The 104,079-nt window shown below is 64.0% G+C and carries 92 protein-coding genes and 9 pseudogenes; 51 read left to right on the top strand and 50 right to left on the bottom strand.

What is annotated here, in order from left to right; genetic code table 11:
• Window positions 1-297 (top strand): annotated as a pseudogene (locus AC1DNE_RS24510) (dihydrolipoyl dehydrogenase); the annotation flags it as partial.
• A 17-nt stretch (window positions 298-314) separates the two neighbouring features.
• Here the strand turns inward: AC1DNE_RS24510 and AC1DNE_RS24505 are convergent.
• On the bottom strand, window positions 315-1,295 hold the full coding sequence (locus AC1DNE_RS24505; protein ID WP_441473215.1) for a sugar-binding transcriptional regulator: 981 nt from the start codon (window positions 1,293-1,295) through the stop codon (window positions 315-317).
• 227 nt (window positions 1,296-1,522) lie between these two features.
• On the opposite strand from AC1DNE_RS24505, the gene surE reads away from it, so the two are divergent.
• Window positions 1,523-2,278 carry a 5'/3'-nucleotidase SurE gene (gene surE / locus AC1DNE_RS24500; RefSeq protein ID WP_441473214.1) on the top strand — a complete coding sequence of 252 codons (756 nt, stop codon included), beginning with the start codon at window positions 1,523-1,525 and terminating at the stop codon, window positions 2,276-2,278.
• Window positions 2,279-2,317: 39 nt separating this feature from the next.
• Here surE and AC1DNE_RS24495 read toward each other — a convergent pair whose 3' ends face one another.
• Window positions 2,318-3,163: a metallophosphoesterase family protein gene (locus AC1DNE_RS24495; protein WP_441473213.1), complete on the bottom strand. Its 846-nt coding sequence runs from the start codon at window positions 3,161-3,163 to the stop codon at window positions 2,318-2,320.
• 145 nt (window positions 3,164-3,308) lie between these two features.
• On the opposite strand from AC1DNE_RS24495, the gene AC1DNE_RS24490 reads away from it, so the two are divergent.
• The 9 genes from AC1DNE_RS24490 to phnE (AC1DNE_RS24450) all read left to right on the top strand — a co-directional run bounded on the left by AC1DNE_RS24490 (window position 3,309) and on the right by phnE (AC1DNE_RS24450) (window position 12,203).
• Window positions 3,309-4,385, top strand: coding sequence for an ABC transporter ATP-binding protein (locus tag AC1DNE_RS24490; RefSeq protein ID WP_441473212.1), 1,077 nt, complete (start codon window positions 3,309-3,311; stop codon window positions 4,383-4,385).
• A gap of 97 nt (window positions 4,386-4,482) precedes the next feature.
• Window positions 4,483-5,727 (top strand): ABC transporter substrate-binding protein, encoded by a 1,245-nt coding sequence (locus AC1DNE_RS24485; protein ID WP_476765762.1) that lies wholly within the window; start codon window positions 4,483-4,485, stop codon window positions 5,725-5,727.
• A 164-nt stretch (window positions 5,728-5,891) separates the two neighbouring features.
• On the top strand, window positions 5,892-6,701 hold the full coding sequence (locus AC1DNE_RS24480) for a carbohydrate ABC transporter permease (RefSeq protein WP_441473222.1): 810 nt from the start codon (window positions 5,892-5,894) through the stop codon (window positions 6,699-6,701).
• A complete protein-coding gene (locus AC1DNE_RS24475) occupies window positions 6,698-7,540 on the top strand; it encodes a carbohydrate ABC transporter permease (protein WP_441473210.1) in 843 nt (280 codons plus the stop codon). Before AC1DNE_RS24480 ends, AC1DNE_RS24475 begins: the two co-directional genes overlap by 4 nt.
• Window positions 7,537-8,517: a carbohydrate kinase family protein gene (locus AC1DNE_RS24470; protein ID WP_441473209.1), complete on the top strand. Its 981-nt coding sequence runs from the start codon at window positions 7,537-7,539 to the stop codon at window positions 8,515-8,517. Before AC1DNE_RS24475 ends, AC1DNE_RS24470 begins: the two co-directional genes overlap by 4 nt.
• Before the next feature lie 208 nt (window positions 8,518-8,725).
• A complete protein-coding gene (gene phnD / locus AC1DNE_RS24465; protein WP_441473221.1) occupies window positions 8,726-9,736 on the top strand; it encodes a phosphate/phosphite/phosphonate ABC transporter substrate-binding protein in 1,011 nt (336 codons plus the stop codon).
• A gap of 69 nt (window positions 9,737-9,805) precedes the next feature.
• Window positions 9,806-10,588: a phosphonate ABC transporter ATP-binding protein gene (phnC, locus tag AC1DNE_RS24460; protein WP_441473208.1), complete on the top strand. Its 783-nt coding sequence runs from the start codon at window positions 9,806-9,808 to the stop codon at window positions 10,586-10,588.
• Window positions 10,585-11,382: a phosphonate ABC transporter, permease protein PhnE gene (gene phnE, locus AC1DNE_RS24455; protein WP_441473207.1), complete on the top strand. Its 798-nt coding sequence runs from the start codon at window positions 10,585-10,587 to the stop codon at window positions 11,380-11,382. Before phnC ends, phnE (AC1DNE_RS24455) begins: the two co-directional genes overlap by 4 nt.
• Window positions 11,379-12,203, top strand: coding sequence for a phosphonate ABC transporter, permease protein PhnE (gene phnE, locus AC1DNE_RS24450; protein ID WP_476841251.1), 825 nt, complete (start codon window positions 11,379-11,381; stop codon window positions 12,201-12,203). The genes phnE (AC1DNE_RS24455) and phnE (AC1DNE_RS24450) overlap by 4 nt, the downstream gene beginning before the upstream one ends.
• Window positions 12,204-12,401: 198 nt before the next feature.
• Here phnE (AC1DNE_RS24450) and AC1DNE_RS24445 read toward each other — a convergent pair.
• Window positions 12,402-12,500: pseudogene (locus tag AC1DNE_RS24445) on the bottom strand (IS6 family transposase); the annotation flags it as partial.
• Between the two features lie 150 nt (window positions 12,501-12,650).
• Between AC1DNE_RS24445 and AC1DNE_RS24440 the strand changes: the two are divergent.
• Window positions 12,651-12,857: a type II toxin-antitoxin system HicA family toxin gene (locus AC1DNE_RS24440; protein WP_441473205.1), complete on the top strand. Its 207-nt coding sequence runs from the start codon at window positions 12,651-12,653 to the stop codon at window positions 12,855-12,857.
• On the top strand, window positions 12,854-13,189 hold the full coding sequence (locus AC1DNE_RS24435) for a type II toxin-antitoxin system HicB family antitoxin (RefSeq protein WP_441473204.1): 336 nt from the start codon (window positions 12,854-12,856) through the stop codon (window positions 13,187-13,189). The genes AC1DNE_RS24440 and AC1DNE_RS24435 overlap by 4 nt, the downstream gene beginning before the upstream one ends.
• Before the next feature lie 373 nt (window positions 13,190-13,562).
• On the opposite strand, the pseudogene AC1DNE_RS24430 reads toward AC1DNE_RS24435, so the two are convergent.
• From AC1DNE_RS24430 to AC1DNE_RS24415, 4 genes and pseudogenes are all read right to left on the bottom strand, one after another.
• A pseudogene (locus tag AC1DNE_RS24430) lies at window positions 13,563-14,150 on the bottom strand (recombinase family protein).
• A 21-nt stretch (window positions 14,151-14,171) separates the two neighbouring features.
• A pseudogene (locus AC1DNE_RS24425) lies at window positions 14,172-14,501 on the bottom strand (ATP-binding cassette domain-containing protein); the annotation flags it as partial.
• 35 nt (window positions 14,502-14,536) lie between these two features.
• Window positions 14,537-15,386, bottom strand: a pseudogene (locus AC1DNE_RS24420) (IS3 family transposase); the annotation flags it as partial.
• Between the two features lie 278 nt (window positions 15,387-15,664).
• A complete protein-coding gene (locus tag AC1DNE_RS24415; protein WP_441473203.1) occupies window positions 15,665-16,306 on the bottom strand; it encodes a TetR/AcrR family transcriptional regulator in 642 nt (213 codons plus the stop codon).
• 133 nt (window positions 16,307-16,439) lie between these two features.
• Here AC1DNE_RS24415 and AC1DNE_RS24410 point away from each other — a divergent pair, with 133 nt between their 5' ends.
• From AC1DNE_RS24410 to AC1DNE_RS24395, 4 genes are read left to right on the top strand one after another with little or no spacing between them, the layout of a single operon-like run.
• The gene (locus AC1DNE_RS24410) at window positions 16,440-17,222 is read left to right on the top strand and encodes a cyclase family protein (protein ID WP_441473202.1); all 783 of its coding nucleotides are present in this window, start codon (window positions 16,440-16,442) and stop codon (window positions 17,220-17,222) included.
• A gap of 23 nt (window positions 17,223-17,245) precedes the next feature.
• Window positions 17,246-18,172: a 3,5-dioxohexanoate:acetyl-CoA acetone transferase gene (kce, locus tag AC1DNE_RS24405; protein WP_441473201.1), complete on the top strand. Its 927-nt coding sequence runs from the start codon at window positions 17,246-17,248 to the stop codon at window positions 18,170-18,172.
• 8 nt (window positions 18,173-18,180) lie between these two features.
• Window positions 18,181-19,200: an SMP-30/gluconolactonase/LRE family protein gene (locus tag AC1DNE_RS24400; protein WP_441473200.1), complete on the top strand. Its 1,020-nt coding sequence runs from the start codon at window positions 18,181-18,183 to the stop codon at window positions 19,198-19,200.
• A 56-nt stretch (window positions 19,201-19,256) separates the two neighbouring features.
• Window positions 19,257-20,465, top strand: a complete 1,209-nt coding sequence (locus AC1DNE_RS24395) for an ABC transporter substrate-binding protein (protein ID WP_441473199.1) — start codon at window positions 19,257-19,259, stop codon at window positions 20,463-20,465.
• Between the two features lie 434 nt (window positions 20,466-20,899).
• On the opposite strand, the gene AC1DNE_RS24390 is transcribed toward AC1DNE_RS24395, so the two are convergent.
• The 4 genes from AC1DNE_RS24390 to AC1DNE_RS24375 all read right to left on the bottom strand — a co-directional run bounded on the left by AC1DNE_RS24390 (window position 20,900) and on the right by AC1DNE_RS24375 (window position 22,639).
• Entirely contained in the window at window positions 20,900-21,133 is a 234-nt protein-coding gene (locus AC1DNE_RS24390; RefSeq protein WP_441473198.1) for a hypothetical protein, read from the bottom strand.
• A gap of 117 nt (window positions 21,134-21,250) precedes the next feature.
• On the bottom strand, window positions 21,251-21,460 hold the full coding sequence (locus AC1DNE_RS24385) for a cold-shock protein (protein ID WP_441473197.1): 210 nt from the start codon (window positions 21,458-21,460) through the stop codon (window positions 21,251-21,253).
• A gap of 441 nt (window positions 21,461-21,901) precedes the next feature.
• Window positions 21,902-22,321, bottom strand: coding sequence for a DUF982 domain-containing protein (locus tag AC1DNE_RS24380; RefSeq protein WP_476765757.1), 420 nt, complete (start codon window positions 22,319-22,321; stop codon window positions 21,902-21,904).
• 48 nt (window positions 22,322-22,369) lie between these two features.
• Window positions 22,370-22,639, bottom strand: coding sequence for an usg protein (locus AC1DNE_RS24375; protein ID WP_476765756.1), 270 nt, complete (start codon window positions 22,637-22,639; stop codon window positions 22,370-22,372).
• Between the two features lie 262 nt (window positions 22,640-22,901).
• Between AC1DNE_RS24375 and groES the strand changes: the two genes are divergently transcribed.
• From groES to htpG, 4 genes are all read left to right on the top strand, one after another.
• Window positions 22,902-23,216 carry a co-chaperone GroES gene (groES, locus tag AC1DNE_RS24370; protein ID WP_476765755.1) on the top strand — a complete coding sequence of 105 codons (315 nt, stop codon included), beginning with the start codon at window positions 22,902-22,904 and terminating at the stop codon, window positions 23,214-23,216.
• A 58-nt stretch (window positions 23,217-23,274) separates the two neighbouring features.
• Window positions 23,275-24,900 carry a chaperonin GroEL gene (groL, locus tag AC1DNE_RS24365; RefSeq protein ID WP_476765754.1) on the top strand — a complete coding sequence of 542 codons (1,626 nt, stop codon included), beginning with the start codon at window positions 23,275-23,277 and terminating at the stop codon, window positions 24,898-24,900.
• 70 nt (window positions 24,901-24,970) lie between these two features.
• Window positions 24,971-25,186 (top strand): hypothetical protein, encoded by a 216-nt coding sequence (locus AC1DNE_RS24360; RefSeq protein ID WP_441473194.1) that lies wholly within the window; start codon window positions 24,971-24,973, stop codon window positions 25,184-25,186.
• A 305-nt stretch (window positions 25,187-25,491) separates the two neighbouring features.
• Entirely contained in the window at window positions 25,492-27,375 is a 1,884-nt protein-coding gene (gene htpG / locus AC1DNE_RS24355) for a molecular chaperone HtpG (protein WP_441473193.1), read from the top strand.
• A 233-nt stretch (window positions 27,376-27,608) separates the two neighbouring features.
• Here htpG and AC1DNE_RS24350 read toward each other — a convergent pair whose 3' ends face one another.
• From AC1DNE_RS24350 to AC1DNE_RS24340, 3 genes and pseudogenes are all read right to left on the bottom strand, one after another.
• On the bottom strand, window positions 27,609-27,845 hold the full coding sequence (locus AC1DNE_RS24350) for a TOBE domain-containing protein (protein ID WP_441473219.1): 237 nt from the start codon (window positions 27,843-27,845) through the stop codon (window positions 27,609-27,611).
• 242 nt (window positions 27,846-28,087) lie between these two features.
• Window positions 28,088-28,372 (bottom strand): transposase, encoded by a 285-nt coding sequence (locus AC1DNE_RS24345; protein WP_441473218.1) that lies wholly within the window; start codon window positions 28,370-28,372, stop codon window positions 28,088-28,090.
• Window positions 28,373-28,430: 58 nt separating this feature from the next.
• Window positions 28,431-28,712, bottom strand: a pseudogene (locus tag AC1DNE_RS24340) (IS110 family transposase); the annotation flags it as partial.
• Window positions 28,713-28,813: 101 nt separating this feature from the next.
• Here AC1DNE_RS24340 and AC1DNE_RS24335 point away from each other — a divergent pair.
• The 4 genes from AC1DNE_RS24335 (at window position 28,814) to argC (ending at window position 39,029) form a co-directional block, all read left to right on the top strand.
• Complete coding sequence (locus tag AC1DNE_RS24335) at window positions 28,814-29,791, top strand: LytTR family transcriptional regulator DNA-binding domain-containing protein (RefSeq protein ID WP_441473192.1); 978 nt, start codon at window positions 28,814-28,816, stop codon at window positions 29,789-29,791.
• Between the two features lie 250 nt (window positions 29,792-30,041).
• On the top strand, window positions 30,042-31,175 hold the full coding sequence (ampH, locus tag AC1DNE_RS24330) for a D-alanyl-D-alanine-carboxypeptidase/endopeptidase AmpH (RefSeq protein WP_441473191.1): 1,134 nt from the start codon (window positions 30,042-30,044) through the stop codon (window positions 31,173-31,175).
• Window positions 31,176-31,178: 3 nt separating this feature from the next.
• Window positions 31,179-37,667 (top strand): autotransporter domain-containing protein, encoded by a 6,489-nt coding sequence (locus tag AC1DNE_RS24325; RefSeq protein ID WP_441473190.1) that lies wholly within the window; start codon window positions 31,179-31,181, stop codon window positions 37,665-37,667.
• A 387-nt stretch (window positions 37,668-38,054) separates the two neighbouring features.
• Window positions 38,055-39,029: an N-acetyl-gamma-glutamyl-phosphate reductase gene (gene argC, locus AC1DNE_RS24320; RefSeq protein ID WP_441473189.1), complete on the top strand. Its 975-nt coding sequence runs from the start codon at window positions 38,055-38,057 to the stop codon at window positions 39,027-39,029.
• A gap of 185 nt (window positions 39,030-39,214) precedes the next feature.
• Here the strand turns inward: argC and AC1DNE_RS24315 are convergent, their stop codons facing one another.
• From AC1DNE_RS24315 to AC1DNE_RS24275, 9 genes are all read right to left on the bottom strand, one after another.
• Window positions 39,215-40,276: an ABC transporter ATP-binding protein gene (locus tag AC1DNE_RS24315; RefSeq protein ID WP_441473188.1), complete on the bottom strand. Its 1,062-nt coding sequence runs from the start codon at window positions 40,274-40,276 to the stop codon at window positions 39,215-39,217.
• A gap of 8 nt (window positions 40,277-40,284) precedes the next feature.
• Window positions 40,285-41,073 (bottom strand): ABC transporter permease, encoded by a 789-nt coding sequence (locus AC1DNE_RS24310; RefSeq protein WP_441473187.1) that lies wholly within the window; start codon window positions 41,071-41,073, stop codon window positions 40,285-40,287.
• A gap of 1 nt (window position 41,074) precedes the next feature.
• Window positions 41,075-41,965 (bottom strand): ABC transporter permease, encoded by an 891-nt coding sequence (locus tag AC1DNE_RS24305; RefSeq protein ID WP_441473186.1) that lies wholly within the window; start codon window positions 41,963-41,965, stop codon window positions 41,075-41,077.
• The gene (locus AC1DNE_RS24300; protein WP_441473185.1) at window positions 41,950-43,011 is read right to left on the bottom strand and encodes an ABC transporter substrate-binding protein; all 1,062 of its coding nucleotides are present in this window, start codon (window positions 43,009-43,011) and stop codon (window positions 41,950-41,952) included. Before AC1DNE_RS24300 ends, AC1DNE_RS24305 begins: the two co-directional genes overlap by 16 nt.
• Window positions 43,012-43,023: 12 nt before the next feature.
• Entirely contained in the window at window positions 43,024-43,989 is a 966-nt protein-coding gene (locus AC1DNE_RS24295) for a dipeptidase (protein ID WP_441473184.1), read from the bottom strand.
• A 12-nt stretch (window positions 43,990-44,001) separates the two neighbouring features.
• Window positions 44,002-44,697 carry a hypothetical protein gene (locus tag AC1DNE_RS24290; protein ID WP_441473183.1) on the bottom strand — a complete coding sequence of 232 codons (696 nt, stop codon included), beginning with the start codon at window positions 44,695-44,697 and terminating at the stop codon, window positions 44,002-44,004.
• On the bottom strand, window positions 44,694-46,424 hold the full coding sequence (locus AC1DNE_RS24285) for a hypothetical protein (RefSeq protein WP_441473182.1): 1,731 nt from the start codon (window positions 46,422-46,424) through the stop codon (window positions 44,694-44,696). The genes AC1DNE_RS24290 and AC1DNE_RS24285 overlap by 4 nt, the downstream gene beginning before the upstream one ends.
• Before the next feature lies 1 nt (window position 46,425).
• On the bottom strand, window positions 46,426-47,142 hold the full coding sequence (locus AC1DNE_RS24280) for an IclR family transcriptional regulator (RefSeq protein WP_441473181.1): 717 nt from the start codon (window positions 47,140-47,142) through the stop codon (window positions 46,426-46,428).
• 502 nt (window positions 47,143-47,644) lie between these two features.
• Window positions 47,645-48,247 carry a M15 family metallopeptidase gene (locus AC1DNE_RS24275; RefSeq protein ID WP_441473180.1) on the bottom strand — a complete coding sequence of 201 codons (603 nt, stop codon included), beginning with the start codon at window positions 48,245-48,247 and terminating at the stop codon, window positions 47,645-47,647.
• Window positions 48,248-49,228: 981 nt separating this feature from the next.
• On the opposite strand from AC1DNE_RS24275, the gene AC1DNE_RS24270 reads away from it, so the two are divergent.
• Together AC1DNE_RS24270 and AC1DNE_RS24265 are read left to right on the top strand one after the other, a co-directional pair.
• A complete protein-coding gene (locus AC1DNE_RS24270) occupies window positions 49,229-51,025 on the top strand; it encodes an arylsulfatase (RefSeq protein ID WP_441473217.1) in 1,797 nt (598 codons plus the stop codon).
• A gap of 330 nt (window positions 51,026-51,355) precedes the next feature.
• Window positions 51,356-51,577, top strand: a complete 222-nt coding sequence (locus tag AC1DNE_RS24265; protein WP_441473179.1) for a hypothetical protein — start codon at window positions 51,356-51,358, stop codon at window positions 51,575-51,577.
• A gap of 854 nt (window positions 51,578-52,431) precedes the next feature.
• Here the strand turns inward: AC1DNE_RS24265 and AC1DNE_RS24260 are convergent.
• The 7 genes from AC1DNE_RS24260 to AC1DNE_RS24230 form a co-directional block, all read right to left on the bottom strand.
• Window positions 52,432-54,759 carry a xanthine dehydrogenase family protein molybdopterin-binding subunit gene (locus tag AC1DNE_RS24260; RefSeq protein ID WP_441473178.1) on the bottom strand — a complete coding sequence of 776 codons (2,328 nt, stop codon included), beginning with the start codon at window positions 54,757-54,759 and terminating at the stop codon, window positions 52,432-52,434.
• A complete protein-coding gene (locus AC1DNE_RS24255) occupies window positions 54,752-55,225 on the bottom strand; it encodes a (2Fe-2S)-binding protein (RefSeq protein WP_441473177.1) in 474 nt (157 codons plus the stop codon). The genes AC1DNE_RS24260 and AC1DNE_RS24255 overlap by 8 nt, the downstream gene beginning before the upstream one ends.
• Before the next feature lie 13 nt (window positions 55,226-55,238).
• Window positions 55,239-56,537: a cytochrome c gene (locus AC1DNE_RS24250; RefSeq protein WP_441473176.1), complete on the bottom strand. Its 1,299-nt coding sequence runs from the start codon at window positions 56,535-56,537 to the stop codon at window positions 55,239-55,241.
• Window positions 56,538-56,936: 399 nt separating this feature from the next.
• Window positions 56,937-57,980, bottom strand: a complete 1,044-nt coding sequence (locus tag AC1DNE_RS24245) for an AI-2E family transporter (RefSeq protein WP_441473175.1) — start codon at window positions 57,978-57,980, stop codon at window positions 56,937-56,939.
• Between the two features lie 111 nt (window positions 57,981-58,091).
• Window positions 58,092-58,916, bottom strand: a complete 825-nt coding sequence (locus AC1DNE_RS24240) for an LssY C-terminal domain-containing protein (RefSeq protein WP_441473174.1) — start codon at window positions 58,914-58,916, stop codon at window positions 58,092-58,094.
• 279 nt (window positions 58,917-59,195) lie between these two features.
• A complete protein-coding gene (locus AC1DNE_RS24235; RefSeq protein WP_441473173.1) occupies window positions 59,196-59,762 on the bottom strand; it encodes a hypothetical protein in 567 nt (188 codons plus the stop codon).
• Window positions 59,763-59,873: 111 nt separating this feature from the next.
• Window positions 59,874-60,875, bottom strand: coding sequence for an AraC family transcriptional regulator (locus AC1DNE_RS24230; RefSeq protein ID WP_441473172.1), 1,002 nt, complete (start codon window positions 60,873-60,875; stop codon window positions 59,874-59,876).
• Between the two features lie 197 nt (window positions 60,876-61,072).
• Between AC1DNE_RS24230 and AC1DNE_RS24225 the strand changes: the two genes are divergently transcribed.
• From AC1DNE_RS24225 to AC1DNE_RS24195, 7 genes are all read left to right on the top strand, one after another.
• The gene (locus AC1DNE_RS24225; protein ID WP_441473171.1) at window positions 61,073-61,540 is read left to right on the top strand and encodes a helix-turn-helix domain-containing protein; all 468 of its coding nucleotides are present in this window, start codon (window positions 61,073-61,075) and stop codon (window positions 61,538-61,540) included.
• 85 nt (window positions 61,541-61,625) lie between these two features.
• Entirely contained in the window at window positions 61,626-61,847 is a 222-nt protein-coding gene (locus tag AC1DNE_RS24220) for a hypothetical protein (RefSeq protein ID WP_476765749.1), read from the top strand.
• A gap of 194 nt (window positions 61,848-62,041) precedes the next feature.
• Entirely contained in the window at window positions 62,042-62,263 is a 222-nt protein-coding gene (locus AC1DNE_RS24215) for a hypothetical protein (RefSeq protein WP_441473170.1), read from the top strand.
• A gap of 112 nt (window positions 62,264-62,375) precedes the next feature.
• Complete coding sequence (locus AC1DNE_RS24210) at window positions 62,376-62,771, top strand: hypothetical protein (protein ID WP_441473169.1); 396 nt, start codon at window positions 62,376-62,378, stop codon at window positions 62,769-62,771.
• A gap of 124 nt (window positions 62,772-62,895) precedes the next feature.
• Complete coding sequence (locus tag AC1DNE_RS24205; RefSeq protein WP_476765748.1) at window positions 62,896-63,621, top strand: outer membrane protein; 726 nt, start codon at window positions 62,896-62,898, stop codon at window positions 63,619-63,621.
• Window positions 63,622-63,768: 147 nt separating this feature from the next.
• Complete coding sequence (locus AC1DNE_RS24200; protein WP_441473167.1) at window positions 63,769-64,125, top strand: HdeA/HdeB family chaperone; 357 nt, start codon at window positions 63,769-63,771, stop codon at window positions 64,123-64,125.
• Window positions 64,126-64,262: 137 nt separating this feature from the next.
• A complete protein-coding gene (locus AC1DNE_RS24195) occupies window positions 64,263-64,757 on the top strand; it encodes an SUMF1/EgtB/PvdO family nonheme iron enzyme (RefSeq protein ID WP_441473166.1) in 495 nt (164 codons plus the stop codon).
• A gap of 198 nt (window positions 64,758-64,955) precedes the next feature.
• On the opposite strand, the gene AC1DNE_RS24190 is transcribed toward AC1DNE_RS24195, so the two are convergent.
• The 8 genes from AC1DNE_RS24190 to AC1DNE_RS24155 form a co-directional block, all read right to left on the bottom strand.
• Window positions 64,956-66,578, bottom strand: coding sequence for a DUF1254 domain-containing protein (locus tag AC1DNE_RS24190; protein ID WP_476841250.1), 1,623 nt, complete (start codon window positions 66,576-66,578; stop codon window positions 64,956-64,958).
• A gap of 275 nt (window positions 66,579-66,853) precedes the next feature.
• The gene (locus AC1DNE_RS24185; RefSeq protein ID WP_441473164.1) at window positions 66,854-67,693 is read right to left on the bottom strand and encodes a hypothetical protein; all 840 of its coding nucleotides are present in this window, start codon (window positions 67,691-67,693) and stop codon (window positions 66,854-66,856) included.
• Between the two features lie 802 nt (window positions 67,694-68,495).
• Window positions 68,496-69,617, bottom strand: coding sequence for an ABC transporter ATP-binding protein (locus AC1DNE_RS24180; RefSeq protein WP_476765746.1), 1,122 nt, complete (start codon window positions 69,615-69,617; stop codon window positions 68,496-68,498).
• 1 nt (window position 69,618) lies between these two features.
• Complete coding sequence (locus tag AC1DNE_RS24175; RefSeq protein ID WP_441473161.1) at window positions 69,619-70,353, bottom strand: tyrosine-protein phosphatase; 735 nt, start codon at window positions 70,351-70,353, stop codon at window positions 69,619-69,621.
• On the bottom strand, window positions 70,353-71,240 hold the full coding sequence (locus AC1DNE_RS24170) for a carbohydrate ABC transporter permease (RefSeq protein ID WP_476765745.1): 888 nt from the start codon (window positions 71,238-71,240) through the stop codon (window positions 70,353-70,355). The genes AC1DNE_RS24175 and AC1DNE_RS24170 overlap by 1 nt, the downstream gene beginning before the upstream one ends.
• Complete coding sequence (locus AC1DNE_RS24165; protein ID WP_476765744.1) at window positions 71,230-72,195, bottom strand: carbohydrate ABC transporter permease; 966 nt, start codon at window positions 72,193-72,195, stop codon at window positions 71,230-71,232. Before AC1DNE_RS24165 ends, AC1DNE_RS24170 begins: the two co-directional genes overlap by 11 nt.
• 76 nt (window positions 72,196-72,271) lie before the next feature.
• Entirely contained in the window at window positions 72,272-73,576 is a 1,305-nt protein-coding gene (locus AC1DNE_RS24160) for an ABC transporter substrate-binding protein (protein WP_476765743.1), read from the bottom strand.
• Window positions 73,577-73,599: 23 nt separating this feature from the next.
• Window positions 73,600-74,484 carry a metallophosphoesterase gene (locus AC1DNE_RS24155; RefSeq protein ID WP_441473157.1) on the bottom strand — a complete coding sequence of 295 codons (885 nt, stop codon included), beginning with the start codon at window positions 74,482-74,484 and terminating at the stop codon, window positions 73,600-73,602.
• Between the two features lie 113 nt (window positions 74,485-74,597).
• Here AC1DNE_RS24155 and AC1DNE_RS24150 point away from each other — a divergent pair, with 113 nt between their 5' ends.
• Window positions 74,598-75,212: a TetR/AcrR family transcriptional regulator gene (locus tag AC1DNE_RS24150; RefSeq protein WP_476765742.1), complete on the top strand. Its 615-nt coding sequence runs from the start codon at window positions 74,598-74,600 to the stop codon at window positions 75,210-75,212.
• A 73-nt stretch (window positions 75,213-75,285) separates the two neighbouring features.
• Here AC1DNE_RS24150 and AC1DNE_RS24145 read toward each other — a convergent pair whose 3' ends face one another.
• The gene (locus AC1DNE_RS24145; protein ID WP_476841249.1) at window positions 75,286-76,200 is read right to left on the bottom strand and encodes an AraC family transcriptional regulator; all 915 of its coding nucleotides are present in this window, start codon (window positions 76,198-76,200) and stop codon (window positions 75,286-75,288) included.
• Window positions 76,201-76,296: 96 nt separating this feature from the next.
• Between AC1DNE_RS24145 and AC1DNE_RS24140 the strand changes: the two genes are divergently transcribed.
• The gene (locus tag AC1DNE_RS24140; protein WP_476804107.1) at window positions 76,297-77,046 is read left to right on the top strand and encodes an SDR family oxidoreductase; all 750 of its coding nucleotides are present in this window, start codon (window positions 76,297-76,299) and stop codon (window positions 77,044-77,046) included.
• 102 nt (window positions 77,047-77,148) lie between these two features.
• Here AC1DNE_RS24140 and AC1DNE_RS24135 read toward each other — a convergent pair whose 3' ends face one another.
• Entirely contained in the window at window positions 77,149-77,370 is a 222-nt protein-coding gene (locus tag AC1DNE_RS24135) for a hypothetical protein (RefSeq protein ID WP_441473154.1), read from the bottom strand.
• Window positions 77,371-77,566: 196 nt separating this feature from the next.
• Entirely contained in the window at window positions 77,567-77,758 is a 192-nt protein-coding gene (locus AC1DNE_RS24130; protein ID WP_441473153.1) for a hypothetical protein, read from the bottom strand.
• Window positions 77,759-78,260: 502 nt separating this feature from the next.
• Here AC1DNE_RS24130 and AC1DNE_RS24125 point away from each other — a divergent pair.
• The gene (locus AC1DNE_RS24125; RefSeq protein WP_441473152.1) at window positions 78,261-78,722 is read left to right on the top strand and encodes a Ros/MucR family transcriptional regulator; all 462 of its coding nucleotides are present in this window, start codon (window positions 78,261-78,263) and stop codon (window positions 78,720-78,722) included.
• Window positions 78,723-79,232: 510 nt separating this feature from the next.
• Window positions 79,233-80,186, top strand: a pseudogene (locus tag AC1DNE_RS24120) (sulfatase-like hydrolase/transferase).
• Between the two features lie 9 nt (window positions 80,187-80,195).
• On the opposite strand, the gene AC1DNE_RS24115 reads toward AC1DNE_RS24120, so the two are convergent.
• From AC1DNE_RS24115 to AC1DNE_RS24090, 6 genes are all read right to left on the bottom strand, one after another.
• A complete protein-coding gene (locus tag AC1DNE_RS24115) occupies window positions 80,196-81,167 on the bottom strand; it encodes a M14 family metallopeptidase (RefSeq protein WP_476765740.1) in 972 nt (323 codons plus the stop codon).
• 73 nt (window positions 81,168-81,240) lie between these two features.
• Window positions 81,241-82,446 carry an NAD(P)/FAD-dependent oxidoreductase gene (locus AC1DNE_RS24110; RefSeq protein WP_441473150.1) on the bottom strand — a complete coding sequence of 402 codons (1,206 nt, stop codon included), beginning with the start codon at window positions 82,444-82,446 and terminating at the stop codon, window positions 81,241-81,243.
• A gap of 19 nt (window positions 82,447-82,465) precedes the next feature.
• Window positions 82,466-83,566, bottom strand: a complete 1,101-nt coding sequence (locus AC1DNE_RS24105; protein ID WP_441473149.1) for an ABC transporter ATP-binding protein — start codon at window positions 83,564-83,566, stop codon at window positions 82,466-82,468.
• Window positions 83,563-85,530, bottom strand: a complete 1,968-nt coding sequence (locus AC1DNE_RS24100; protein WP_476841248.1) for a dipeptide/oligopeptide/nickel ABC transporter permease/ATP-binding protein — start codon at window positions 85,528-85,530, stop codon at window positions 83,563-83,565. Before AC1DNE_RS24100 ends, AC1DNE_RS24105 begins: the two co-directional genes overlap by 4 nt.
• Window positions 85,527-86,453 (bottom strand): ABC transporter permease, encoded by a 927-nt coding sequence (locus AC1DNE_RS24095; protein ID WP_441473147.1) that lies wholly within the window; start codon window positions 86,451-86,453, stop codon window positions 85,527-85,529. The genes AC1DNE_RS24100 and AC1DNE_RS24095 overlap by 4 nt, the downstream gene beginning before the upstream one ends.
• Before the next feature lie 22 nt (window positions 86,454-86,475).
• Window positions 86,476-88,008: an ABC transporter substrate-binding protein gene (locus AC1DNE_RS24090; protein ID WP_441473146.1), complete on the bottom strand. Its 1,533-nt coding sequence runs from the start codon at window positions 88,006-88,008 to the stop codon at window positions 86,476-86,478.
• Window positions 88,009-88,236: 228 nt separating this feature from the next.
• Here AC1DNE_RS24090 and AC1DNE_RS24085 point away from each other — a divergent pair, with 228 nt between their 5' ends.
• From AC1DNE_RS24085 to AC1DNE_RS24035, 11 genes are all read left to right on the top strand, one after another.
• Window positions 88,237-89,130 carry a LysR family transcriptional regulator gene (locus tag AC1DNE_RS24085; RefSeq protein WP_476765737.1) on the top strand — a complete coding sequence of 298 codons (894 nt, stop codon included), beginning with the start codon at window positions 88,237-88,239 and terminating at the stop codon, window positions 89,128-89,130.
• Window positions 89,131-89,269: 139 nt separating this feature from the next.
• On the top strand, window positions 89,270-90,169 hold the full coding sequence (locus tag AC1DNE_RS24080) for a LysR substrate-binding domain-containing protein (RefSeq protein WP_476765736.1): 900 nt from the start codon (window positions 89,270-89,272) through the stop codon (window positions 90,167-90,169).
• A 218-nt stretch (window positions 90,170-90,387) separates the two neighbouring features.
• Window positions 90,388-91,356: an ABC transporter permease gene (locus tag AC1DNE_RS24075; RefSeq protein WP_476765735.1), complete on the top strand. Its 969-nt coding sequence runs from the start codon at window positions 90,388-90,390 to the stop codon at window positions 91,354-91,356.
• 5 nt (window positions 91,357-91,361) lie between these two features.
• Window positions 91,362-92,306: an ABC transporter permease gene (locus AC1DNE_RS24070; RefSeq protein ID WP_476841247.1), complete on the top strand. Its 945-nt coding sequence runs from the start codon at window positions 91,362-91,364 to the stop codon at window positions 92,304-92,306.
• A complete protein-coding gene (locus AC1DNE_RS24065) occupies window positions 92,306-93,388 on the top strand; it encodes an ABC transporter ATP-binding protein (RefSeq protein ID WP_441473141.1) in 1,083 nt (360 codons plus the stop codon). Before AC1DNE_RS24070 ends, AC1DNE_RS24065 begins: the two co-directional genes overlap by 1 nt.
• A complete protein-coding gene (locus AC1DNE_RS24060) occupies window positions 93,381-94,412 on the top strand; it encodes an ABC transporter ATP-binding protein (RefSeq protein WP_441473140.1) in 1,032 nt (343 codons plus the stop codon). The genes AC1DNE_RS24065 and AC1DNE_RS24060 overlap by 8 nt, the downstream gene beginning before the upstream one ends.
• A 25-nt stretch (window positions 94,413-94,437) precedes the next feature.
• Window positions 94,438-95,550, top strand: a complete 1,113-nt coding sequence (locus AC1DNE_RS24055; protein ID WP_441473139.1) for an NAD(P)/FAD-dependent oxidoreductase — start codon at window positions 94,438-94,440, stop codon at window positions 95,548-95,550.
• A gap of 47 nt (window positions 95,551-95,597) precedes the next feature.
• On the top strand, window positions 95,598-97,340 hold the full coding sequence (locus AC1DNE_RS24050) for an ABC transporter substrate-binding protein (protein WP_441473138.1): 1,743 nt from the start codon (window positions 95,598-95,600) through the stop codon (window positions 97,338-97,340).
• A gap of 78 nt (window positions 97,341-97,418) precedes the next feature.
• Window positions 97,419-98,507 carry an NAD/NADP octopine/nopaline dehydrogenase family protein gene (locus AC1DNE_RS24045; RefSeq protein WP_441473137.1) on the top strand — a complete coding sequence of 363 codons (1,089 nt, stop codon included), beginning with the start codon at window positions 97,419-97,421 and terminating at the stop codon, window positions 98,505-98,507.
• 36 nt (window positions 98,508-98,543) lie between these two features.
• Window positions 98,544-99,647 carry an NAD(P)/FAD-dependent oxidoreductase gene (locus tag AC1DNE_RS24040; protein WP_441473136.1) on the top strand — a complete coding sequence of 368 codons (1,104 nt, stop codon included), beginning with the start codon at window positions 98,544-98,546 and terminating at the stop codon, window positions 99,645-99,647.
• A 446-nt stretch (window positions 99,648-100,093) separates the two neighbouring features.
• Entirely contained in the window at window positions 100,094-101,293 is a 1,200-nt protein-coding gene (locus AC1DNE_RS24035; protein WP_476765734.1) for an alpha/beta hydrolase family protein, read from the top strand.
• Window positions 101,294-101,373: 80 nt separating this feature from the next.
• On the opposite strand, the gene AC1DNE_RS24030 is transcribed toward AC1DNE_RS24035, so the two are convergent.
• Window positions 101,374-101,817: a MarR family winged helix-turn-helix transcriptional regulator gene (locus AC1DNE_RS24030; RefSeq protein WP_476841246.1), complete on the bottom strand. Its 444-nt coding sequence runs from the start codon at window positions 101,815-101,817 to the stop codon at window positions 101,374-101,376.
• 115 nt (window positions 101,818-101,932) lie between these two features.
• On the opposite strand from AC1DNE_RS24030, the gene AC1DNE_RS24025 reads away from it, so the two are divergent.
• Together AC1DNE_RS24025 and AC1DNE_RS24020 are read left to right on the top strand one after the other, a co-directional pair.
• The gene (locus AC1DNE_RS24025) at window positions 101,933-102,376 is read left to right on the top strand and encodes a VOC family protein (protein ID WP_441473133.1); all 444 of its coding nucleotides are present in this window, start codon (window positions 101,933-101,935) and stop codon (window positions 102,374-102,376) included.
• A gap of 65 nt (window positions 102,377-102,441) precedes the next feature.
• A pseudogene (locus AC1DNE_RS24020) lies at window positions 102,442-102,705 on the top strand (MFS transporter); the annotation flags it as partial.
• 170 nt (window positions 102,706-102,875) lie between these two features.
• On the opposite strand, the gene AC1DNE_RS24015 reads toward AC1DNE_RS24020, so the two are convergent.
• Both AC1DNE_RS24015 and AC1DNE_RS24010 read right to left on the bottom strand, forming a co-directional pair.
• A complete protein-coding gene (locus AC1DNE_RS24015) occupies window positions 102,876-103,739 on the bottom strand; it encodes an aldo/keto reductase (protein ID WP_441473132.1) in 864 nt (287 codons plus the stop codon).
• Window positions 103,740-103,878: 139 nt separating this feature from the next.
• Window positions 103,879-104,079: pseudogene (locus tag AC1DNE_RS24010) on the bottom strand (amino acid ABC transporter ATP-binding protein); the annotation flags it as partial.

Genomic DNA, 104,079 nt, shown 5'->3' with positions numbered 1-104,079 from the left:
GCCGCCGGCCATGAGATCAAGGTCGGCCGCTTCAACTTCGTCGCCAACGGCAAGGCGGTCGCGCTCGGCGAGGACAGCGGCCTCGCCAAGACGATCTTCGACGCCAAGACCGGCAAGCTGCTCGGCGCCCATCTGGTCGGCCCGGAAGTSACSGARCTGATCCAGGGCTTCGTCGTCGCGATGAACCTCGAGACGACCGAGGAAGAGCTGATGCACACCATCTTCCCGCATCCGACCCTGTCGGAGGTGATGAAGGAGAGCGTGCTCGACGCCTACGGCAAGGTGYTGAACGCCTGAGGCCGTGAAGCGAATGTTTATAGGGGGGGCAGCTTCAACAACGCTTTTGCCGCCGACGTGTCGGTGATCAGCACCGTCGCTTTGGTTGCTGCGATCCCGGCCCGGATCGCCTTTGCCTTGTGCTGTCCCCCGGATGAGATCACGACATTACCGACGTCATGCAAATCAGCCGGGCTCACGGCCATCACACGCTGGTTTACCGCGTGATCGACCAGACGCCCGTCTGCATCGACAAAATGACAGAGCACGTCGCCGACCGCGCCGGCCGCAGCGAGGCTTTTCAATTCGTCCTTTTCCAGAATCCCGCGCCGGAATATCGACGCCTCCTCGCCCAGGCTGCCAACGCTGATCAGTGCGATATCGACACGCCGAGCTCTTTCCCGCAGGTCTTGAAAACCGGGTATTGCCCAGAGCTGCCGGGCAAGGTCTGCCTGCGGCAGGAAAACCGGCGCTGCGATCTGATAGAGCTTGGTCTTGTAGAAATCGGCCAAGCGCCACGACACTGCGGACGGATTGTCGGCGGTGGCGTTCGTCAACCCGCCAAGCAGGGACACCACAGTCAGATCTTCTATTTCCCGCCAAGTCAGTGCCTGCATACAGACCTTGAGGGTCGCACCCCAGCCTACACCGACCGTCGCGCCTGCAAAGAGCTGTTCGGAGATGTACTGCCCGGTCGCATGACCGACAACGGCGGCGATGCTAGCCTCGCTCTGGGCGCTCGCCGGCGCCACGACGGCCTCGCTCAGCTTGAGATGCCGTTCGAGCTGCCGTTGCAGCGTAAAGATTGAGTCTGCCTGCGAGTTGATGGAGATTTTGACCGTGCCATCCTCGCGAGCAGCAGCCAGGAGGCGCAGGACTTTGATCCTGCTGATGCCGATCCGCTCCGCGACCTGTTCCTGAGTGTGCCCCTCCACAAAATACAGCCAAGCAGCCTTGAGCTTGAGCTCGTTCTGGTCGGCCTGGAATTTCGTGATTTTGGGGGGCACATTCCTAGCCATCGTTCCTCCAATCTTGGTCGGTCGCATCGATCGCGTGGAAACCACGAATGCGTGCGTTTTCGAAACGTTGGACCGGCTCTACAGCATCGAAACGGAAAGTGAAATCCGCATCGTCCCCGCAAAATCGGAACCGACGTGTCGTGAAATTATTTGAACATATAGACTATATATGACATAAAAGTGCACATTTTTCATCTACAGTTGATGGCGGCGGGATAAGGACGACCATGCGAATTTTGATCTCGAACGACGATGGGATCAGCGCCCACGGCCTCGCAGAGCTTGAGCGCGCAGCCAGGCGCCTGAGCGAGGATGTCTGGGTCGTTGCTCCGGACGGAAATCGGAGCGGGTTTGCGCATGGCATCACCTTCCGCAAGGGCTTCGACATCGAACGTGTCGCTCCGCAACGCTATACTTGTTCGGGAACTCCGGCGGACTGCGTTATAGCGGCCATGAGCTGGGTTTTTCGTGATGCGAAGCTTCCCGATCTCGTGCTCTCCGGCATCAACGAGGGACGCAACGTGGCGGAGGACGTCTCCTATTCCGGCACGATGGCCGTCGCCCGAGAGGCCGCGCTGCGCGGCGTCCCCGGCATCGCATTCTCCCGGCCCCGCGACAGCCTGGAGTTCGATGACGCAGGCAGCGGATGGCTTGCCGAACGCATCGATGCCTTTTGGGAGGCCCGTGCCGAATGGGCGCGCGATGGCCACTGGCTGAGCGTGAACCTTCCGAGGATGGTCCCGGCCCACATGCGCATGGCGAGGATCGGACGCGACAAGGTCGCCAACAAGGTGATCATCCACCGGGAAACGGAGGATCGCGCCGTGATCGAACCCTTGGCAGACCGCGATTATGCCTCGACGCCGGGCGACGAAAATCACCTTATCGATTCCGGGATCGCCTCCGTCGTCTGCTTCAATTGGATGGGTCAGGCAGAGGTTCCGTTCAGCGCGCTGAAGGATATCGCCGCTGAGCCGGCTTGAGTTATAGCGGGCAGGCCGGCAGCCTGCCCGCATACCGCCTCAATGGGTCGGGTAGACCTCTTCGATCATATCGTCGAGATAACTAGTCACCGAACCTGGGATGTGCAGCACCCGCGTTTCGATACGGCCATCGTCATGCAGGGTATGCTCGGCATGACCAACCTGCCGCGATCCGCCCATCTCGGGAACCAGCGCTTCTCGGGTCGTGAAGGCGACTGAAGGCCCCCATTCCAGCGCTATTCCACCATACCGGCGGGAGCGCTGCTGGTGCAAATGGCCGCTGGCGATGAGCCGGAGCCGGGAATCCTCCACGAGGCTGCGAAACCGGCGCCCGCCGCTCGGATCGACAGTCCAGTAGGTTCGCTCTGTCGGCTCCGGTTCGTCGATGAAAAGCGGTTGATGAGTAAAAAGTGCGATGTACCGGCTTTCGGCGCTAGCAAGCTGCTGGTCCATCCAGTCGAATTGTGCCTGCTCCTCGTCCAGTCCTGAGCCTACCAACATCGAATTGATCGCGATGACCCGCCAGGCTGGCGTGTCGAACGACCAACGGTCAGGACCAAAAAAGCGCCTGTAACGCTCGAGCCGGCCGAGGTTGATCGCGCTCCCGTTCATCTGCTCGGGCTTCGACAAGGCCGGATTGTCTCCGACATCGTGATTGCCCGGGATGAACCACACCTGCTTCGGGAACTGGCCGAAGAAGTCACGGCAATAGGCGTGATCCTCCTCGTAACGCACGCCATCGAGCGTGATGTCGCCGGTGTGCACGATCAGATCGTGGTCGCATTGGCGCAGTGGCTCTCGCATCAGATCGTTGTTCAGCCGGAAATGCTCCGTGCGGGGCGAAAGATGCGTGTCGGAGATCTGGAGAATGCGAAAAGGGGGCATGGGCGTCCTCGCGCAGGGCAGGTGATGCCGATCCTAGAATATGAACATATGTCTTGACTACACAAAAATAGTTCATTTACTGTCGGCAACAGGATCGAGATTGAGACGGCGCAGGCCGCTGATCCAAACACCGAAAGGGGAGCGGATGGCAGGGATCGAAATCCGGGACCTGAAGAAGGCTTGGGGCGGCTTCAATGCCGTCAATGGAATCAGCTTTTCAGTCGAGCCCGGCACGCTGACCGTGTTGCTCGGGCCCTCCGGCTGCGGAAAATCCACCACCTTGCGGATGATCGCGGGGCTCGACCAGCCGACGTCGGGTACAATCCGCATCGGCGGCCGGGACGTCACGCAAGCTCCGCCGGCAGAGCGCGGGCTGGCGATGGTCTTCCAGAACTATGCTCTGTTTCCGCACCTGAGCGTCGCCGAGAACGTCGTCTTCGGTCTCAAGGTCCGACGCGTGCCCGCGGCCGAGCGCCAGCGGAGGTTGTCGCGCGCGACCGATGTGCTCGGCCTCTCCAAATTGCTCGACCGCCGGCCATCGCAACTGTCGGGCGGCCAGCAGCAGAGAGTGGCGCTGGCACGAGCTGTCGTCGCCGAAGCGTCAGTCTGCCTTATGGACGAGCCGCTCTCGAATCTCGACGCTCAGTTGCGGCTCGAAACCCGGCGCGAAATACGCCGCCTCCAGCAGCAACTGGGAATGACGATGGTCTTCGTCACCCATGACCAGGTCGAGGCGATGACGCTCGCAGACCAGGTCGTGTTGATGCGTGGAGGACTGATCGAGCAAAAGAGCCCCCCCGATCAGCTCTACAATCTGCCGGCCAGCGCATTCTGCGCCCGCTTTATCGGGACCCCGCCGATGAACCTTGTCGCGCTCGAGCATGGCGCTTCCGGAGCGACGATCGCGGGATCGCCCGCGCAGGCGGGTGTTCCGGGCGCGACCGGTGACATGCTGCTTGGATTGCGCCCCGAGGATATTCGCGTCGGTGTTCCCGGCGGAGTGCCCGCTACGGTGGCGGTTGCCGAGTATCATGGTGCCGACAGCGTGCTGGAGTGCCGCGTAGGATCCCAGGCGCTGCAGGTCCGTGTCGAGGGGGCGCAGCGCTTTGAGAAGGGGCGCGAGATCACACTCGGTTGGGCAGCAGAGGACGCTCATCTCTTTTGCGCCACCACCGAGCGGCGCATCGATGCGGCTGCGGCGCCCTATGGCCGGGCCGCATGAAGCGGAGCTCGAAACAACACCAATAATCACAATAAGGGAGGACGACATGTCGAGCGGACGGTTTAATTGGACCAGACGGTGCATATTGGCGGCGAGCATGCTGGCTGGCATGGCTCAAGCGGCGGCAGCGAAGGTCGAGATCAGCTTCTATTATCCGATTGCCATCGGTGGTCCAGTCACCAAGGTCGTCGACGACCTGATCAACCGCTTTGAGAGCAGCCATCCCGACATAAAGGTCAAGGCCGTTTATTCGGGAACCTATCCGGAAACACTGTCCAAATCGCTGGCCGCCCTGAAATCCGGTACCCCGCCCGAAATGGCTGTCGTCCTGTCGGCCGACATGTACACACTCGTCGACGAGGATGCGATCGTTCCGATCGAGAGCCTGGCCAAAACGGCCGACGACAAAAGCTGGCTAGGTGGCTTCTCCGACGTCTTCATGCTCAACAGCCGCTCGGACGGCAAGACATGGGGCATCCCGTTCCAGAGGGGAACGACCGTTTTCTTCTGGAACAAGAACGCATTCAAGGAAGCAGGGCTAAATCCGGAAATCGGGCCGCAGAACTGGGAGGAAGTCGTATCCTTCGCCAAGAAACTGACCAAGCGCGACGGGAACGGTAACGTCACACAATGGGGCATGCAGGTCCCCACATCGCTGACTTCATACTGGATCCTGCAAGGTTACGTCGCTCAGAATGGTGGAAAGATCGCCGACCTGGATGGGCGGAAGACCCACTTCGACTCACCTGAAGTGGTCGGCGCGCTACAATACCTTGTCGACCTCTCGCGTACGCACAAGGTCATGAAGCCCGGCGTGATCGAGTGGGCGACGACACCAAAGGACTTCTTCGAGGGCCGCACCGCGATGTTCACGACGACGAGCGGCAATCTTACCAATGTGAAGAACAACGCGCCGTTTCCTTTCGGCGTTCAGATCCTGCCCGAGAACAAGCGCCGCGGTGCACCGACCAGCGGCGGCAACATCTTCATTTTCAGGAGTTCCGATGCCGCCAAGCAGGCGGCCGCCTTCACCTTCGCAAAATGGCTTACTTCGGCGGAGCAGGCCGCGGAGTGGAGCATAAAGACCGGTTACATCGCGCCTCGCGATGACGCGTGGGAGACCCCCGCGATGAAGAATTACGTCGCCACTTTCCCCGGCGCAGCAGTGCCTCGTCAGCAGATCCCATTCATGGGCCCCGAGCTCTCGACGCACGAGAACCAGCGGGTCGCCCGCGCCATCGACGACGGCATCGAGGCCGCGATGACCGGCACGCGTTCACCCGCCGAGGCGATGGCGAACGCCCAGCGTGAGGCTGAGCGCATACTTCGCAGCTATCGCTGAGCGCTTCGGCTTTATCAGCAATCCGCCGCGCCGACCGTCCGGCGCGGTGTCGTTCCGCACAACATGGACGGCGGCTCTGCCGCCATCTGGGGACGCCCGTGACCAGATTGTCGAACTATGTCACCGCCTGGCTGCTGTTGCTCCCGGCCGTCGTCCTGCTGACGATGTTCACCCACATTCCCGCGGCTCTGACCGTCATCAACAGCTTCTACACGACGCCACGAGGCGCTCGGCCGGCTCGCTTCATCGGCGGCGACAACTATGCCGCGATGCTGGCCGATCCGGTCTTCCTCGCCGCATTGAAGAATAACGCGATCTATTCGCTGGGGACTGTGCCGCTGTCGATCGCACTGTCGTTGGCCATGGCGCTCATCGTCAATTCCGCGATCCGTGGGCGGGCGCTGTTGCGCATGTCGTTCTTCCTGCCGACCGTCTTGCCGATGATCGCGGTCGCCAACATTTGGCTGTTCTTCTACACGCCCGGTTACGGACTGTTCGACCGCGCCTTGTCGATCTTCGGCCACAGCCAACACAACTGGCTGGGTGACGCCGACACTGTGCTCGGCAGCCTGATGCTGCTCGCGATCTGGAAGGAAGCCGGCTTCTTCATGATCTTCTATCTGGCTGCGCTGCAGCAGCAGAGCCCGACTCTCCGCGAGGCTGCCGCCTTGGAGGGGGCGAGCCGTTGGTATTTCTTCCGCCGCGTGACCTTTCCGTTGCTGATGCCGACCACGCTCTTCGTTCTGATCAACGCGATCATCAACTCGTTCAGGCTGATCGACCATGTGATCGTTATGACCCGGGGCGGCCCCGACAACGCCAGCACGCTCCTCCTCTATTATGTCTACAACACCGCATTCCGTTTCTGGGACACATCCTACGCGGCCGCGCTGACTGTGGTGCTGCTTGGCCTGCTGGCGACGCTGGCATTCGTGCAGTTCGGCGTCCTCGATCGAAAGGTGCATTACAAATGAGCGCGTCAGCAGGCACCGCGCCGGCATCATTCCCAACAGTCGGCCGGTGGATTGAAATCGCCGGCAGTTATTTGCTCGGCCTGCTGTGGATCTTGCCGCTGTTCTATGCCGTCTGGATGGCGTTTCATCCGGCAGCCTATGAGGCGCGCTTCGAGCTGTTTGCGCCGCTCACTCTTTCGAACTTCACGGAGGCCTGGCAGTCCGCTCCGTTCGCGCGCTATTTCCTCAACACGTTTCTACTGATCAGCGTCATCCTGGCATCGCAGTTCGTCATCTGCACACTCGCGGCCTATGCCTTCGCCCGCTACGAATTCCCCGGAAAGCTGGTCGTATTTCTGCTGATCTTGATCCAACTGATGATCATGCCGGAAGTGCTTCTGGTCGAAAACTACCGCACGATGGTTCGTCTGGGCCTGGTCGATACGGTTTGGGCCATAGGCCTGCCCTATTTCGCGTCCGCCTTCGGCATTTTCCTGCTGCGCCAGGCTTTCCTCACTGTTCCCAAAGAACTCGACGATGCCGCCCGCGTGGAAGGCGCCGGCACGCTGGCCGTGCTGTTGAAGGTCTATGTCCCGCTCTCGCGCCCGATCTACGTGGCCTATGGGCTGGTGTCGGTGAGTTATCACTGGAACAATCTTCTCTGGCCGCTGGTCATCACCAATTCGGTATCGACCCGACCGCTGACGGTCGGCCTCCAGATATTCTCCTCCCCGGACCAAGGCGTGCAGTGGAGCATCATCTCCGCTGCCGCCCTGATGACGTCCGCGCCGCTGCTGATCGGCTTCCTGCTTTTCCAGCGTCAGTTCGTGCAAAGCTTCATGCGCGCAGGAATCAAATGAGCACAACGATTGCAGACGGCGGAGCCAGCCTAACGAAGTACGATTACGCTTCGATCGGCTTTTACACGTTCGACTGTCTCGGCTGGCCTTTCGAGGGCGTCCCTGACGGCGGGGGAACGTTCTTCCTCGACGAGCTGACGCTCGCAGTATCCGGCGCGGCCGGAACGGCTGCTATCGCCGCGGCCAAGATGGGGCTTTCATGCCGGGCGGTCGGTGGCGTCGGTGATGATCTCATGGGGCATTGGGTGCTTCAACGCCTGCGCGAGTTCGGCATCGATGTCTCCCGCATGCAGCAGATCGCCGGCAGCCGAACCTCGTCATCGATCGTAACCACGCGACGTGACGGTTCCAGACCGGCCCTGCACATGAAGGGCGCGACGGCGGACTTCTTTGTAGAAGATCATGCCCTCGACGCAGTTTGTTCGGCGCGTATCGTTCATCTTGGCGGCGTAGGGCTTATGGACCGGATGGACCACAGCCAGAACGCGCGCCTGCTCCAACGCGCAAAGCAAGCGGGAGCGATAACGACCGTCGACGTGTTCGCCGGTTCGCAGGCCGATCTGCCAGCCGTGGCTCGTGTCCTGCCTTATACCGACTATTTCATGCCCTCGATCGAAGAGGCCATGGCGTTGACCGGCGGAAACGATCCGACCGTGATAGCCCGTCAGTTTTTCGATTATGGGGCGCGTTGCTGCATTTTCACCCTGGGGGCCGAGGGCGCATCCTACCACCATTCAGACGGACAGGAGTTTCGGGTTCCGGCCTTCGATGTCCCGGTGAAATGCACTTGCGGTTGCGGCGATGCATTCAATGCCGGGATGGCGGTCGCGCTCTGTCGCAACCTGGATCCGGAAACCGCCGTGCGCTTCGCCCAAGCGACCTCGGCACTCAATGCAACCGGGTTGGGATCACAGGCCGGCGTGCAATCTTTTGAGCATACCTGGGATTTCATGACAACCGTCCCGCTGCGCGCCTAGCATTGCTCTGATATCGAGCAACTCGCCCGGCAGAAAAATGGCTCGCGAACAACGCCCGCGGCGCAGTGGAGCCTTTTTGATCATTCGTGTTGACGGCTGAACTTCTGTGCAAGATGATCGATTATTGAGCCGCCTACTCATTCGGGCCATTGCCCCGAACGTCACAAGAGCGGCTGGAATCGGGAGAGTTAAATTGCTGCGCGCCATCATGATCGCATTCGCCGGGGCGTGTATTTCGCTCGGCGGTGCCAGTGCCCAGGACGCCTGCTCCAACCGGGGTCAGCTCGACGATCTCTACTGTGACGCGAATGGCGATCTGGTCGCCGATGTGCCGACCGACCCGGCTAAGCTCAAGGACCCTTCCACGCTCGTCTTCGCCTACACCCCGATCGAAGACCCCGCTATCTACGCCAATCTGCTGAAGCCGTTCATCAACCACCTGAATAGCTGCATCGGTCGCCGGGTGATGTATTTCTCGGTCCAGTCGAACACGGCCCAGATCGAGGCCATGCGTTCCGGCCGCCTCCACATCGCAGGGTTCTCGACAGGTCCAACCGCTTTCGCGGTCAATATGGCAGGGGCGGTGCCTTTTGCCGCCGGTGGTTCGGAAGCCGGCCCGCGCGGGTACAAGCTGGTAGCGCTCGTCAAGGCGTCGAGCGACTACAAAGCGATGGGTGACCTGAAGGGCAAAAAAGTCGCCCACACCTCGCCGTCGTCCAATTCCGGCAACCTCGCGCCGCGCGTGCTCTTCCCGCCGCTCGGGCTGACGCCCGATACGGACTACAAGCCCCTGATGTCGGGCGGTCACGACAAGTCGATCCTGGGCGTCGGCCACGGCGATTACGACATGGCGGCTGTCGCCGACGACGTGTTCGAGCGCATGGTCGCGCGCGGCACGATCAAGCGCGAGGATTTCCGCGTGATCTATACCAGCGAGGTTTTCCCGACCAACGGCTATGTGCACGCGCATGACCTGAAGCCTGAGCTGGCGGCCAAGGTCCGCGAATGCTTCTTCAGTTACAAGTTTTCGGCCGAGGAGCAGAAGGAGTTCAACGGCGAGGACCGCTACGTCCCGATCACCTACAAGGACAAGTGGGCAGTGGTGCGCGAGGTCGCCGACAAGTCCGGCACGCCGTTCAACAAGCGCAGCTACGAAGCAGAGTCCAAGCGCGAGACCGAGGCGCTTGAGCGCAAGAAGGCCCAGCAACCCAAGAATTGAGCTTCTGGCGGACCGGCCCGCGGGCGCAGGCTACGCTTGCGCCCGCACTGCGGCGCGGCATGGATGATGATGGATTTACAGACGTTTTCGAGCGGCGGCCCGCTCGCGATCCGCAATCTCGTCAAGGAATACCGGTCGGGGCAGCCCGTCCTCAAAGGCGTCAGCCTCGTCTTTCCAGATTCCGGTGTCACCGCCATCATCGGGCCGTCGGGAACCGGCAAGTCTACTCTGATCCGCTGCGTCAATCGCCTGGTCGATCCGACGTCCGGCGAAATCTGGTTCGAGGGCCGCGATCTTGCGGCGATTTCCGGCTCCGCCCTACGGCTGGCAAGGCGGCAAATCGGCATGATCTTCCAGGAGTACAATCTGGTCGAGCGGCTCTCCGTCATCGAAAACATTCTGAGCGGCCGGCTCGGATATCTGCCTTTCTGGCGGGTCTGGCTGCGGAAATTCCCGACTGAGGAGATCGAGCGAGCCTTCGCGCTGCTCGATGCCGTCGGGCTCGGTAGTGATTTTGCGACGCGGCGGGCGGATCAGCTCTCTGGAGGCCAACGCCAGCGTGTCGGGATCGCGCGGGCACTGATGCAGCAGCCGCGTCTCCTCCTCGCCGACGAGCCGACCTCGTCGCTCGATCCGCGCACCTCGATTGAGATCATGGACCTGCTTGGCGAACTTTCGCAGCGCCAGCGCATCCCGGTCGTGATCAATATTCACAATGTCGAGCTGGCACGCCGCTGCGCCAGCCGGATCATCGGCATGTCACGCGGGGCAATCGTCTTCGACGGCAAGCCGGAGGCTCTCGACGATAGCCATCTGACTGCCATTTATGGCGGCGAGGGCTGGCTGCAATGAGCGCTGTGTCGCGGACTACGCGCCTCGACCCATTTCCAGCGGACTGGTGGTCGCGCGGGTTGAAGTTCCTGCTGCTAATTTATGCGCTCTATGCGGCATCGACACTCGACCTGACATGGTCGCGCTTCGTCTCCGGGCTCGGCAACGGAGCGACCTTCCTGTCGCGGATGGTCCCGCCGCAGACGGCGCCGGACAAGCTGCTGCTGCTTTGGGACGGCGTGCTCGAGAGCATGCAGATCGCGGTTCTATCGACCTTCTTCGGCGTGCTTCTCGCGCTGCCGCTCGGCGTCCTGGCGGCGCGTAACCTGATGCCGGCGCCGGTGAGCTGGACGGCGCGGGGCTTCATCGCGCTCTGCCGCTCTCTGCATCCGGTCGTCGTCGCAATCCTCTTCGTCAAGGCGGTGGGGTTCGGGGCACTGGCCGGCACGCTTGCACTGATCGTCGCCTCGCTGGGCTTCATCTCGAAGCTGTTCGGGGAGGCTGTCGAGGAAATCGACATGAAGCCGGTCGAGGCAGCCCGCGCCGCCGGCGGCTCGTTCATGGGGGTCATGCTCATGGCGGTACTGCCCCAGGTCGCAGCCCGCTTCATCGGCTTCTGCTCCTATCAGTTCGATTCCAACCTGCGAAACTCTACGATGGTCGGCATCGTCGGCGGCGGCGGCATCGGCGCGCCGCTGTTCACCGCCTATCAGCGCTTCGACTATGATTTCGTGCTGACCATACTGATCACTGTCATCGCGCTTGTGCTGGCCACGGAGGCGCTGACCGGCCGGCTGCGCAGGCTCTTCCAATGACGCATACGACGACCAGCTCTGCCCGCTCGGCACCGGCGCCGCGCTGGACGCGCTTCACGCCCATGCAGCGTCTCGGCCGGTTCGGAGCCTATCTCTTCGTGGCAGTGGCCGTTTCCCGGTCGCTGAAGACGATCGAGATCATTCCGGAATTTCTCTATGACGCGCCCGAGCAGACTCTCGATCTGTTCCGGCGAATGTGGCCATTCGACTGGAGCTACTATCCCAAGGCCATCCATGCGGCGCTGATCGAGACATTTCACATCGCGACGCTCGGCACCTTGCTGTCGCTGGCCTTCGCCGTGCCGGTCGCCATCCTGGGCGCGCGCAATGTGACGTGTAATCCGTTGCTCAACGGGGCCGCGCGCTTCGTCTTCGTCGCCTCGCGTTCGGTGAACTCGCTGATCTGGGCCTTGCTGTTCGTCGCGGTCTTCGGGCCGGGCGCCCTCGCGGGTACGCTCGCCATCGCCTGTCGCTCCGTCGGCTTCGTCGGCAAGCTGCTCTCGGAAGCGCTGGAGGAGGCGCGTCCGGGACCGATCGAGGCGCTGACCGCGCTCGGTGCGCCCTGGCCCCATCTGCTGCTGAAGGGCTATTGGCCACAGGTGGAGCCGGGCTTCTGGTCGGTCGCCCTCCTGCGATGGGACATCAACCTGCGCGAGTCATCGGTGCTTGGACTCGTCGGCGCGGGCGGGATCGGCGTCGCGCTCGATGCCGCGCTATCGAACCTCTACTGGGATCAGGCTGGCCTCATTCTGGCGATCATCCTGGCCATCGTCATTGTTGTCGAAGCTGCCACGACCGTGATCAGGAAGCGAATTATATAGAGAAGGCCTTATCGCTATGTGCATCCGCTATAGGTTCGGGCCCATCGAATGCAGTGTTGCTTTCCTCAGTATGAGGCCGCTTTGCCGAGATGGTCGGACAAGCTAGGGCAGGATTTGAAGGGAGCTGAAGCTGAGCTTCACCTTCCGTTCCGGTTTATTCCATGTGCGAACGCCTTTGCGGCTTTGCGCCGATGACAGTCGAAGGCTCAGCGGGAAGCGGAAGTACAGCCACACCGCATGGGCGATGATCGCAGGCGGGAAAGGATGGCGCTTGGAGCTGACGCAGGGCAGGCTCATGCGAACCCATCTACTCCGCTGGCGCCAGGCTGAAGTTAACCTGACAATGCCCTCGCGCAAGCTGGGCTTGACAATGGTACTATATTTCGGTACCGAATTCACACGAAGAAGCGCCACGAAGCCACGCTGAGGCTGATCTTCGTTCGGCCCGTGAACGGCTCGATCCGATGGGCCGATATCGAAGCGCTATTCATCGCGCTTGGCGCTGAGGTCAGCGAACGGGAAGGTTCTCGGGTCGGTGTCTTCCTCTTCAAAGAGGTGCGCGTTTTTCATCGCCCGCACCCCTCGCCGGATACTGACAAGGGCCCGGTAGCCAGCATCCGCAAATGGCTTGAAGAGAACGGAGTGAAACCATGAAGAATATTATCGAGATCGACACCGAGAAAGCTGTTCTGGCGTTCGACCCTGAGATCGGGATGTTTCGTGGCGAGTTCATCGGCTTGAATGGTAGCGCCGACTTTTACGCCGAGAGCGTCCAGTCTCTTATCGAGGAGGGCCGCAAGTCTCTTGCCGTGTTCCTGGATATGTGCCGGGAGAAGAACATCGAGCCTCATCGGAGCTTCTCCGGGAAGTTCAATGTGCGCCTCGAGCCCCGCGATCACGCAGCGGCGGTCTTTGCAGCGGCAGCTGAAGGCAAGAGCTTGAACGAATGGGTGTCCGACACCATTAAAGTAGCGGCGGCCGCCTGATCGCTTCCGCAGGAGCTTCGGATCGCAATCGCCATACCAGCTCTTGCCGTCCTTCTCATATCGCCACGGATTTTCAGTAAGTCTGATGGGCAGCAAGTCCTCCTCTCCCCGGCAGTGCTACATCGGCGGCCCTCCGCGTCAGGCGGTGAGCCGCGTCTTGCTGATCTTGTCGCTCGCAGCCGTCGTCATGCCGCCCAAAGGATTCTTCTTTCGCGAGCGCGACATGGCGGCCTCCCATCACGCCGACATACCATACAGGTCGCGCCAAATAAAAACCTCGCCGATGACGAGAACGGTGCCTACGCCGATCTCGGGGTTCGGAAGTTGGGGCGCCATGTCCCACATGTATTGGCAGATCAATTACCCATTGCGACTAGCCTGGAACAATCGCCTCATCGCGAATCCGTATGTTCGTCTGCCGGCTGACGTCGAAGCGCCTTGCCAACGGCGCGATCTTTTGGCCATCCTCCAGTGCCGATTTAATCTCGGCGCGCTGTGAGGAGGAGAGGGCGGTCGGCCTTCCGAGTTTTCTTCCCTCTGACTTCGCCCGCCGCAGGCCGGCATTCGTCCGCTCGATGAGAAGATCCCGTTCAAACTGCGCGACGGCGTGGATGACGTTCATGGTCATCTTCCCGTCCGGGCCGGCGAGGTCGACACCACCCAGCGCCAGGCAGTGGACCCGCACACCCATTTCCTCGCGCTTATGCACTGTGGAGCTGACCTCGATCGTATTTCAAACGAGCCGATCCATTTTCGTGACGATCAGAATATCGCCACGCTCAAGCCTATCGAGCAGCCGGGTAAATCCTGGGCGGGCGGAAATGGCTACGCTGCCGGATATTGTTTCGGAAATGACCCTGTGCGGCTCGGCCCGAAAGCCGGCGGCCCCAATTTCCCGAATTTGATTTTCGGTGGTCTGCCCATTTGTCGACACCCGGACATAGGCGGAGGCGCGAGACATGGACTTTCGTCCAAAAAAATGGGCGATGGCGACGCGCTGCTGCTGGCCGCCGGACAACTGCGAGGCATATTTTCCAGCCTGATCGTCGATGCGCAGCATCGCGAGGGCCTCGCCGCATGCCTCGCCCGCCGACCGGCCCAGGACCTGGATCGGCGCCCGCGCGCAGTTCTCCAGCACCGTCAGATGTGGGAACAGGTTAAAGTGCTGGAAGACCATGCCGATGTCGCGGCGCAGGGCCAGCAGACCGCGGCGGTTCTGCGTGAGCGCGATCCCCGCCACACGGATCTCGCCGGACTGCACGCGCTCCAGCCCATTGATACAGCGGATCAGGGTCGATTTACCCGACCCGGAAGTGGCCTGCCCCCATTAGGTGGCCCGGTTCAAGTCTAATGCATGGTGAGCTTGCCGGCCACGGTTGAGGTGTCCGGCGAGGTGGGTTGGGTTTGCGCAGGCGGCCACACCACAGCGAGCGGTGCTGGTGGCCGGTAGCCCAACGAGGAGTGCGGGCGCCGGGTATTATAGTGCTCGCGCCAGCCCTCGACGACGATCCGAGCCTCGGCGAGGCTTTAGAACATCTCACCGTTCAGGAGCTCGTCGCGAAGCTTGGAGTTGAGTCTCTCGCGGTAGCCGTTTTCCCACGGCGAGCCCGGCTCGATGAAGGCCGTTTTTGCGCCGACCGCTGTGATCCAATCCCGCACCGCCTTGGCGACGAACTCTGGACCGTTGTCCGAACGAACATGCCCAGGCACGCCGCGCGGGATGAAGAGATCGGACAGGACATCGATGACGTCGGTGGACTTGAGTTTCCGGTCGATCCTGATCGCGATGCATTCCCGGGTGAACTCGTCGATCACGTTCAACATGCGGAACTTCCTGCCGTTATGGGTGCGATCCTCGACAAAGTCGTAGGACCAGACATGGTTGGGATGTTCTGGCCGAAGCCGGGTGCACGACCCCATCATCCAGCCAGAGACGCCCCTTTTTCGGTTGCCTGGCCGGCACCTTGAGCCCCTCACGCCGCCAGATCCGCTCGACGCGTTTGATGTTCACCGCCCAGCCTGACGCGTGCAGGATCGCTGCGATCCGGCGATAGCCGTAGCGGCCATACTGGGTGGCAAGCGCGACGATGTCGGCAGTCAGCGCCACCTCGTCGCTGCGCCCCGCCGGCACCTTGCGTTGCGTCGATCGGTGCTGCCCCAGAACCCGGCACGCCAGCCGTTCCGATACGCCAAATTCACCATGGCATGGGGGGCAGCCCAGTAGGCCGTGGTCTGGCAGAGCCGGTGCCGGGGCTTGTTCGGTAGATGGCTGAGGCGGCACGAAGAGATAAAGCGCCGCCGGCAATGAACCTGCGATTGAGGTCGGCACTCCGATCGGATTGCGTAGCAGTCTGAGCGGAGTGCGCTCTCGTCCCTAGACACTAGATTCCGAAATCTGGAAATCGGAAAATCTATTCGTGACGAACGTCCGGCATCTGGCAAGCTCTCAACGTCCGAAATTGGCGCAACCGCGACCTATTCGACCAGCAACCGATCAATGCCAGCCGCGCAGAAGCTGGTCAGGCGCTCAAGCAGAAGCTCGGCAAGGCCGGCGGCGGACAGAGCGTGGCGCTCATCGTCGAGGCGCGCAGCGCGGTCGCCCGCGGCCATGGTCATGACCAGTGCCCCGACCATGAACAGATAGGCATCCACCATCGCCCCGCGCGAGGATCTCGGGTAGAGTTTCGCGAACGCCGCTAGGAATTCAGTCGCGGTCGGGTCGAAATGCTCGGCGAGAACGCCGCGCGCGGATTCGCGAGGATCGACCGCCTCCCGCGCCGTGATCATCGCGAAGGCGGCTCCCTGAACGCCTTCCGCGAAGCGCTGCCGCACCGAAGGGCCGATGAAGGCCTCGACCACCGCGCGGATCTCGGGCGCGGGCGCAGCCATCGCCTCCGTGAGCGCAGTTCCGCGCGCCAAGGCCAGCGCATCGGCCCGGCGCGCAAAGACGGCCCGGTACAACGCCTCCTTCGAGCCGAAATAATAGCTGAGCTGCGACAGCCGCACATCGGCCGCAGCGGCGAGATCGCGCATGGAGGCGCCGTCGGCGCCGCCCCGTTCGGCGAATGTCCGCTCGGCTGCGTCGAGAATGCGCTCGCGCGTCGGCGCAGGTCCCATCGAATCCCTCCTGCGCAGCGCACCTGCTCTGCGTGAGTGGCCTCTTACCAGAAAGCGCATCATGCGCTATTGGTCGGACGTTCGTCCAAATTCATGCCGACAAGAGCACGCTGGGCGACAGGAGGAAACCAGCATGATGCCGACCGGGCGACTCGTCGATCTCTCGATCCCGCTCGAAAACGACGTGCCCGCCGATCCACCCTTCCAGAAGGTGAGGATCGAATACAGCACCCATGAAGGCACGGCGAAGGATATCGCGGCGGCCTTCCCTGGACTGCGGCCCGAGCAATTGCCGGACGGAATGGGCTGGGCCGTCGAGCTGGCGACGATCTCGACGCATAACGGCACCCATGTCGACGCGCCCTGGCATTACCATCCGACGCAGGATGGGGGGCTGCCTGCGCTCAAGATCGACGAATGCCCGCTGGAGTGGTTTCTGCAGCCGGGGGTGAAGCTCGATTTCCGCCATCTGCCTGATGGCCACGTCGTCACGCCGGCGGAGATCGACGCCGAGCTGGAACGGGTCGGCCACAAGCTCAGCCCGCTCGAAATCGTCGTGGCCAATACCCGCGCCGGCAGCCGCTATGGGCAAGCCGACTACATCGATACCGGCTGCGGCTTCGGCCGTGAGGCGACGCTGCATCTCGTCCGTCAGGGCATCAAGGTCGTCGGCACCGATGGCTGGAGCTGGGACGCGCCCTTCAGCCATACTGCTCGGCGCTTCGCCGAAACCGGCGATGCCTCATTGATTTGGGAAGGTCACAAGGCCGGCCGCGAGGCCGGTTACTGCCAGATCGAAAAGCTGCACAATCTCGAAGCCCTGCCGGCGACCGGCTTCATAATCAGCTGTCTGCCGGTGAAGGTGCGCAACGGCTCTGCCGGCTGGACGCGGGCCGTCGCCATCCTGCCGGCCTGAATCGACAATCATGGGAGAAGCGTGTGAGCAAGGTCATCATCACCTGCGCGGTCACCGGCGGCATCCATACGCCGACCATGTCCGACCATCTGCCGATCACCCCCGACCAGATCGCGGAACAGGCGATCGCCGCCGCCGAGGCGGGCGCTGCGATCCTGCATCTGCACGCCCGCGATCCAAAGGATGGCCGCCCGACGCCGGACCCAGCTGTGTTTATGGAGTTCCTGCCGCGCATCAAGCAGGCGACCGACGCGGTGGTGAACATCACCACCGGCGGCGGCCTGACCATGACCGTCGATGAGCGCCTCGCGGCGCCACTCAAGGCTGCGCCCGAGATGTGCTCGCTCAATATGGGCTCGATGAACTTCGCGCTGCACCCGCTGGCGGAGAAGTATAGCGACTGGAAGCATCCCTGGGAGCAGCCCTATCTCGCCGGCACCAAGGACTTCATCTTCCGCAACACCTTCGGCGACATCGAGCGCATCTACAAATTGCTCGGCGAGGGCCACGGCACCAAGTTCGAGCATGAGTGCTACGATGTCGGCCATCTCTACAACCTCGCGCATTGCCTCGATCGCGGCTGGTTCAAGCCGCCGGTCTTCCTGCAGTTGATCTTCGGCATTTTGGGCGGCATCGGTGCAGACCCTGAAAACCTGATGTTCATGAAGCGCACCGCCGACAAGCTGTTCGGCAAGGACTACCACTGGTCGGTGCTCGCGGCCGGACGCCACCAGATGGCCTTCTGCACCCAGGCCGCGATGATGGGCGGCAATATCCGCGTCGGGCTGGAGGACAGCCTGTTCATCGGCAAGGGCAAGCTCGCCACCTCCAATGCCGAGCAGGTCGCCAAGATACGCCGCATCGTCGAGGAGCTCGGCTACGAGATCGCCACCCCCGAGGAGGCCCGCGACACGCTCGGCCTCAAGGGCGGCGACCGGGTCAGTTTCTGAGCCCGCCGATGTCGCGCACCCCCAATCCGCTCGATGGCTTCACCGTCGACCCGGCGGCGATCCGCTATGTCGGCGAAGGCCTGCAGCGGCCCGAATGCATCCTCGCCGAACGCGATGGCTCGCTTTGGAGCGCCGATGCGCGGGGCGGCGTGGTTCATATCCGGCCCGACGGCACGCAGCGCCTGATCACTCAGACGGCCAGCCGCGGCTTCATCGACGCGACTAACGAGGAAGCACGTTTCGTCTCGGGCACGCTGCCGAACGGCCTCGCCTTCGCGGGCAATGGCGATATCCTGATCTCCAATTTCGGTACCGACCGGCTGGAGATCATGACCCGGGACGGCGAGACCCGCGTGCTGGTCGACACCGTCGATGGCGAGCCGATCGGCAAGGTCAATTTTGTCCTGCGTGACAGCAAGGACCGGATCTGGCTGACGATCTCGACGCGCACGAAGAACTGGATGCGAGCGATCAGCCCGCATGTGTGCGACGGCTATGTCGCCCTGTACGATGGCGGACGCCTGCGGATCGTCGCCGACGGCTTCGCCTTCACCAACGAGATCAGGCTCAATGCCACCGAAAAGTGGCTCTACGTCGCCGAGACCTGCGCGCGGAAGGTGACGCGGTTGCGGGTCCTGCCGGATGGCAGCCTGACCGATCGCGAGACCTTCGGGCCGGAGGATCACGGCGCCTGCATCGACGGCATCGCCTTCGACGCCCATGGCAATCTCTGGGGCACGCATGTCTTCACCGACAGGATTTTTGCGATCACGCCGGAAGGCGAACTGCGCATCCTGCTCGACGACGACTGCGGGAGTGCCGCGGGGCAGGCCTTTCTCGCCGCCTTCGCCCGCGACGAGGCGACACCGGAGCTTATGCTCGCCTGCGGCGGCACGATCGCCCCCTGGTGTGCCAGCATCACCTTCGGCGGCCCGGACCTGAAGACGGTCTATGTCGGCAGCCTGAAGGGCTCGCGCATTCCCTATTTCCGCTCACCCGTCGCCGGTCTGCCCATGGCGCATTGGTAGGTCCGGCGTCGTTCGACGACGCTCGCTGCAATCAAAACAACGATCCGGGAGGAACCATGAAGCGCATCATCTCTGCACTGGCGGGCGTATCCGCGCTGTGCCTGGCCGGCGCGGCGCAGGCCGAAATCTCGGGCGGTACCGTCAAGATCGGTGTGCTGACCGATATGTCCGGCGTGTATTCCGACATCACCGGCAAGGGCTCGATCGTCGCCACCCGGATGGCGGTCGATGACTGCCTGAAGGCGGAATGCGCCGGCATGAAGATCGAGGTCGTTTCGGCCGATCACCAGAACAAGCCGGATGTCGGCTCGACCATCGCGCGCGAATGGATYGACCGGCAGGGTGTCGATGTCCTCGCCGACATGTCGAACGCCTCGCTGCAGCTCGCCATTCCGCCGCTGCTCAAGGAAAAGAACCGAGTCGGCCTGTTCCCCGGCGGCACCGCGCGGCTGACAGGCGACGCCTGCCAACCCGACCACATCGTCCAGTGGATGTGGGACACCTATGTCCAGGTCGCCGGCGTCGCGAACTACCTGACCAAGCCCGGCACGAAATGGTTCCTCGTCACGGCTGATTATGCACTCGGCCATCAGCTAGAGGCGGATGCGAAGACGCTGGTCACGGCCAAGGGCGGCACCTATGTCGGTTCGGTCCGTCACGCCTTTCCGGCCGTCGACCTCTCCTCGCAGCTCTTGACGGCGCAGGGCTCGGGCGCCGATTTCATTGCACTCGCCAACGCCGGCGGCGACACTATCGCCGGCATCAAGACGGCGCGCGATTTCGGCATCGGACAGGACAAGCAGAAGCTCGTGGCCTTCTTCCTGACCGCGATGGACGTGAAGAGCGTCGGCCTCGCCGCGGCGCAGGGCACAGTGCTGACCGAGGGCTTCTACTGGAACCTCGACGACCGCACCCGTGCCTTCTCGGAACGCTTCAAGGCCACGCATGGCGCCGTGCCCTCGGCGATCCAGGCCGGCATCTACTCTTCCGTCCGCCACTACCTGAAGGCGGTCGCCGCCGCGAAGTCCGACGACGCCAAGACGGTGATCGCCAAGATGCGCGAATTGCCGATCGAGGACGACGTCGTCCGCAACGCCAAGCTGCGTGTGGACGGTCGCATGGTCCATGATTTCTATGTCTTCCGCGCCAAGCAGCCATCGGAAGCGAAAAGCGAATGGGATCTCTACGATCTCGTCGCCACGATTCCGGGTGACCAGGCTTTCCGCCCCCTGAGTGAAAGCGCCTGTCCGGCGATCAAACGCTAAGACAAAAGACCGGTGTCGCCGCGGGATTCTCCGGGTACGCCTCTCGCGGCGGGTGACGTGCGGTTCGAGTTACGGCGTTGCCAGACCAAGTGCGTGCCCCCGCGCGAATGCCCGCTTTCGGGCAGCGGCTCGATGTCTGGTTGTGGCGCGAGGCGAGCGCTACTTCCCGCAGCATTTAATAGAATAATGCCGGTTGCGGCATCCCTAGAGGGGGAGGTGCCATGGATATTCAAGCGCAGTGAGGCAGAGACACGCGTCGATGCAGAATCACATCCGAGGACGATGAGAGGTGTCTGATGAGCTTCGACCGCCAATGACCGAAGCGAAGTGGTTCGCCAGCTACAGCCAATACGGGCGATCGCGAAACACTTTGCCGTCGCGATTCAGACCATCGGCGGGCTCTGAATTCTCAGATCAGCGAGTGGGATCTAGGGCTATTTGAAGCCAGGACGCCGCCGCGACTTCGTATTGATCTGCGCTGCGAGCCCGGCCTGTTTAACATTGGCGTCCCTCGCCAAACGGAGTCCGCGCAGTTTATGCATGTTGTCCTCGCGCTGCTGGGTCAGTTTCTCCGTTTCGGACATAATCCTGGCGTGAGAGAGCGCCCGCGTTTGGATTTTCAGGAACTGATTGTCGGCGGTTAAGCGTTGCTTTGAAAGTTCGAACACTATGATTTCCATTCGCAGTTAGGTTGAAAACAAAAAGGCCGAGCAAGTGCCCGGCCTTTCGAGTGGCTATAGTCGCTGGTGCCAGTACATCCGTGGTCAACGGCGACGATTGCCAAATCACGCAGTCTGGAGCTGTTCCGCGGCCATCTTGCCGGACCGGTTGTCGCGAGCGACTTCGTATCCAAGCTTCTGGCCTTCCTGCAAATCCCGCATCCCAGCTCGTTCGACGGCGGAGATGTGCACGAACACATCCTGGCCGCCGTCATCCGGCTGGATGAAGCCGAAACCCTTGGTGGAATTGAACCATTTCACTGTGCCGGTGGTCATGAGAAACCCTCCTTTTGGCAAGACCTGTCGCTCGTCGACAGAATGTTCGACGAGTTCAGAACGATTTCGAAAGGGGGGAGTTTATCAGAGCCGCGCCAAAGCGCGAAAATAACAACGGCCGTCCAAGCAATCTCGATAAAATACAAATAACTCAGGTCACCGATTGCGTCAAGATAATTATCATAAATACGATTTTTATCTTTGTGCTCATGATTTCAACTACCTGCTCGCGGAACATTTTTAGCGAGAATTCTGTCAATTCTCTGCCATATCCGGCCGGCATCGGCGGGCCCTTGAAAGTGGACAACGCTGTCTGGCTGCCCGGAAGCCAGGGGTAATCCAACGGCTAACACCCGGCCCACAACGCTCAGTGGGCCGGGGCGAAGTCGTGTCCCCGCTCGATGAATAACCCGGCCCGCTCGCGCCGGGCCGGGCGCGTCGTCAGGCCCTGCCCCGTGAGCCTTCCCTTCGGCTTCCCATGAACGCAGCCACGTCGGGCGCGAGAAGGTCGTGCCTTTCCGCCCATGAGGCGAATAAGCCCCGCGCCGTTTCCGGTTCGATCTCGCCGCGGATCGCCGCCAGGCAGGCTTTCAAAGCAAAGCCATGGACCGGATCGCGCCTGCTCACCGGCCAGTCGGCCAGGAACATGTAGGCCTCCATCGCCGACGCAATCGCCGCCGGGTGCCCGAGACCGGTCAGGATAACAACCGGTCTCTCAAAGTCGTCAGATGTCATCATGCAGTCCTCCCTGGGCGGGGAGCGAGTGCCAACGTTGCCATAGCCATATCCTCCTGGAAGCAACATGGATCCGGTTTGGTTGATCGCCGCGTCGAGCGCGCTGTCACTGTCGGCGGCTGCCATGATTTTGGGATGCGCTCGCCCCGGATCAAGCCCGCCGCAGCATCGACGTTACTGGAGTCGGAATTCGCCGCTCACCGCGCTGAAGTCGGCCGGGCCGATCAGGTCCTTATGAGCGACGGTGATGCGGAAGAGTTTGCCCTCGAGCTTGGCCTGCCAGAAGGCAAGGAACTTGTTCAGTTCGGGAAAGCGCGGGGCGAGGTCGTAGTCCTGCCAGATGTATTCCTGCAGGATCGAAGGGTGGTCGGGCAAGCGGTAGAGGATCCCGGCGGTGGTCAATCCGTAGCCGGCGATCTGGCGGGCGAAGTCCGTCGAAGCCATTCCTTTCAGCCCCCTGGTTTCACTGCGCCGATGGCAGCGCGTTTCCAACGTCTTGGCAAGCCGAAAGTTTGCGTTTGCGCTGCCTTTTCAGCCTGTTAGCACTCGATCAAAAAAAGTGCTGCCGGCCTCTTGAAGGCCAAAAATGAGCAACCCAAATCATCGCGCGGGCACGGCGCCTCAGGGGCGAGCGGAACCTCGCCGCGAGACCCGAACAGGGCCGAGCCGCTTTGACATGTGACCGACATGGAAACTGGAGGAACTCATGAAGTTTCGGCCACTGCATGACCGCGTCGTCGTGAAGCGCATCGACGCCGAGGAGAAGACCAGGGGCGGGATCATCATTCCCGACACTGCCAAGGAAAAGCCGCAGGAGGGCGAGGTCGTTGCTGTCGGCGCCGGGGCTCGCGACGAGACCGGCAAGCTCGTGCCGCTCGACGTCAAGGTCGGCGACCGCGTGCTCTTCGGCAAATGGAGCGGCACCGAGGTCAAGATCGATGACCAGGATCTCCTGATCATGAAGGAGTCCGACATCATGGGCGTCGTCGAGACGGCTGCTGCCCTCAAGAAGGCCGCCTGACGGGGCCTTCATCCCATCTCATCAACCTGAAACCTCAAGTCTGAAGGAGTGAGGAATCATGGCTGCGAAGGACGTGAAGTTTTCGCAGGACGCGCGCGAGCGGATGCTGCGCGGCGTCGACACGTTGGCCAATGCCGTGAAGGTCACGCTGGGTCCGAAGGGCCGCAACGTCGTGATCGAGAAGTCGTTCGGCGCCCCGCGCATCACCAAGGATGGCGTCACCGTCGCCAAGGAGATCGAGCTTTCCGACAAGTTCGAGAACATGGGCGCCCAGATGGTCCGCGAGGTGGCGTCGAAGCAGAACGACGCGGCCGGTGACGGCACCACGACCGCCACGGTCCTGGCCCAGGCGATCGTCCGCGAGGGGGCCAAGGCGGTGGCCGCCGGCATCAATCCGATGGATTTGAAGCGCGGCATCGATCTCGCCGTCGAGGCGGTGACGAAGTCGCTCGGCGAGCATTCCAAGACCATCACCGGCTCGGAGGAGGTCGCGCAGGTCGGCACCATCTCTGCGAATGGCGACCGTACGATCGGCGAGATGATCGCCGAGGCGATGAAGAAGGTGGGCAACGAGGGTGTCATCGCCGTCGAGGAAGCCAAGACCGCCGAAACCGAACTCGACGTTGTCGAAGGCATGCAGTTCGATCGCGGCTATCTCTCGCCCTATTTCGTGACCAACACCGAGAAGATGGTCGCGGAGCTGGAAGACCCGTACATCCTGATCCACGAGAAGAAGCTCTCTGGCCTCCAGACGATGCTGCCGCTGCTGGAAGCGGTGGTGCAGACCGGCAAGCCCCTGCTGATCGTGGCGGAGGACGTCGAGGGCGAGGCTCTCGCCACGCTCGTCGTCAACAAGCTTCGTGGCGGCCTCAAGATCGCAGCCGTCAAGGCTCCGGGCTTCGGCGATCGCCGCAAGGCCATGCTGGAGGATATAGCGATCCTGACCGGCGGCACCGCCATCAGCGAGGATCTCGGTATCAAGCTGGAGAATGTTACGCTCGACATGCTCGGCCGTGCCAAGAAGGTTCGGATCGAGAAGGAGAACACCACCATCGTCGATGGCGCCGGCTCGAAGGTCGAGATCGACGCAAGGGTCGCACAGATCAAGGCCCAAATCGAGGAGACCTCCTCGGACTACGACCGCGAGAAGCTCCAGGAACGTCTGGCGAAGCTCGCTGGCGGCGTCGCGGTGATCCGCGTCGGCGGCGCGACCGAGGTCGAGGTCAAGGAGAAGAAGGATCGTGTCGACGATGCGCTGAACGCGACCCGCGCCGCGGTCGAGGAAGGAATCCTGCCGGGCGGCGGCGTCGCTCTGCTGCGCGCGGTCAAGGCCCTCGAAGGGCTCGTGCCCGGCAATGACGACCAGAAGACCGGCGTCGAGATCGTCCGCAAGGCGATCACCGCGCCGGCCCGCCAGATCGTCGAGAATGCCGGCGGCGATGGCGCGGTCGTGGTCGGCAAGCTGCTGGAGTCGCAGGACTATGCCTGGGGCTACAACGCCCAGACCGGCGAATACGGCGATCTGGTCAAGGCCGGCATCATCGACCCGACCAAGGTCGTGCGCACCGCGATCCAGGATGCGGCGTCGGTCGCAGGCCTGCTGATCACCACCGAGGCGATGATCGCGGAGCTTCCGAAGAAGGATCCGGCGCCGGCATTGCCTGCCGGTGGCATGGACTATTGAGCATCGAGGGCGCCGCGACGCCGCGGCGCCCTCTTTCAAACGCTGCAATCTTAGGCATGTCGGAGGAGCCATGCCGTTCTCATCGTTGACCGATCCCATCGACCTGGCCCGTGCCGAGGCCGCTCTTGAAAAAGCGTGGGCGGAACTCAAGCCATCGCTTCCGGCAGGCTCTGACGAACTGGAGCGGAACAACCTCGCCTATATCGGTACTTCGCTGGTTCCTCTCGCGCTCGACGAGGACGATCTCGCACAGCGTGCGGTCGGTCGGTATCGCGAGAAAACCTAGGCGAGAGGCTTAGGGAAAGCCCCAGCATTCGCCACAATCATATCAGGCAGCCGACATAACCGATGGTCTTCAGGAATCGAAGGAAATCTCACCCTCCGACCGCTTCAAGCCCTCATTGCGAAAGCCGAGAGCGCAACATATGGGCTTAAGGATAATCTCTTGGCCGTCATGACACGGGACGGATCGGCAACCTGGCAGACAGTCGCCGCTCACATCGAGTCCCAATTGCCCGGCGCGGGAGAGTTCGCTACCGCGCGATTAAACGCCATACTCGTCTTGATCAGGACCCTATCCGGAAAATCCGAATGACAACGACCGCCACAGCCGAGCATCGCAGCTTCGAAGCCGACGTCTCCCGCTTGCTGCACATGATGGTGCATTCGGTCTATTCCGACCGCGACGTTTTCCTGCGTGAGCTGATTTCGAACGCAGCCGACGCTTGCGAGAAGCTGCGCTACGAAGCGATCGAGAAGCCCGAACTGCTCGGCGAAGAGCCGAAGCTCGCGATCACCATCATCGCCGATCCGGAGGCGAGCAAGCTGACCATTGCCGACAACGGCATCGGCATGAGCCATGACGAGATGATCGAGGCTCTCGGCACGATCGCCCGCTCGGGCACGCGCAGCTTCATGGAGCGGGTCGCGACCGCCGATGGCAAGGACGGCGCGCAGCTCATCGGCCAGTTCGGCGTCGGCTTCTATTCCGCCTTCATGGTCGCCGCGAAGGTCGAGGTCGTCAGCCGCCGCGCCGATAGCGCCGAAGCCTGGACCTGGTCATCCGACGGTAAGGGTGAGTTCACGGTGGCGCCCGCGGCGTTGGAGGAGGCTCCGGTCCGCGGGACGCGGGTGATGCTCCATCTGATGGACGATGCCAAGACCTACGCCGAGCGCTGGACTTTGGAGCGCGTCGTTAAGGAGCAGTCCGGCCATGTGCCCGTCCCGATTTCCTTGATCGCGGAGCCGGGAGCCGAACCAGTCTCCCTCTCCGACGGGGCCGCACTCTGGACCAAGCCGAAGAGCGAGATCACCAAGGACGAATACGCCGACTTCTACCGCAGCGTTGCGGGGCAATATGACGAGCCGGCGGCCACAATCCATTTTCGCGCGGAAGGCTTGCACGAATATACCGCGCTCGCCTTCGTCCCGGGCGCACGCCCGTTCGATCTCTTCGACGCCGACCGCAAGGGGAGGATAAAGCTCTACGTAAAGCGCGTCTTCATCACGGACGAGGCCGAGCTCCTTCCGCGCTATCTGCGTTTCGTGCGCGGCATCGTCGATACAGCCGACCTGCCGCTCAACGTCTCTCGCGAGATGATCCAGAACAGCCCGCTGCTCGGCGCAATCAAGAAGGGCGTCACCAACCGCGTGCTTTCCGATCTCGGGAAGCTGGCCGATCAGGATCCGGAAACCTTCCGACCGATCTGGGAGAACTTCGGCGCTGTGATCAAGGAAGGACTCTACGAGGATTTCGAGCGCCGGACACAGCTTCTCGGTCTCGCTCGCTTCCGCACGACGGCTTCCGGCGAGGGCTGGCGGAGTCTCAAGGATTACGTCGGCGCCCTGAAAGAAAACCAGACGGCCATCTACTACATCGCCGGTGACGATGCCTCACGGATCGCAGCCTCCCCGCAGCTCGAAGGCTTCCGTGCGCGCGGTATCGAAGTGATGCTACTGTCGGATCCGATCGACAGCTTCTGGGCCTCGGCCGCCCCGGACTTCGAGGGCAAGCCTTTGAAGTCTGTGACGCAGGGCGCTGCTGATCTCGGTCTTATCCCGCTGCTCGATGGCTCGGCCTCTCCTTCTGCTGAGACGAGCGAAGAGATCGGCGCGCTGCTTGCGTCGATGAAGGAGACCTTGGCCGACGAGGTTGCGGATGTCCGGACCTCCGATCGGCTCACTGACAGCGCGGTCTGCCTCGTGGCGTCGGACAAGGGGCCGGATCGCCAGTTCGAACGCCTGCTCAGCGCCGCCGGCCGAGTAGACAGCGCGGCCAAGCCGATCCTCGAGGTCAACCCGCGCCATGCGATGGTCGCGGCTCTCGCGTCTGTCGAAGACGGTGCCCTGCGCGCTGACATCGCTCATCTTCTTGTCGACACCGCCCGCATCCTGGACGGCGAACGCCCTGTCGATGCGAGCGGCTTCGCCAAGCGGCTGAGTCGAGTGGTCGCGAGAAGCCTCGGCAAAGGCTGAGCGGCGAAGCAGGAAGCCACTGTGTTTCACGCCCCATGGGGCAGAATGCTGAGCCGGATATGCGACCCGGAAAACGGGTCGCATATACTTTATTCGGTCTTGCAACGCGGCGAGGCGGGCGGCGCTAAGCGTGCCTGGCTAAGCCTTGTTCGCCGATGCGAGTGTCCGCCAGGACTCGTTCCAGCAGATGGCAACGGTTTGAGCCTGCCAGCAACTGCCGGATCGCATAAGACTTACTGGCTCCCATCAAACCAACGCATTGCGTTAGCCCTGATCGCGAGGTTTGCAGCAGCGCCCGGAGACAAGCCGCGTAGTGTGTCCGGCGGCACGGAGGCAACGAGCGTACTTCCGTCAGTCAATCTGCCATGCAGATTGGCGATGGAGCCTTGATAGGAAATTTGCTCGACCGTCGCCTTCAGCGTGTTTGCTTGGCCGGCATCGGTGACCGAAACGGCCTCGGGGCGAAGCAGAACCTCTCCTGATCACGCCGGAAGGTGAATTGCGCATCTTGCTTGACGACGATCGCGGCAGCGCGGCCGACCGCTGGCCCTGATGGTTTCCGCGGATAAGGTCCCATTCTGCTTTGCGGGCTTTGACGCCTTCGACATTCGGCGGGTTGTCCTCATCCCCAGTTTGAACGGTGCGCCATCATTTCACATGGTCCTCGCAACCTCCTTCGCGCGGATTGCGCGCAGTTTTGGACGGCTGACTCTCAGGTTGCTGCCGAGCCGAGCGCCGGCATGCGGTAAATCTCGCCGCGAACCATGATGGCCCAGATCGCCCGTTTCGCCAGGGCGACGGTGACGAGCCGAATCTGCTTGCGGGCGAGCAGCACGTTTACGCGAGGATCCGCTGCCTCGGGGAGATACTTGTTACGTCTTACGAGCGACGTCATGCCAGTGACCAGAAGGCGCCGCAGGTATTGATCGCCCATTTTGGAGATGCGGCCGAGGCGCTCCTTGCCGCCGCTGGAGTTGTTGAGCGGCGTCTGTCCCAGCCAGGCCGCTCGCGAACTGGCGCCCGGAGCGGAACTGGGTCGGATCGGTGACAGTGGCCGCCAACGCGCTCGCTACGAGCAGGCCCACGCCCGGAACGGTGGCAATGCGCCGCGCGAGATCGTTCGAGCGGTACCAGGCCAGCAAGTCTCGTTCGAGCTGGCGGATGCGGTCCTGAGCCTCGATCGCTTGCTCGGCCAAGGTGCCAATCACCTTGGCGGCGAGATCGGGAACCTCGTGCGCCCCGCCGGCGACTGCGCGTCGCACGAAGGCCAGGGCGTCGGTGATCCCCTTCGGGACATCGATGCCGAACTCGGCCAGGAGCCCACGGACCCTGTTCATGAGCTGCGTACGCTGACGAAGATCGCGGCGTTTCCTCCTCAAAGGAAATGACCACGCCCATTCAGCAATCCGGAGAGTGTTGATTTTCTGTAGGATAGGCCGTGAGTAGACTTGGTGGCCGACAGCAGGAGGTTCTTTCCAGCATGGAGTATCCGGCTCCCGCGGTCGACGCCGTCTACGAAGTCTATCCATCAGCGGTATGCGGCGACGGCACGATGCCGAGCTGGCCTTATCACATGGCCCGGTGGCTGTTTCGGGAGCCGATCGACATTGCAATCACCGCTGCGCTAGCCGAGATCGGCGAGCTCGCCGCAGCGGATCGGGCCTGGATGTTCGAATATGACGCCGAGTTGCTCCGCTTCCGGAACACGCACGAGTGGAGCAGGCAAGGCGTGCGGTCCTTCGTCGAGGACCTGCAGAATACGCCCGTGATGATGATCGCCTGGCTCCACCAGTTTCTGGTGAAGGGCCAGGCGGTGATGATCAACCGCGTCGCAGACCTGCCGCGCCCGGCTCGGGCGCTCCAGGTCGAGATGCTCAGGCAGAACGACAAGAGCGTGCTCAGCATGCCCCTCTTTCACGAAGGCCGCTTGCGCGCCTGCATTGGCTTCGATGCGACCACTGCGATCCGGCGCTGGGCGCCCGCCGACATCAAGGCGCTCTTTCAGTGCGCCGACCTGATTGCGCTGGCTCGCTATGGCCCCTTTCAGGACGGGCGGTCCCTTGCCGGCGCCTCGAGACCGTTCGCCCCACTGATCTATCTGCGCCGACCGGGGCAAACCATCGGCGTCGAGCCGCAAGCCATCCTCGGCGTCCGGTCTGCGCGCGACTATGTGAAGGTATGGCTGCACGACGGCTCGTCCATGCTGGATCTGCGCCCGCTCGCGCTCTGGACGGGGATGCTGCCGCCGGCATCGTTCCTGCGCGTCCACCGCACGGCGATCGTCAACCTGCAGCATGTCAGCGGCCTCGACCGACGCGCAGGCGATCGCTGGACCATTGGGCTCAATCGCGTGGCCGAGCGCTGGCCAGTCTCGCGACAATACCGGCAGGAGTTGCGAAAGCGCCTGGGCGTCTGAACACCGCGGCCGATTCGCGGGGTCTCCATCTTCGGTCATTTAACCGATTCTTCACGATGAGTTCGGCTCGGAGCTCCGTTCGTCGAACCCGCATGTCTATTCGTCGAACAGTGCTTGCCGCCCGGCGGGCGGGCGATCTCAATGCGGACATCGTTCGCCGGACCCGCCCCCGCCTATGCCTTTTCGCCGCCCCCCTCGCCTCGACGAACTGAAACCGAGATGCCTGCCGGCGCGCAAAATCGCACGGCTCTTGCTTTGCTCCCTGTTTGCGATCGCATCGATCGCGGGCGCGCAGCGGGCGGAAGCCGACGATCTCGCGCTGCGCGATGCGGCGTCGATGGCCGGCGTCGGAATGTTCCTCAATGCGCGCGCGCCCGGCCTGATCCTCGCCGTCGTCCGCGGCGAGGACAGCTTCATTGCCGGATATGGCGAGATCGCCCCGGGCAGCGGCAAGGAGCCGGACGGCCGTTCGATCGTTCGCGTCGGCTCGGTCTCGAAGGTTTTCGCGACCGATGTGCTCGCTGCCCTGGCGGCGACCGGGCAGGTTTCGCTCGATGCGCCGCTTGCCGGCTATGCTCCACCGGGCAAGACGCCGCTGGCTTTCGAAGACAGGCCGGTCACGCTCCTCGATCTTGCGACGCATTCGGCGGGTCTGCCGCGCGAGATGCCCGATCCCGCGACACCGCCTGACGAGAAGAACCCGTTCGCGGCCTTCAAGGCCTCGTATTACTGGGACTGGATGTCGAGCCATCGGCCCGCCTATCGGCCGGGCACGACCGCAATCTACTCGAATTTCGCCTTCGGCCTGCTCGGCGAGGCGCTTGGCAAGGCCGGCGGAAAGCCGTTCGCGGAACTGGTCGGCGAGCGCATCACCAAGCCGCTCGGGATGGCAGATACGACGTTGCGCCTCTCGGAGGCACAGAAGCCTCGGCTGATGACCGGCCTCGACCCGTTCGGAAAGCCCGATCCGAACTGGGAGGCGAGCGAGGTCATGCAGGCCAGCGCCGGCATCTACACCACCGCCGACGACATGGTGAGGTGGATGCGCTGGCACCTCGCCGACGATGCGGCCGGTCGGCCGGCACGGACGCTCGCACATGCGCTCTGGCGACCGCATGACGGGCTTTCCCGCCTGGTCGGCGTCGAGGCGACGGACTCCGAGGGGATGGGGCTTGGCTGGATCGTCAGCCGGCCGAAGGACAGGGTGCCTCTCCTCCTCGGCAAGAGCGGCGGGATCGGCGGCTTCATGAGCTATGTCGTGCTCGCGCCCAATCGCAGGCTCGGCATCTTCGTCGTCGCGAGCAAGGTCGACTTCGCCATGTTCGAAGGGCTGAGGACCGCTGTCCGTGATCTGGCGGCGGAACTGGCCCCGGCGACCCCGTAGACGATGGCCGCGTTCCCTCCCCTCCGCAGATCGAGCCACCTCGCCTGCTCGACCGCGATGCTGCGCGTCTGGCTCGCTCTGGCCGGATCAGCCGCTTCCTGCGCGCCACTCGTGCTGGCGCTGCCCGCCTGGGGGCAAGTCAGCGGAAAGGGAGGAGCCGGCGGTGCCCACGGCATCAGTCGTCCCACCACAGGACAGGCAGGTAGCCTCGGTGGCGAATATTCCGGCGGTGGTGGTGGCGGCGGCGGCGGGGCCAATGCTCGGCCAAGCGGCGGATCCACAGGCGGCAAGGGCGGCAGCGGCGTGGCCGGCCATGGCGGCGGCGATGGCGGCGACATCAGCGGCAATTCATCCGTACTCCAGTCGATTCCACCTGGATATCTCGGCCATGTCGGGCAGTCCGGTTCGGCGGGTGGCTCGCCCTCGCATGGCGCTGCCGGCGCCCCGGGACATGATGGCGGCAGTGGCGGCGGCGGTGGCGGGGGAGCCGTCGGTCTCGATTTCTACGGGACATTGCTGACGGCGGGCCAGACGATCAACCTGGTCGGCGGCAATGGCGGCAATGGCGGAACTGGAGCGAACGGCGGTAACTCCTACAGAGACCCCTTCATCGGACATGGTGGCGCTGGTGGAGGCGGCGGCGGAGGTGGCGGCGGCGGTGCCGCGGGGTTGTCTTTGCCGGGTCAGGAGCTCGTCTTCAGCCCTTCGTCGGTCGGGTTTCACTGGGTCCCACCGCCCAACCTTGCCGTGACCACCACGAATGCGAGGCTGCAGGGCGGCAATGGTGGCCGAGGCGGAGACGGCGGCGACGGAGGATCGGGCTCGGGGGCCTATGTGTCGCAAACCTGCCTTCCGGGAGGTCGGGGCTGTTTGCCGATCCGCATGTATCCGGGCGATGGCGGACCCGGCGGCTCCGCTGGAGACGGTGGTGCCGGCGGCGCCGGTCTGCTGTCGCTCTACGGCCGGCAGATCAGCCTTTTTGCGACGACCGCTCAGGGCGGCAACGGCGGAGACGGCGGCGGCCTCGGAGGCGGGGGCAATGGCGGCTCGAGCTACGGCTATAGCGGCATGACGGATGGCGCTCGCGGCAATTTCGGAACGAACGGAAACGGCGGCCGTGGCGGTGCCGGCATCGAGGTCGTCGCGACAAGTGGCGGCAGTACGACCATCTCCCTGTCGTCGGATAGCCATGCCCTCGGGGGCAAGGGTGGCAGGGCCGGCTATCTTGCTTCGCCCGGCTGGGGAGGCGACGGCATTCGTGTAGCCGGGCCCGCGACCATCACCGTGGGCGGGACTGCGACAGGCGGCGGCGGTGGCGATGTCAACGGTGCATGGTTCGGCGGCGGCGGCGGTGCAGGCATTTTCGTCGACGGCCAGGCCAACGTTACGGTTCAGAACGGCGCGCAAGTATCTGGCGGACGCGGCGGCCTCGGCGAGCAATCATCCGCAGGCCGCGGAGGAGATGGCGGCTCGGGCATCGAGGTGCTGCGCGGCGGGACATCCCTGATCATCGCCGGAGAGGTGCGCGGCGGCGACAGCCAGGGCTTTGTTCCCGGCTCGCAAGGCGCGGCGATTGCCCTCACCGGCAACGGCAATTCGGTCGAGCTGCAGGCGGGATACAATCTGGTCGGCAAGGTGGTCGGCGGCAGCAATGCGACGCTCATTCTCGGCGGAGCGACGAATGCGAGCTTCGATCTCAGCGGGCTGGGTTCGCAATATCTGGGCTTCTCGGATTTCAACAAGGGCGGCGCGAGCACCTGGACCCTGTCGGGTGCTGCGACGGCCTTTCGCGGCGACATGGCGATCGATGCCGGAACGCTCGCCTTCGCGGCAGGAGCGCAGCTCACGGCGACGAATGCTCAGATCGCAAACGGCGCGGGTTCGACCGCGGCCGTCTCGGTCACGGGGGCTGGAGCGAAATGGACCGTCGACGGTCCGCTTGTCGTTGGCAATCAAGGTCAGGGCGGCCTGACGGTCGCCGACGGAGGCGCCGTTCTCGCCGGCTCGATCAGGGCCGGAACGGCGGTCGGCGGGACCGGCACGATCAGCATCAGGGGCAACGGCTCGCATCTGGGAGCCGGCAGCCTCGTGCTCGGCGATGCCGGTACGGCATCGGCCCTGGTGTCCGGGGCCACGTCGAGCCTGACGGCAGATACGCTCACGATCGCGAACCTCGGCAGCGCCGATCTTACGGTCGCCGACGGCGGCCGAGCCGGCGCTGGCGGGGGCCGGAACATCGAGGTCGCCAAGAATCTGGGCAGCGTCGGCACCATCAATATCGGCGCGGCTGCCGGGCAAGCCGCGACCGCACCGGGGACACTCGCCAGCGACATCCAGTTCGGTGCCGGCACCGGCAGGCTGGTCTTCAACCACACCTCCAGCGGCTACACATTCACCAGAGCGGTATCGGGCGCAGGCGCGATCGACCTCCGCGCCGGTACGACGATCCTCACGGCCGATAGCGGAGGCTTTTCAGGGTCGACAACAATCACGGGCAGCACGCTTCGGATGGCAGACGGCGGACGGCTCGGCGGCACCGTCAGCATCGATGGCGGCGGCCGGGTCGAAGGCGGCGGCAGCATTGGCGCGACGACCGTCAACAACGGCGGCACGCTCGCGCCTTCCGGCTGGAACGCCCTCACGATCGACGGCGACGTGACCGTCAACAGCGGGGGCACCCTCCGGCCTTCGGATGCCGCCGGCCTCATCGTCGATGGCACGCTGACGCTCAATTCCGGCAGCGCTTACGACTACCGGCTGCATGGCTACGGATCGTCAGCCGTCGGCTCGGCAACGACGCGCGTCAACGGCAACCTGGCCCTCAATGGCGGGACGTTGAATCTTGCCAGCAGCTCTCAGCCTGCGCTCGGCTACCACCGCGCCTTCACCTATACGGGAACTCTGTCCGGTGCTGGCCTCCCCGTCGGGACGGTGCCGAACACCGGGCCGTTCGCTTACAATTACAGCGTCGACACCTCGCAAAGCGGCAAGGTCGATGTGCTCGTCGGCGCCAATGGCGTCAACATCCTGCAGCTCTGGGGCACAACATCGGCCGGTGGCGCCAGTGGGAGCTGGACTGCCACCAATCAGAACTGGCTGGACCTCGGCGGCGCAACGCCGACGCAATGGGGCAGCGGCTATGGCGTGTTCCGGGGCCCGGGGGGCACCGTCACGCTCGACAGCGTCAACGGTGCGCTGGGCGCCGTCGGGCTGCAATTTGCCGGCGGCAGCTACACGCTGACCGGCGACAGCCTCGACCTGCATGGCTATAGCGGCGGCGGCATCACCATCACCACGCCGGAAATCAGGGTGCTAGACGGCGAGACGGCCCGGATCGACGCAACGCTTACCGGCACGGCCGGTTTCGAGAAGACCGGCGACGGCACGCTCATCCTCGGCGGCGCCAACAGCTACAGCGGCGGCACCACGATCTCGGGTGGCAAGTTGCAGGTTTCGGCCGACGCCAATCTCGGCGCGGCGAGCGGCGGGCTGACATTCGACAGCGGCGCGCTTCATACCGTGGGCAACATGGTCAGCGGCCGGAATGTCGTGCTGCGCGGCACCGGCGCGATCGAGACGGATGCCGGCACCACATTGACTCTGTCCGGCCCGGTCGGCGGCGCCGGCGGGCTGATCAAATGGGGGGACGGCACGCTTCTCCTCACCGGCAACAACAGCTGGGCGGGCGGCACCCTGCTCACTGCCGGCACGATCAGGGCTGGCAGCGCCGGCGCCCTGCCGACCATGACCGATTGGATGCTGACCGGCGGCAAGCTCGACCTCGCCGGCCATGATCTCTCGATGGCCTTCCTGGCGAGCACCGGCGGCGAGATCGCGCTGGCCGGCGCTGACCTCACCGTCAATCAGGCGCAGGACAGCCTCCATGCTGGAACCATCACCGGCGCGGGGCGCCTGCTGAAGGATGGTCCCGGCGCATTGCTGCTGACCGGCACGAACAGCTATTCCGGCGGCACGGTGATCCGCGACGGCACACTCGCCATCGTCGCCGACGCCAATCTCGGCAGTACTTCTTCCGCCATCGCCTTCGACGGCGGCGGTCGCCTGATGACGCTGGCCGACATCACCAGCAGCCGCTCGGTCACGCTTGCCGGCACCGGCACGATCGAGACCGCTGCCGGCACGCGTTTCGTCCTCGGCGGCTCGACCAGCGGTAGCGGCAACCTGGTCAAGGAGGGTTGGGGAACGCTGACCTTGACCGGCAGCGCTGGCCATGCCGGAGGCACGACGATCGCGGCCGGCACGCTCCAGATCGGCGATGGCGGCACGACGGGCGAGCTCGCCGGCGACGTCTCAAACGACGCTGTCCTGCGCTTCAACCGCTCGAATCTATACAGTTTCGGTGGCGCCATCTCCGGCGCCGGCATCGTCCTTCAGTCCGGCACTGGGATGACGAGCCTGACTGGCACGAACTCCTATTCCGGCGGCACATTGATCGAGGCCGGAACCCTGCAGGTCTCGCGCGACGCCAATCTGGGCGCCGGCGGAACGGCCATTTCCTTCCTGGGTGGAGCGCTGCGGTTCGGTGCCTCGTTCAATACCGATCGCACCATGCTGCTGATCGGCAATGGCACGGTGGACACCAACGGCCATGATGCAACGCTGACAGGCGGCGTCTACGGCTATGGCGATCTGATCAAGGCCGGCGCCGGCACGCTGACGCTGAGCGGAACGAACTTTTATCGCAACACGCTTGTTACCACCGGCACCTTGATCGGCGACGCCGCGTCGATCTCCGGCGATATCGCCAATAACGGCGCGGTCGTCTTCAACCAGCGAAACGATGCCAGCCTGGCGAGCGTGTTGTCCGGCACCGGCGGCTTCACCAAGGCCGGCGGGGGAGCCCTTGCCTTGACCGGCGACAGCTCCGGCTTCTCCGGCTCGACCACGGTGTCCGCAGGCACGCTCATCGTCAACGGCGCGCTCGGCGGCGGGCTCGATGTCCTGGCCGGCGGTCGGTTGCAAGGCAACGGCACCGTCGGGCCGACCACGATCCATGCCGGTGCGACCATCGCCCCGGGCAATTCGATCGGCACGCTCACCGTCTCCGGCGACATCCGCTTCGAGCATGGCGCGACCTATGCGGTCGAGGTCAGTCCGGGCGGCTCGTCGAGCGACCTGATCCGTGCCAGCGGCAAGGCGCGCCTCTCGGGCGGCTCGGTGGTCCATATCGGCGAGGACGGGCCTTACTGGGCGAACCAGCGCTACACCATCCTGACGGCCGGTCAGGGCGTCGAAGGCCGCTTCGACGACGTCAGCTCCAACTTCCTCTTCCTCGATCCGAGGCTGGAATACGACACCAACAATGTCAGGCTGACCCTGCTGCGTAACGATCTGCCGTTCGCCGCGATCGCGCAAACGCGCAACCAGGGCCAGACGGCCCTCGGCTTGGAAAGCCTGGGTGATGCCAACCCGCTATGGCTGAGCTTCACGCAACTGCGCGACGAGGGAGAGGCCCGGCGCGCCTATGACAGCCTGTCGGGCGAGATCCATGCCTCGGCCAAGACGGTGCTGATCGAGGGCAGCCAGGCAGTGCGCAATGCGGTGTCGGACCGGATCCGCGCCGCCTTCGACGGAATTGGCGCGCCGCGGATCGCGACACTGGCCTATGCCTCCAGCCACGGGGCGGTCGTAGCGGGCGGGGCGAGCGAGGGCTTTGCCTTGTGGGCGCGCGGCTCCGGCTCCTGGGGCCAGACACGTGGCGACGGCAACGCCGCCTCCCTCACACGATCGAGCGGCGGCCTCCTTGCCGGATTCGACATTCCGGTAGCGTCGGAGGCGCGGCTGGGCGTAGTGGCGGGCTACTCGCGCTCGACCTTCAAGGTCGCTCGGCGCCGCTCCCGCGGTGAGGCGGATAATTACCATATCGGCCTCTATGGGGGAGCCGAACTCGACCGCCTCCGCCTGACTGGAGGGGTCACCTATGCCTGGCATGAGCTGGACACCCGGCGCAGCGCCATATTCTCCGGCTTCGGCGAGGAGCTGCGCTCCGGCTACGACGCCCGCAGCCTGCAGGCTTTCGGCGAGCTCGCCTATCGCTTCGACGCGGGGCGGGCCACCTTCGAACCTTTCGCCAATCTCGCCTATATCAATTTGCGCAGCGCCGGCTTCACCGAGACAGGCGGCGTCGCGGCGCTCACCGCCAGGGCGCAGACCACGGCCGTCGCCTTCGCCACGCTCGGGCTGCGCGCTCAGATGCGCTTCGATCTCGGCAGCAGCGTCGCGCGGATCAGCGGCACGCTCGGCTGGCGGCACGCGGCGGGCGACGTTACCCCCTTCTCGCTCCAGGCCTTCTCCGGCGGCGCGCCGTTCTCGATCGCAGGCACTCCGATCGCCCGCGACGCGTTGGTCGTCAGCACCGGCCTCACGCTGAATCTTTCACCGGAAGCCGAAATCGGACTGTCCTATGACGGGCAGCTCGCGTCGCGCGCGACCGATCATGCCTTCAATGCCCGACTCGCAGTGAAGTTCTGATACCATCCGTGGGTCCTGCGACCCGCCGCGAATATCCACGTCATAGCATCAATTGAGTTTCTGCTGATGGCGCGGCGGAGACCGTCACGCCGTAGGCCATGTGCAGTTGGCTGCTTCAGCTTTCAGCCCACATTCCTGTTGACGATGGCTGTGGTGTAGCGACAGTGTCGCAGGACATGCTCAGGAACCAGAACCTCTGTGACCGACGCCGACGCTGCTTCACACAAGCGGCGGCTCCTCGGGCTGCGCGCCGATCAGCGTCCTTCCGCATGATGACTGCCTCACCGTAGATTTCATCCGCCGAAGCGGCCCCGGCCCGCGTTCCTGAACCTCCGCAGCCCTCGGCTCCGGGGGTTTTCTTTTGCCCAAACTCAGAAGGACATCACCATGAGCATTCGCGTCGGCATTGTCGGAATCAGTGGCTTCGGCGGCGGCGAAGCGATGCGCTTGATCGCGAGCCACCCGTCTTACGAACTGGTCTACGCTGCGGGCGAGAGCAGCGCCGGCAGCCGGCTAGTGGATCGCTTCCCCGGTGTGCCGGCCAAGCTGGCCGAACTGGTGATCGAGAAGTGGGACCCTGTGACTTTGCCGAAGCTCGACGTACTGTTCGCGTCGCTTCCCACGGGCACCTCGGCCGAGGCGCTGGCGCGCGTCCCCAAGAGCGTGAAGATCGTCGATATCGGCGGCGACCACCGCTACGTCGAGGGTTGGGCGTACGGCCTCGCCGACGTCTGGCCCGCCCAGATCGGCGGTCAGACCCGCATAGCCAACCCCGGCTGCTTCCCTGCAGCGACGCTGAACGCGCTGGCGCCGCTGCTGGTCAACAAGCTGATCGAGCCCAGCAACATCGTGATCGACGTCAAGACGGGCATCTCTGGTGCCGGCCGGGGCGGCGACAGCAAGTTCGGCTACGCTGAGAGCAACGAGAACTTGATGCCTTACGGCCTGCTTAAGCACGTCCACATGCCCGAGATTGCCAAGACGATCGAGCGGTTGAGTGACGGCAGCGCGGCCGGGCTGGTGTTTACACCACACTTGGTGCCGATGACCCGCGGCATACTCGCCACCATTTACTGCCGCGGCCGCGCCACCACGGGCCAGTGCTTGGAAGCGGCCCGGCACTTTTACGCTGGGCGGGCGTTCGTCCGCGTGACCGAAAAGCCGCCGCAGACCAAATGGGCGACCGGCTCGAACCTCGCGTTCGTCAGTTATGCGGCCGATCCGGAGCGCAACCTGGTGATCGCGATGGGCGTGGTCGACAATCTCGGCAAGGGAGCGGCAGGTCAGGCGGTACAGAATGCGAATCTGATCTGCGGCCTGCCAGAAACCACGGGGCTGGACGGCATACCTGTCTGGCCATGATGAGGTCGGAGCTTCAACAGCTGATCAATCCGCTTCGAGGGTCCGCTAAGGCCGCCAGCAGACGGCGATGGCGAGCGCCCGCCAACATCCGCTTTCCGGCTGTTGGCCAATGTCCGGAACTGGTGCGTATCGGATAACTTCAGCATGACCTCAGGCGTCGGTCTCCGGGCTCTGCCGGACTGAGATCATCTTGGAACGACGTGAACACGCTCTTTGGGCCAACTGATACCGCAACGCTCCCCCCGGGAGAGCGCGGGCATATCTAGGCCTGGCACGCGGGCGCGCAGCTCCTGTCCACCACTCTTGCCGATGATCAGGAAGCTGTCTCCGTAATTCACGATCTCGTCGACGGTGAAAGCGAAGCCGTCAGGTAACGCGCCTCCCTTGGAGAGCCGAATGATCTCGGGCCGCACGAGCACGTCAACCGGTGAGCCCGCGGCGAGATCGCTGCGGCCGGTCGCGACCGGGCCGAAGCAGGCCAGCTCGACAATTCCGTCGCGGGCAACAACGCCTCCGATGAGATTGCTGTCGCCGATGAAGGAGGCGACGAAGCGCGTCTGCGGCCTGGCATAGACCTCGGCCGGGCTACCGACCTGCTCGATCCGCCCGCGGTTGAACACTGCGATGCGGTCCGACATCGCCATCGCCTCGCCCTGGTCATGCGTGACATAGACCATGGTCACTCCGAGCTCGCGATGGATGCGCTTTAGCTCGATCTGCATCTGCTCGCGCAGCGCCTTGTCGAGTGCGCCGAGCGGCTCGTCGAGCAGCACGACATCAGGCTCGAAGACGAGCGCCCGCGCCAGCGCGACGCGCTGCTGCTGCCCGCCGGAGAGCTCGGCCGGCTTGCGGCCGGAGAAATCGGCGAGGCCGACCATCGCGAGCGCCTGCGTGACGCGTTTCGCGGCCTGTGCTTTCGGGACATGGCGCATCCGCAAGGGAAAGCCGACATTGTCAGTGACGCTCATATGGGGAAACAGGGCGTAGTTCTGGAAGACCATGCCAATATTGCGATCATAGGGCTCGACGCTGCCGATCCTGCGCCCGCCGATCGCGATCTCGCCGCTGCTCGGCTTGGCGAAGCCGGCAATCATCATCAGGGTCGTCGTCTTGCCGGAGCCGGACGGGCCGAGGAAGGAGACGAACTCGCCGGGCTTGATTTCCAGATCGATGCTGTCGACGGCGTTCTGGCCGGCAAGGTAGCTCTTCGACAGGGCACGCAGGGAGAGGGCGCGGGCGTTCTTCATGATCTGTCCTAGGCTTTCGCGCGGGCAGGCTGTGGTTTGACGAGGCGCGCGGCCCAGCGCGCGCCGATGACGACAAGCACGGCGGCGAGCAGCAGCGAGGAGGCGGCGGAGATCGCCGGGTCCGCCTCCATCTGGAAGCTGTTGAACATCTGCCGCGGCAGGGTCGCGCTGTCGCGGCCCGAGATGAAGATCGCGATCACGGTCTCGTCGAAGGAATGGATGAAGGCGAACAAGGCCGCGACCAGGAAGGCCGGGCGCAGGATCGGGAAGGTCACCAGCCGGAAGGTGGTGAGCGGGCGCGCGCCCAGGCCGGCGGCCGCATTCTCGACCCGGCGGTCGAAATTGGCGAGTGCCGAGGTCAGCGTCAGCACCACCACGGGGATGGTCAGGCAGGTGTGGGCGAGGATGACTCCGGTCATGCTCTGCACCAGTCCGAGCGAGCCGAAATAGCTGTAGTAGCCGAGCGCCATCACGATATGCGGGACGATCAGTGGCGAAAGCACGAGCATCCGGAAGACGCCGCGGAATCGGAAACGATGCCGCATCAGCGCGAAGGAGGCGGGCGCCCCGAATAGCATCGCCAGCACCATGGTCCCGAAGCCGATGGCGAAGCTGTTGAATAGCGGCCCGGTCCAGTTCGGATCGGAGAAGAAGCGCCGGTAATAGCCGAGCCAGAAGCCCGGCGGCGGGAATTCGAGTGAGGGCGCCGTGCTGAACGACATCGGCACAACGATGAACATCGGCCCCGCGAGCAGGATCGCGACCAGAACCGCCAGGACGATCGTGGAGCGGGACATGCTACCTCCACATCCTGTCGATGCCGAAAAAGCGATCGTAAAGCGCAAACAGCGCGAGCGCGGCGGCGAGCAGGATCATCGAGGTCGCCGAGGCCGCGCCGAAATCGAGCAATTGCTCGATCTCCTGCCCGATCCGTCCGGCGATCATCTTGTCCTGCGGGCTGCCGATCAGGGTCGGCGTCACGTAGAAGCCGAGGCAGGTGATGAAGACGAGTGTCGCGCCGTTGACCACGCCGGGCAGGCTCTGCGGGAAATAGACCGTGAGGAAGGCTCGCAGGGGCCGGGCGCCGAGGCTTGCAGCGGCGCGCATGTAGCTCTCGTCGATCCGCTTCATCACGGCATAGAGCGCGAGCACCATGAAGGGCACGAGCATATGCGCCATCGCGAAGGTGGCGGCGAAGGTGGTGAAGAGCAGGCGAGGGGGCGGGCTGACGCCTAGCGCCGTCAAGAGCCCGACGACCGGCCCCTTGGCTCCGAGGATCACCATCCAGGCATAGGTCCGCACCAGGAAGCTGGTCCAGAAGCTGAGTGCCACGACGCCGAGCAGGAAGCCGCCGACGGCGCCGCCGCGCCGGGCCGCGACGTAGGCGATCGGGTAGGCGAAGACGAGGCTCGCGAGCGTGACCACGAAGGCGGTCTGGAAGGTCCGCGCCAGCACGGCGAGGTCGTAGCGCGAGGCGAAGAATGTGGTGTAGTTGCCGAAGCCGAATTCCGGGTCGCTGACGCTCGTCCAGACGACGAGGCCGAGCGGGACGAGAAAGAAGGCGGTGAGGAACAGCGCTGCCGGCACATAGAGGATGAAGGGCGGGCGCAGGAGCGCAGCCAGAGGCGCCCGCGCAGGGAGCGCGGACGCCTCGGCCGCGAGCGCGGGGCGCGTCAGCTCGACAGCCATTGCTCGAAACGCTTCGCCATGACGTCGAATTGCGGGCCGAGCTTTTCGGCGTTCAGGACGACGGCCTTGGCCAGATTCTCCGGCGAGGTCGGCATGCGCGCGACCACATCCGGCGGCAGGCTCTTGAACGAGGCCGGGTTCATCGGGCCGTAATTGTTGCGCTGGGCGAACTGCGCCAGCCGCTCCGGCTGCACGGCGAACTCGATGAAGCGCCAGGCATTGCGCGTCCGCGGCGTGCCGCGTGCGACGACCCAGGCCGCGACGTCGATCACCGCCTGGTCGTAGTTCAGCGCGATCGGCACCTTCTGGTCGATGAGCTGCTGGGCGCTGGTGTTCCACATGCCGATCAGCTCGATCTCGCCGTCCCGCAGCAATTGCTGGGATTGCGGGCTCTGGCTCCACCAGACGCGGACATCCTTCTTGATCCGGTCCAACGACTTGAAGGCGCGGTCGAGGTCGTAGGGAAAGAGATCGGCCGGGGCGACACCGTCCGCCATCAGCGCGAAGGCGAGGACGCGGGCGGGGTAGTTCTGCAGGCAGCGCGAGCCCGGAAACCTGTTCGTGTCCCAGAACTCGGCCCAGTTCTTCGGGCCGCCTGTGGGGAACTTGTCCTTGCGATAGGCGATGATGTTGGCGAAGGCGTGCGAATTGACGCCGTTGAGCGTCACCGCGCCGGGCCAGAGCGATGCGGCCGGGATTTTGCTCTCGTCATATTTGTCGAGAAGATTGGCGTGATTGGCGCGGGCGAGCTCCGAGACGCCGAGCGTCGTCACGTCGAACTCATAGACGCCGGTGCGCACCTGCGCCGCGAGCTTGGCGAAGGAGACCGGGGCGATCGTCTTGATCTCGATCCCCGTCGCCTGCGTGAAGGGATCGAAGAGCACGGCGCGCGCCGCCTCCTCCCAAGGGCCGCCCCAAGTGTTGACATAGATCGCTTCCGCCGCGCGGGCGCGATGGACGAAGGGCATGGACAAGCTGCCCGCGCCTGCGGCAACGAGCAGTTTCCGTCGTGAGAGCCGTAGGCTCGAAGCGTAGTCGCCGCTCATGGTTCTCTCCTCTCAGCCGAACGCCGCGCGATAGACCCGCAGCCAATTCCCGGAGGTGATTTTCTCGACTTCTTCCGGGTTGAAGCCTTGTTTCGCCAGCGCCGGCGCCACGGCGGCGAGGCCGCTGATCTTCTTGAGCCAGGCCGGTTTCTCGCTCGGAGCGGTATTGGTCGCGGAGCCCGCGCCGTACTGGGCTGTCCGCGTCCAGCGCCCCTTGCGCATCCAATCGAGATAGGTCTGGCTGGTGTGGTGGCTGAAATCGGTGCCGAGGCCGACATGGTCGATACCGGCGATGTCGACGGTCCGCGCCACCATTTCGGCCCAGGCGTCGACGCGATCGCAGGCCTCGACCGGCGTGATGTTGCGATAGGCGGCGCAGCCGATGATGCCGCCCTTCGCGGCCAGGGCCTTGATCACCTCGTCGCTCTTGTTGCGCTTGTGCGGGAACACCGACGAAGGGTTGGCGTGGGTAATCGCGATCGGCTTATGCGAGCATTCGATGGCGTCGAGTGTCGTCCGGTCGCCGACATGCGAGCAATCGACCAGCATGCCGCACTGGTTCATCTCGCGCACGACCTCGCGGCCGAAGCGGGAGAGGCCGGGATCGATCGCCTCGTAGCAGCTCGAGCCGATATCGTTCTGGTTATTGTAGGTCAGTTGCAGGACGCGGACGCCGAGATCGGCGAAGAGCTCGACATAGCGGATGCGGCCGTCGAGCAGGTTGGTGTTCTGATAGCCGAGCAGCAGCGCGGTCTTGCCGTCGCGATTGGCTGCGAGGATGTCGTCGGTCTTGAGCGCGATGGTGACGAGGTCGCTGTTGGCGCGCGCCATGTCGCGCCATTTGCCGATCGCGTCGAAGGATTCGATCGCACCTTCCCAGAAGCCCAGCGTCGGCGTGACGCAAGTGAAGCCGCCCGCCTTCAGCTCCTCGAACACGTCGCGGCCATAGAAGCCGCATTGCAAGCCGTCGATCAGCATCGGTTGGAACCTTTACGGGATGGAAGCGGGGTGCAGCCGCGAGGGGTCGGCGGCGAGCATGGCGAGATCGGTCTCGTCCTCGTCGTTGCGGCCGATGATGCGGCCATCGGCTTCGACGCGGATGGTGCCGGCATGGCGGCGGCTCTCGAAGGAATCGGGAGCCAGTGCCGCATGCGAGGCGTGATAGAGCGGCCACCACAGGCCGGCTTCGACGGTGCAGCCTTCGTACCGGATGCGATCGAGCAGACTTATGGCCTGTGCCGGGCGCGGCCGGATTTGCAGGAGCATGCCATCCGCCGTCGCGGAGCAGGTCGCTGCGAGGCCATGCTTTTCGGCGAGCCCCTTGACCACGCCGAACTCGCGCGGGCTCACGGCACCGCGTGCCAGAACCTCGCCACGCCCCGTCAGCCGGAACCGCTCGACCGCGAGATCGAGCAGGGCCTCGGCGACGAGCCAGGGATGCTGGCCGGCGACATCGACGTGCAGGACGCCGTCCTCGCCTTCGCTCAGCCTCGCGGGCTTTGCGGTCGAAGCGGCCAGCGCGGCGATTTCCGTTGAGAGGTTCGCAAAGCCTGCGACAGGCAGGACCGCCGACACCACCGCGGCATCGCGCGCGGCGAAGAGCAGGCCCGGCGTGACGCCTGCCGCCTGGACTATGCGTTCGATGATCAGGCGCATCTCGCGCAGGGTGAGGCGCAGCTCCGTCATGTGCGGGGCTCCGAAGGATAGAACCAGTGGGGATCGGCCGTTCCTGCCGCCAGATCGGCCGGTGTCGGCGCGCCATGGAAGATCACGCCGCGCAGGTTGCGGTTGAGGAAGTCGCGCGCCTTGTCGATGCCGTGGATGCCGACATTCAGCAGGCGGGTGATCTGCGCCGGCACGAAATCCTCGCTCATGATGTCGGCATGCGGCGAATGGAACGGCAGCCCGGCCAGCGCCTGGACGCGCGTAGCGACGAGTCGATGCTCCGGGTGCTGGAGCAGGAAGCGGGCGACGCTGGTTTGCGGATTGGCCTCGCGCAGGTCGCGATCCAGGGCGACGATCAGCCGGGGCAGGTCGAGGCCGAGATTATGGGCTTCGCCGATTTCCTCGCGCGGTCCGCGCCGCGGCTCCTCGGCGGTGCGCGATTTGTACCAGACGTAACGCTGCGAGCGCTCGGAGGTGAGGTCGAGGTCGAAGGCCCAGCGATAGTCGCTGCGGACGATCTCGCGCAGCCGCCCGAGCCGCATTTCCGGCCGCCCGGTCAGCTCCTCGTCGAGGATCAGCGTTTCCGACAGGCTGTCGGCGACATCCGGAACCAGCTCGATCACGAGCGAGAGCAGCGTCTCGAAGGCTTCGTCATGGACGCGGCCGTTCAGCGAGGCCGTGAAGGCGACGAGCGGCGCAGCCTCCGACTCGCCGGCCTGGACGCGCCCGATCAGCGCTTCGAGCTCGCGGCGAATGACGATTAAGTCCTCAGCGACCTGCAGGCTCGGCGTGAAGGACTCGTATTCGGACCGGTCCTGCTGGCGCGCCAGAATTGCCTTGTCCAGCAGGGCCGCGAGCGTCCGCAGCGGCGCTGCGTCCAGTCCCACTGGTACCAGTTTGCCATGGGCGATGGCCGTCTCGCGGATTGTCAGCCACTGGTTGATCAGGCGCGGATGGTTGTTGACGAAGAACATCAGGCCGAGCGCCGAGCCGTTGCCGACGCCGAGGAAGCGGGCGAGCTCCGGCGCGAAGCCGACCGCTTTCGCTCCCCCGTGCAGTCGGGCGAAGTGCTGGACCAGATCGAGCGCGAAGACCCGCATCATATAGGCGGTCAGCATCTGCGCCTGAAGCGAGGCGCGCAGGGGGTGATCCTTCTCATAGGCCAGGAAGGACTTGGTCCCGAACGTGCCGTTGCCGTCGATGCCGGTGTTGCGCATCAGGTAGCAGGTGCCACCTAACGCTTCCACGGCCGGTTGCTCGCCCCTGGCCAGGGCATTGACCGCGAGGTCGAACAGGCGACCCGAGCGGTTCGAGCGCGCCCAGGTCAGGGTGTCGGGCGTAGCGCGCCCTTCGTAGAGCTTCGGCAATTCGCCCTGAAGCGCTGCGATTGCCGCCGCCGACATCTCACCTTCGACAAGGGCGCCCATCATGTCCCAGGCGCGGCCGATGATGCGCCCGGTGCGTTCGCGCGCCGAGGGCTCGAAGGAGAAGATCGGGAAGGAGAAGCGCGAGCACCCTGCCTCGATCGCATAGCGCGCGTGGCCGCGGCCCTTCTCGTCGATATCGAAGGCCTTTTGCGTGATCGTCCAGCGCTGGCGCGACGCCCGCGCGATCAGGTTGCGCGAGGCGCTGACGCGCGAGGGCTGGATGGCGGCAAGCCGCTCCGGCCGCATCAGTTCCTCTGGGCCGCGCATCAGCGCATGCGGCAGCAGCGGGCCTTCCGTGGCGAGAAGGGCGGAAACCGTCATGTCAGGAATGTCCAAACTGCGCGCTGAGGCGCCGTGCGCCGGCGACGACGATGGGGCCACAGCGGTCGTGGTCGAAGCGGAAGATCGGGCCGGAGATAGCGAGCACCGCCACGCATTGGCGCGCGGCGTCGAAGACGGGGGCGGCGACGGCGGCGACGAAATGTGGGTCGGTTGGCGCGAAGACGGCATAGCCCCGCTCGCGGACCGCCTGCAATTCGGCTTCCGGCGGTAGCGTGACGCCCTGCTGGCGCAGGCTCTCGCGCATCTCCTCCGAACCGAAGGCGACCAACACGGCGCCCGAGGCGCTGCCGCCGAGCGTCAGCTTGGCGCCCACGCGCAGATCGGCCCGCAGAACCTGCCGGGACTCGACGCGGTTGATGATGACGGCGTGATAGCCATCGGCGACGGAAATCGTGGCGGTCTCGCCGCTTTCATTGACGATGCCCTGGAGCAACTCGCTGCTGCGCTCGCCGAGATTGGCCTGCTCCAGCGCGCGTACCGCATAGAACTGGAAGCGCAGCGCCAGCCGGAAGGCGCCGTCCTCGGTCTGGTCGAGCAGGCCGGCCTCCACCAGCGTCCGCAGCCGCTGATAGACGACCGCCCGCGCATCGCCGCTGGCCCGCACGACATCGGCCAGCCGCAGCGGCTTCGGCGAAGCCGCGACAATATCGCAGACCGCGAGCGTCTTGAGCGTGGAGGAGAGGGAGCGAACAGCCATTTGTATTCTTATAGCAGACAACGTATGCTATAAAAATCATACCGCGCGAGCCCCATGTCAAGCGCGAAATTGCGAGTTCGGCTCGGATGGACGAATTGCGATGCTGGTTTGATTTATGGTGGCGCGATCGCGAGAATCGACTGTTTGCTCAGGAAGTCTTTTCTGAGGGCTCTTCCAAGCGCGATTGATCGCTTGCCCCGCTGTTCAGGTCGTTAAATGCGGCCCCTGCATGCCGTCGGACCAGAGGCAAGTCTGCGCAAAAGTCCAAACTCCGAGCTGGCTCGCTTTTGGCGGCACAAAGCCACCAATCGGAGGTCCGCTTTCGGGCTGAGAGGCAAGTTCGCTCCTGGCGCAGCCTGAACGCGGCCCATGAAAATAATGAGCTTGGTTGAATTACTGAACCTCAGGGCCCAAACAGCTTCTGGAAAATATTCTTCTGGCGCTCGGTGCGCTGCCGGGATTAGGGGCCGGCGACGGCTGCGCCGATCACCGCTTGCCGGCGCTACGGCGAGACGAGCTCGAAATGCGAGCGGTCCATGTGCTTGTAGCCGTGGAAATGACCACCCCATCGGAGCGATACGCCCAATTCACGTCCGGCCTGCTCCAGCGCGTCAGCAATCCGGTTCTGAACTTCCGGATCGAAGATGATCTGTCCCGTCTGATCGAGCGGCCATAGGTCCACTGCCTTGCCCGACCGGTGCGAACTGGCACGTGTCATGGACCAGCCCCAGGCAACCGCCATGCGTTGCTGTTTGCGGTCACGTCTCCCGGAACCAATCACGAAGCGCAGCCCTGGATTGTCAGCTTGCGCCTTCCGTACCACCTTGGCGAGGATTGGTCGGATGGCGCGAAGGTTCGCCTCGTGATTTGCCAGTGGATCCGGATTCCATGCGCGAAACATCGCGCGTTGGTCCCGCCCGAATTCATCCCGAGGGGGAATTTTCGCGTAGATGCCGCCCGGTCCGTATCGCAGCGGATCGACAAGGACACCCGGTGACGTACGCAATCCACTGCCTGGTTCGCTCTGAACTCCGCTGTTCAGGCCGAAACTGAAGAGCGCAATGCCCCCTAATCTCAAGAGGTAACGTGCCTTTCCACGCATCATGGCCCACACAATCGCAGTCCGATGGTGCCAAAGGAAGGCAGGGCCGCTTGAGTTTGAGTTCAGGCAAAGTTGAGCGCCCGCGCATGAAAAGGCCGCTTTAGACCCGGCCTGGCATGTCCGGATCCGGGTGATCGCCTAATGTCCGATTCTGGCGGAATTAATAAGAATGGCGATGGGCTATATATTTCGGCTAATGGAAATCTCAGCGCGACAGTCGATGCCAAAGGTATCATCGCGGCGCCAAAAAATCGACCAGCCGGCGCGGACCGCTACGGAAAGACCTTGTTCGAGATACATTCTACTGGAAGTAATTTGGAGTTACAAGGTTTCATGTGAGTATTTTCATTAAAGTGCGCGAATTCTTATTAGCGATCCCCATTTCTTTTTCTATTATACCGCCCCGCCTTGCTCGGGTGGCGCGATATTTGTTCAGTCAACTCTTGCGCAATCAAGTCCGTAATCAGTGAGTAGCGATTATCGACTGCGTCGAGTGTCTCAATGGGGTCGGGAGTCAACATTACCGGCCCGGTCTCCGAGAGGGGTCGAGCTTAGCATTTGACATTGCCATGCCGTGGCAGCGCGCTAATTTCCCCGTCCGGTATCCTTACGAGGGTGGGAGTTGTGCGGGCCCCGCCTCGCAGGTGCGGCTCCCTTCCTCTACCGCCGATCAGGCACGAGATACGGATGTGATGTAACGGCATTGATCGAATTCGAATTCATTTCACATTGATGCCGGAATGCTCTATATAGTCTTCTGGCGGATGGTTGCTACGTTATATCGAGTATCCTTCGATTAATTTGCCCCCTGAATTTAAATCCGCCCGCTCGTCCTGAGTAAGTTGAAATATAAATCAAATGCCTACTTCGGCAGCTCAACTCGAGATCTGCGGGAAGGCTTTTTCGCGCTTATCGAAGACGCCTGCATTCATCAAACCTTGCATTCAGCAAATGTTGGAGATGAAAATGGCAGCTAAAAACGAGATGCGTCGACTTTCTGACATCAAAGACGACTTGCAGCGCGCGTTCTGTTGCTGGTGCGGGCGAACCCGTGCCGGCCTGCTGGGCGCCACCGCGCTCATCGGTGCCGCAGCGTTGACGCCGGCCGTCGCGCAAGCCCCGGCCCAAGCGCCAGCGCCAACGCCAGCTCAGGCGTCCGCGCGACCGAACATCCTGTTCATTATGGGCGATGACATCGGCATCATGCAGCCGAGCATCTACCATCGGGGCCTGATGGTCGGGGAAACTCCCAATATCGACCGGATCGGCAGCGAAGGCGCGCTCTTCACGCACTACTACGCCGAGCAGAGCTGCACGGCCGGCCGCAACGCCTTCTTCACCGGCATGCACCCGCTGCGGACGGGCATGATCCCGCCGCAACTGCCGGGCAGCCCGTCCTATCTGCGGCCTGGAACCCCGGCGCTGGCCAAATTCCTGCTCGACCTCGGCTACAACACCGGCGAGTTCGGCAAGAACCATCTCGGAGACCACACCGATGCGCTGCCGACCGCGCACGGTTTCCAGGAATTCTGGGGCTACCTGTATCACCTCGATGCGATGCAGGGCGTAAGTTTCCCCGACATCAACAAGAGCCCGACCCAGCAGAGTGTGGCTCCGCCATGCATCAACACGACGATCCCGGGTCTTCCTCCGGTTCCCGGTGCGGTGGATCCGCGAACCTCGGTTTGCCTGACGCCGCCACGTCCCGTGATGTTCTGCACATCCTCCAACGGCACGGCGGCCAATCAGACCTGCCGCGACGAAGGTCCGCTGACCTTGGAACGCTCGAAGACCGTGGACGAGGAAATCTCCGCCAAGGTGGTCGACTTCCTGGAGCGCAACGACCCGAGACGAACCAACAAGCCGTTCTTCGCCTGGTACAACCCGGCGCGCATGCACATCACCACCGTGCTTTCGCCGAAATACGAGGCCATGATCGGCGAGCCCGGCGGCAAGGACTGGGGCCTCAACGAGGCCGGCATGAAGCAGCTGGATGACAATATCGGCGTCGTGCTGAAGAAGCTCGAGGATATGGGCCAGCTCAACAACACGATCGTCGTCTTCACCACCGATAATGGCGCCGAGACGATCACCTTCCCGGACGGCGGCACAACGCCCTTCAAGGGCGGCAAGCTGAGCACCTGGGAAGGCGGCATGCGCGCGCCACTTCTCGTCCGCTGGCCAGCCGGCGGCATCCGGGCGGGCACCGTCAAGAACGACATTTTCGCAGCGCTCGATTGGCTGCCGACGCTCGTCAACCTCGCGGGCGGAGACAAGGGCGATGCGCTGAACCAGCGCATCATGGCCGGCAACTATCCGGGCATCGTCAAGACCAAGCTCGATGGCTTCGACCAGACCGAATATCTTCTCGGGCGGTCTGACAAATCGGCGCGCGACACGTTCTTCTACTATTCCGGCAAGGACCCGTCGGCGGTGCGCTACAAGAACTGGAAGATCTACTTCGCGATGGTGTCCGACTCGCCGGCCGGCTTCATCTCGGGCGTGCAGCCCTTCCACTGGGCCCAGGTCGTCAATATCAAGCGTGATCCCTTCGAAACCTCGATCGGCTCGCAATACAAGACGCTCATGGGCATGGGCGGCACGATCGGCTCACCTTCCACCGCCTATGTCTACGATTGGAACATGTTGCCGATCGGCCAGGCGCTGTGGATGAAGGAACTCCTTTCCTACAGGGACTTCCCGCCCATGCAGGACCCGGCGAGCTACAACCTCGATCAGGTCATGGATCAGATCAAGAACGCAAAAGGCCGGTCTGATTGACTGCTGGCGCGAGCTGCTCAAAAAACTGGCCGCTGATGCGAATGCCGGGCACTCGATCCTTCAAATGCCCGGCGCGGACCCCGCCAGCGGCCACCGCTCCGACTTCGGAGAGAAGCCAGGGAGCTGGCGGGAGAGCCAGCTCACGAGCCATCGCGGACACTGCCCTCATCATTCGGCAATGTCGGGACCTGACGGACATCAGCTCGACATGACGTCCGCACGAAGCTCGGCCCGGTCTCCGAAAAGGGGCCGGGCTTAGCATTTGACATTGCCATGCCGTGGCAGCGCGCTAGCGTGCCCCCATCCGGTTTTCTTACGGAGGTGGGAGTTATGCCGTTCTCATCGCTGAGTGACCCTGTTGACCTCGCCCGCGCGCAGGCGGCCTTGGATGCCGCATGGGACGAAGTCAGATTGCCCATTCCAAATCCATGCGATGGACGCGAGCGCACCAAACTGGCCTACATCATTGCCGCGCTGGCGCATGTCGCCGAAGACGAAGACGATCTGACCCGCCGGGCGATCGACCGATACAGACAGTCCGACGCGGCATGAGATCGGCGCTGCCAGCTCCGGCTGGGGGGCTTTTTTCGTTCGGGAGCGCGGCGCGGCAGATAGCTGTCAGCGAATAGCCATCGGCAGCACCACAACCGCGGCTAGAGCAAGCACGATAACCGTCCGGATCAAAACGCCGTGGATGCGGGCCATTGAGGCCTCTGAGGTATTGGGCGCACGCATGACAAGTCCTCCCATAGACGAGCTTTGCTGATCAGCCCAGGTAGAGCAACACTTTAACTCCGCTCTGGCCGCATCCGCCCAGCGCTGTGATGGCGCGGTCACAGTTAGCGTTCATGCGACTTCGTGGAGGGGCTAGCCAGTTCGTAATGTACAGGCAGCAGATTCAGGGTCTCGTGCAAGACCGCTCGGCGACTCGCTGCGGGGCTTGTAGCCTGCCTGCTTGGCGACGACGAATGGAGCAGTTCCGGTTGATCGCTCAGGAGCCAGTTGTTTAGCCCTTCGACCAATCGTCTTCTTTAATGCGCTGAACTACAAGGACTGCGTTGTGATCAGCGGCAAGGGGCGGATCGCGCGCCGGCTGCCCTGGTGGCAGGTGGCTTGAGCGCCTGGCTCATATTGAGATCGTTGCTGTCGGCTTGCGGCTTTGACAGCCGCCACGACTAATTGTGGAGCTCCTGTCTGGATATCAGCCAACGTCCGCTTTCGGCACCGGCCCAGCTTCCGGATCTGGCGCAACTCACTATCCGCCGGACGAGCATCCAAGCGACTCTTCGTTACTGCGTGACGGTCCGCAGCTCCCGGACGCCGCGACCCAGCCGCTTCCGCAAAAGTGACCGCAACGTCGCGGCATCGGCATAGCCGACTTCGGCTCGCCGGGTGTCGGACACTCCTCAGGAACGGGAGCGGGCCAGCGCCGAGAGGATGGCGTCCGGCGTGATTGGCAGATGCCGCAGCCTGACGCCGACGGCCTCGAAGATCGCGTTGCCGATCGCCGGCGCAATCACGGTCGTGCCTGGCTCGCCCAGCCCCACCGGCACCTCCGTGCTCTCGACGAACTCGACGACGACCTCGGGCGTGTCGACCATGCGCAACGGCGTATAGCTGTCGAGATTACGATCGCGCACCTGTCCGTTCTCGAACTCGGTCCCCTCGCAGAGCGCCATCGACAGGCCCCAGAGCGCCGCGCCCTCACATTGCGCATGCGCGCCGTCCGGATCGACCACGATGCCGCAATCGACGACGAGCCAGATCTTCTGCACGTCGACATGTCCGCTCTTGCGGTCGACATGGAGCTGGACGGCACAGGCAACCCAGGTCGGCATCGATCGCGCCTGACCGTAGCTTGTTGCTATGCCGATCGCGCTGTCGGCGGCCGGCTTGCCCTTACCGTAGCCGGAGAGTTCTGCAACGCGCACCAGCACTTGCGCTTGCCGCGCCGCTCCCCCGACAGCATCCGGCGCTGAGCCGGCATTGCGCCCTTCCGCCTTCAGCAGCCCGAGGCGGAACTGCACCGGATCCTTCCCGGCCTTGACGGCAGCCTCGTGCATGAAGCTCTCGACCGCCCAGTTGATCCAGCCGGGCGAGACCGACCGGAGCCAGCCGGGCCGGAAGGTGCTTTCCGCGAGATCGTTCGAGATGGCCCGGACACGCTGGGCGCCTACGGAGTACCAGTGATCAGCGCCGTCGCTCGCGAACGGGTCGTAGGGCACGCCGTTCACGCCCTTGGGCATGAAGCCCGGAATCATCGCCTTGGTCGGCCAGCCGGCAGCCACGGCCGTGTCCATCGCGATGACGTTCCGCTCTTTGTCGAAAGCCATGCGCAGGCGCTGCACCGAGGGCGAGCGCGGGCTGTCGAAGAGCAGGTCCTGCGGCCGCGTCATCACCATCTTTACCGGCTTGCCGCCGAGGGCCTTCGAAGCCAGTGCGACCGGCACTGTATAGTCGCCATTCAGCCGGCGCCCGAAGCCGCCCCCCAACATGTAGGAACGCATGACCACGCCGCCGGGCGCGACGCCGAGCGCCTTTTCCAGCCAGGGCAGGGCCAGCGACTGCCACTGGTTGCCGCTATGGATCTCCCAGATTCCCTCGCTATTGCGGAAGGCGAGCGCGTTCACGGGCTCGAGCTGGAAATGCAGCACCGTGGCGGTGGTATACTCGGCCTCGACCGTGTCGGCGGCGCGCGCGAAGAACGGGGCCACGTCGTTGTCGCCGGTTTCGAGTAGCGCGCCGGTCGTCTCGTCCGCGATCAGGGCACGGGCGTGGTTCTGAATATCGGCCTCGCCGACCCGTGCGGCTTCTCCAGCCTCCCACTCGACCCTGATCGCGGCTGCCGCTTTATGTGCGGCCCACAGGCTGTCGGCGATGACCATGCCCCAGCCGGGCGTGGTGCCCGACGGATCATCGAGGGAAAGCGTCTGTCGGTACCCCTTGATCGACTTTGCCGCGCCGTCGTCGATCCGCACGATCCGCGAGCCGTAGCGCGTCGGCGGCAGGAGCGGCGCCGCATGCAGCATGCTCTCGACCTTGGCGTCGATTCCATAGATGGCCTGCCCGGTTGTCTTGCCGGCGATGTCGAGCGCGGTCACGTCCCGCCCGACCAGCTTGAGCTCCGCATGGGGCTTCAGGGGCAGCGCCTTCAGCTCGGCCTCGGTGAAGCTGCGCGAGATTCCCAGTGCGACGATCTCTCCGAAGCTCGCGCTGCGTCCTCCACCGGAGATCAGACCATCAACGACCGTGACCGCGGCGGGGTCGATGCCCCAGAGCTCGGCCGCCCTCGCGGCGAGGGCGACGCGCCCCGCTGCGCCGGCCTGTCGGTAGACCGGCCAACTCTGCCAGACCGACCAGCTTCCACCGGTCACCATCAGCCCCCATTTGGCGGCGCTGTCGACGTGTTCGATACTGACATCGTCCCATTTCGCGCCGAGCTCGTCGGCGAGGATGCGGGCGATCGCAGTGCCGACATGCTGGCCCATCTCGGCGCGGATGACATTGACGTTCACGCGCCCGCGCGTATCGATCCAGTACCAGATGGTCGGCTCGAACCGGGCACCTGCGGCCTGCATCGGCGTGCCGCCGGCAACCGCCGGGTCCATTGCCGCAAGACCTTGCTGGGGAAAGCCGAAGACGGCGCCCGCCGCGGCCATCGTGACCAGAAAGCCGCGGCGACTCGGCTCCATGGCGCTGGGTCCGCGGGAATGCAGGACGAGGCCGTCAGCCATGGTTTTTCTCCCCGCGCAGGGCGGCGGCCGCTTCCCGGACGGCGGCACGAATGCGGTTATAGGTCATGCAGCGGCAGAGATTTCCCGTCATCACGGCGTCGATGTCGTCGTCGGTGGGATTGGGCATGTCTTTCAGGAAGGCGGCAGCCTGCATGATCTGGCCGGACTGGCAGTAGCCGCATTGCGGCACGCGCAGGTGCCGCCAGGCCTGCTGGACCGGATGGTCGCCCTTCGGATCGAGCCCCTCGATCGTCGTGACCTCCGCCCCGGCCACGTCCCCGACGGGGGTGATGCAGGAGCGCGTCGCCCTGCCGCCGACGAGGACGGTGCAGGCACCGCACATGCCGATGCCGCAGCCGAACTTGGTTCCGGTCAAGCCGATCTCGTCGCGGATGACCCAGAGCAGGGGCACATCGGCTTCGATGTCGACCCTGACGGCGCGTCCATTGATGGTGAAGGCGATCATGCTGCTGCTTCCGTCAATGTCCGGTTGCTTCGGCGCGCACGCGGCCGACCTTTGCCGCGAGATCGGGCCAGGGCGCGAGCCCGGCCCGCTTCTCGCGAAGGTAGCTCGCGACGGCTGCGACATCGTCGTTCGAGAGCGCATCCCGGAATGCCGGCATCACGATGCCTGACGTGCCGTCCTGCGCGCCGATCCCGTCGAGGATGACGTGGATCAGGTTGGTCGGGTCCGGCAGTCGCGTCGACGTGTTGATGCCGAGCTCCGGCCGGCCGGCGACGACCTTCTCCGAATTGTAATGGCAGGAGGCGCAGGCGGTGAGGTAGAGCCGCTCGCCGCGGTCCTTGCGATAGGCGGGATCCGGCCGGGCCGCCGCGAGGCTCGCCGCCACCGCCGGAATCTTGGCGGGATCGGCTGGAGGAGCTGGAAGTGCCGCACCGAGATAGGTGCCGATAGCCTCGATATCGGCCTTCGGCAGTTCGCGCAGCCCGACATGGACGGGCCCCATGGGCCCCGCCGCAACGCCGTGATAGATACCGGCGCCGGTTTCCAGATAGCGCGCGAAGGACGCCGCGCTCCACGGCACCGCGGAAGGGTTCGCGGCGGTCAGTGCCGGCGCGGTCCAGTTGTCGATGTCGGCTCCGGCAAAGCGTTCGCCCTTTTTTTCGGCACCCAGAGGGTTGCGCGGCGTGTGGCAGGCCCCGCAATGCGCCACGCCCTCGGCGAGATAAGCGCCGCGGTTCCATTGCGCCGACCGGGTAGGGTCGGGCCGGTAGCGGCCGAAATCCACGAAGAGCAGCTTCCACCCGGCCTGCAGAATGCGCAGGTTGAGCGGGAACGGCAGTTCGCTCGTCCTCGTCACCTGCTTTACCGGTGCGACGCGGGCCATCAGATAGGCATAGATCGCATCGACATCTTCGTCCGTCATCTTGGTGAAATGATCGAAGGGGAAGGCGGGAAAGAGGTGAGACCCGTCGCGCGCGACGCCGTCATGCATCGCGCGGCGGAAGGCGGCGGGCGACCATGTCCCGATGCCGGTTTCAGGGTCTGGCGTGATGTTCGACGCGTAGATCGTGCCGAAACCCGTGACCATCGGATAGTCGCCCGCGAAGGGCTGCCCGCCCTTGGCGGTATGGCAGGTCGCGCAGTAGCCCGCAGAGGCGAGCACACGCCCTTTCTCGATGGTCGCCGCGTCGGCGGCGGGCCGTTCGGCCGCCGCTATCGCGGGCAGAGCTGAACGATAGGCATACAGACCGACGCCCGCCAGCGCAGCCACGCCTGCAAGCGCGATTCCGGCCAGCACCGTCCTCAATCTCATGACACTGGCCTCCGATCGTGTGAGTACACGATTACACCCGCTCTAAACTCCGATCCACTCCTTATGCAAAGGACGCGTTGGAGGTCCGGTCATCCGTCCGCCGCGCAAGAAGCGACAGCGCGCCGACCGCGGAAACGTTTCTTGTCGGTGCCGGTTGCGGCTATGGCTCGAGCTTGTGCGGCGCTGCATGCGCGGACGACGGGCTCCGGTCCGTCGCGTCTTCTCGCGGTGGCCATGCGGCCGGGCCGTTATGGTGAGGTGCAGGACGTGGAACGTCTCGATTGTGATCGCATGTTCGTCGCGATGCTCGAAGTCGGCAGTTTCGCGGGCGCGGCCCAGCGGCTGGGAACCAGCGCGAGTCAGGCCTCCAAGATCGTGTCCCGCTTCGCACTCATGAGGCTACGACCTAACCAGAGACTGACGCCGCGCAAACCGCAGGATCACGCCCAGCGATGCCGCGAGAGGTATCGCCAACAACACGCCGATGAAGCCGAACAGCCATCCAAAGGCGAACAGCGCAAACATCATCCATACCGGGTTGAGGTTGACGCGGCGGCCGATGAAGCGCGGCGACAGCACATAATCGGCAAGCATTTCTCCGACGACGAAGATGCCGCCCACCACAGCGACGGGTGCCCAATTCGGCCAGAATTGGGCCATTGCAACGCAGGCCGCAACTAAGCACCCGGTGGCGGCCCCGAAATAGGGAACAAAACTGATGAGGCCTGCGGTCACTCCTATCAAAATGGCATGGTTGAGCCCTGTCATTTTCAGAGCCGTCGCATAAAGCACGGCAAGAACGAGACAGATGACGACCTGCCCGCGCACGAAGCCAGCGACCGTATCGTGGATTTCACGCCCAAGCGCCCGCATATCGTCGCGGTATGCCGGGGGGAACCAGCCATCGACCGTCGCCATCATTTTTTGCCAGTCAATTGCGAGATAGACGGCGATGATCGGCGTGACGACGATGAGCGAAAGAAGGGAAATCAAGGCCAGTCCACTCGACCACAACGAGCGAAGGACGCCATCGAGCCAGTTGCTGCCCATCGTCTTCGCGATTTCGGCGGTGGATTGCTCGATGTGGAGTTCGTCGCCCATGACACTGCGCAGCCAGGGGCGGCTTGCATCGCTCATGAGCGACTGGAGTCTTGTGACGTAGCCGGGGAACTCCTCAACGAAAAATCTGAGCTCGCCAATGATGGCCGGGAGCATCACGAGCAGAAAGGCGACAAGAGCCGCGACCAGCGGGAGGAACACGGCCAGAGCCGCAAGGGAACGGCTAATCCCGAGCCGCTCCAGCCTGTCGACCACTGGAACGAGCAGGTATGCGAGCAACGTACCGACCACGAACGGCAGCAGGATTTGGCGCAACAGCACCAGCGTAACCAACGCGAGCGCAGAGACCGCGAGCCAGAACGTCGCTGGTCGTGTAATTCTCATCGGCCTTCGTCGCACATGCGGTTTCGAGCTCGACTGCCGGCTTCGGTGCCCGCCGATTCCCAGCGCAGATCCCCGAATCCGAGCGAGAGTAGCGGTCGTACAGATCCTTGTTCAATTTTCCATCAGGCTGGCGAACGCGATCTCGCCATCGGTAATGTAGTGGTTAACCTTTCCGGTCTGCAACCGTGATCCGGATTGGTGCAATGCGACATCCCCGATCACCCGATTTGCCGTTAACTGGGCGACGACGTAGTTGCGTTCCGCATTCGTGTCTGAATCGGTCGCATGGGTCACTTGGAGCGTTAGTCGGGCCAGTGATAGGCCGGTGTCTCTGGTTCCCGCCCCGACCCAAAGCACGCGCTGATCGGTCGACGGTTTATCCGTGTTCAACCAGAAGCTCGCCGCTGCCATATCGTCCTCCGAGTGGGCGAGGCTCAACGCCCAGAAACGGACGTGATGGCGCTTGCGCGGGCTGTTGTTGATGGGCTCTTGGAAACCTATGTCCTGCCTCCGTCCAAAGAGATAGAGGGAGCTGAAGGGAGCTGTGGGATACGGGGAGTTGAGTAAAAACGCGCGTATCATTCGCCACGAACTCGCGATTCCCAAACGATCGGCTGTTGACCAGCCGGCCGTCGCAAACGCATCGCAGAGTTGTTGAAGGGTGCCGATGAGGACGAGGTTTACCGGATCGCCGGGCAAGCCATCTCCGGTGATCGTGTATCTAGGGATAAGTCTCCGATGGAGAACCTTCAGCCCCATTCGGACCACGATTGGCAAAATGACATAGGCTGCCAGCCCGTAAGTGAAGCTTACTGCTAGGATCCATGGAAGTCTGTGGTCCGCCGTATCGAATACGACGAAGACTATCAGCCAGACGCTGAATGCGCCCAGGCAGAAAATGAGTAATCTCTGGAATAGGCGCGCAAGCAATCTCACAATTCTCTGTCCTGTCTGGCAGGAGATGAGGTCGTCGCAGCTCTGTCTGTTCGTATGCGGGTTTCACCGTCCAGCGTTACATTAGGCCTCGAATCCGACGCCCGTTCAACCGGCAAAGGCGAGCGAGGCCACGCATATTCGCCCGCGCCCCCCCTGCTTGTGTCACCTGTTGCGGATCACTTCCGCCGCTGCTTCTCTGGCTGCAATCGACCGTGGCCGCATTGAATGGGTTGGGCCGCGCACCGTGGCTCAATTTCTTGAAGGTGTTGGGGACGGGTATCAATCAACGCGGCCGGCGCTTGAATCTTTGTCGCGCCGCGGATTTACCCGCTCCGGCGGCTGTTGCAACGGCCACACCGCCTGGAACATGGCGAACATGAACGCTGTGGTCAGGCCAAACAGAAGCAGTCCGGCGAGCGATTGCAGAACGCCCATCATTTGCCAGTGAGACGGCAAGGAAATGTTCCCAACCCCGAATCCGGTCATCGCGCCGAGCGAATAGAGCATCGCGGTCTTGCTGTCCGACACCGCGCCCAGAGAGAGGTATGCGACAGCCCACGTGATCGCCTCCAGACCATGCAGAACGACGATCAGCAACACGGAGGCGCTCATGACCTCGGCAAATCGGATCATGAAACGGCGGCGAACCGTCACCTCCCGCAAGAGAAAGGTGAACGCGTCGTAGATGAACGCAAGGCCGAAGACATGAATGATGACATTCAGCAGGATCAGCGGCAGGCCCCAGGCCCAATCGCTCCCCCATGGGGTTGCATCTAGAACATCCATAACACCGCCGCGAAGCCCGGTTTGCCAGTTGTACAACGTCGCCGCCGTGCGGCGGCACAACCACGCTGCTCTCTCCAACTCATAGCGGGCTTGCGTCGGCTAAAATTGCCATCTCGCGCCAATTGAGAGCCTACGTCCGTTGCTGAGCATATAGCAGAGGAATGACCACGCCTATTGCGGTCTCCACGTCTCACGATATTGCCGTGGCGCAACCCCGGAAATCCGGCGGAATGCGCGGGCAAAATGCGCAGGGTCCGTATAACCGGAAGAGAAAGCGACCTCGATAATCTTGGCGTCCGTCTCGCGCAGGAGTTTGGCCGCGTTTTCAAATCGGGCCGCGCCTAGCAGGTCGGAATATGTAAGGCCCGCGCCCGAGAGCTTCCGTTGAAGACTCCTGACGCTCATGCGGGCCATCTCCGCGATTTCAGCGACCATGGGGATTCGTTCGTCCAGGTATGATGGCAACATCAGCTTGAGCGTGCCAATGATGTCGTTGCCGGTCGGCCCGGCTTCGTCGTCGGTCGGATCGGTCAGCACCTGGCTTGCCACGTTGGGAAGACTCAAGTGCGATATCGGCACGTCGATCCACGAGGCTCTTTGCCCAGACAGGAAGCGCGTATTTGGCCAGAACGACCGAGTCCCAGAGCTTGGGGTATACCGGGATTCGAAGGCGATTGTTGCTGGAACCCAGCTTGATCCGGCGAACTGTCGGACAATGTGAATGGGAAGCACATTCTGAAGCCACTGCGAGTGTTCCAGGTGCGCTATTCCGGAGGTCCCGAACAGCCTGCTGCAAATCTTCACGTGATCATCGCAGCGTTCGAGCCACATCTTCAGAACAGTGTCTTCAAAGGCCGCCCATTTGCACATTTGCTGAAGTGCGGCGAACAGCGTCGGGGAATATCCGATCACTGTCCTGAGCTTTTCGCTGAGATGGCAAAACTGCAACCGCTGCGAGGCCTGAAACCCGAGATCCGTAATGCCTTGCGATCTTTGCGCAGCTTCCACGAAGCGGACGGCGGGCAGTAGTGGTAAAAAGTGGTTGGCTTTTTCAGCCAAAGATGTCGGCAGCCGAAACTTTGTCAGCAGCGAGTCGGTGGGCGCTCCGATCTCGTCGTGGACGTCGGCGAAGGGAATTAGGAACTGGCAACGGATTAAGGGAATTCCGCCCACGCTTTTTGCCCCCCGGCTGCGGAATCGATCGTTTTGCTGTCTATCCTTTGCTTCGGCGCTGTTGCCCCACCGGAGCAAAGGATAGACCGCAGACTCTCAACGACGCGCTGTCAGATTCTGCATGTTTCGCTGTGGCGCAGATGCGTTGTCCCCGCCATCTCCAAGTGATGCTCGTTCCAGTTTAATTTTGGCGGCTGATGGCCAGACGGCCGATACTTTTGGGCCTTGACTGGCGCAATGACTCGAACGGGAACGCAGAGGCTTCGACCTTTCACGGCGTGGCTATGAAGCTTGTCCAATTTCCCTCCCGATGCACGGTGCGAGCAGCGATCGCTGCGTCACTGCAGCACAATGGCGCATCTCTGCAATGGACCGCAAGTCAACTGGGAATGAGCGCACGCTCACTGCAGCGCCATCTCGCCGCGAGAGGAACCACTTACAGAGAATTGGTTATAGACGTGCGTCTCGATACAGCGTGCCATCTGCTTGCCGAAACCAGCGAGCGCATTTCGCACATCGCCTTGCGCCTTGGTTATACCGGCGCCAGCAGCTTCAACCGCACCTTCATGCGTATGATGAAAGTTCAACCTGCCACTTTTAGGCGGCAACACAGGGACAGCGGCATGTCCCGCGGCGAGGGACCGAATTCGAGCTGCCCACGCTGAACCGCCGCGTTTGGCGCGAAATGGCAGGACTAGTTCCTGCGAGCTAGCGAGAGATGGCCAGGCGACGTTCGCAGGAGAACCGTTCATGAAAGCTCTAATCTTGGCGGCCGGCATGTTCGGGCTGGCCGTAATCGTCATTCCGGTGGATGCGAACGCCGTCGTCTGCGCGCGGGGCGTCGTGAGAGCGGGATGCGCCGGCCCGAACGGCGCCGTCGTCGCGCGACGCGCTGTTCCAAGGGCCGCCGTGGTGGTGAGACCGGCGCCGGTCAGCTGTGCGATCGTCAATGGGCGACGGGTCTGCCGCTAAACCTGGCGCTGGATCACGGCGCTCAAAGCCTGCCTGCCAGGCGACGACGACAGGGCCCGGGGGGCGACGCGCGCTCGACACCGATCGCGGTTGGACTTCAGCAGAGGGCCGCCTTCATCGATAGCTGCCCGGGCCGAACACAACGGCCCGGTACGCATAACCCGATTTAGTCGGCTCCCAAGGGCAAACCCAAGATGAAACCGGTTCAATTTGTCTGCTTGTTGCTTATCGCCGGACTTGTTCTTGCCGGATGCCAGACGGCGCAATCAAGACAGGCGCAACTCGCCGCGATCTGCGCCGATCCCGCCAATCGGCAACCCAAGACCTTCTATTGGTCGGAATGCCAGACGCTTTACCCGTCGTCCGATCAGGCCTTGCAGAAGGACTATCTGCTCGGCGCGGCCGTTGGCGACTGAGGCCATGCCAGGCTTTTCCCCCGGCCAATGCGACCTGGCACGCTCGCGGCAAGCCCCGCTGCTTGCCCGGCGCTCAAACGGATCCGAGTCTAGCCCTTATCAGGAGAATATCATGACATCGCGCGTCGTCACCGCCCTTGCCGTTTGCTTCGGGCTGGCCTTGGCTGGTTGCCAGTCCACGCCCCAGGCCGTGCAGCAGAAGGAAGACCTGCTCTCGGCGGCCGGCTTCGTTCCACAGCCCGCGAATACGCCGCAGCGCATTGCGGCCATGAAGAAGTTGCCCCCCAACAAGTTCGTTCAACAGGCGAAAGACTCGCAAATCGTCTACGTCTATGCCGATCCGGTCGTTTGCCAATGCGTCTACTTCGGCAACCAGGCGGCTTACGCCCAATTTCGCCAGATGGTCTTCGCGCAGAAACTGGCCGACGAGCGCCAGATGACCGCGGTGATGAACCAGGACGCCTTCGATTTCGGCCCATGGGGTGGGCCAGGACCGTTCATGTACTGAAATCGACGTTAATCTTTAAATAAATCAAATAAAAATCGAACACGACGCAAGTGTTAGCCGCGCCCTATTAGTAAGCGAGCCAATACGCGCGATCGTTCTGTCATTCACTAGGGGTGTATTAAAGATGTCTGCCTTTATTACAAGATTCTATGCTGGAATTGCCTTCGCGGCGTGCTCGATCACCGCGCAGGCTGCAGACTTGCCATCGCGGAAAATCGCGCCTGTCGTTCCCTTAGCCCCTGCGTTCACCTGGTCCGGCTTCTATATCGGCGCTCAGGCCGGCTGGGCGCAGACCAGAACCGAACTGACGGCAGGCGCGGCGATCGCCGGTGGGGCGGCCGCTACGTCATTACCGAGCCTGAACAGAAACGGTGCCGCTGTCGGCCTGCTGCTGGGCTACAACTACCAGATCGGCCATCTTGTCCTCGGTGGCGAGATCGACGGCGCCGCCCTCATCACTGGTAAGCAGCGATACACCGCGCTGACCGGCGATTTCATCACCGCCCATACCAACTGGGTCGGTTCGGCCAGGCTGCGTGTCGGTTATGCCTTCGACCGGTTCATGATCTACGCTACCGGCGGCCTCGCATTGGCTGCTCCCAAGTCGACGGTGACGGGCACAGGTTATTCCTTTGGTGCGGGCGACAGCACCCGTGTCGGTTGGACGCTCGGTGCCGGCGCCGAATACGCGATCACCAACAACTGGATCGCCGGCCTGGAGTATCGCTACTCACAATTCGAGGAGAATACCTTCACCTACCCGAATGGCGTCGGCGGACTCGGGATCGTCGGTTTCAAGCAGCAGTTGAGCACCAATCAAGTTGTCGGGCGGCTGCTCTACAAGTTCTGATCCGCCTCGGAACAGAAAATGACCGGGTCGGCAGGATTGCCCTGACAGGCTCGGTCTAATCAACGCCGTCGAAGTGTCCCTAGCATCCCGCGTTTCCCAGGACACCTTCGGCCGGTCTCGTTCACTAAAGCAAAGGAGAATGCTGTTATGTCCCGAACTCTCGCAGCAATGACTGCCTCGATCGTCCTTACCGCGTCGGGCATGGCGACAGCCCAGGTTCCGCTCACGAGCTATGCCGATGCGAACGGTTTCATCGATGTCCAGGAGCTGACCTGTGCTCAGTTGGCCGGCACCTTCCAGGAGGACGCCGATGCGCTCTCTGCATGGTATAGCGGCTGGTATAACGGCCTCGCCAAGAAGCACTTTCTCGACCTGAAGAAGGGCAAGGTCGTCGAGCACGAGGTCATCGTCTACTGCAAGGCCAATCCCGGGAAGAGGGTCATCGAGGCGCTTGCGGTCGTCTTCAAGGACGAACGCGCCAAGCTAGGGATCCACATGAAGTGAGAGCGGTGGCGTCGCCAATGCGGGGCGCTTTAGGGACATCATAGCGCCTTCGGAGCAAAAGAGGGGCGCGCACGCGGCGCGCCCCATCATGGGCGATCGCTTCGCATCTGAGCGGGCCGCGCGCGCTCACGAGGCGCATGAAGCCGACAGCCCCGCGATTTCATCGGGGGGCTGTCGGCTTAACCACGTTGTGCGCATCCAACGAGGACGCCGTGAGAGACGCCGGCGTTCCAGACCGCTTACTGGCTTCGCTTCCCGGGGATCAGGTAGACATCGGAGCCGCGCCGCCTCCCGACATAGTGTTCATTCCCGGCGGGACGTTCCGCATGGGCTCGGACCGGCACTACCCGGAGGAGGCGCCGGCGCGTCGCGTCACCGTCGACGGGTTCTGGATGGACCGGATCTTTCCCGATGCCCAACCGGCAGTTCAAAGAGTTCGTCAGGGCTACCGATTACGTCACCTTCGCTGGGGTCGCCCCCGATCCGAGGGACTATTCCGAGACGCTTCCGCAGATGATCGACGCTGGATCGCTCGCGTTCACGGCAGCGAAGGGCCCGGTCCGATCCGCGCGATCTGGGCAATAGTGAAGCCCGCCGAAGGGCGCGAACTGGCGTCGTCCCTGCGGCCGTAAGAGCAACATCAACGCGCTCGACAATCGCGCGGTCGTCCATGGGACCTGTGCCGACGCGCTCGCCTTAGCCAAGCCGACGGTGTGTGGGCTTGCCAGGCGCCTTCAGCCGGTCACGCACTTCCATGTCGTCCGAGTGCCGCCGGGGGCGCGGACGGAACCGGCGAGCCGGACTGCGGAACATCGCAGGCCGGCCTTTGATCACTTCACCAGTGCGATTTCGCTCGGCCGCCAGCTCTTGTCGAAGAACGACGGCAACGGGCTGTACAGGCGCAAGATCGTGAACCAGCCCTTGCCGGGGTCGGTCTGGATCCAGTTTCCGCGTGCCACGCCCTTCGGCTGCGTCGGTCCGAAATAGACCGTGGTCGTGCCATCGGCGGCAGCTTCAGCCGCGGGCGAGGGATAGTCCTGGCTGCCGGCGCGCGGGTATTTCTGCGGCGTCTGCAGCATCGATCGCGTCTGGTTGTCGTAGAGCGTGAACGACCAGAATGCCGCGGCTGGGATGTCCTTGGGCAGCGTCACCTTGTAGGTCTTGGCACCGTCAAAGGGGGTTCCCTCGGGATCGAGGAAGCCCATGAGATACTGCGAGCCGACACCCGGAATGCGCATGATCATGCCCGGGGAGTCCAACGTGTAGCCGTAGTAGAAGGCCGTGCGGGAATCGAGCGTGCGCGCGCCGGTCGGTGCAAGCGGCTTGAACATGCCGTCCTTGAAGATCGGCGGCGGGGTTTCAAAAAACGCGCCGCCCTCCCACAGCATGCTGCCCCACTGCGAGCCTTCGTAGTAGGCCCAATCCGGGTGCTTCATCGCATAGCGCCAGTTGAGCGACCGCCCGCTCGCCTGGCCGACAACGGCCGCGTCCGACAGGATCTTCTTCATGCGCTCGTCGGGCGCGAACTTCTTGCCATGCACGATGCCGATCGCGGCAAGCTGTCCTGCGAGCTCGACATCATAGCTGGTGGCGGGCTCGCTCTGGACGTTCTCGTTGATCAGTTCGAAGAAATCGTACCCGCTCGGCGGTATCGTGTTGAACGAGCGCCCGCTGGCCTCAACGAACTTCATCTCGGGAATCTTCGGCTCGCCCGCGATGTGCACCTTACCCTCAAGGGCCTGGGCAATGCTCGTTCCGTAGGAACCCGGCTTGTAGGGATAGATCTTCAGGTTTCGCTTGACGTTCTCGACGGCCGGTTTCGGATCGCCGCCGACGAGATAGGCCCGCGCGGCATAGAGTGCGAGGTTTGTCTTGGAACGGGCGACAAAGTAGCCGCCCTCAGGCAGCGGGCCGTCATAGTCAGGACCCACGATCAGATATTTGCCGCCGAGGCCACGATCCGGGCCCGGCGTGCCGATGTCGATGATCCAGGAGAACCACATGTCGTTGATGGTACCCACGGCGTTCGGCGGCTGCTCTAGCACCACCGGGCCTTTGCTCAGATCGAGCGCTGTGAGGTAGTAAACGGTGTCCGCATTCGCCGTCAGGAACAGCGAGCTCGAATCCATGAGCTCAGAAAAGATGGCGACATCGCCCGGCTTGACGCCGAGGCCTTCAAAGCCCTTGATGATCGCCAGCGCCGAGGCGCCGCGGAAGCTGTTGTTGTAGACGTTGAGCGCACGGGTGAAATCGAGCGTGTCATATACTTTGCGAGCAGTTTCGGCGGTCGGTGCACCGTCCTTGAACTCCAGCGTGCCGATGCGCGTCTGTGCCGTATCGGGCGCGCCGAGAGATCGAACGGTCTCTTGTGGAACCTGCGCAACGGCAGCGGCAGAGGGCAGCGCGAGGGCACCGACCACAGTAGCGCCGGCCAATTTCAGGTAGCGTTTCATGGTTTTTCATCCTTTGTCGCAGTTCGGGATGCCCGGTGCCGCACCCAGCACCACGCGTCAGTATGGTCGGAGATAATTATTGCGCCAGATTGATAGCGGGCGGCTGCCGTAACACCGGCGCCCATCTACTTGGCATAGTCAGAAATCGATCCCGCCGCCGCCGGCCCCACCGTAATAGACGACGACACGAGACGGATTTCAGGTCCGCCAATACCGGCGCAAGATCATATCAGTAACAGGGCGGGTAGAACGTTCGACGCGGCTTGCTTGTCCTCCTACTTCGGGAACAGGAACTGGAGCTGAGCCCTGAGCTGCCAATCGGCTGCTCCGGAGGGCTTTGCGACATTGTAGTAGGCTGCGAGCTGCGCGTTGACGGGCTGATGCCCGATCTTGAACACGCGCCCAAAACCGCCTCCGATCGGCACCGTCCAGCGGTCGCCACCGCCGGCTTCCCAGTTGGCGGTGATGATGGGAGACGAGGTCAGATACCAGCCGCCGTGGAGGTTGTAGTTCACGAAGGGCTGTAGGGTCATCGCGTTGACCGCGCCGCGGTTGCTCTTACCCGCGAAGGACCAGACGTTGTTGACGAGGACGCCGACAACCCAGGGCCCTTCGATCGCCAGGGCCACGAAGGCCGGGCCCGCCGAGTACTTGCCGGCCGTGAGGGTCTTGTCAGTGCCGGTCGGGAGCACGAAGGTCGGGCCTATGCCCCAGATGATGCCGCGCGTCGGCTGCTTCGGCGAGAAGAAGAAGCTCGGGTTGATGTCGCCCAGGCCGAACTCGCGGTCGCCATTCACCGTCAGGGCCGGTTGCGCGATCACCGGCGTGATCCAGCGCGTGATCAGATTCCAGTCCTTGCCCAGCGTGATCGGGATCACGGGCTGGATGTTGAGGACATTCTGCAGTTGCTTGTGTGGGCCGACGTTGAAATTGAAGTTGTTCTGGAAAGGCAGGCTGATCATGTCGGCAACGGGGTTCTGCGCCGCCTTGGCCAGATCGTCGGTGCTTTTCCCGTGCTCCTCCTGCGCGATAGCGAAAGAGCTGCCACTGCCCGCCAGGATGGCGAATGCGAGCCAGAATCCTAATCGCCGGCGGCCCCTGTGCAATTCAATCATGAGGTGCTCCATCTGACCTCCAGCCCGCTGTAACCGGTGGAACAGCGTGGCCCAGCGATAAGCAGCAGGCGCACTGATTGAACCGGGCGCATCCTCAGCATTGGTCCGCCACTCCCTTCAGGCTCAGCGCGAATAATCGGCGCGTCGGCGTCGGTGATGCCGGATAGCCCGCTGTGGTGTTGCGAGAGTTCCGAATGCTCGTCCGATGCCCCGCACGTCCCGCCGCTCACCCTATCCTCCGTTAGTCCGCGCAATCTCGACAAGCACCGACAGCACCAATTGGCGACCGCGCTTCCGTCTCGCCATCTCGTATCGGCTCACGGAGGCAAGTCTTGCCATCTCGCGCCAAACCCTGCGGCTCGGAACCGCCTGCATTCGGACTTATGTCGCGCCATCTGTCTTGAACAGCGGGGGCCGGTGCGGTTGATCAGCGTCGATCAGGCTTCCCAGCGCGGAAAGCCACGGGAAGACACTTGGTGCCTGACGAAACGTCCGCATGGGGCGTGATCAAACGCGATCTCAGTCGATCGGCAACGTCCGGTGTCTGGCAGCGCCTCAACGTCTGCAGATGGCGCGCAACAGTTGGCCTTCTCTCTGGCGGAGCCAATTCGTGAGCGCGATCATCCGTAGGATTTCGGCTTGCGCCGATTTCGCCTGCGCTGCTCGACCATCGATGAAGTGTTGCCGATCAACTGGCGCAACACGAAACAGCAGGCAATGTCCGGGACAATGCTTGAATGGGCAGCTCCGCTGTCAGCGCAAGCCCGAAAAGGCAAGTAATCACGGCCCTTCTCGAAGCCGGTCAAGCAGCGACGCTTTCTCCTGCCCCAGAGAGCCGCAGCTCGCCCGTCGACCGCAGGCGAAACCCGCTTGCTGCATCGAAGAGGTGGGCGGCCCCTGCCGGAATCGTCAAAGCGAGCGCTCCGGCGTGGTCATAAGTGCAACCCTTAGGTAGGATGACGGCCACCTCATGCGGCCCGACCGAGCAATAGGCTGCGCGGCTGCTCCCGAGTTCTTCGACGAGATCGACCGTGCCAGAGAGCGTGCTGCCATCGATGCTCGTCGCGACCAGGATATCCTCGGGCCGGATGCCGAAGGTGAGCTTCGTCCCCGGTGTCGCGTCACAGCTCGCGATCTGGATCGAGGAGCCAGGGACGCCGTCGATGCCGATGCGCCCCGGCTCGATGACCGTCGCTGGCAGCAGGTTCATCGCAGGCGCGCCCATGAAGCCGGCGACGAAGGTCGAGGCCGGCCTGTCGTAGATCTCCGCCGGTGCGCCGATTTGCTCGACCCGGCCGCCATTCATCACGATCAGCGTATCGGCGAGCGTCATCGCCTCGACCTGATCGTGGGTCACGAAGATCGAGGTGGCTTTCAGCCGCTTGTGCAGGCGCTTGATCTCGATGCGCATCGAGACCCTGAGCTTGGCGTCGAGGTTCGAGAGCGGCTCGTCGAAGAGGAAGAGCTGCGGCTCGCGGACGATCGCCCGGCCCATGGCGACGCGCTGACGCTGCCCGCCCGAGAGCTGGACCGGGCGGCGGTCGAGATAATCCGAGAGGTCGAGGATCGCGGCTGCCTCGCGTACGCGCCGCCCCCGCTCGGGCTTGGGAATCCGCGCGATCTTGAGCGGGTAGGCGATGTTCTCGGCGACCGTCATGTGGGGATAGAGCGCATAGTTCTGGAAGACCATGGCGCAGCCGCGATCGGCCGGGTCGAGATCGTTGACGATCTGGCCGTTGATCGCGATCTCACCTTCGGTGATGTCCTCCAGTCCAGCGATCATGCGCAGCAAGGTGGACTTGCCGCAGCCGGACGGGCCGACGATGACGACGAACTGCCCCTGATCGATTTCGACGTCGACGCCGTGCAGGACCTGCTTGCCGGCATAGCTCTTGCGGAGCCCGGAAAGGGAAAGCTGGGCCATGTCAGGCATCCTCCAGCAGGCGCGTCTTCAGCGCGGCGATAGTGGCGTCGGTGAGGCCGATCGCGAGCAGATAGGCTTCGACCGAGCCGTGATTATCGCCGATATGTGAGATGGTGGCCGCCATGGTCCGCGGCTCGCAGGCGAGCAACGGGCGCAAGGCCGGGATATCCGCTCCGCGCTCCTCGGCCTCCGCGATCAGCCGATCGAGCAGCGGCGCGATCATCCGCTTGGTCAGGGCGTAGTCGTCGAGGATGGTCTCCGTCTCAACGCCGGCCAGTGCCAGCAGCAGCGCGGCGATGAGGCCGGTGCGGTCCTTGCCGGCGGTGCAGTGGAACAGCACGACGCCCTGCGGCGCCTCGGCGATCAGCGTCAGCACCTGCGAAAGCGCTGCATGCCGGGTGGTGAGCGCCTGGATGTAGAGATCGAGCAGGACGTCGCCGGCGGATAGGTCGCCGGGCGCCAGCCGTTCGAACAGCGAGACATTGTGATAGGCGATAGCCGGATGCGCGTGGAAGGGGTTGGGCCGGCTTTCCAGCTCGTGATCGTGCCGCAGGTCGATGACGGTGGTGACGCCCTCTCTCATCAGCACGGCCATGCCGACTTCGTCGAGATGGTGCAGGCCGTCGGCGCGCAGGATGCGGCGCCAGCGCGTCTCCCCTGGACCGGCGGCATAGCCGCCGAGATCGCGGATATTGAAGGTGCCGGGGACCGGCAGATGGCGTTGGCTGACGGGCATCATCGGATTCCGGATTTCATGAAGGACTGGATCACCTGCCGCTGCAGGACGACGTAGATGACGAGGATCGGCAGGCTGGCCATGGTCGAGGCGGCCATCAGCGGGCCCCATTGCGTGCCCTCCGAGCTCATGAACATCTGGATGCCGATCTGGACGACGCTGTTCTGCGGCGAGCGCGAGAGCAGCAGCGGCCAGAAATATTCGTTCCAGGTCGAGATGAAGATCAGGATCGCCAGCGAGGCGATGGTGCCGCGCAGATTGGGCGTGACGATCTCCCACAGGATGCGCCAGCTCCGGGCTCCGTCCATCCGTGCCGCTTCCAGCACCTCGCGTGGGAAGGAACGCATCGACTGTGCCAGCAGGAGGATGGCGAGCGCCGCGGCGAAATGCGGCAGGATCAGCGCCAAGAGATTGTCGAGCAGGCCGAGATTGGCGACGAGCAGATAGTTCGGGATCATCACCACCTGGAAGGGCACGAGCCAGGTCAGCGCGATCAGCGTGTAGATCAGCTTGTCGAAGGGAAAGCGCCAGCGGGCGAAGGCATAGGCCGCCAGGAGCCCGGTGAAGAGCTGCACGACCGTGACGGTGGCGGCGACCACCAGCGTATTGATCAGCATCCGCAGGATCGGGATCGCCTTCAGCGCATAGGCGTAGTTGTCGAGCGAGGCCGTGCTCGGCCAGAGCGTGGTCTCGAAGATCGCGTTCGCCGGGCGCAGCGACGAGACGATCATCCAGTAGACCGGGAACAGGCAGAAGATCGCCAGCACCACCATCACCAGATGGCCGGCGGCGGTGTTGCAGCCCCAGCCCGCTTTCACTTTGCGCGGGCGGCGGGCCGGCCTCGGCAACGGCCGCGCCGGCGTGAGCGTCATCGCGTCAGTTGTCATGGAAGGAGTACCTGTCCATCAGGCGGAAGAGCACGAAGGCGAGCGCGCCGAAGCCGAGGAAGAGGATGACGGCCGCAGCCGAACTCCAGCCCACCGAGAGGGTGGAGAAGCCGAAATCCCAGAGAATGTAGAAGATATTGGTGGTGGACCCGAGCGGCCCGCCGCCGGTCAGCACGTGGATGTAGGAGAAGCTCCATTGCGCGCCGAGCAGGATCGTCATCAGCGTCAGGAAGAGGATGGTCGAACGCAGCAGCGGCAGGCGGATGTCGCGGATGATCTCCCATTTCGAGGCCCCGTCCATGCGCGCGGCCTCGATCAGCGACGGGTTGATGTTGGCGTTGGCGGCCGAGAGGATCAGCGTCGAGAAACCGATCAGCTTCCAGCCCGTCAGGACGATAATGGTCCAGATCGCGACGGCAGGATCCTGCAGGAAGCGGACGGGGCGGAAGCCGAAGAGCGTGATCGCTTCGTTGACCATGCCGTGGCCGGGATCGAGCAGCCAGCGCCAGACCGCGGCGGCGACCACGGGAGCGATGATCATCGGCACGAAGATGATGGCGCGATAGATGTTGCGGGAGCGGGCCGGCAGGTCGTGCGTGTAGATCGCGACCGCCACCGGGATGATGACGGCGAGCGGCACAAGGCCGAGGATGTAGATGCCGGTGTTGCGCAGCGCCAGCCAGAACTTCGGCAGGGCGAAGATGTTCTGGTAGTTCGTCCAGCCGACGAAGGTCATCGGCGCGCCCGGCAGCATGTTCCAGCGGAAGAAGCTGAGCCGGAAGGCATCGAGCAGCGGCCAGTAGATCCAGAGGATCAGCGTAACGACTGCTGGCGCCAGATAGAGCCAGGGCGCAATCCGCCCGGCCGAGGCGCGCCGGGTTGGCGCGGCAAGACGGGCCAGGCGCCGGGGTTGCGACGGGGCCTGCATGGGGCCGCTCAACGTGGCGTCCGACATCGGGGCTCTCGATAATGGGGGTGAAAGACGTCCTGTGAGCACGGCCCAGCGCAAGCTGGGCCGGCGTCGTCGGCGATCAGTGCGGCATCAGGGCCTGGGCACCGTCCTGCGCAGTCTTCATGGCCTCGGCAGGCTTCATGCCGCCGAACACGGCCATCTCCGCACCTTCCATCATCATCTTCTGGATCTGGCGGTAGTTCGGGCCAGGGAAGGAGACCCAGGGCTCCAGCATCGCGAGCTGTTCGAGATTGGGCTTGATCAGCGGATGCTTCTTGACCCAGTCGCCGAGATATCGCGGATCGTCGACGATGTCGGTGCGCAGCGGCAGGTAGCCGATCTGGGAGGTGATGACGGTATAGGCCTCCTTCGAGGTCATGAACTTCATCAGCTCCCAGGCGGCGCGGCGCTTGAGCTGATCGCGGCTGAGGATCACCAGCGCGCTGCCCGAGTTGTTCGGGCGCTGCGGCTTCTCGCCGAAGCGCGGCATCGTCGAAGCGCGCAAGTCGAACTTGCCCTGCGCGCCGCGGATCAGGAAGCCCTGGATGGCGGAGGTCTGCAGGTACATGCCGATATTGCCGGCGGCCATGCCTTCCATCGCCGCGTCGATCTCTAGATTGGTGTAGGCGCCGCTCTCATAGAGGTCGCGCAGCATTGCAACGGCCTCCACCGAGGCCGGCTCGGCGAAGGAGAGCGTCTTGCGGTCCTGCGTCAGCAGGCTGCCATTATTGGAGCGCAGCACGCCCTGGAACAGCCAGTCGCCGGCCGAGGGGCCGAAGATGCCGGTCGCGATGCCGGCCGCCTTGGTCTTCCTGGTGATGGCGAGCGCCGCGGTCTTGACCTCCGCCCAGGTCTTCGGCGGATTGTCGGGGTCGAGGCCCGCTGCCTTGAACAGGTCGGCGTTGTAGAACAGCACCGGGGTCGAGAAGGTGTAGGCGAGGCCGTAGGTCTTGCCGTTCATCATGCCGAGCTTCAGCCCGTTGGGCGACATCCCCGCGAAATGCGCCTTGCGCTCATCCTCCGGCACGATGTCCTCGAGCGCCGCGACGCCGAGATTGTCGACGCCGAAGGCGAGGTCGGAGAACACCAGCTGCACGACGTCCGGGATGCGGCCGGCGGCGACGTCGGCCTGCACGCGGCTGGTCAGCTCAAAGGAGCTCGCGCCGACCGGCTCGACTTTGATGCTGGGATTGGCGGCTTCAAATTGGGCGATCAGCCGTTTGGTCGCCTCGGCGCCGTTGCCGGCCGAGGCGAGGTTATAGTTGTAGTAGCTGATCGTCACCGGGCGGTCGACGGTCGTTGGCACGGGCTGGGCGAGCGCCGGAAAGATGGCGCCCGCAGCCAGGAGCGCGAGAGCGCCCTGCAGGAAAGACCTGGCGTTCATGATCATGGTTCCTCTGGGGAAGGTCATTCAGCAGCCAGCGCTGCGGCGTGGGCCTCGGCCTCGTAGCGCTTGATGATCTCGGCCATGCCCGAGAAGCTGTGGACCTTGAGCTCGCGGCGCTCGGCCGGCTGCGGCACGAAGGAGATCGTCAGCCCCGAGGGACGGACGGTCCCGATCGCGAAGGAGGCGCCGGAGACCATGCGCAGCTCCTCGTGCAGGCGCAGCACGTCGGTCGCGGCGTGCTGGCCGATGCCGACGATGACCGGGATGCCGTGCCAGTTGCTGACGCGATCGTAATGGATATGGCCGGAGAGGATGCCGAGTACGTTCCTGCGGCCATCCAGCAGCGCGCGTAGCGCTTCCGTATCGGCGAAGGAGAGGGCCTCCCACTCCAGATCCGGCTGGTCGGCGTCGAGTGCCGGCGCGTGGTGCATTGCGATCAGCTTCGGCAACTCGGGCTCGCGGTCGAGCTCCGCCGCCAGCCAGTCGAGCTGGCCCGGTTCGAAATGCCCGCCGATCTTATAGGGCGTGCTGGTGTCGACGAGGATGACATGGACGCCGTCGATCACGGCAGAATGGTCGTAAGGCGCGGACAGGTCCTCGGTCCGGCCGAGCATGGCCGGGTAGAAACCCTGGCGCTTGTCATGGTTGCCGAGGGTGAAGAGCACCGGCAGGTCGAGCGCGGCCTCGGCCAGGATGGCCTTGAGCTGCTCGTAGCTGCCGATGTCGCCGCGATTGGTCAGGTCGCCGCTGGCGATCACGAAGCTTGGCTTCGGCTCGACGCGCTTAACGTCGGCGAGGATCGCCCGCAGCGTGGCGGAGGTGTCGGAATAGAGATGGTCGTCCTGCACGGCCGGGTCGCCGATATGCAGGTCGGTGAGGTGGACGAAGGTCAGCGGGTGCGACATGGCGGAGCTCTGCGTCAAATCGAGGGGGCGCAGACGGACACGCTTGCCGAAGGCCGCGTATTCGCTCTTGCGCGAGGACGGCGGCACCGCTACCTAGGCATCATGACAACCGAATGAACGTTCATTCAATCATGGATGCCGTCTTTTTCGACAAGCGCGAGCGAATCCTCGCCGCGGCCGCCACGTTGATCGTGCGCAATGGCTTGCAATGCTCGATGGCGGAAATCGCCGCGACGGCGGGCGTCGCCACCGGCTCGCTCTACACCTACTTCAAGTCGAAGGACGACCTGATCCGCGGCGTCTATGCGCAACTGACCGAGGCCGTCGCCACGGCGCTGATCGTCCAGCATGATGCCGCAGCCGCCCCCGAGGCGCGGCTGCGCCGCTATATCGAGGACTATATCGCGTTCATCTGGGCGGATGCCGACCGGGCGCTGCTGTTCGAATATCTCTCGAATGTGCCGCTCGTACCGGCGGCCGAGATGCTGCAGATCTTCGCACCCGTCACAGCATTCACCAACGGCGTCATCCGGGATGCCCGCGAGACCGGCGTGCTGCGCGACTTCGGTAGCCACGACATGGGCGCGTTCATCGGTGGCGGGCTGCGCAACACCCTGAAATGGATGCGCGCCCGTGGCGAAGAGCTCAGCCCGGAAAGGCGCCGGCAGCTCGCAGCGATGTGCTGGTCGGCGATCGCTGCCGAGCCCACGATGGCCGGCAAGGATTGACCGCGCCTAGGCGCCCTCGGGCGTTCCGGCCCGACACATCGACAAATATTGCGACGGCGGATGCTACGAGTCGTTACCTGAGCTCCATTCGCGCATATCGACCCGGTGGCTGGCCGACGTGGCGGCTGAAGGCCGTGCTGAACGTGCTCGCGGAACCATAGCCGACACGCTTGGCGACTTCGTCCAGCGCAACATCCTGGCTGCGCAGAATGTCCTTCGCCACAGCCATGCGCCAGGCGAGAAGATATTCCATCGGACGAAGCCCGATCGTGCGCGCGAAGCGGTCGAAGAAGGCGGAGCGCGACATTCCCGCCGCATCGGCGAGTTCGACTACCGTCCAGGCGCGTTGCGGATCGTCGTGCATATCGCGCAATGCCTTTGCGACGCGTGCGTCCGACAGTCCGCGCAGCAGCCCGGGCGGCGTATCCTTTCCTTGCGACGAGCGAAGCGCTTCGATCAGCAGCACTTCGACGAGACGGGCCAGAACGAGGTCGCGTCCGACATTCTCTGCGTTCGCCTCCTCGCCGACGAGCCGCACAAGCGTGGACAGCCTCTCGACGCCGCGGATGTGCGCGATCGTCGGCAGCAGCGACACCAGCAGAGCGCTATCCGGCGAGCCGAATTCGAAATAGCCACCGAGCAGGCGGACATCGGGCGGGACATCGGGCGGGCCATCGGGGCGGCCATGCCGGACCTCCTCCGTCGGGGCAGGCGTCGCTTTGGGATCGATGCGCTTTGGCGTCGCCCGCTCGAAGCCCGACATGGTGAAGGCTGGCGTTGCCGGCAGCAACACGAAATCACCGTTCTCAAGCGTGACAGGCTGCTCTCCATCGACCGCAAGGCGGCATCTGCCCTCTAGGACGGCACAGAAGCCTGGTTGGCCGAAGGCGGAATATCGAACGGCCCAGCAACCTGCGCCGCTGATGCTCTTGGAGAAGACCGCGCGCGGTCGCAGCAATTCAATGAACTGGGTGAGTGGATCAGGCATTCGGACTTCCGAAAACTAATCTCGGACTTATGATTGATGATAGTCCTGATTGTGGAGGCTATTTCTCTCTCGTCAACGCGAAAGAGGATCATCCTTATGAAAGCCGTGCTCATCACCGGCTGCTCGTCAGGCTATGGCCTGGAGACCGCGCGCCACTTCCATGCCCAAGGCTGGACCGTCATCGCCACCATGCGTAATCCGCGCGAAGGCCTCCTGCCGAAGTCGGACCGGCTGCGCGTGCTGCCCCTAGATGTCACCCGGTCCGAAAGCATCGCTGCTGTCCTTGAAGCGAGCGGCCCAATCGACGCCCTCGTCAACAATGCCGGGATCGGCGTGGTGGGTGCCTTCGAGGCCACGCCCATGTCGCATGTGCGCAAGGTCTTCGAGACCAACACGTTCGGCGTGATGGCGATGACGCAGGCAATCATCCCGCAGTTCCGCGCGCGCCGCTCGGGCGTCGTCGTCAACGTGACATCGAGCGTGACGCTTGCCGCTATGCCGCTGGCAGCGGCCTACACCGCGAGCAAGCAGGCCATCGAAGGCTTCACGGGGTCCCTGGCGCACGAACTTGGACACTTCGGCGTCCGGGCCAAGCTGGTCGAGCCGGGCTACGGGCCGACGACACGCTTCGCGCAGAATACCAATGTGCGCATCGAGGATCTGATTCCGGAAGCCTATGCCGCCTTTGCTGCCCCGATTTTCGAGGCGTTCGCAAAGCCGGCAATGGTGACGAAGGAGACCGATGTTGCAGAAGCTGTCTGGCAGGCGGTCAACGACGTCTCCGGGCAGCTCCGGTTTCCCGCAGGCCCCGACGCCATAGCCCTGGCGCAAGCCCTCCCGGGCTGAGAACCGCCCTGAGATAACGAAAGGCGGCGCGGCTTAAACGACCTTGCCGCCATCGTGGCCTTTCAGCGCAACAATCCATCGACGATGCCGGCGGGCTTACGTTCAAGCCGCTTTTGATTGTCGGTACCGTTCGATCGCCCGGTCCCTCAGCTCGTCCTCATCCTCCGCGACAGCTACCAGCGCGGCAACGATATAGGCCAGCCTGACACGTTCTCGCTCGTCAAAGGCATCGGGAATGCTGTCTCTGACTTCGTTCCAAGCAGCCTCCAAGGCCCCCTGCGCCCGAGCGAGGTCGACAGGATCACTCAGCGATGAGAATGGCATAACTCCCACCTCCGTAACGATAATGGACGGAGGAAAAATTAGCGCGCTGCTCCGACATGGCAATGTCAAATGCTAAGCCGGCCCCTTTTCGGAGACCGGGCCAAGCTTGGTGCGGCCGTCCTTTGATACGCCGCATATTCGACCACTTGGACGACCAGGCGGTTCTCAACAGAATAGGCCTCCCCCAGCTATCCGCTTAGTCGTCGTAGTGGACGAGGTGATCGCCGAAGTACGCGTTCTTCATCAGGCTGCCCATGGAGCTCAGCGTGTCGCCGAGCTTCACGAGCGCCTTGGAATGGAGCAGGCCTCCTTCATCGAACAGGCCGCCGCCGTTGATGGCCTCGAGGTCTTCGTCATTCAGGGCAACGTTGTTGAGTTCTTCGTTCATGACCGGCTCCTTTCGACTGGGTGTGATGTCGTTGGGGCGGTTATAGGAGCCTGCGACTTACACCGGCCTTACAGCTCAGCTCTCGGTCGATCTCGCAGAACACGGCCTCTTTCGCAGCTCATGTTGACTCGCTGGACCGGCAGGAATTTCAGCAGGTGGCTTGGGAAATCGCACTACGTTCGACGGACGATCGGCGGCCTCCGTTCGCACGACCGCCTCCATCACGAGACCGATCGCGCGCCGCAGCTGATCATGCTCCTGCGTTTCGGCCACCAAGGTCTGAGCGGCTTTGATTAAGTGCGCGCGCGTGGCCGCGTAGTCGGTTTCCATTCGGGGTCCCTTTCGAACATCGGGACGCTGCCACCGGAAATGTAAGGCCCTGGAAAGAGATAATCTAAAGTTTTACGTACATTGAATCCGCGACGATCTTATCGGCAGAGGTTGCCGCGCATACTCGATCTGCTAAAGCCACCTTATCGCAAGTGAATATTGGCAGGGAACCATGCCTGATAGCAACACGGAACTGCTTAGCCTCTCAGCAATGGTCGTGGCCGCCTACGTCCAGCACAACAGCTTGCCGCAGTCGGACCTCGCTGGATTGATCCAGCAGACGCACACAGCTCTAACCGGATTGGGCAAAGCGTCCGAGCCGATCCTGGAGGAGGTCAAGCTCGTTCCCGCTGTGCCGATCAAGAAGTCGATCACCCCTGACTGGTTGATCTGCCTCGAGGACGGGAAAAAATTCAAATCCCTGCGGCGCCATCTGACCTCTAAGTTTGGACTGACACCGGCGCAATACCGCGCGAAGTGGGGGCTGCCGTCCGACTACCCGATGGTAGCGCCCAACTACTCCGAAGCTCGAGCGAAACTGGCGAAGTCGCTGGGACTTGGCCGGAAGGCAGCCGCGCCGCTGCCTCCTGCAAAGCCCACTCGCGGCGGCCGGAAAACTCCAACAGCCAAGTAAAATGGGCCAGCTCAACCCAACCTGACCGCGCGAGGTCGAAAGGGGCCGGATCGCTCTTGCTATGGCCTTCAGAGCCGAAATAAAAAAGTCCCCGCTGGCTTCGGCCCGCGGGGCTATGATGCGTGCGTGACAACTGACCCCTGCCGGATATCGGATGCCCCTTCCGCCGCGCCGCAACCATGGCATCCAGTTCCACCATTGATACATTGCCGCAACCGGGTCGTCGGCGGTATGGATCGGTTGAACAGGAGAAGATGCTTCGGGTTGACGCTCGACGGCATCTAGCTTGGCAATGGCCAGCCTCTCCACGAAGTTAATGTGACATCACCCTCTAGTATCGGAAATACCGCAATCGATGAGGCGCTTCATTGTTGCGACGGGCTTTCTTGATGCAGATTAATAAACGCGCGTGACGCCCTGTTAAAAAATAGCCCTGCAGCGCGCACGGCATAAAGGCGGCCCCCCGATTATTGCTGTCGCTGTCGTCCGGCCGCGCGTCATGCGGAGCCGATGGACGCCTCCACGAGCCATGTGGTGGGCGATGCGTCACCAGAAATTAAGAGAAAGGGTGCGCACGTCATGAATAAGGACCAGCACCTCGGAAAGCCGCAAGATGGTGTCGCGGCGAACAGTGAAGACGTCAGACGGCGCGACATTCTCTTGAGCGGCACGTCCTTGGTGGTGGCGTCGGTGCTCACGGGTGGCCTGGCGGACTCCGCTTGGGCTCAGCAGGCCAACAGGCCGAACATCGTCATCATCCTTGCCGACGATCTCGGCAATGCAGACCTTGGCTACCGCGGCAGCGACATAGAGACCCCCAATATCGACAAGCTCGCAGCCGAAGGCGTACGGGCGGAGTCCTTTTACGGAATGCCGGTCTGCACCCCGTCACGGGCGCAGCTGATGACCGGCCGTTATGCCATGCGATACGGCTTGCAGACGCTGGTCATCTTTCCGAGCCATACCTTTGGGTTGGCGACCGACGAGCGCACGCTGGCGTAGGCCCTGAAGGACGTCGGCTATCAGACGGCGATGGTCGGCAAGTGGCACGTCGGCCATGCCGATCGGAAATACTGGCCACAGAGCCGCGGCTTCGAGCACTTCTACGGCAACCTCGTCGGCGAGGTGGACTATTTCTCCAAGGAGCGAGGCGGGATCATTGATTGGCAGCGGGACCGCAATTTCGTCGAGAAAGACGGTTACTTCACGACACTGATCGGCAACGAGGCCGTGAACATCATTGAGAAGCACGACACGTCGGGGCCGCTGTTTCTCCACGTTGCATCGCTTGCCCCGCACGCTCCCTGTCACGCTCCTAAGCAGGACATCGAGGCCTACAAGAATGCGCCGGGAGATGTGCATCGGCACACCTATGCCGCGCCTCCTGATGCCACAAACGCGCGTCAACTTTTGGCGCCCTGGTCCAATGTCCTGATTGTCAACGGCGCTTCCGCGTCGCGCTGAACCAACCATTCAGGTCGCATCGATTGGGCTGCCGACGTTCCCGATCAGCTGCCCTTTGGCGACGAAGGCGTGCTCAGTTTGGCGCAGGATATAGCCCGGCATCGGCGCCTTGATCTCCAGCGCCGCTGCCGATCGGCCGCCGGTCGGGTGTAGCCGGGCGACGAGCTGCCCGCTCTCGACCTTGTCGCCGAGCGCGACGCAATGCTCCACCAGCGCCGGCCACGGCGCGAGATACTGCCCCTCCGGACCCGCAGTGAAATGCACGCCTGAAAACGGCGCCGGCGCGAGCTGCGGCCTGATGGCGCCGAAATCGGCCAATGCCCGCAGCAGGCCGTCCTCCATGATCGTCAGCTCGGCGGGCTTCATCCGGCCGCCTCCGCCCTCGACCTCGATCGAGGCGAGGTCGGCCAGCTTGGCCGCGCCGCAGGCCGTCTCGTCGATGCCGTCGACATGCTGGACGAAGCGGTAGCCCCAGGCTTCCATCAACCGGTTGAGGCGGGTGTCGTCGACGACGCTCTTCTCCGTCGCGAAGCCGAAGACCATCGGCACCACCGAGACGTCGCCGCCGCCAGCATGGACGTCGATCAGAATGTCGACGGCGGGGAAGAGGCGCCTCGTCACGAAGGCGCAGAGCCGTTCCGTGGGCGTACCGTCGTCCTTGCCGGGGAAGCAGCGGTTCATGTTCTGGCCGTCGAAGGGCGAGAGGCGCTTGCCCTTCTGCGCGGCTGGGAAGTTCAGCGAGGGGATGATGATGACGCGGCCGGTGACATCGGCGGGCGTCAACCGTTCGGCCAGCCGGCGCAGCACGATCTGCGCCTCGTATTCGTCGCCATGGATGCCGCCGAGCAGCAGCACCGAAGCGCCCGCGCCATTGTTGATGCAGCAGATGATATCCCCTGCGATCCCCTCCAGCGGCCCCGCGATCGGGCCGAGGTCCTGGATGATCTTGCCCGGACGGGCCGGGTTGAAATCGGTCAGCATGAATCCAAATCCTGTCTTGCAGCGGATGGGGTCTTCCCCCGTCCGCTGGTTGGCATGGGCCACGTAGGAAGGCTCAGGCGGCGGCGCGGCCGAGCGCGGCGGCCTTGAGCATCTCCGCCGGCTTGTGGAAGCGCAGCGGCGAGAACGGCTCGAGCGCCTCCGGCTTCTCGCCGCTCTGGATCCAGTCCGCGAACAGCTTGGTGAAGCCGAGCGAAATCGCGAAGCCGTGGCCCGACCAGCCATAGCCATAGGTCAGGTTCGGCAGCGCCTCGGCCCGCCCGATCAGCGGTATCTGGTCGACCGCTACCGCCTCGACCCGGGAGGCATCGACGCTGAGGAAGCTGGAATTGTCGATGAAGGGCAGGGTCAGCACCGCGTCGGTGATGTTCTGCGTCATCGAGCTGAGCGAGCCCTTCCACAGCCCCTCCGGGGTATGGCCGACATGGGCGCCGCCGGACAGCATGATCGTGCCGTCGGGCAGTTGCTTCACCGCGAGCCGGCGATGGGCGTGCGAGAGCAGATGGTTGACCGTCTTGTTCAGCGGGTTCGAGACGAAATGCATCTGCGGCATCAGATTCCAGATCGGCCCGAGCTCATGCGGCTTCAGCACCGGCTTCAGCAGCGCCTCAGCGCCGGCATTGGCCACGACGACCAGTTGCGATCCCACCGGCACGCTCTCGCCGCTGGAGAGCTTGACCGCGGTCACCGTGCCGCGGCTCTGCACGATCTCGGTGACCTTCGCGCCCGTGCGGATCACGACGCCGGCCTTTGCCGCCTCCTTGGCGAACTGGCGGGTCGCAAAGCTGTGGTCGCCGACGCCGTCATTCGGGCACCAGATGGCGCCGAGGATGCCGGGCGCCAGTTCCGGCTCGCGCGCCAGGGCCTCGTCGCGCGACAGCACCTGGGAGGGCGTGCCGAGGCTGGACTGGGCGGCGGCCGTAGCTTCCATGCGGCCGCGCACCTCATGCTCGCGATGGCCATAGGAGACGTCGTAGATCTTCAAGCCGCCGACGCGCCGATAGCCGACACCGCCTTCGATCTTCGCCTGGTAGTCGGCCCAGAGCTCCTGCGCCAGTGCGCAGATCGGCAGCTCGCGCAGGTCGCGGCCGCAGGCGCGCACGCCGCGTTCGCCCGGCCCGCCGGAGGCTCCGCCGGCGATCTCGCCGGCTTCGAGCAAGGTGACGCTGCGGCCCGCCTTCGCCAGGCGGTAAGCCAGGCTCGTTCCGTAGATCCCGCCGCCGACGATGACGACTTCGGAGGCGCTGTTGTGATCGGACATCGATCGAATCCTTCGTCTTTCAGCTCGCTTGGATGTGGGGGCGTTGATCCGCGAAATGGCAACTTGCGGCGCTGCGGCCCCCGGGCGCAGGGTGGAGATCGGGCGTTTCCTCGACGCAGCGGCGGGGTAGACGCCCGTCGGGCGTGCCGACGCTCGGCGCGCCGCCGGCCGCGAGGTCGCGGGCGAGAGGGCACCGCGTATGGAAGCTGCAGCCGCTCGGAATGGCCAGCGGACTTGGGATCGAGCCTTCGAGAAGGGCCGGGCGCGCATCGCGCATCGACGGCGCGACCGGTGCGGCGATCGCCATCAGGCTACGCGTATAGGGATGGCGTGGGGTCCCGCAGACCTCCGCCACATCGCCCTGTTCGACGAAGCGCCCGAGATACATGACCCCGACCGCATCGGCCATATGGGCGACCAAGGCGAGGTCGTGGGTGATGACGATATAGGTCAGCGCCAGGCGCGCCTGCAGCTCGGCCAGCAGATTGATGATCTGCGCCTGGACCGAGACGTCGAGCGCGCTGACCGGCTCGTCGAGCACGAGGATTTCCGGTTCGCAGATGATGGCGCGGGCGATGGCGGCGCGTTGGCGCTGGCCGCCCGACAATTCGTGCGGATAGCGCTCCAGATGCGCCGCATTGAGGCCGACCATGGCCATCACCGCGTTGATGCGCTCGATACGGGCGTTGCGCTCTCGATGCAGGCCGTGGACGGTCAGGGCCTCGGCCAGCGTGTCGAACACCGTCATGCGCGGGTCGAGCGAGGCACGCGGGTCCTGCAGCACCAGTTGGACCTTGCGGCGCAGGCTGCGCAAGCCCGCCTTGTCCAGTGCCGAGAGCCGGGTGCCGTCGATCGTGACCTCGCCCTGCGTCGGCTGCAGCAGCCCGACGATCAGCCGGGCGAGCGAGCTTTTGCCGGAGCCGGATTCGCCGACGATGGCGAAGCAGGTTCCGCGCGGCACGCTGAAGGAGACGCCGTCGACGGCGCGGACCACCGGCGCGGCGACGCGGCTCAGGAGTGCCTTGCGGCCGCCGAAATGACGGCTGACCTCCGCGACGACGACGATGTCGTCGAACTCGCCGTCGGCGCGGCGCGGGGGCAGGCGGAAGGGCGCGTTCACAGCTGCCCCTCCTCGGCGAAGAAGCAGGCAATCTCGCGCCGGGCGACCGGGCGGGGCGGCGGCTCGTGCTCGGCGCATTCGGCCCGGCCCAGCGTGCGTGGGCAGCGCGCCCGGAAGGCGCAGCCGGCCGGAAATCGGCCGACCAGAGGCGGCTCGCCGGGGATGCTGCGGAGCGGCTGGCCGCGTGCCTCTCCCCTAGAGGGAGCGGAGGCGCGCAGCGCCAGGGTATAGGGATGCAGCGGGCGTTCCAGCACGGTTGCGACCTCGCCGCTCTCGACGATGCGCCCGGCGTACATGACCGCGACATCGTCCGCGAAGCGCGAGACGAGGTTGAGGTCGTGGGTGACGAGCAGCACCGCCATGCCGCGCTTCATCTGGATCTCGCGCAACAGGGTCAGGATCTGTTGCTGGATCGTGACGTCGAGAGCGCTCGTCGGCTCGTCGGCCAGCAGAACCTGCGGGTCCTGGGCGAGGGCGATGGCAATGACGATGCGCTGCTTCATCCCGCCCGAGAACTGGTGCGGATACATGTCGAGGCGCCGCTCCGGATCCGCGATCCGGACGTCCTTCAGCAGGGAGATGCAGCGCTGCCGCACGGTCCGACCGTCGATCTGCGTGCCCGCCCGCACCGCCTCGGCGATCTGGGCGCCGATGGTAAGAACGGGATTGAGCGCGCTCGCAGCATCCTGGAAGACGACGCCGATCTTGCGCCGGCGCAGCGCACGCAGAGCCGCAGCGGACAAGCCGATCGCAGGTTCGCCACCGATGCGGATGCTTCCCGCCGTGATCGCGACTTCCTGCGGATTGGCCAGCGTGCCGATCGTCCGCAGCAGGGTCGACTTCCCGGAGCCGGACTCGCCGACCAGCGCCAACGTCCGGCCGGGCTGGATCGTGAGATCGACACCGCGGACGACGTCGAGCAGTCCGTCGCGCGCCCGGAACGCCATGCTCAGGCCTCGAACCGAGACGGCGCTCCCGGCTGCGGGCTCGGACACCGTCGTTGTAGGCGCGCTCCGGGTGCCACGCCGCAGGAAGGCGAACAATCGCGCGCGCCCGGCACTGCGGCGGCTGGTCGGGTCGTAGATCACGCGCAGCGCCTCGCCGAGCAGGTTGAAGGCGAGAGCGGAGACGGCGAGGAACAGCCCCGGAAAGGTCGCGAGATAGGGATGGCTGCGGATGTAGGACCGGCTTTCGCCGAGCATCGTGCCCCATTCGGGGAAGGGCGGCTGCGTCCCCAGCCCGAGGAAGCCGAGGCCCGATGCCGAGAGCAGCGTCGAGGCGAAGAGCAGGGTCGAGAGCGTCAGCAGCGTGCCCGCGATGTTCGGGAGCACATGGCGCAGGATAATCCGAGCGGGGTTGGCCCCGAGCGCGGCGGAACCTTCTATGTAGGGTTCGGCCAGGATGCTGAGCGTCACCGCACGGGCGGTGCGCGCGAAAACCGGGATCGAGACGACGCCGACCGCGATGATGACGTTTTGCGTGTTGGCGCCGAGGATCGCCACGACCGCCAGCGCGAAGACGATGTCCGGAAAGCTCAGCATGATGTCGATGACGCGCATCAGCACGGCCTCGATCCAGCCGCGCCGCCAAGCGGCGAGGATGCCGAGCGGCACGCCGATGAGAAACGCCATCGTGACGCCGCCGACGCCGATCCCCAGCGTCGCGCGGGCGCCGATCAGAACGCGGCTGAAGACGTCGCGACCGAGTTGGTCGGTGCCGAACCAATGCGCGGCAGAGGGGGCGCGCAACGTCTGCGCGAAGTTCTGGCGAAAGGCGTCCTGTGGCGCGAGCATCGGCCCGAACACCGCAAGCAGCAGATAGAGGATGACGAGCGTCAGCCCAATCGCGCCTTTCGGCTGGGCTAGGATGCGCCGCAGCAAAGTCCAGCGCTGCCGCGGCGCGGCTCGGCTCGTATCCGCGAGGGGAGGGGCAAGGTTCGCCGCCATGTTCTGCACCAGGCTCATGCCGGCCTCTCTTCCTCGCGCGTGCGCGGGTCGAGCCATTGCGTCAGCAGGTCGGTGACGAGGTTGATGAGGACGAAGAAGACCGCGAACATCAGGATCGCGTATTGGATGACAGGGTAGTCGGCGCGCGATACCGCATCGACGAGCAGGCGGCCGACGCCGGGAATGCCGAAGACCGTCTCCGTCACCACGGAGCCGCCGAGCATGCCGCCGAACTGGACGCCGGCGACGCTCACCGCCGCGATCAGCGAGTTGCGCAGCGCATGTGCGAGCACGACGCGCGTCTCGCTCAGCCCCTTGGCGCGGGCGGTGTCGAGATAATCCTTGCCCATCGTCTCGGTCAGGCTCGCGGCGACGAGCCTGCTGAACATTGCGGCCGGGCGCGTGGCGATCACCAGGATCGGCAGGACGAAATGCGCGGGCGTGGAGGCCCCCGCCGCGGGCAGCCAGCCGAGATTGACCGCAAACAGCCAGATGCACAGCAGGCCGAGCCAGTAGATCGGCATCGAGATGCCGGCGAGCGTCAGCACCGTGATGGCGGCGTCCGCCAGGCCGCCCGGCCGCATGGCGCTGACGATGCCGGCGAGCGTGCCGACGACGACACCGATCAGCAGCCCGCCGATCGAGACGATCAGCGTATTCGGGAGCCGCTCTGCCAGCTCGACGACGACCGGGCGATGGGTCCGGAAGGAGGTCGCGGCGGCAGGGTCCCAGATGCCGCGCAGGAAATGCCCGTAGCGGGAGAGCAGCGGCTCGTTCAGGCCGAGGAACTGGCGGATGCTCTCGATCTCCTCGTTCGAGGCGGTCGGTCCAGCGAGGATCTGCGCCGGATCGCCCGGGATCAGGTCGACGAACAGGAAGACCAGCAGCGAGACCGCGAAGAGTGTCGGCAGCGCACCGCCGAGGCGTCTGAGAACGAACATCGTCCTGCCCTCCCGGCGGCCGCTACTTCAGGGTCACCTTGTCGAAGACCAACGTCTCGTTTGGCTGGACGGCGAAGCCCTGGACGCGGTTGGCGACGCCGATCGCCTGGGTCTGGTACCAGAGGAAGAGGAAGGGCTGGTCCTTCCAGACGATCTCCTGGATCTCGCCATAGATCTCCTTCTGCTTCGCCGGATCGGTCGCGGCGCGGCCCTCCTTGAGCAGCGCGTCGACGCGCGGATTTGTGTAGCCGGACCGGTTGGCGCCGACGCCGGTGAAGAAGAGCCGGTAGAGCGTGTAGTCCATACCGGCGGTGGCGCGTCCGACCATGCCCATATTGTCGGTGCGCTGTGCCGGCTCCATGCCGACGACCTTGGTCCAGGTGCCGCGATCCACAACCAGTGGCGTCGCCTTGATGCCGACATTCTCGAAGGAGCCGGCCAGCGCCTGGCAGACCTGCACGTCCTTGATGTAGCGCCCGGTCGGGCAGGTGAAGCTGAGCGAGAGCTGGCCGGGCTTGTAGCCGACTTCCGCCAGGAGCTTCTTCGCCCCCTCCGGGTCGAATGCGATCGCCGGGAAGGTCTTGCGCAATTCGTCCTGCGTCCCGGGGCCGACCATGCCGACGGACGGCGTGCCGAGCCCGCCGAGGACGCCCTTCGCAATGCCTTCGCGGTCGATCGCGAGATTCAGGGCCTTGCGGACCCGCGCATCGGCGAGCGGGCCGCGCAGCACCATCTCCATGTTGATCGAGAACATGCTCGGTGGCGTCACCACCTTGGCGCTCTTCAGCGCATTGATCGCGTCGATCGATTCCGGCGGCACGCGCTCGACGATATCGGCGGCGCCGGTCTCGATCAGCGCCATGCGCGAGCCGTCCTCCGGCACGACGGCGAATTCGATCGCCTTCAGCGTCGCCGGATACTCGCCGGAATATTTCGGGTTCGGCACGAGCCGGAAGCCTTCACCACCGACGAAGCGCTCGACCATATAGGGGCCGGAGCCCACCGGCTTGCGGCCGTACTCGGCGCCCATTTCCTTGACCGCCTTGACGTTGACGATGCTGGCGGCGGTGCTGGCGAGCAGCATGAGGATATGGCCATTGGGCTCGGCCAGGTGGAATTCGACCGTGTCTTCGCCGACGGCTTTCACCGTACCGAGCGATGCATAGAGGCCGCGATAGATCGAGCCGGTCTTCTCGTCGAGCATGCGGTTGAAGCTTGCCGCAACGGCCTCGGCATTCAGCGGGTCGCCATTGCTGAAGGTCTTGCCGGGTCTGATCTTGACGGTGAAGACCTTGCCGTCAGGCGAGAAGGAGGATTCGGTCGCGAGCCCCTTCTGGACGTTGTTCTGCGGGTCCAGTCGATACAGGCCCTCCAGCACCGCGAGATCGACCGCATTGCCGACCGGTAGATCGTTGAAGGCGGGGTCGAAGGTGGCCGGATCGGCACCGACCGCGACCCGGAGCACGCCGGCCGGCTGTGCCATGGCCTGGATCGCCATGAGAGAGAGGCCGGCGGCCAGCGCCGCCACGGCACAGGATTGACGAAGGCTGCGCATGTTCTGCTGTTCCCCAAGCTGGCAATTTCGTCGGTCGCGCGAGCGCTGGCGAACGCCGGAGCGTCCGCCGCTTTCACGAGGCGAAGTCAGTCTTTGGTTTCTTGGCCGCCATCCTGCTCAGCCCGTCGAGATGCGGGTGGTGGCGACGCAAGCCAGCAAATCACAGCAATTGATCTGCCTCAAATTCATAAATTTACGTTCTGCATGAACTGAGGTTATGGTCTCGCCATGCATTACCGCCAGGTCGAGATCTTCAAGGCGATCATGGATGCCGGCTCGATCACCGAGGCGGCCAACACGCTTCGCATCTCGCAGCCCGCGGTGAGCAAGGCTCTCAAGCAGCTGGAGGCCGAACTCGGTCTTCGCCTGTTCGATCGCACGACGAAAGGCATCGCGGCGACCGAAGAGGCGCGGCTGCTCTACACCGAGGTCGAGCGCACCTATTTCGGCATGCAGAACCTCACGCGCTTCGCTGCCAGCCTCGGGCATCGCCGGCAGGGACGGATCGTCGTCAGCACCATTCCCGCGCTCGGGATCGCCTGGCTGCCGACGGCGGTCGCCCGCTTCTCGGAGGCCCATCCGGACGTCACAATCTCCCTGCATTCCAGCAACTCCGTCGATGCGGCGAGGCTGGTCGGCAGCGGCGAGATCGATCTCGGCATCGCCCAGCTGCGCAGCGAGGAATACAACCTCTCGCGCCGCAAGCTGTTCGACCTGGAGGGGGTCATCGCCCTGCCTGCAGGGCATCGCCTTGCCCGCAAACCCTATGTCGAGGCTGCCGATCTCGCAGGCGAGACCGTCATCGCACTCGGCCCGGAGGACGAGTTCCGCCGGAAGCTCGGGCAGGCCCTCGAAGCGGCCGGGCAGCACCCGCGCACGGTCATCGACGCCAGTCTCGGCCTGACGATCTGCGCCCTCGTCGCAGCCGGTTGCGGGGTCGGTATCGTAGACAGCGAGGCGGCGCGGATGCCCGGCACCGGCCTCGTCTTCCGCAGCTTCCGACCGGCGATCTACGTGCCGATCTTTCTGTTCCGGCAGCGCGGACGCCCGACGGGCAGGCTGGTGGAGGCCTTCAGTGCGATCCTGAAGCCGCCGCCGCCCTTCCGCAGCGTCCCGGCCTGAAGCGCCGGCGACGGCCGGCCGCTCGCGGCCGATGGCAATACGCTTGCAAGGCGGCGAGCTCTGGGGCTGGTTGGCAGCAAATGCCGGACGGCATCGTCCGCGTGGTGAGCGGGCCAGCAATGCGAGGGGACGGGTGAGGATGAATCTGCGGCATGTCGAGCTCTTCCGCCACATCATGCACCTTGGCACGCTCACGCAGGCGGCCGAGATCATGTCCGTCTCGCAGCCGGCGGCGAGCAAGATGCTCAACCAGCTCGAGCGCAGCACCGGCATCATTCTGTTCCAGCGCATGAAAGGGCGGTTGAAGCCCACGCGGGACGGCGAATTGTATTTCGCGGAGGTGCAGCGCACCTGGGAAAGCGTCGAGCGCCTGGAGCGGATGACGCGCGACATCCGGGAGCTTCAGTTCGGACGACTCAATCTGGGCGTCATGCCGATGCTGGCGGGGACGCTGATCCCGCCCTTGCTGACGCGCTTCTGCCAGGCGCATGAGAAGACGGCGGTGAAGCTGCATTCGCGCAGTTCGGACCGCATCCTCGAATGGGCCATCGCCGGCCAGATCGACCTCGGGATCACCGAGCACTCCACCCCGCATCCCAATGTCATCTGCCGCATGATCGCGCGCATCCCCAATGTCTGCGCGGTGCCCGCGGGCCATCGACTGGCGGAGCTGAAGCGGATTCGGCCGGAGGACCTCGATGGCGAGAACTTCGTCTCGATCGGATCCGCGGATCGTCGCGTCTTCATCGAGAAGGTCTTCGAGCAGGCGGGCGTGCTGCCGCGCATGTTCATCGATGCGCCGATGGCGAATGTCGCCAGCGCCCTGGTGGCGAACGGCGCCGGCATCGCACTTGTCGACGAGCTCAATGCCCAGAGCTTCATCGGGCGTGGCCTGGTCGCAAGGCCCTTCGCGCCGGAGGTCTTCTCGCCGGTCTGGCATGTGCGCCCGAATACGCTGATCGGCTCGTCACTGGCGGAGGCACTGATACGGGATATCGAAGACGAGCTGGAAAGGCTCGGCTACCGCGCGGATTCATAGCGCGGGCCGAGGATTTGATGCGCGATGCGGCGAGGCGAAGTTCATAACCTGAAGGAATGAACTGGCAAAATCATATTCTTTGACGCCTGGATCTTCGCTCCATACCTTCACTGTCATTGACATAGATCAAACAAACGGGGCCGATCCTGGATGTGCTGCACAGCATATTCAGGAAACGGGAGATCTATTGCCAATCTGAAGGGGAGATATTTTCCGCGATGCGGATATTCGTCTTTCTGGCGAGAAGGTTGATCTTCGCGATTCTACTGATGCTCGGCGTCAGCGCGGCGATTTTCTTCCTGGTCAACGCCATCGGCAATCCGATCGAGCTGATGATGGCCGAGACGCCCGGCATGACCGGGGAGGTCATCGAGCGGATGAAAGCCTATTACGGGCTCGATCACCCTCCCTTCACCCGCTATCTGCTCTGGCTCGGGCGGCTCCTTCACCTCGATTTCGGCACGAGCATCGTCTACAACCAGCCGGTCGGATCGCTGATCGTGACCTGGGGTTGGGAAACCCTGAAGATCCAGCTCCCGGCGATCCTGATCGCGCTCGCCATCGCCGTCATCTTCGGCGTCACCGCGGCCCGGCGGCAGCATTCGCGCTCCGATTTCGCGGTCATGGGCACCGCCTTGCTGGGCCAGTCGCTGCCCGCCTTCTTCCTCGGCATCCTGCTGATCTTCGTCTTCTCCTACACGCTCGACTGGCTGCCGAGCTACGGCGCCTATGCGACGCGGAACCCGCTCTGGGGCAGCTCGGTTCTCGACGCGCTCTGGCACATGATCCTGCCCGTCGCGATGCTGACCTTCTTCAATACCGCGACGCTGACGCTGCTGATGCGGTCCAACATGGTGGACGTGCTGAAGAGCGACTTCATCGCGGCGATGCGCGCCAGCGGCATTCCCGAGCGGCGCGTCATCTACGTCCACGCGCTACGAGCCGCTTTTATCCCGATGCTGACCTATCTCGGCCTGCTGATCGGCCTGATGCTCGGCACGGCGCCGGTGACCGAATCCGTCTTCACCTGGCCGGGGCTCGGCTACCTCTACATCTCGGCGATCCACCAACTCGACTACCCCGTGATCATGGGCGCGAGTGCGGTCATCGCCTTCATGCTGATCTGCACGACCCTGCTGACGGACGTGATCTACGTCCTGATCGACCCCCGCATCAGCCTGGAGTGAGTGGCGTGACCGACCAGACGATCACGAGTCATGCGCCTGTGCCGAAACCGGCCCGCAAGCCCGCCAAGGGCATCTGGCGACAGGCCTGGCAGCGCTTCGCCCGCAGCCGCACGGGGATGCTCGGCTTCATCCTCGTCGCGCTCGTCGTCGCGACCGCGCTGGTCGGCCCGTTTCTGGCGCCCTTCGACCCGCAGGACCAGAGCCCGATGATAGACCCCGGCGCCAAGGCCCCGCCGAGCTGGACGCACCCGCTCGGCACCGACCGCATGGGCTACGACGTGCTCAGCCGCCTGATCTATGGCGCATCGACGGCGCTCGCAGTTGGGCTCGGCGCCATGTCGATCGCCTCGGTCATCGGAGTTCTGGTCGGTGGTGTCGCCGGTTATCGCGGTGGCACGATCGACGAGGTGCTGATGCGCTTCACCGACTTCTTCCTGGTGATCCCGGTCTTCGTCGTCATCCTTGCCGTGGTCCGTCTTCTCGGCGTCGCGATCGTCAACACGCCCTTCGAGAGCGTGCCCTATCTCAATCTCGGCGTGATCATCCTGCTGATCGGGATGTTCTCCTGGGCGCCGATCGCGCGGATGACCCGCGCCGAATTCCTGCGGCTCAAGAACCAGGAATTCGTCGAGGCGGCGCGCTGCATCGGGGCGACCTCCGGCGACATCCTGTTCCGGCACATCCTGCCCAACGCTCTGCCCTCGCTCGTCGTCATCGTGGCGCTCGGCATCGGCGGCGCCGTGCTGGCGGAGGCCATGATCGGCTTTCTCGGCTTCGGCGATCCGGCCGCGGTGAGTTGGGGCCAGTTGCTCTACTTCAACTACGAGGCGCTCAAGGTCGCGCCCTGGGCTTCGCTGAGCCCGGGCGTTGCGATCTTCATCACCGTGCTGGGTTTCAACCTTCTGGCGGACGGGCTGACCGACGCCTTCAACCCGCGGGCCAAGCGCTGATGACGAGCCTCGCCGACGAAAGACAGGCTCCCTCGGCTTCGCTGGAGCAATCCGGGACACGGCATCAGTCGGCACCGGCGCTGATCTCGATCGAGAATCTGCGCATCCAGTTCCCACCCTGGAACGCGCCGGTCCGGATCGTCGAGGATGTCAGCTATCAGGTCCATGCCGGCGAGACGATGGGCATCGTCGGCGAATCCGGCAGCGGCAAGACGCTGTCGAGCCTCGCCATTCTCAACCTCCTGCCGCCTCCCGCCCGGATCGCCGGCGGCCGCATCCTCTTCGAAGGCCAAGACCTGGCGGCGAAATCGCAGCAGGAGATGCAGAAGCTGCGCGGACGCAGGCTCGCCATGATCTTCCAGAATCCCGGCTACTCGCTCAACCCGCTGCTGACCGTCGGTGCCCAGCTCGCGGAGATCCTCAAGGTCCACGAGAAACTGCCGCGCGCGGTCGCCTTGCAGCGTGTCGAGGAGCTCTTCCGGCTGGTCGGGATCACCGATCCCGGCTCGCGCCTCTCGCAATATCCGCACGAGATGAGCGGCGGCATGAAGCAGCGGGTCTGCATCGCCCGCGCGCTGCTCTGCAACCCGGCGCTGGTGCTGGCCGATGAGCCGACCACGGCGCTGGATGTCACCATTCAGGCCCAGATCCTCGATTTGCTTGAGGAGCTGAAGCAGCGGCTCGGCATGTCGATGATCTTCGTCACGCACGATATGGGCGTCGTCGCCCGCATCGCTGACCGGATCACCGTGATGTATGCCGGCCAGGTCTGTGAGACCGGCGACAAACATGCCGTCTTCGCCCGGCCGTCGCATCCCTACACCCAGGCGCTGCTTGCCTCGACGCCCCGTATCGACCGGCCCTATGCGGTCAACGCCCAGGGTCGGCGCGAGCGCCTGCCGACTGTCGGTCGCGCCGCGACGCCCGGCCAACCGCTTACCGGCGGCTGCCGCTTCGCCGGCCGTTGCCCCGAGGCACAGCCGGAATGCTCCCGCCTCGTACCGCAGGCCGCCGCAATCGAGCCGGGCCGTGTCGTCCACTGCCTGGAGCGCGGCAGCGCCGGAGTGCCCGACCATGGTTGAGCCCTTGATCGAGCAGGCGCCCGACGCGCGGCAGCGTGCTACCCGCCCTCTGCTCAGCGTCGACGGGCTGGTGAAGAGCTATCCGCTGCTTCGCCGCGGCCTGTTCCGCCAGAAGGTCACCAGCGAGATCCGCGCCGTCAACGACATCAGCTTCAGCCTCGACGAGGGCGAGACGCTCAGCATCGTCGGCGAGAGCGGCTGCGGCAAGACCACGGCAGCGCGCGCCATCCTGCATCTCGTACCGCCCACCTCCGGGGCGATCCGGCTCGGCGGCGTCGATATCCGCGAGACCTTCGCTCAGGACCGCCGGCCCGATGTCCTCGCGCTGCGCCGGCAGATGCAATACGTCTTCCAGGATCCCTATCTCTCGCTCAATCCGCGCTGGAGCGTCCGGCAGATCCTGTCCGAGCCCCTGCGGGTCCACGGCCTATTGCCGCCGGCGCAATGGGACGCCGCGGTCGAGGCGCTGCTGGAGCGTGTCGGGCTGCCGGCCGAACATGCCGACCGCTATCCGCACGAATTCTCCGGCGGCCAGCGCCAGCGCATCGGCATCGCCCGCGCGCTCGCGGTCGAGCCGCGGCTGCTGATCTGCGACGAGCCGGTATCCTCGCTCGACGTCTCGGTGCGGGCCCAGATCCTCAATCTGCTGGCCGAGCTGCAGGAGGAGCTGAGGCTCTCCTATCTCTACATCTCGCACGATCTGAGCTCGGTGCGCTTCCTGAGCAACCGCATCGCGGTGATGTATCTCGGCGATCTCGTCGAGATCGGCGAGGTCGACGAGATCTTCGCCCGCCCTCGGCATCACTACACGGCGGCCCTCATCTCGGCGATTCCGGTGCCAGATCCGGCCCGCCAGAGGCCGCGCGACGCCATCAAGGGCGAAATCCCGAGCGTGGTGAAGCGGCCTCACGGCTGCGTCTTCCACACCCGCTGCCCGGCCGCGCTGCCGGTCTGCTCCCAGCAGGTTCCACCGCTGGCCGCCCCCGAGGGCAGCCACGCCTTCGCTTGCCACAACCCGCGCTGATGCGGGCCAGACCACAGGATATGCCATGATGAACGTCATCGTCGTCGGAGCCGGCATCGTCGGCAGCTCGGTCGCCTACCGGGTGGCGCAGGGGGGCGCCAGGGTCACCGTTCTCGAAGCCGAGCGCGTCGGTGCCGGCACCTCGGGCGTCAGCTTCGCCTGGACCAACTCCAACAACAAGACACCGCGGCCCTATCACGACCTCAACGTCGCCGGCATGCGGGCCCATGCCGCGCTGAAGGACGAGTTCGGCGCCACGCCCTGGTTCCATCAGAGCGGCAGCCTGGAATGGCGCGTCGATCCGGCCGAGGTGGCGGCCCAGGCGCAGAAGGTCGCGCGACTGCGCGAATGGGGCTACGCCGTCGAGATCGTCGACAAGAAGCGGCTCGGCCAACTCGAACCCGAGATCGCGCTTAGTGCCGTTCCCGACGACGCCCAGATCGTGTTCTGCCCGGAGGAAGGCTGGGTCGACCCGGTCCTCTATGCCGGCACGATGCTGCGCGCCGCCCGCCAGCGCTATGGCGCCGCGCTGAAGACCGGCGTCCGGATCACCGGGCTGGAGACGCGCAACGGCCGCGTGATCGGTGCCCGCGACGACAGCGGTGCGCTTCATGAGGCCGACCTCGTGATCAACTGCACTGGCCGCTGGTCGAACGAGACGGTGAGCGAGAGCGTCCCGAACATCCCGCTTGCGCCCACGGTCGGATTCCTGGTCTTCACCCCGCCGGTCGGGGTCGATCTGCGCCGGCCCTTCCACGCTCCCGATGTCGATGTCCGGCCGGACGGCGCCGGCCGCCTGATGGTGCGCAAGGACTCCCTCGACGACCGCTTCGCGGCGCTCGAAAGCCGGACGCCGGATTGCGAGGAAGCACGGATCGCCCTCGAAAGCGCGGCCGAGATCCTACCCGGCCTCAAGGGGGTCAGGGCCGAGGCGGTCCGGACAACGGTGCGCCCGATCCCGGCCGACGGGCTCTCCACCGTCGGGCGCGCGCGTGGCGTCGACGGCTACTACGTCGTCGTCACCCATAGCGGCGTCACGCTCTCGCCCTTCCTCGGCCAGGCCGTTGCGGACGAGGTGCTGCGCGGCCGCCAGCGGCCCGAGCTCGAGGAGTTCCGACCGACGCGCTTCCAGGCCTGAGCCGCGGGAGCGCCGCCGTTTCCAATCAAGCAGAAGAGGGGACAACGATGCCTGAAAAATCGACGCGACGTGACGTTCTGAAATGGACTGGCGCTGGGGCGGCCGCGCTCGCCGCCGGCGGCCTGCCGGAGCCGGCCCTGGCGAAGCCGCCCCACTTCAAGCTCTACCTGATGATCTTCAACAACCTGCAGTCGCGCATGATCTGGACCGATCTGATCGGCAAGCAGTTCGCGCGGCTCGGTATCGACGTGAATGCGAGCTACCAGCCACCCTCCGTGGTGATTGCCCGGCGCGCCAACGACAGCGGCAAGACCCATGTCGAGGGCGGCTTCGACATGTATTCCGAGCGCATCTACTACAGCGGTCTGTCGCCGATGCCCGAGACGCTGTTCCACAGCAAGAACATGCCGCCCAACGGCCAGAACTACTATCGGGTCGCGGACAAGCAGATCGACGAGGCGATCGAGAAGTATTCCCGCGCGATCACCGAGGAGGATCGCAAGGCGGCGATGACCGCCTTCGTGAAGCGCTGGTACGAGATCGAGCCGCTGCACATCGTCTTCTATCCGGAAGAGGTGATCATCACCAATCCGAAGCTGAAGGGGATGGAATCGACGACCTACAACCCGGTCTTCTATCCACGTGCGGAGGACTGGACGATCGAGGGGGCGACCGGCGACGTCACCGCCACCTTTGCCTCCTGGCAGCCTCCGAGCCAGCTCATCCCGATGTATGGCAGCGGCTACAACGAGGCGAACATCTTCGGCCCGGTCTACAACGCGCTGCTCGAATATGACAGCTGGGCGAACAAGAAGCTCAGCCCCGCGCTGGCGGAATCAGTCACGGGTTCCGCGGACGGCAAGACCTGGGTTCTGAACCTGCGCAAGGGCGTGAAATGGCACTCCGGCGAAGAGTTCACCGCCGAAGACGTGAAGTTCACCTGGGATACGATCATCGACAAGGCCTATGCGAGCCTGTTCCAGTCGCCGCTCGAAACCGTGATGGGCTCGCGCGACGCCTACAAGGTCACCGGCACGCACGAGATCACCGTCTCGCTGCCGCAGCCGAACTCGATGTTCTACGATTTCCTGCTGCCGGTCATCGCGATCATGCCGAAGCACGCCTACAAGGACATCAAGCCGGAGGAGCTGCGCGGCCACGTCATCTCGACCTGGCTCGGCACCTTCCCGGTCAAGACGTCCGACGGCAAGGTCTTCGAGGCGAAGGGCGGTGTCGGCACCGGGCCCTGGATCCCGCAAGGCTTCGATCCCTCGCGCAAGGCCTATAAATACGTCCGGAACGAGAACTATTGGCGCAAGACGGACGGCAACGTCAAAACCTTCTACGTCGTCAATATCCAAGGCGCCGACGCCCTGCTGAGCGCCATCAAATCCGGTGCCATCGACGCGCATGACCCCATGTACGATGTCGGCGGCCTGCTCGATACGGTCGATGCCTCCTGGGGCAAGATCAACCGCTTCGACTCGTTCAAGTGGATGCAGACCTGCCTCAACATGAACCACCCGGTCTTCGGGACCGGAGTCGAGACGCCGCTCGGCAAGCAGGACCCCAGCCGCGCCGCCGAGGCGGCGATGTATGTCCGCAAGGCGATGAGCCACATGATCCCGCGCGAGCAGATCATCAAGAATGTCGTCGCCGGCTTCGGCAAGCCGGGAACGGTGCCCATGCCTTTCACCTCGGAATATTACGACCACGATCTGCTGAAGCCGATCGCCTACGACTTCAACCTGGCCAAGCAGTACATGGAAAAGGCCGGCTACAAATATTGACGCAGCAAGCGTCCATGCCTGGGTCGGGCCTGCGGGCCCGATCCGCCCCCATCATCGAAACTCTCAAGGATCAGGACGATGCGTGTCGCAGTGCTCGGTGCGGGCTCGATTGCCTATGGCAATGCCGCTCTTCTTTCCTCTCTCGGCCATGAGCCGGTCCTGTGGTCGCCCTCCGGCAAGAGCGGCCGGAGCATCGCGCAGGGCGAGCCGCTAACCGCGACAGGCAGCCTGAGCGGCAGCTTCAAGGTCGCCGTCGCGGCCAGCGCCGCCGAGGCCATCGCCGGCGCGGGAGCCGTGCTGTTCGCGCTGCCGGCCAATGGCCACCGCAAGGCGATGGACGAGGCCGCGCCGCACCTGGACGCCGGGCAGGTCGTCATCATCAGTTCGCACACCTCGTTCAGCGGCCTCTACATCGCGCGCAAGATCGCCGAGCGCGGGCTGGACGTCCCCGTCGTCGTCTGGGGCACGACGGTCACCGCCGGGCGCCGCACCGGCGATGCCAGCGTCAATGTTTCGACCATCCGTTCGAAGGTCGACATCGCGACGATTCCCGTTTCCGCCGCCGATCGCGGCCTGAAGATCTGCCAGGAACTGTTCGGGGACCGTTTCGTCCAGCGCGACGATGCGCTCGCGATTTCGCTCTCCAATCTCAACCCGCAGAACCATCTCGGCATCGCGCTGTGCAATTTCACCCGCATGGAGCATGGCGAGACTTGGGGGCAGAACGAAAACAACACGGATTCCGTCGGCCGCTTTCTGGAGGCGCTGGATGCCGAACGGCTCGCCATCGCCGAGGCCGCCGGCTATAGGGTCCGCACCATTCGCGAGCACTATAACCTCTCCTTCCATGTCGCGCCCGGACCGGTCGGTGAGATGGCGCGTGCACTCGCTGCTCGTGGCAATGGCGGCAACGGGCCAAGCACGATCGATACCCGCTATGTCCTGGAAGACGCGCCCTTCGGGCTGCATCCCACGGTGCTGCTCGGCAAGCTCGCCGGCCGGCCGGCGACACTGCACCAGGCCGGCGTCGACATCTTCTCGGCGCTCTACGGCCGGGACTTCGCGGCGGAGAACGACCTGCTCGGCGATATCGGCCTTGAGGCGATGTCGCTTGCGGAGCTGAAAGCGCTCGTGCGCGACGGCTGGGCCACGAAGCGCGCGGCGTAAGGCCTGCTTGCCCCTCTTCATTAATGGATATGGACCATGACTGAAATCATCGTTGTCGGCGCCGGCGTCATCGGAACGTCTGTCGCCTATCGGCTGGCGCGAGCCGGCGCGAAGGTCACGGTGCTCGAAGCCACCCGCGTCGGCGGTGGCACCTCGGGCATCTCCTTCGCCTGGACTAACTCCAGCAACAAGTCGCCGCGCGCCTATCATGACCTCAACGTCGCCGGCATGCGCGCCCATGCCGCTCTGAAGGACGAGTTCGGCGCCACGCCCTGGTGGCATGGCGGCGGGCGCGTCGAATGGAGAGCCGAAGCCGAGCAGGCTGCCCTCAAGGCCAAGGTCGAGCGGCTGCGGAGCTGGGACTATGCGGCAGAGTGGATCGACCGCAAGCAACTGCTCGAGCTGGAACCCGACATCGCGCCGGAAGCGGTAGGCGACGCGCCGATCGCTTGGTATCCGAACGACGGCTGGCTCGACCCGGTGGTCTATTCCCATGCGATGATGAGTGCGGCACGGCGTCACGGCGCGAGCCTGAGGACGCAGACGAAGGTCTCGGGCCTGCTTGTCGAAGGCGGCAAGGTGAAGGGCGTGCGCAGCGAAGGCGGCGAGACCTTCCATGCCGACCTTGTCGTGAACTGCACCGGCCGCTGGTCCAACGATACGATCGGCACGGTCATCCCGAACGTGCCGCTGGCGCCCACGGTCGGCTTCCTCGTCTTCACGCCGCCCGTTCCCGCCAGCATTCAGCGCGTCGTCGCCACGCCGGTCTGCGACTTCCGCCCGGACGGAGCCGGGCGCCTGATGCTGCACTGGGGGGCGGCCGACGCCACGGTCACGCCCGAGATCGGCGTCAATCCGGGCATGGAGCAGGCGGCCGATCTGGTCGACCGCCTCCTACGCATCCTGCCGGGCATCGCGCCGCTCAAGCCGGAAGCCGCGCGCGTCACCGTACGGCCGATCCCAAGGGACGGCCTCTCGGTGATCGGCCCGGTGCCGGGTGTCGAGAACTACTATGTGATGGTCACCCATAGTGGCGCCACGCTCTCGCCGGCGCTGGGCGCCATGGCCGCCGATGAAATCGTCAACGGGACGCAGCGCCCCGAGTTCGAGAGCTTCAGGCCGGCACGCTTCTTCTTGTAAAAGCGCTTTGCTCGATGCGCTGACGTGGTCGGATGGGAGCAGGGCGCTTGTCGCTCGCGGCGAATGCAACTGCAGCGGATAGTTGAGACCAAGAAGGGCCTGGCTGGCAGGCCGGGCCCACAGCGGTTCGGAAGCGTCTGACTTGCGCCGCTGATCGTGGATGTGTGCTTCTCGACAATGGGCCACGCCACGCGCCGAAATCCCAAGCGGACGTCCAGTGCGCGATAGTGGCGCGACTGAAAGCGGCACGTGGGTCCCCAATTCAGCATCGGCCTATAACCGAAGATGCGGAGTGATATCTGCGGATGCCTCCCAGGACATGTCGAGCAATGCGACGCGGAAGCACTCAGTTGTAAGCCAGGGTCAGTGAATCCCGCGGACTTGGCATGACGACGGAATCTTTACCGGACGCTGCGAAACGCAACGGGCGCAAACCGTGAGCACTCATGCCCTTGCTTCGTATCCTCTGCCTCGCCGCCGCTCTGGTCGGCATTATGCCGGCTTCGCTGGCTCAAACAACAGGGCCAGTCGCCGTCGCCTCTGGCGTTAGCTATGAATTCCTGGCGCGCTGGGATGTCGACAAGCTAAACCGCATCCTGACGACCGATACGCCAACCTTCGCAGGCATCCCGGTGAGCTACACCCCGGCTCGCAACGCGGTGAGGCTCTACCGCGTCCGCTATGCGTCAGTCGTGCCCGAGCGCGGCAATCGGCCGACCGTTGCTACCGGCCTCGTCGCGGTGCCAGACACCGGTGAAGCGAGCTTCCCGATGGTATCCTACCAGCACGGCACCGTCTACGGAAAGCAGCAGGTTCCGTCCTTCGCCGACCAATCGCCCGAGACGCAGCTCATGCTCGCGCAGTTCGCTGGGCAGGGCTATGTCCTGGTCGCTGCCGACTACTTCGGCCTAGGCGAATCCAGCGAACCCGAAGGGTACATGGTGAAGGCCAGCCACCAGCAGGCAACCTACGATATGTTGATGGCGGCGCGCGCCGTCCTCGCCGACCTGAAGGTCGCGACGCCGAAGCTGTTCCTCGCCGGCTGGTCGCAGGGCGGCTTCGTGACGCTGGCCATGCTGGAGAAGCTGGAGAATGCCAAGATTCCGGTCACGGCTGCAGTGACGGCCAGCGCTCCGGCCGACATCTTCGTCGCCCTCAACGGCTTCCTGGACTTTCCCCGCAAGATCGACGCCGACTGGGTGCCGACGCTCTTTATCCTCTCGGCCTTCTCCTTCGAGAACTACTATGGGGTGCCAGGCCTTGCCCGCTCGCTGCTCACGGACGACTATTACGAGCTGTCGCGCAAGGCCTATGAGAGGCTGCCCTTCGACGCCAGCCAAGTGCCGACGGAGCTCCGCAAGATCATCCGACCTGAATATTTCGACGCACAATTCTTCGCGAACTCGGCCTATGGGCGACTCGTCGCCGCCACGCAGGCCTATCGCTGGGTGGTGAAGACGCCGGTGAGGACTTTCTACGGCGAGACGGATGAGGCGATCCGGACGGAACTCGGACAGCTGCCGATGACCTACCAAAAGGCACTCGGCAACGATCGCGTGGAGGCGATCTCGACCGGCGCCACGAGCCACCGAGGCACCTTCGCCAAGGCTGTGCCGCTATGGAAGAGCTCGTTCGACGGGCTGTGACCTACGTCTGGGTTCAGGGGTTGGAAGCCGCGATGGGCCAAAACCTGACATCACCTCTACGTCAATACGCGGACCTTCGTTCATTGGGACAGCAGAGCCAGATCAGAACGCAGATGGATGGGGTCTGACAGCTCGGCTTCGATTGCCGCGTGCAGTTGTTTCCAGATTGGCACCGCATCGGCCAGCACGGCTCTGCCTGCCGGCGTCATAGACAGGAGGCGGACGCGCCGGTCCGCTGCGTCATGGCTGGTCTCGACGAGTTTGCGCCGCTCCAACGGCTTTAGGTTTGCGGTCAGGGTCGTTCTGTCCATCGCCAGCAGGGCGGCGACGCTGCCGAGGCTTGGGGGACTGGGACGATTCAGCGACATCAGGAGCGAGAACTGGCCGCTGCTGATGCCGGCAGGCCTTAGCGCGAGATCGAAGCGTCGGGCAAGCGCGCGCGCTGCCCGCTGCGCATGAAGGCAAAGGCAGGCATCGCGTACCAGAAGGGTCGTCTCGAAGGTAAGTTCGGTTTGGGCGCGCATCAGGTGAGTTGACATCCCCGGAATGATATAGGTGGATATCAACTAAATGGGGAAAGCGCCAATCGATGTCACGTCCTAACCGCATCGGCGCTTCGATCAACACAGGGAGAAAACCATGAAGATCGTGACGAGCCTGAGCTTTCAGGGGCAATGCCGCGAGGCCTTCGAGTTCTACGCGAAGGTTCTCGGCGGCAAGATCACGGCCGCATTTCCTTACGGTGACGCACCTCCCGGCATGCCGATCACCGACGAGAAGTACAAGAGCTGGCTGATGCATTGCTGGCTGGAGGTGGGCGATCAGGCCCTGATGGGCGCCGATATGGATGCCGCGTGGGCGCCTAACATCGACAAGCCCAAGAACGGGTTCGACGTCACCCTGCACAGCACGGATAAGGCCCAGGGCCAAAGCTGGTTCGAAAAACTGTCCGAGGGCGGCAAGGCGGTCATGCCATTCGGCGAGACCTTCTGGTCACCGGGCTTCGGCTCGCTGATCGACAAGTTCGGCATCCCCTGGATGATCAACACCATTCCGTCGGGCGATTGGAAGCCGAAGGGCTGATGTCGCCGGCAGAGGGCGAACGGCTCGATCCAAGAACCGATCTCAGGCTCGCAGAGGCCAAAATCGCCGGCACGATGCCGCTCTACGCCGTAATTATCCGCGAGTATTTCCCGGTGAGGATGATGGGCACCATCATCGGGGGCACCGGGATGGCCGGGAGCCTCGGCATGTTGACTGGGCCTGTGCTTGTCGGCCTGATCTACGACAATATCGGAACTTATACGCCGATGTATGTCGCGTCTTGGGGCTTGGGCCTGGCGGCTACGCTGATCCTCGCCACCTCCAGACCGTTTCCGGTAAAACCTCCGATGCCAATCGCCACAGCCTAAGCTGAGGCTCTCGCCAAACTCGTCTGTCCACGGACGTCTGGCGCCAGTTCCGGACATTGGGGCACCGCTTGGAAGCGGACATCTGCGACCGGCGCATCAGCGAGCGGCTGCTTGCAAACAGCGACCCGCCGCCAACACTGATACGGACTCCGACAAGCACGGAGGCACTGCTATAGAGCCTTTGCCTCTTCCTGGGTCAGAGGCACATTTAGCGACCCGACGTTTTCTTCCAGGTGAACGACAGAACGTGTGCCTGGAATGGGGACGATGACGGGGCTCAGTGCCAGCAGCCAGGCTAAGGCGAACTGCGAAGTCGAGCACCCCCGCTTGCCTGCCTCGATCGCGATATTGCCAGTCTGATCGGCAAGCGGCGCCCCAATTTGTGCAGGGTTCCCGTCGAGAGGACCATATGGGAAGAAAGTAATGTCCTCTTCGCTGCAGTATCGCACCAGGTCAATTTGCGAGCGATCGGCAAAACTGAACCGATTTTGCACCGATGCGATCGGCGCGATGCTTCGTGCGCGCTTGAGTTCGTCGAGAGTTACGTTGGAAATTCCGATGTGTCGGATCTTGCCCTCTTTGACCAATTCGGCAAGTGAGCTGACCGTCTCCTCGATGGGTGTATCCTCATCAACCCAATGCAATTGCATGAGATCGATCCTGTCCACACGAAGATGGGAAAGACTTGCTTCGCAGCCCGTCCTGATGGCCTTGCGTCGCCCGTCCCGGTAGGCGATGCCCGGCCCCATTTTGGTGAGACCGCATTTCGTAGTGATGACGAGGTCGTCTCTATACGGATGCAGTGCCTCGGCAATCAGCCCCTCATTGTAACCGGCTCCATAAGCATGGGCCGTATCGATCAGGTTGACACCGACTTCAATGACGCGCCGCAACACCTTCTTGGCAGCCTCAGGGTCTGGGTATGGGCCCCAGTTGCCGGGCTGACCGGTCAAGCGCATAGCGCCATACCCCAGGCGCGAAACCTCGAGATCGCCACCAATTTTGCGCACGGTATCGAAAGCTGGGCTAGTCATGTCCTTTGTTTCCTTCTTTGAACATCGGGAACCCGATCGATTGGAACGAGGCCAGCACTCGCCCTCGCTTTGAAGAAGCTTGACTGCGGATTGGCGGGCGCCCGTTTGACCGAACTCCGCTGCCATACTGGCGACCACTTCAGTGCAGGATCTGGCTGAGGAAGAGCTTCGTGCGCTCGTGCTGCGGGTTTTTGAAGAACTCGTTGGGGGTGTTCATCTCGACGATCTGTCCGGCGTCCATGAAGATGACGCGGTCGGCGACCTGGCGGGCGAAGCCCATCTCGTGGGTGACGCAGAGCATGGTCATGCCCTCCTCCGCCAGCGAGACCATGGTGTCGAG

It is taken from the genome of Allobosea sp. 05L423 (assembly GCF_056397745.1).
Note: the sequence above shows the minus strand (reverse complement) of the source record. Positions and strands in the feature narration are given on the sequence as shown.

Excerpts from the sequence above, each read along its gene's own strand:
- AC1DNE_RS24505 (WP_441473215.1), bottom strand. The coding sequence starts at position 1,295 with ATGGCTAGGAATGTGCCCCCCAAAATCACGAAATTCCAGGCCGACCAG.
- surE (WP_441473214.1), top strand. The coding sequence starts at position 1,523 with ATGCGAATTTTGATCTCGAACGACGATGGGATCAGCGCCCACGGCCTC.
- AC1DNE_RS24495 (WP_441473213.1), bottom strand. The coding sequence starts at position 3,163 with ATGCCCCCTTTTCGCATTCTCCAGATCTCCGACACGCATCTTTCGCCC.
- AC1DNE_RS24490 (WP_441473212.1), top strand. The coding sequence starts at position 3,309 with ATGGCAGGGATCGAAATCCGGGACCTGAAGAAGGCTTGGGGCGGCTTC.
- AC1DNE_RS24485 (WP_476765762.1), top strand. The coding sequence starts at position 4,483 with ATGCTGGCTGGCATGGCTCAAGCGGCGGCAGCGAAGGTCGAGATCAGC.
- AC1DNE_RS24480 (WP_441473222.1), top strand. The coding sequence starts at position 5,892 with ATGTTCACCCACATTCCCGCGGCTCTGACCGTCATCAACAGCTTCTAC.
- AC1DNE_RS24475 (WP_441473210.1), top strand. The coding sequence starts at position 6,698 with ATGAGCGCGTCAGCAGGCACCGCGCCGGCATCATTCCCAACAGTCGGC.
- AC1DNE_RS24470 (WP_441473209.1), top strand. The coding sequence starts at position 7,537 with ATGAGCACAACGATTGCAGACGGCGGAGCCAGCCTAACGAAGTACGAT.
- phnD (WP_441473221.1), top strand. The coding sequence starts at position 8,726 with ATGATCGCATTCGCCGGGGCGTGTATTTCGCTCGGCGGTGCCAGTGCC.
- phnC (WP_441473208.1), top strand. The coding sequence starts at position 9,806 with ATGGATTTACAGACGTTTTCGAGCGGCGGCCCGCTCGCGATCCGCAAT.
- phnE (WP_441473207.1), top strand. The coding sequence starts at position 10,585 with ATGAGCGCTGTGTCGCGGACTACGCGCCTCGACCCATTTCCAGCGGAC.
- phnE (WP_476841251.1), top strand. The coding sequence starts at position 11,379 with ATGACGCATACGACGACCAGCTCTGCCCGCTCGGCACCGGCGCCGCGC.
- AC1DNE_RS24435 (WP_441473204.1), top strand. The coding sequence starts at position 12,854 with ATGAAGAATATTATCGAGATCGACACCGAGAAAGCTGTTCTGGCGTTC.
- AC1DNE_RS24415 (WP_441473203.1), bottom strand. The coding sequence starts at position 16,306 with ATGGGACCTGCGCCGACGCGCGAGCGCATTCTCGACGCAGCCGAGCGG.
- AC1DNE_RS24410 (WP_441473202.1), top strand. The coding sequence starts at position 16,440 with ATGATGCCGACCGGGCGACTCGTCGATCTCTCGATCCCGCTCGAAAAC.
- AC1DNE_RS24400 (WP_441473200.1), top strand. The coding sequence starts at position 18,181 with ATGTCGCGCACCCCCAATCCGCTCGATGGCTTCACCGTCGACCCGGCG.
- AC1DNE_RS24385 (WP_441473197.1), bottom strand. The coding sequence starts at position 21,460 with ATGACCACCGGCACAGTGAAATGGTTCAATTCCACCAAGGGTTTCGGC.
- AC1DNE_RS24380 (WP_476765757.1), bottom strand. The coding sequence starts at position 22,321 with ATGGCAGCCGCCGACAGTGACAGCGCGCTCGACGCGGCGATCAACCAA.
- AC1DNE_RS24375 (WP_476765756.1), bottom strand. The coding sequence starts at position 22,639 with ATGGCTTCGACGGACTTCGCCCGCCAGATCGCCGGCTACGGATTGACC.
- groES (WP_476765755.1), top strand. The coding sequence starts at position 22,902 with ATGAAGTTTCGGCCACTGCATGACCGCGTCGTCGTGAAGCGCATCGAC.
- groL (WP_476765754.1), top strand. The coding sequence starts at position 23,275 with ATGGCTGCGAAGGACGTGAAGTTTTCGCAGGACGCGCGCGAGCGGATG.
- AC1DNE_RS24360 (WP_441473194.1), top strand. The coding sequence starts at position 24,971 with ATGCCGTTCTCATCGTTGACCGATCCCATCGACCTGGCCCGTGCCGAG.
- htpG (WP_441473193.1), top strand. The coding sequence starts at position 25,492 with ATGACAACGACCGCCACAGCCGAGCATCGCAGCTTCGAAGCCGACGTC.
- AC1DNE_RS24325 (WP_441473190.1), top strand. The coding sequence starts at position 31,179 with ATGGCCGCGTTCCCTCCCCTCCGCAGATCGAGCCACCTCGCCTGCTCG.
- argC (WP_441473189.1), top strand. The coding sequence starts at position 38,055 with ATGAGCATTCGCGTCGGCATTGTCGGAATCAGTGGCTTCGGCGGCGGC.
- AC1DNE_RS24315 (WP_441473188.1), bottom strand. The coding sequence starts at position 40,276 with ATGAAGAACGCCCGCGCCCTCTCCCTGCGTGCCCTGTCGAAGAGCTAC.
- AC1DNE_RS24310 (WP_441473187.1), bottom strand. The coding sequence starts at position 41,073 with ATGTCCCGCTCCACGATCGTCCTGGCGGTTCTGGTCGCGATCCTGCTC.
- AC1DNE_RS24305 (WP_441473186.1), bottom strand. The coding sequence starts at position 41,965 with ATGGCTGTCGAGCTGACGCGCCCCGCGCTCGCGGCCGAGGCGTCCGCG.
- AC1DNE_RS24300 (WP_441473185.1), bottom strand. The coding sequence starts at position 43,011 with ATGAGCGGCGACTACGCTTCGAGCCTACGGCTCTCACGACGGAAACTG.
- AC1DNE_RS24295 (WP_441473184.1), bottom strand. The coding sequence starts at position 43,989 with ATGCTGATCGACGGCTTGCAATGCGGCTTCTATGGCCGCGACGTGTTC.
- AC1DNE_RS24290 (WP_441473183.1), bottom strand. The coding sequence starts at position 44,697 with ATGACGGAGCTGCGCCTCACCCTGCGCGAGATGCGCCTGATCATCGAA.
- AC1DNE_RS24285 (WP_441473182.1), bottom strand. The coding sequence starts at position 46,424 with ATGACGGTTTCCGCCCTTCTCGCCACGGAAGGCCCGCTGCTGCCGCAT.
- AC1DNE_RS24280 (WP_441473181.1), bottom strand. The coding sequence starts at position 47,142 with ATGGCTGTTCGCTCCCTCTCCTCCACGCTCAAGACGCTCGCGGTCTGC.
- AC1DNE_RS24275 (WP_441473180.1), bottom strand. The coding sequence starts at position 48,247 with ATGATGCGTGGAAAGGCACGTTACCTCTTGAGATTAGGGGGCATTGCG.
- AC1DNE_RS24270 (WP_441473217.1), top strand. The coding sequence starts at position 49,229 with ATGCGTCGACTTTCTGACATCAAAGACGACTTGCAGCGCGCGTTCTGT.
- AC1DNE_RS24265 (WP_441473179.1), top strand. The coding sequence starts at position 51,356 with ATGCCGTTCTCATCGCTGAGTGACCCTGTTGACCTCGCCCGCGCGCAG.
- AC1DNE_RS24260 (WP_441473178.1), bottom strand. The coding sequence starts at position 54,759 with ATGGCTGACGGCCTCGTCCTGCATTCCCGCGGACCCAGCGCCATGGAG.
- AC1DNE_RS24255 (WP_441473177.1), bottom strand. The coding sequence starts at position 55,225 with ATGATCGCCTTCACCATCAATGGACGCGCCGTCAGGGTCGACATCGAA.
- AC1DNE_RS24250 (WP_441473176.1), bottom strand. The coding sequence starts at position 56,537 with ATGAGATTGAGGACGGTGCTGGCCGGAATCGCGCTTGCAGGCGTGGCT.
- AC1DNE_RS24245 (WP_441473175.1), bottom strand. The coding sequence starts at position 57,980 with ATGAGAATTACACGACCAGCGACGTTCTGGCTCGCGGTCTCTGCGCTC.
- AC1DNE_RS24225 (WP_441473171.1), top strand. The coding sequence starts at position 61,073 with ATGGCCAGACGGCCGATACTTTTGGGCCTTGACTGGCGCAATGACTCG.
- AC1DNE_RS24220 (WP_476765749.1), top strand. The coding sequence starts at position 61,626 with ATGAAAGCTCTAATCTTGGCGGCCGGCATGTTCGGGCTGGCCGTAATC.
- AC1DNE_RS24215 (WP_441473170.1), top strand. The coding sequence starts at position 62,042 with ATGAAACCGGTTCAATTTGTCTGCTTGTTGCTTATCGCCGGACTTGTT.
- AC1DNE_RS24210 (WP_441473169.1), top strand. The coding sequence starts at position 62,376 with ATGACATCGCGCGTCGTCACCGCCCTTGCCGTTTGCTTCGGGCTGGCC.
- AC1DNE_RS24205 (WP_476765748.1), top strand. The coding sequence starts at position 62,896 with ATGTCTGCCTTTATTACAAGATTCTATGCTGGAATTGCCTTCGCGGCG.
- AC1DNE_RS24200 (WP_441473167.1), top strand. The coding sequence starts at position 63,769 with ATGTCCCGAACTCTCGCAGCAATGACTGCCTCGATCGTCCTTACCGCG.
- AC1DNE_RS24195 (WP_441473166.1), top strand. The coding sequence starts at position 64,263 with ATGAAGCCGACAGCCCCGCGATTTCATCGGGGGGCTGTCGGCTTAACC.
- AC1DNE_RS24190 (WP_476841250.1), bottom strand. The coding sequence starts at position 66,578 with ATGAAACGCTACCTGAAATTGGCCGGCGCTACTGTGGTCGGTGCCCTC.
- AC1DNE_RS24185 (WP_441473164.1), bottom strand. The coding sequence starts at position 67,693 with ATGATTGAATTGCACAGGGGCCGCCGGCGATTAGGATTCTGGCTCGCA.
- AC1DNE_RS24180 (WP_476765746.1), bottom strand. The coding sequence starts at position 69,617 with ATGGCCCAGCTTTCCCTTTCCGGGCTCCGCAAGAGCTATGCCGGCAAG.
- AC1DNE_RS24175 (WP_441473161.1), bottom strand. The coding sequence starts at position 70,353 with ATGCCCGTCAGCCAACGCCATCTGCCGGTCCCCGGCACCTTCAATATC.
- AC1DNE_RS24170 (WP_476765745.1), bottom strand. The coding sequence starts at position 71,240 with ATGACAACTGACGCGATGACGCTCACGCCGGCGCGGCCGTTGCCGAGG.
- AC1DNE_RS24165 (WP_476765744.1), bottom strand. The coding sequence starts at position 72,195 with ATGTCGGACGCCACGTTGAGCGGCCCCATGCAGGCCCCGTCGCAACCC.
- AC1DNE_RS24160 (WP_476765743.1), bottom strand. The coding sequence starts at position 73,576 with ATGAACGCCAGGTCTTTCCTGCAGGGCGCTCTCGCGCTCCTGGCTGCG.
- AC1DNE_RS24155 (WP_441473157.1), bottom strand. The coding sequence starts at position 74,484 with ATGTCGCACCCGCTGACCTTCGTCCACCTCACCGACCTGCATATCGGC.
- AC1DNE_RS24150 (WP_476765742.1), top strand. The coding sequence starts at position 74,598 with ATGAACGTTCATTCAATCATGGATGCCGTCTTTTTCGACAAGCGCGAG.
- AC1DNE_RS24145 (WP_476841249.1), bottom strand. The coding sequence starts at position 76,200 with ATGCCTGATCCACTCACCCAGTTCATTGAATTGCTGCGACCGCGCGCG.
- AC1DNE_RS24140 (WP_476804107.1), top strand. The coding sequence starts at position 76,297 with ATGAAAGCCGTGCTCATCACCGGCTGCTCGTCAGGCTATGGCCTGGAG.
- AC1DNE_RS24135 (WP_441473154.1), bottom strand. The coding sequence starts at position 77,370 with ATGCCATTCTCATCGCTGAGTGATCCTGTCGACCTCGCTCGGGCGCAG.
- AC1DNE_RS24130 (WP_441473153.1), bottom strand. The coding sequence starts at position 77,758 with ATGAACGAAGAACTCAACAACGTTGCCCTGAATGACGAAGACCTCGAG.
- AC1DNE_RS24125 (WP_441473152.1), top strand. The coding sequence starts at position 78,261 with ATGCCTGATAGCAACACGGAACTGCTTAGCCTCTCAGCAATGGTCGTG.
- AC1DNE_RS24115 (WP_476765740.1), bottom strand. The coding sequence starts at position 81,167 with ATGCTGACCGATTTCAACCCGGCCCGTCCGGGCAAGATCATCCAGGAC.
- AC1DNE_RS24110 (WP_441473150.1), bottom strand. The coding sequence starts at position 82,446 with ATGTCCGATCACAACAGCGCCTCCGAAGTCGTCATCGTCGGCGGCGGG.
- AC1DNE_RS24100 (WP_476841248.1), bottom strand. The coding sequence starts at position 85,530 with ATGAGCCTGGTGCAGAACATGGCGGCGAACCTTGCCCCTCCCCTCGCG.
- AC1DNE_RS24095 (WP_441473147.1), bottom strand. The coding sequence starts at position 86,453 with ATGTTCGTTCTCAGACGCCTCGGCGGTGCGCTGCCGACACTCTTCGCG.
- AC1DNE_RS24090 (WP_441473146.1), bottom strand. The coding sequence starts at position 88,008 with ATGCGCAGCCTTCGTCAATCCTGTGCCGTGGCGGCGCTGGCCGCCGGC.
- AC1DNE_RS24085 (WP_476765737.1), top strand. The coding sequence starts at position 88,237 with ATGCATTACCGCCAGGTCGAGATCTTCAAGGCGATCATGGATGCCGGC.
- AC1DNE_RS24080 (WP_476765736.1), top strand. The coding sequence starts at position 89,270 with ATGAATCTGCGGCATGTCGAGCTCTTCCGCCACATCATGCACCTTGGC.
- AC1DNE_RS24075 (WP_476765735.1), top strand. The coding sequence starts at position 90,388 with ATGCGGATATTCGTCTTTCTGGCGAGAAGGTTGATCTTCGCGATTCTA.
- AC1DNE_RS24065 (WP_441473141.1), top strand. The coding sequence starts at position 92,306 with ATGACGAGCCTCGCCGACGAAAGACAGGCTCCCTCGGCTTCGCTGGAG.
- AC1DNE_RS24060 (WP_441473140.1), top strand. The coding sequence starts at position 93,381 with ATGGTTGAGCCCTTGATCGAGCAGGCGCCCGACGCGCGGCAGCGTGCT.
- AC1DNE_RS24055 (WP_441473139.1), top strand. The coding sequence starts at position 94,438 with ATGATGAACGTCATCGTCGTCGGAGCCGGCATCGTCGGCAGCTCGGTC.
- AC1DNE_RS24050 (WP_441473138.1), top strand. The coding sequence starts at position 95,598 with ATGCCTGAAAAATCGACGCGACGTGACGTTCTGAAATGGACTGGCGCT.
- AC1DNE_RS24045 (WP_441473137.1), top strand. The coding sequence starts at position 97,419 with ATGCGTGTCGCAGTGCTCGGTGCGGGCTCGATTGCCTATGGCAATGCC.
- AC1DNE_RS24040 (WP_441473136.1), top strand. The coding sequence starts at position 98,544 with ATGACTGAAATCATCGTTGTCGGCGCCGGCGTCATCGGAACGTCTGTC.
- AC1DNE_RS24035 (WP_476765734.1), top strand. The coding sequence starts at position 100,094 with ATGCCCTTGCTTCGTATCCTCTGCCTCGCCGCCGCTCTGGTCGGCATT.
- AC1DNE_RS24030 (WP_476841246.1), bottom strand. The coding sequence starts at position 101,817 with ATGCGCGCCCAAACCGAACTTACCTTCGAGACGACCCTTCTGGTACGC.
- AC1DNE_RS24025 (WP_441473133.1), top strand. The coding sequence starts at position 101,933 with ATGAAGATCGTGACGAGCCTGAGCTTTCAGGGGCAATGCCGCGAGGCC.
- AC1DNE_RS24015 (WP_441473132.1), bottom strand. The coding sequence starts at position 103,739 with ATGACTAGCCCAGCTTTCGATACCGTGCGCAAAATTGGTGGCGATCTC.